General features: G+C 39.7%; 109 protein-coding genes, 1 rRNA gene and 1 riboswitch (1 of these 111 running past the window's edge). Of the genes, 35 read left to right on the top strand and 75 right to left on the bottom strand.

Annotated features, from left to right (window positions below; translation table 11 throughout):
- The 10 genes from RF53_RS11520 to RF53_RS11475 all read right to left on the bottom strand — a co-directional run.
- Positions 1-884: the 5' portion of an FAD:protein FMN transferase gene (locus tag RF53_RS11520; RefSeq protein WP_039037739.1), read on the bottom strand. Its footprint begins 145 nt before the window's first position; 884 of the gene's 1,029 nt are visible here — the first part of the coding sequence; it begins with the start codon at positions 882-884; the stop codon falls past the left edge of the window.
- A 113-nt stretch (positions 885-997) separates the two neighbouring features.
- Entirely contained in the window at positions 998-2,221 is a 1,224-nt protein-coding gene (gene nqrF, locus RF53_RS11515) for an NADH:ubiquinone reductase (Na(+)-transporting) subunit F (RefSeq protein ID WP_010556998.1), read from the bottom strand.
- Positions 2,222-2,238: 17 nt separating this feature from the next.
- On the bottom strand, positions 2,239-2,847 hold the full coding sequence (gene nqrE, locus RF53_RS11510; protein WP_006791490.1) for an NADH:ubiquinone reductase (Na(+)-transporting) subunit E: 609 nt from the start codon (positions 2,845-2,847) through the stop codon (positions 2,239-2,241).
- A gap of 10 nt (positions 2,848-2,857) precedes the next feature.
- Entirely contained in the window at positions 2,858-3,490 is a 633-nt protein-coding gene (locus tag RF53_RS11505; protein WP_006791491.1) for an NADH:ubiquinone reductase (Na(+)-transporting) subunit D, read from the bottom strand.
- Entirely contained in the window at positions 3,490-4,239 is a 750-nt protein-coding gene (locus RF53_RS11500) for a Na(+)-translocating NADH-quinone reductase subunit C (RefSeq protein WP_010556997.1), read from the bottom strand. The genes RF53_RS11505 and RF53_RS11500 overlap by 1 nt, the downstream gene beginning before the upstream one ends.
- Entirely contained in the window at positions 4,232-5,446 is a 1,215-nt protein-coding gene (locus RF53_RS11495; RefSeq protein WP_006791493.1) for an NADH:ubiquinone reductase (Na(+)-transporting) subunit B, read from the bottom strand. The genes RF53_RS11500 and RF53_RS11495 overlap by 8 nt, the downstream gene beginning before the upstream one ends.
- A 1-nt stretch (position 5,447) precedes the next feature.
- Complete coding sequence (locus RF53_RS11490; protein WP_006791494.1) at positions 5,448-6,791, bottom strand: Na(+)-translocating NADH-quinone reductase subunit A; 1,344 nt, start codon at positions 6,789-6,791, stop codon at positions 5,448-5,450.
- Between the two features lie 510 nt (positions 6,792-7,301).
- Positions 7,302-8,495, bottom strand: a complete 1,194-nt coding sequence (fabV, locus tag RF53_RS11485) for an enoyl-ACP reductase FabV (RefSeq protein WP_006791495.1) — start codon at positions 8,493-8,495, stop codon at positions 7,302-7,304.
- A 113-nt stretch (positions 8,496-8,608) separates the two neighbouring features.
- Positions 8,609-8,920: a BolA family protein gene (locus tag RF53_RS11480; RefSeq protein WP_006791496.1), complete on the bottom strand. Its 312-nt coding sequence runs from the start codon at positions 8,918-8,920 to the stop codon at positions 8,609-8,611.
- 78 nt (positions 8,921-8,998) lie between these two features.
- On the bottom strand, positions 8,999-9,592 hold the full coding sequence (locus RF53_RS11475; RefSeq protein WP_039037738.1) for an alpha-ketoglutarate-dependent dioxygenase AlkB family protein: 594 nt from the start codon (positions 9,590-9,592) through the stop codon (positions 8,999-9,001).
- 42 nt (positions 9,593-9,634) lie between these two features.
- Between RF53_RS11475 and RF53_RS11470 the strand changes: the two genes are divergently transcribed.
- From RF53_RS11470 to RF53_RS11455, 4 genes are read left to right on the top strand one after another with little or no spacing between them, the layout of a single operon-like run.
- Complete coding sequence (locus tag RF53_RS11470; RefSeq protein WP_006791498.1) at positions 9,635-10,777, top strand: methyltransferase; 1,143 nt, start codon at positions 9,635-9,637, stop codon at positions 10,775-10,777.
- Positions 10,778-10,779: 2 nt separating this feature from the next.
- Positions 10,780-11,340 (top strand): YajG family lipoprotein, encoded by a 561-nt coding sequence (locus tag RF53_RS11465; RefSeq protein ID WP_039037737.1) that lies wholly within the window; start codon positions 10,780-10,782, stop codon positions 11,338-11,340.
- Between the two features lie 2 nt (positions 11,341-11,342).
- Positions 11,343-11,963 (top strand): peptidylprolyl isomerase, encoded by a 621-nt coding sequence (locus RF53_RS11460; RefSeq protein ID WP_006791500.1) that lies wholly within the window; start codon positions 11,343-11,345, stop codon positions 11,961-11,963.
- A 46-nt stretch (positions 11,964-12,009) separates the two neighbouring features.
- Positions 12,010-13,389: an AmpG family muropeptide MFS transporter gene (locus RF53_RS11455; RefSeq protein ID WP_039037736.1), complete on the top strand. Its 1,380-nt coding sequence runs from the start codon at positions 12,010-12,012 to the stop codon at positions 13,387-13,389.
- A 74-nt stretch (positions 13,390-13,463) separates the two neighbouring features.
- On the opposite strand, the gene RF53_RS11450 is transcribed toward RF53_RS11455, so the two are convergent.
- Positions 13,464-13,703 carry a helix-turn-helix domain-containing protein gene (locus RF53_RS11450; RefSeq protein ID WP_006791502.1) on the bottom strand — a complete coding sequence of 80 codons (240 nt, stop codon included), beginning with the start codon at positions 13,701-13,703 and terminating at the stop codon, positions 13,464-13,466.
- Between the two features lie 448 nt (positions 13,704-14,151).
- Here RF53_RS11450 and RF53_RS11445 point away from each other — a divergent pair, with 448 nt between their 5' ends.
- Positions 14,152-14,340: a hypothetical protein gene (locus tag RF53_RS11445; protein ID WP_006791503.1), complete on the top strand. Its 189-nt coding sequence runs from the start codon at positions 14,152-14,154 to the stop codon at positions 14,338-14,340.
- Between the two features lie 44 nt (positions 14,341-14,384).
- Here the strand turns inward: RF53_RS11445 and erpA are convergent, their stop codons facing one another.
- Positions 14,385-14,723, bottom strand: a complete 339-nt coding sequence (gene erpA / locus RF53_RS11440) for an iron-sulfur cluster insertion protein ErpA (RefSeq protein ID WP_006791504.1) — start codon at positions 14,721-14,723, stop codon at positions 14,385-14,387.
- A 323-nt stretch (positions 14,724-15,046) separates the two neighbouring features.
- On the opposite strand from erpA, the gene RF53_RS11435 reads away from it, so the two are divergent.
- The 5 genes from RF53_RS11435 to RF53_RS11415 all read left to right on the top strand — a co-directional run bounded on the left by RF53_RS11435 (position 15,047) and on the right by RF53_RS11415 (position 21,647).
- Positions 15,047-16,729, top strand: coding sequence for a chloride channel protein (locus tag RF53_RS11435; RefSeq protein WP_006791505.1), 1,683 nt, complete (start codon positions 15,047-15,049; stop codon positions 16,727-16,729).
- Between the two features lie 15 nt (positions 16,730-16,744).
- Entirely contained in the window at positions 16,745-17,179 is a 435-nt protein-coding gene (locus RF53_RS11430; RefSeq protein ID WP_006791506.1) for a CopD family protein, read from the top strand.
- Between the two features lie 116 nt (positions 17,180-17,295).
- Complete coding sequence (locus tag RF53_RS11425) at positions 17,296-18,312, top strand: aspartate carbamoyltransferase (RefSeq protein WP_006791507.1); 1,017 nt, start codon at positions 17,296-17,298, stop codon at positions 18,310-18,312.
- Between the two features lie 33 nt (positions 18,313-18,345).
- Positions 18,346-19,626, top strand: a complete 1,281-nt coding sequence (gene hemL / locus RF53_RS11420) for a glutamate-1-semialdehyde 2,1-aminomutase (protein ID WP_039037735.1) — start codon at positions 18,346-18,348, stop codon at positions 19,624-19,626.
- Positions 19,627-19,805: 179 nt separating this feature from the next.
- Complete coding sequence (locus RF53_RS11415; RefSeq protein WP_039037734.1) at positions 19,806-21,647, top strand: methyl-accepting chemotaxis protein; 1,842 nt, start codon at positions 19,806-19,808, stop codon at positions 21,645-21,647.
- Positions 21,648-21,719: 72 nt separating this feature from the next.
- On the opposite strand, the gene mrcB is transcribed toward RF53_RS11415, so the two are convergent.
- The 4 genes from mrcB to RF53_RS11395 all read right to left on the bottom strand — a co-directional run bounded on the left by mrcB (position 21,720) and on the right by RF53_RS11395 (position 27,221).
- On the bottom strand, positions 21,720-24,062 hold the full coding sequence (gene mrcB / locus RF53_RS11410; protein WP_039037733.1) for a penicillin-binding protein 1B: 2,343 nt from the start codon (positions 24,060-24,062) through the stop codon (positions 21,720-21,722).
- 144 nt (positions 24,063-24,206) lie between these two features.
- Entirely contained in the window at positions 24,207-25,436 is a 1,230-nt protein-coding gene (locus RF53_RS11405; protein ID WP_008130095.1) for an ammonium transporter, read from the bottom strand.
- 9 nt (positions 25,437-25,445) lie between these two features.
- Positions 25,446-25,784: a P-II family nitrogen regulator gene (locus RF53_RS11400; protein WP_004587162.1), complete on the bottom strand. Its 339-nt coding sequence runs from the start codon at positions 25,782-25,784 to the stop codon at positions 25,446-25,448.
- 213 nt (positions 25,785-25,997) lie between these two features.
- A complete protein-coding gene (locus RF53_RS11395; protein WP_006791513.1) occupies positions 25,998-27,221 on the bottom strand; it encodes a response regulator in 1,224 nt (407 codons plus the stop codon).
- Positions 27,222-27,612: 391 nt separating this feature from the next.
- Here RF53_RS11395 and RF53_RS11390 point away from each other — a divergent pair, with 391 nt between their 5' ends.
- Positions 27,613-29,124, top strand: a complete 1,512-nt coding sequence (locus RF53_RS11390) for a S10 family peptidase (protein ID WP_039037732.1) — start codon at positions 27,613-27,615, stop codon at positions 29,122-29,124.
- Positions 29,125-29,198: 74 nt separating this feature from the next.
- Here RF53_RS11390 and RF53_RS11385 read toward each other — a convergent pair whose 3' ends face one another.
- Together RF53_RS11385 and RF53_RS11380 are read right to left on the bottom strand one after the other, a co-directional pair.
- A complete protein-coding gene (locus tag RF53_RS11385) occupies positions 29,199-29,891 on the bottom strand; it encodes an START domain-containing protein (protein ID WP_039037731.1) in 693 nt (230 codons plus the stop codon).
- Positions 29,891-31,414, bottom strand: coding sequence for a CYTH and CHAD domain-containing protein (locus RF53_RS11380; protein ID WP_006791517.1), 1,524 nt, complete (start codon positions 31,412-31,414; stop codon positions 29,891-29,893). The genes RF53_RS11385 and RF53_RS11380 overlap by 1 nt, the downstream gene beginning before the upstream one ends.
- 214 nt (positions 31,415-31,628) lie before the next feature.
- Between RF53_RS11380 and RF53_RS11375 the strand changes: the two genes are divergently transcribed.
- Complete coding sequence (locus RF53_RS11375) at positions 31,629-32,237, top strand: TIGR04211 family SH3 domain-containing protein (RefSeq protein ID WP_039037730.1); 609 nt, start codon at positions 31,629-31,631, stop codon at positions 32,235-32,237.
- A 118-nt stretch (positions 32,238-32,355) separates the two neighbouring features.
- Here the strand turns inward: RF53_RS11375 and RF53_RS11370 are convergent, their stop codons facing one another.
- The 3 genes from RF53_RS11370 to RF53_RS11360 form a co-directional block, all read right to left on the bottom strand.
- Positions 32,356-33,423, bottom strand: a complete 1,068-nt coding sequence (locus RF53_RS11370; RefSeq protein WP_006791520.1) for a DUF21 domain-containing protein — start codon at positions 33,421-33,423, stop codon at positions 32,356-32,358.
- A 21-nt stretch (positions 33,424-33,444) separates the two neighbouring features.
- Positions 33,445-34,797: a magnesium transporter gene (locus tag RF53_RS11365; protein WP_039037729.1), complete on the bottom strand. Its 1,353-nt coding sequence runs from the start codon at positions 34,795-34,797 to the stop codon at positions 33,445-33,447.
- A gap of 258 nt (positions 34,798-35,055) precedes the next feature.
- Positions 35,056-35,538 (bottom strand): winged helix-turn-helix transcriptional regulator, encoded by a 483-nt coding sequence (locus RF53_RS11360; protein ID WP_033035753.1) that lies wholly within the window; start codon positions 35,536-35,538, stop codon positions 35,056-35,058.
- A gap of 168 nt (positions 35,539-35,706) precedes the next feature.
- Between RF53_RS11360 and putA the strand changes: the two genes are divergently transcribed.
- Together putA and RF53_RS11350 are read left to right on the top strand one after the other, a co-directional pair.
- Positions 35,707-39,510, top strand: a complete 3,804-nt coding sequence (gene putA, locus RF53_RS11355; protein ID WP_006791523.1) for a bifunctional proline dehydrogenase/L-glutamate gamma-semialdehyde dehydrogenase PutA — start codon at positions 35,707-35,709, stop codon at positions 39,508-39,510.
- 118 nt (positions 39,511-39,628) lie between these two features.
- On the top strand, positions 39,629-40,822 hold the full coding sequence (locus RF53_RS11350) for an HD-GYP domain-containing protein (protein ID WP_039037728.1): 1,194 nt from the start codon (positions 39,629-39,631) through the stop codon (positions 40,820-40,822).
- A 46-nt stretch (positions 40,823-40,868) separates the two neighbouring features.
- Here the strand turns inward: RF53_RS11350 and RF53_RS11345 are convergent, their stop codons facing one another.
- The 6 genes from RF53_RS11345 to RF53_RS11320 form a co-directional block, all read right to left on the bottom strand.
- Entirely contained in the window at positions 40,869-41,891 is a 1,023-nt protein-coding gene (locus RF53_RS11345) for a general secretion pathway protein GspB (RefSeq protein WP_039037727.1), read from the bottom strand.
- A gap of 11 nt (positions 41,892-41,902) precedes the next feature.
- Complete coding sequence (locus tag RF53_RS11340) at positions 41,903-42,820, bottom strand: ExeA family protein (RefSeq protein WP_039037726.1); 918 nt, start codon at positions 42,818-42,820, stop codon at positions 41,903-41,905.
- A gap of 173 nt (positions 42,821-42,993) precedes the next feature.
- The gene (locus RF53_RS11335) at positions 42,994-43,509 is read right to left on the bottom strand and encodes an Lcl C-terminal domain-containing protein (RefSeq protein WP_006791527.1); all 516 of its coding nucleotides are present in this window, start codon (positions 43,507-43,509) and stop codon (positions 42,994-42,996) included.
- Between the two features lie 9 nt (positions 43,510-43,518).
- Positions 43,519-45,171: an Lcl C-terminal domain-containing protein gene (locus RF53_RS11330; RefSeq protein WP_039037725.1), complete on the bottom strand. Its 1,653-nt coding sequence runs from the start codon at positions 45,169-45,171 to the stop codon at positions 43,519-43,521.
- A gap of 67 nt (positions 45,172-45,238) precedes the next feature.
- Positions 45,239-45,571 carry a hypothetical protein gene (locus RF53_RS11325; protein ID WP_039037724.1) on the bottom strand — a complete coding sequence of 111 codons (333 nt, stop codon included), beginning with the start codon at positions 45,569-45,571 and terminating at the stop codon, positions 45,239-45,241.
- A gap of 22 nt (positions 45,572-45,593) precedes the next feature.
- The gene (locus RF53_RS11320) at positions 45,594-46,301 is read right to left on the bottom strand and encodes a DUF2982 domain-containing protein (protein ID WP_039037723.1); all 708 of its coding nucleotides are present in this window, start codon (positions 46,299-46,301) and stop codon (positions 45,594-45,596) included.
- Between the two features lie 247 nt (positions 46,302-46,548).
- Between RF53_RS11320 and RF53_RS11315 the strand changes: the two genes are divergently transcribed.
- The 3 genes from RF53_RS11315 to msrA all read left to right on the top strand — a co-directional run bounded on the left by RF53_RS11315 (position 46,549) and on the right by msrA (position 51,322).
- Positions 46,549-47,601, top strand: a complete 1,053-nt coding sequence (locus RF53_RS11315) for an efflux RND transporter periplasmic adaptor subunit (RefSeq protein ID WP_008129354.1) — start codon at positions 46,549-46,551, stop codon at positions 47,599-47,601.
- 3 nt (positions 47,602-47,604) lie between these two features.
- A complete protein-coding gene (locus RF53_RS11310; RefSeq protein ID WP_039037722.1) occupies positions 47,605-50,703 on the top strand; it encodes an efflux RND transporter permease subunit in 3,099 nt (1,032 codons plus the stop codon).
- Positions 50,704-50,785: 82 nt separating this feature from the next.
- Positions 50,786-51,322 (top strand): peptide-methionine (S)-S-oxide reductase MsrA, encoded by a 537-nt coding sequence (gene msrA / locus RF53_RS11305; RefSeq protein ID WP_010556971.1) that lies wholly within the window; start codon positions 50,786-50,788, stop codon positions 51,320-51,322.
- A gap of 44 nt (positions 51,323-51,366) precedes the next feature.
- Here msrA and RF53_RS11300 read toward each other — a convergent pair whose 3' ends face one another.
- Both RF53_RS11300 and RF53_RS11290 read right to left on the bottom strand, forming a co-directional pair.
- Positions 51,367-53,193: a TonB-dependent receptor domain-containing protein gene (locus RF53_RS11300; RefSeq protein WP_039037721.1), complete on the bottom strand. Its 1,827-nt coding sequence runs from the start codon at positions 53,191-53,193 to the stop codon at positions 51,367-51,369.
- A 33-nt stretch (positions 53,194-53,226) separates the two neighbouring features.
- Positions 53,227-53,390: riboswitch (cobalamin riboswitch) on the bottom strand.
- Between the two features lie 133 nt (positions 53,391-53,523).
- Positions 53,524-54,006 carry a YajQ family cyclic di-GMP-binding protein gene (locus tag RF53_RS11290; RefSeq protein ID WP_006791536.1) on the bottom strand — a complete coding sequence of 161 codons (483 nt, stop codon included), beginning with the start codon at positions 54,004-54,006 and terminating at the stop codon, positions 53,524-53,526.
- A 152-nt stretch (positions 54,007-54,158) separates the two neighbouring features.
- On the opposite strand from RF53_RS11290, the gene RF53_RS11285 reads away from it, so the two are divergent.
- Together RF53_RS11285 and RF53_RS11280 are read left to right on the top strand one after the other, a co-directional pair.
- Positions 54,159-54,509: a VanZ family protein gene (locus RF53_RS11285; protein WP_006791537.1), complete on the top strand. Its 351-nt coding sequence runs from the start codon at positions 54,159-54,161 to the stop codon at positions 54,507-54,509.
- Positions 54,502-55,404 (top strand): ketopantoate reductase family protein, encoded by a 903-nt coding sequence (locus tag RF53_RS11280; RefSeq protein ID WP_039037720.1) that lies wholly within the window; start codon positions 54,502-54,504, stop codon positions 55,402-55,404. The genes RF53_RS11285 and RF53_RS11280 overlap by 8 nt, the downstream gene beginning before the upstream one ends.
- 38 nt (positions 55,405-55,442) lie before the next feature.
- Here RF53_RS11280 and thiI read toward each other — a convergent pair whose 3' ends face one another.
- Both thiI and RF53_RS11270 read right to left on the bottom strand, forming a co-directional pair.
- On the bottom strand, positions 55,443-56,900 hold the full coding sequence (gene thiI / locus RF53_RS11275; RefSeq protein WP_039037719.1) for a tRNA uracil 4-sulfurtransferase ThiI: 1,458 nt from the start codon (positions 56,898-56,900) through the stop codon (positions 55,443-55,445).
- A gap of 98 nt (positions 56,901-56,998) precedes the next feature.
- Positions 56,999-57,652 (bottom strand): TetR/AcrR family transcriptional regulator, encoded by a 654-nt coding sequence (locus RF53_RS11270; RefSeq protein ID WP_006791540.1) that lies wholly within the window; start codon positions 57,650-57,652, stop codon positions 56,999-57,001.
- A 188-nt stretch (positions 57,653-57,840) separates the two neighbouring features.
- Between RF53_RS11270 and coaD the strand changes: the two genes are divergently transcribed.
- On the top strand, positions 57,841-58,332 hold the full coding sequence (coaD, locus tag RF53_RS11265) for a pantetheine-phosphate adenylyltransferase (RefSeq protein WP_006791542.1): 492 nt from the start codon (positions 57,841-57,843) through the stop codon (positions 58,330-58,332).
- Positions 58,333-58,391: 59 nt separating this feature from the next.
- Here coaD and RF53_RS11260 read toward each other — a convergent pair whose 3' ends face one another.
- The 13 genes from RF53_RS11260 to argC form a co-directional block, all read right to left on the bottom strand.
- On the bottom strand, positions 58,392-58,907 hold the full coding sequence (locus RF53_RS11260) for a hypothetical protein (RefSeq protein ID WP_039037718.1): 516 nt from the start codon (positions 58,905-58,907) through the stop codon (positions 58,392-58,394).
- Complete coding sequence (locus tag RF53_RS11255) at positions 58,907-59,437, bottom strand: hypothetical protein (protein WP_039037717.1); 531 nt, start codon at positions 59,435-59,437, stop codon at positions 58,907-58,909. The genes RF53_RS11260 and RF53_RS11255 overlap by 1 nt, the downstream gene beginning before the upstream one ends.
- A complete protein-coding gene (locus tag RF53_RS11250) occupies positions 59,437-59,943 on the bottom strand; it encodes a hypothetical protein (protein ID WP_033018884.1) in 507 nt (168 codons plus the stop codon). The genes RF53_RS11255 and RF53_RS11250 overlap by 1 nt, the downstream gene beginning before the upstream one ends.
- 13 nt (positions 59,944-59,956) lie before the next feature.
- Positions 59,957-60,499: a hypothetical protein gene (locus RF53_RS11245; RefSeq protein WP_039037716.1), complete on the bottom strand. Its 543-nt coding sequence runs from the start codon at positions 60,497-60,499 to the stop codon at positions 59,957-59,959.
- Positions 60,499-61,029: a hypothetical protein gene (locus RF53_RS11240; protein WP_039037715.1), complete on the bottom strand. Its 531-nt coding sequence runs from the start codon at positions 61,027-61,029 to the stop codon at positions 60,499-60,501. The genes RF53_RS11245 and RF53_RS11240 overlap by 1 nt, the downstream gene beginning before the upstream one ends.
- Complete coding sequence (locus RF53_RS11235) at positions 61,029-61,538, bottom strand: hypothetical protein (protein WP_039037714.1); 510 nt, start codon at positions 61,536-61,538, stop codon at positions 61,029-61,031. The genes RF53_RS11240 and RF53_RS11235 overlap by 1 nt, the downstream gene beginning before the upstream one ends.
- Positions 61,539-61,887: 349 nt before the next feature.
- On the bottom strand, positions 61,888-62,421 hold the full coding sequence (locus tag RF53_RS19615; protein ID WP_039037713.1) for a hypothetical protein: 534 nt from the start codon (positions 62,419-62,421) through the stop codon (positions 61,888-61,890).
- Positions 62,422-62,437: 16 nt separating this feature from the next.
- Entirely contained in the window at positions 62,438-62,638 is a 201-nt protein-coding gene (locus tag RF53_RS11225) for a hypothetical protein (protein ID WP_039037712.1), read from the bottom strand.
- 258 nt (positions 62,639-62,896) lie between these two features.
- Complete coding sequence (argH, locus tag RF53_RS11220; protein ID WP_008130622.1) at positions 62,897-64,762, bottom strand: argininosuccinate lyase; 1,866 nt, start codon at positions 64,760-64,762, stop codon at positions 62,897-62,899.
- 48 nt (positions 64,763-64,810) lie between these two features.
- Positions 64,811-66,013, bottom strand: a complete 1,203-nt coding sequence (locus RF53_RS11215; protein ID WP_008130621.1) for an argininosuccinate synthase — start codon at positions 66,011-66,013, stop codon at positions 64,811-64,813.
- On the bottom strand, positions 66,010-66,942 hold the full coding sequence (locus RF53_RS11210) for an ornithine carbamoyltransferase (RefSeq protein ID WP_039037711.1): 933 nt from the start codon (positions 66,940-66,942) through the stop codon (positions 66,010-66,012). The genes RF53_RS11215 and RF53_RS11210 overlap by 4 nt, the downstream gene beginning before the upstream one ends.
- Before the next feature lie 7 nt (positions 66,943-66,949).
- Positions 66,950-67,717 (bottom strand): acetylglutamate kinase, encoded by a 768-nt coding sequence (gene argB / locus RF53_RS11205; RefSeq protein ID WP_008130611.1) that lies wholly within the window; start codon positions 67,715-67,717, stop codon positions 66,950-66,952.
- Positions 67,717-68,727, bottom strand: coding sequence for an N-acetyl-gamma-glutamyl-phosphate reductase (argC, locus tag RF53_RS11200; protein WP_039037710.1), 1,011 nt, complete (start codon positions 68,725-68,727; stop codon positions 67,717-67,719). Before argC ends, argB begins: the two co-directional genes overlap by 1 nt.
- Positions 68,728-68,948: 221 nt before the next feature.
- On the opposite strand from argC, the gene argE reads away from it, so the two are divergent.
- Positions 68,949-70,094, top strand: coding sequence for an acetylornithine deacetylase (gene argE, locus RF53_RS11195; RefSeq protein WP_039037709.1), 1,146 nt, complete (start codon positions 68,949-68,951; stop codon positions 70,092-70,094).
- Between the two features lie 55 nt (positions 70,095-70,149).
- On the opposite strand, the gene panP is transcribed toward argE, so the two are convergent.
- Positions 70,150-71,778, bottom strand: coding sequence for a pyridoxal-dependent aspartate 1-decarboxylase PanP (gene panP / locus RF53_RS11190; RefSeq protein ID WP_006791558.1), 1,629 nt, complete (start codon positions 71,776-71,778; stop codon positions 70,150-70,152).
- Between the two features lie 276 nt (positions 71,779-72,054).
- Here panP and RF53_RS11185 point away from each other — a divergent pair, with 276 nt between their 5' ends.
- A complete protein-coding gene (locus tag RF53_RS11185) occupies positions 72,055-73,938 on the top strand; it encodes an EAL domain-containing protein (RefSeq protein WP_039037708.1) in 1,884 nt (627 codons plus the stop codon).
- 59 nt (positions 73,939-73,997) lie between these two features.
- On the opposite strand, the gene trmB is transcribed toward RF53_RS11185, so the two are convergent.
- From trmB to mpl, 5 genes are read right to left on the bottom strand one after another with little or no spacing between them, the layout of a single operon-like run.
- Positions 73,998-74,666 (bottom strand): tRNA (guanine(46)-N(7))-methyltransferase TrmB, encoded by a 669-nt coding sequence (trmB, locus tag RF53_RS11180; RefSeq protein WP_039037707.1) that lies wholly within the window; start codon positions 74,664-74,666, stop codon positions 73,998-74,000.
- Positions 74,666-75,433 carry an ABC transporter permease gene (locus RF53_RS11175; protein ID WP_006791561.1) on the bottom strand — a complete coding sequence of 256 codons (768 nt, stop codon included), beginning with the start codon at positions 75,431-75,433 and terminating at the stop codon, positions 74,666-74,668. Before RF53_RS11175 ends, trmB begins: the two co-directional genes overlap by 1 nt.
- The gene (locus RF53_RS11170; protein WP_006791562.1) at positions 75,434-76,363 is read right to left on the bottom strand and encodes an ABC transporter ATP-binding protein; all 930 of its coding nucleotides are present in this window, start codon (positions 76,361-76,363) and stop codon (positions 75,434-75,436) included.
- Positions 76,363-76,983 carry a flavin prenyltransferase UbiX gene (locus tag RF53_RS11165; protein WP_008130602.1) on the bottom strand — a complete coding sequence of 207 codons (621 nt, stop codon included), beginning with the start codon at positions 76,981-76,983 and terminating at the stop codon, positions 76,363-76,365. The genes RF53_RS11170 and RF53_RS11165 overlap by 1 nt, the downstream gene beginning before the upstream one ends.
- Position 76,984: 1 nt before the next feature.
- Positions 76,985-78,340 carry a UDP-N-acetylmuramate:L-alanyl-gamma-D-glutamyl-meso-diaminopimelate ligase gene (gene mpl, locus RF53_RS11160; protein ID WP_039037706.1) on the bottom strand — a complete coding sequence of 452 codons (1,356 nt, stop codon included), beginning with the start codon at positions 78,338-78,340 and terminating at the stop codon, positions 76,985-76,987.
- Between the two features lie 246 nt (positions 78,341-78,586).
- Between mpl and RF53_RS11155 the strand changes: the two genes are divergently transcribed.
- On the top strand, positions 78,587-79,375 hold the full coding sequence (locus RF53_RS11155) for a hypothetical protein (RefSeq protein WP_039037705.1): 789 nt from the start codon (positions 78,587-78,589) through the stop codon (positions 79,373-79,375).
- A 50-nt stretch (positions 79,376-79,425) separates the two neighbouring features.
- On the opposite strand, the gene RF53_RS11150 is transcribed toward RF53_RS11155, so the two are convergent.
- Genes RF53_RS11150 through folB form a run of 3 tightly spaced genes read right to left on the bottom strand, consistent with a single transcriptional unit; the run spans position 79,426 to position 81,071 of the window.
- Complete coding sequence (locus RF53_RS11150) at positions 79,426-80,226, bottom strand: undecaprenyl-diphosphate phosphatase (RefSeq protein WP_006791565.1); 801 nt, start codon at positions 80,224-80,226, stop codon at positions 79,426-79,428.
- Positions 80,223-80,711, bottom strand: coding sequence for a 2-amino-4-hydroxy-6-hydroxymethyldihydropteridine diphosphokinase (gene folK, locus RF53_RS11145; protein WP_006791566.1), 489 nt, complete (start codon positions 80,709-80,711; stop codon positions 80,223-80,225). The genes RF53_RS11150 and folK overlap by 4 nt, the downstream gene beginning before the upstream one ends.
- Complete coding sequence (gene folB, locus RF53_RS11140) at positions 80,712-81,071, bottom strand: dihydroneopterin aldolase (RefSeq protein WP_039037704.1); 360 nt, start codon at positions 81,069-81,071, stop codon at positions 80,712-80,714. It abuts the gene before it with no gap.
- A gap of 244 nt (positions 81,072-81,315) precedes the next feature.
- On the opposite strand from folB, the gene plsY reads away from it, so the two are divergent.
- Complete coding sequence (gene plsY, locus RF53_RS11135; protein ID WP_039037703.1) at positions 81,316-81,927, top strand: glycerol-3-phosphate 1-O-acyltransferase PlsY; 612 nt, start codon at positions 81,316-81,318, stop codon at positions 81,925-81,927.
- Positions 81,928-81,935: 8 nt separating this feature from the next.
- Here the strand turns inward: plsY and tsaD are convergent, their stop codons facing one another.
- The 3 genes from tsaD to RF53_RS11120 are packed head-to-tail and all read right to left on the bottom strand — an operon-like array spanning position 81,936 to position 83,937.
- A complete protein-coding gene (gene tsaD, locus RF53_RS11130; protein WP_039037702.1) occupies positions 81,936-82,949 on the bottom strand; it encodes a tRNA (adenosine(37)-N6)-threonylcarbamoyltransferase complex transferase subunit TsaD in 1,014 nt (337 codons plus the stop codon).
- A gap of 57 nt (positions 82,950-83,006) precedes the next feature.
- Positions 83,007-83,597 carry a YjaG family protein gene (locus tag RF53_RS11125; protein ID WP_039037701.1) on the bottom strand — a complete coding sequence of 197 codons (591 nt, stop codon included), beginning with the start codon at positions 83,595-83,597 and terminating at the stop codon, positions 83,007-83,009.
- The gene (locus RF53_RS11120; protein ID WP_006791571.1) at positions 83,590-83,937 is read right to left on the bottom strand and encodes a putative signal transducing protein; all 348 of its coding nucleotides are present in this window, start codon (positions 83,935-83,937) and stop codon (positions 83,590-83,592) included. The genes RF53_RS11125 and RF53_RS11120 overlap by 8 nt, the downstream gene beginning before the upstream one ends.
- A gap of 80 nt (positions 83,938-84,017) precedes the next feature.
- Here RF53_RS11120 and RF53_RS11115 point away from each other — a divergent pair, with 80 nt between their 5' ends.
- From RF53_RS11115 to RF53_RS11105, 3 genes are all read left to right on the top strand, one after another.
- Positions 84,018-84,449 (top strand): DUF2721 domain-containing protein, encoded by a 432-nt coding sequence (locus RF53_RS11115; protein WP_006791572.1) that lies wholly within the window; start codon positions 84,018-84,020, stop codon positions 84,447-84,449.
- A 350-nt stretch (positions 84,450-84,799) separates the two neighbouring features.
- Entirely contained in the window at positions 84,800-85,684 is an 885-nt protein-coding gene (locus RF53_RS11110; RefSeq protein WP_039037700.1) for a LysR family transcriptional regulator, read from the top strand.
- A gap of 96 nt (positions 85,685-85,780) precedes the next feature.
- A complete protein-coding gene (locus RF53_RS11105) occupies positions 85,781-86,401 on the top strand; it encodes a 2OG-Fe(II) oxygenase (RefSeq protein WP_039037699.1) in 621 nt (206 codons plus the stop codon).
- Positions 86,402-86,406: 5 nt separating this feature from the next.
- On the opposite strand, the gene ubiA is transcribed toward RF53_RS11105, so the two are convergent.
- Both ubiA and RF53_RS11095 read right to left on the bottom strand, forming a co-directional pair.
- Positions 86,407-87,285, bottom strand: coding sequence for a 4-hydroxybenzoate octaprenyltransferase (ubiA, locus tag RF53_RS11100; protein WP_039037698.1), 879 nt, complete (start codon positions 87,283-87,285; stop codon positions 86,407-86,409).
- The gene (locus tag RF53_RS11095) at positions 87,282-87,821 is read right to left on the bottom strand and encodes a chorismate--pyruvate lyase family protein (RefSeq protein ID WP_006791576.1); all 540 of its coding nucleotides are present in this window, start codon (positions 87,819-87,821) and stop codon (positions 87,282-87,284) included. The genes ubiA and RF53_RS11095 overlap by 4 nt, the downstream gene beginning before the upstream one ends.
- Before the next feature lie 167 nt (positions 87,822-87,988).
- Between RF53_RS11095 and RF53_RS11090 the strand changes: the two genes are divergently transcribed.
- Complete coding sequence (locus RF53_RS11090) at positions 87,989-88,387, top strand: flagellar basal body-associated protein FliL (RefSeq protein ID WP_006791577.1); 399 nt, start codon at positions 87,989-87,991, stop codon at positions 88,385-88,387.
- 2 nt (positions 88,388-88,389) lie between these two features.
- On the opposite strand, the gene glpG is transcribed toward RF53_RS11090, so the two are convergent.
- The 6 genes from glpG to RF53_RS11060 form a co-directional block, all read right to left on the bottom strand.
- A complete protein-coding gene (gene glpG / locus RF53_RS11085) occupies positions 88,390-89,217 on the bottom strand; it encodes a rhomboid family intramembrane serine protease GlpG (RefSeq protein WP_039037697.1) in 828 nt (275 codons plus the stop codon).
- Complete coding sequence (gene glpE, locus RF53_RS11080; RefSeq protein ID WP_004588558.1) at positions 89,214-89,531, bottom strand: thiosulfate sulfurtransferase GlpE; 318 nt, start codon at positions 89,529-89,531, stop codon at positions 89,214-89,216. Before glpE ends, glpG begins: the two co-directional genes overlap by 4 nt.
- Before the next feature lie 67 nt (positions 89,532-89,598).
- The gene (tdh, locus tag RF53_RS11075; protein WP_006791580.1) at positions 89,599-90,624 is read right to left on the bottom strand and encodes an L-threonine 3-dehydrogenase; all 1,026 of its coding nucleotides are present in this window, start codon (positions 90,622-90,624) and stop codon (positions 89,599-89,601) included.
- A 43-nt stretch (positions 90,625-90,667) separates the two neighbouring features.
- Entirely contained in the window at positions 90,668-91,864 is a 1,197-nt protein-coding gene (locus RF53_RS11070; protein WP_006791581.1) for a glycine C-acetyltransferase, read from the bottom strand.
- Positions 91,865-92,032: 168 nt separating this feature from the next.
- Positions 92,033-92,593, bottom strand: coding sequence for a D-glycero-beta-D-manno-heptose 1,7-bisphosphate 7-phosphatase (gene gmhB, locus RF53_RS11065; RefSeq protein ID WP_039037696.1), 561 nt, complete (start codon positions 92,591-92,593; stop codon positions 92,033-92,035).
- A complete protein-coding gene (locus tag RF53_RS11060; protein ID WP_039037695.1) occupies positions 92,590-93,642 on the bottom strand; it encodes a glycosyltransferase family 9 protein in 1,053 nt (350 codons plus the stop codon). The genes gmhB and RF53_RS11060 overlap by 4 nt, the downstream gene beginning before the upstream one ends.
- 132 nt (positions 93,643-93,774) lie before the next feature.
- Between RF53_RS11060 and RF53_RS11055 the strand changes: the two genes are divergently transcribed.
- A complete protein-coding gene (locus RF53_RS11055; RefSeq protein WP_039037694.1) occupies positions 93,775-94,497 on the top strand; it encodes a 3-deoxy-D-manno-octulosonic acid kinase in 723 nt (240 codons plus the stop codon).
- On the opposite strand, the gene RF53_RS11050 is transcribed toward RF53_RS11055, so the two are convergent.
- Both RF53_RS11050 and RF53_RS11045 read right to left on the bottom strand, forming a co-directional pair.
- Positions 94,486-95,571, bottom strand: a complete 1,086-nt coding sequence (locus RF53_RS11050) for a glycosyltransferase (RefSeq protein ID WP_039037693.1) — start codon at positions 95,569-95,571, stop codon at positions 94,486-94,488. The genes RF53_RS11055 and RF53_RS11050 overlap by 12 nt on opposite strands.
- The gene (locus RF53_RS11045; RefSeq protein WP_039037692.1) at positions 95,568-96,641 is read right to left on the bottom strand and encodes a hypothetical protein; all 1,074 of its coding nucleotides are present in this window, start codon (positions 96,639-96,641) and stop codon (positions 95,568-95,570) included. Before RF53_RS11045 ends, RF53_RS11050 begins: the two co-directional genes overlap by 4 nt.
- Positions 96,642-96,810: 169 nt before the next feature.
- Here RF53_RS11045 and RF53_RS11040 point away from each other — a divergent pair, with 169 nt between their 5' ends.
- On the top strand, positions 96,811-98,358 hold the full coding sequence (locus RF53_RS11040) for a capsule assembly Wzi family protein (RefSeq protein WP_039037691.1): 1,548 nt from the start codon (positions 96,811-96,813) through the stop codon (positions 98,356-98,358).
- A gap of 85 nt (positions 98,359-98,443) precedes the next feature.
- Here the strand turns inward: RF53_RS11040 and hldE are convergent, their stop codons facing one another.
- Together hldE and RF53_RS11030 are read right to left on the bottom strand one after the other, a co-directional pair.
- Complete coding sequence (gene hldE, locus RF53_RS11035; RefSeq protein ID WP_039037690.1) at positions 98,444-99,883, bottom strand: bifunctional D-glycero-beta-D-manno-heptose-7-phosphate kinase/D-glycero-beta-D-manno-heptose 1-phosphate adenylyltransferase HldE; 1,440 nt, start codon at positions 99,881-99,883, stop codon at positions 98,444-98,446.
- Positions 99,883-100,473, bottom strand: coding sequence for a D-sedoheptulose-7-phosphate isomerase (locus RF53_RS11030; protein ID WP_006791589.1), 591 nt, complete (start codon positions 100,471-100,473; stop codon positions 99,883-99,885). Before RF53_RS11030 ends, hldE begins: the two co-directional genes overlap by 1 nt.
- 182 nt (positions 100,474-100,655) lie before the next feature.
- On the opposite strand from RF53_RS11030, the gene waaA reads away from it, so the two are divergent.
- Positions 100,656-101,939, top strand: coding sequence for a lipid IV(A) 3-deoxy-D-manno-octulosonic acid transferase (gene waaA, locus RF53_RS11025; protein WP_039037689.1), 1,284 nt, complete (start codon positions 100,656-100,658; stop codon positions 101,937-101,939).
- Positions 101,936-102,484 carry a DUF1415 domain-containing protein gene (locus RF53_RS11020; protein WP_039037688.1) on the top strand — a complete coding sequence of 183 codons (549 nt, stop codon included), beginning with the start codon at positions 101,936-101,938 and terminating at the stop codon, positions 102,482-102,484. The genes waaA and RF53_RS11020 overlap by 4 nt, the downstream gene beginning before the upstream one ends.
- 30 nt (positions 102,485-102,514) lie before the next feature.
- Here the strand turns inward: RF53_RS11020 and RF53_RS11015 are convergent, their stop codons facing one another.
- From RF53_RS11015 to purL, 4 genes are all read right to left on the bottom strand, one after another.
- On the bottom strand, positions 102,515-102,844 hold the full coding sequence (locus tag RF53_RS11015) for a YdbL family protein (RefSeq protein ID WP_006791592.1): 330 nt from the start codon (positions 102,842-102,844) through the stop codon (positions 102,515-102,517).
- Between the two features lie 10 nt (positions 102,845-102,854).
- Positions 102,855-103,052 carry a YnbE family lipoprotein gene (locus RF53_RS11010; protein WP_010556932.1) on the bottom strand — a complete coding sequence of 66 codons (198 nt, stop codon included), beginning with the start codon at positions 103,050-103,052 and terminating at the stop codon, positions 102,855-102,857.
- Positions 103,053-103,054: 2 nt separating this feature from the next.
- A complete protein-coding gene (locus RF53_RS11005; protein ID WP_039037687.1) occupies positions 103,055-105,511 on the bottom strand; it encodes a YdbH domain-containing protein in 2,457 nt (818 codons plus the stop codon).
- A gap of 133 nt (positions 105,512-105,644) precedes the next feature.
- Positions 105,645-109,535, bottom strand: coding sequence for a phosphoribosylformylglycinamidine synthase (purL, locus tag RF53_RS11000; RefSeq protein ID WP_039037686.1), 3,891 nt, complete (start codon positions 109,533-109,535; stop codon positions 105,645-105,647).
- 211 nt (positions 109,536-109,746) lie between these two features.
- On the opposite strand from purL, the gene mltF reads away from it, so the two are divergent.
- Both mltF and RF53_RS19520 read left to right on the top strand, forming a co-directional pair.
- Complete coding sequence (gene mltF / locus RF53_RS10995; protein WP_039037685.1) at positions 109,747-111,162, top strand: membrane-bound lytic murein transglycosylase MltF; 1,416 nt, start codon at positions 109,747-109,749, stop codon at positions 111,160-111,162.
- A gap of 179 nt (positions 111,163-111,341) precedes the next feature.
- Positions 111,342-111,509 (top strand): hypothetical protein, encoded by a 168-nt coding sequence (locus tag RF53_RS19520; protein WP_006791597.1) that lies wholly within the window; start codon positions 111,342-111,344, stop codon positions 111,507-111,509.
- Positions 111,510-111,517: 8 nt separating this feature from the next.
- On the opposite strand, the gene tadA is transcribed toward RF53_RS19520, so the two are convergent.
- The gene (gene tadA / locus RF53_RS10990) at positions 111,518-112,015 is read right to left on the bottom strand and encodes a tRNA adenosine(34) deaminase TadA (protein ID WP_039037684.1); all 498 of its coding nucleotides are present in this window, start codon (positions 112,013-112,015) and stop codon (positions 111,518-111,520) included.
- 178 nt (positions 112,016-112,193) lie between these two features.
- Between tadA and RF53_RS10985 the strand changes: the two genes are divergently transcribed.
- Entirely contained in the window at positions 112,194-113,498 is a 1,305-nt protein-coding gene (locus RF53_RS10985; protein ID WP_010556927.1) for an inosine/guanosine kinase, read from the top strand.
- Positions 113,499-113,513: 15 nt separating this feature from the next.
- Here the strand turns inward: RF53_RS10985 and glsB are convergent, their stop codons facing one another.
- A complete protein-coding gene (gene glsB, locus RF53_RS10980) occupies positions 113,514-114,437 on the bottom strand; it encodes a glutaminase B (protein WP_006791600.1) in 924 nt (307 codons plus the stop codon).
- Between the two features lie 674 nt (positions 114,438-115,111).
- Positions 115,112-115,226 (bottom strand): 5S ribosomal RNA (rrf, locus tag RF53_RS10975).
- Positions 115,227-115,343: the final 117 nt, after the last annotated feature.

Below are 115,343 nucleotides of genomic sequence, written 5' to 3'. Positions count from 1 at the left end.
TCTGCGGTCATTGCACTTGGGTGTAATACTGTTACAGAAACTAAGTCGTGCTTAATTGGCATTCCTGTTACAGGGTCAATCAAATGGGTGTATGTTTCGCCATCCATTATATAAAAGATACGGTAATCCCCAGATGTAGCAATTCCCATAGTGCCTGGTAGTAAAATTCGGTGCACTTCACGCTTACCTGGCTCTGCATCTGGTTGTTCTATTGCAATTACCCAGCCTTGTCCATTTGGCTTTTCGCCAGACATACGCAGCTCACCGCCAATCTCAACCATGTAATTAGTAATGCTATGGCTTTCTAGTAATTGCGACACTTTGTCTATGCCGTACCCTTTAGCAGTTGCAGAAAATGATAGTTCTAGTCCATCAACTGTTTTTGCTAAACCTTGTTCATTTAATACAAGCTTATCTACACCAATATTTGCAACCATTGCCTGAAGCTCATCATCAGTGGGTCGTTTGGTCGGCTTTTTATCAGGGCCAAATCCCCATAAATCAATCAATGGTCCCATTGTTACATCAAGTGTATTGGTAGACTCTCCTATACGAATGGATTCGCTTATAACGGCTCTGAAGTCTTCACTTATTGGCATAAATTGATTTGCTGGCAAGCGATTAAATATATTTATCTCCGAGTCTTTAATGTATGTAGACATAGACTGGTTTACATCGACTAATACAGCATCTATTTGTTCTTGTATTTGAAGAGCAGACATTGCCTCTTGCTCGTCATAATATTTAATATGATAGGTAGTCCCCATGGTTTTACCTTCTAAATAGGTTTCCTTTGGGACCGATTCTGCGCATCCAGATAACAGTAAAGTCAGCGTAATGATAAATAAGGCGATTATGCCCTGGGGAGTATTTACTTTGTTCATAACAACCCTACTTAATAGGTTAAAAATTAATAAATAAGAATAAAAAAGCCTCGTAACACAGAGTGCTACGAGGCTGATATTTTAACCAAAACTAATCTGTTTTGATATGCGTGTTAGCCACCGAAATCATCTAATAAGATATTTTCGTCTTCAACACCTAAGTCTTTAAGCATATTGATAACTGCTGCGTTCATCATTGGAGGACCACACATGTAGAACTCACAATCTTCCGGCGCTTCGTGGTCTTTAAGATAGTTCTCAAATAACACGTTATGGATAAAGCCAGTATAGCCTTCCCAGTTATCTTCAGGTTGTGGATCTGAAAGCGCTGTGTGCCAAACGAAGTTATCGTTTTCAGCAGCTAGGCCGTCAAAGTCTTCAACGTAGAACATTTCACGCTTAGAACGCGCACCATACCAAAAACTCATTTTACGCTTAGAATTTAAACGTTTAAGTTGGTCAAAGATATGTGAACGCATCGGTGCCATACCTGCACCACCACCTACAAATACCATTTCAGCGTCAGTTTCTTTAGCGAAGAACTCACCAAATGGACCTGAAATAGTAACCTTGTCACCCTCTTTAAGTGACCAAATGTACGATGACATTTTACCACAAGGTAGGCTTAGGTTTCTTGGCGGCGGCGTAGCGATACGCACGTTAAGCATGATGATGCCTTCTTCTTCTGGGTAGTTAGCCATTGAGTAAGCACGAATTGTTTCTTCGTCTACTTTTGACTCCAGGTCAAAGAAACCAAAATGATTCCAGTCGCCACGATACTCTTCAGGAACATCGAAATCGGCGTATTTAACATGGTGAGCTGGTGCTTCTATTTGGATGTAACCACCCGCACGGAAAGGCACTGATTCGCCATCTGGAATTTGTAGCTTAAGTTCTTTAATGAAAGTTGCTTTGTTATCGTTAGAGATAACTTCACAGTCCCATTTTTTAACACCGAAAATTGACTCTTCAAGTTCAATTTCCATGTCATTTTTAACATTTACCTGACACGCTAAACGACAACCTTCGCGGGCTTCACCTTTAGAGATGTGATCAAGTTCAGTTGGTAGAATATCGCCGCCACCTTCTTTAATGTGAACGCGACACTGACCACAAGAGCCACCGCCACCACATGCAGAAGATACGAAAATACCCGACTCAGATAGTGCACCTAATAGCTTACTACCTGCTGATGTTTTAATGGCTTTGTCTGCATCGCCATTAATACCGATGATGATATCACCGCTTGCAACTAGTTTAGACTTAGCACCAATGATGATTAAAACTAGTATTACAACGATAGCGATAAAAACACCAACGCCTAAGAAAATATCCATGATTGACCTCGCTATTATTACAGTGAAATACCAGAAAATGACATAAAGCCAAGACCCATCAAGCCAACAGTGATAAAGGTAATACCTAAACCACGTAAACCATCTGGTACGTCTGAATACTTCATTTTCTCACGGATACCTGCAAGTAATGTAATTGCAAGCGCCCAGCCCACACCAGCGCCAATACCATATACAACAGACTCGCCGAAGTTATAGTTACGCTCAACCATGAAGGCTACCGCACCAAAAATTGCACAGTTAACTGTGATCAATGGTAAGAAAATACCTAATGCGTTGTATAGTGGTGGAAAGAACTTATCTAATGCCATTTCAAGAATTTGCACTAGTGCTGCAATAACACCAATGAAAGTTAAGAAACGTAAAAAGCTAAGATCAGCTTCTGGGTAACCAAGCCACTCAAGTGAACCTGGAGCTAATACCGCGTGGTAAACCAAGTTGTTAACTGGTACAGAAATACCAAGTACAACAATAACCGCTACGCCTAGGCCAATTGATGTAGTTACTTTTTTAGACACGGCTAAAAATGTACACATACCTAGGAAGAACGCTAAAGCTAAGTTTTCAATAAAAACGGCTTTTACAAATAAACTAATATAATGTTCCACTTATCGCCCCTTACGCTTTAGCTTCTACTTGGTCTTTCTTATAAGTACGAAGTACCCAAATGAATAAACCAATGATGAAGAATGCACTCGGTGGTAAGATCAATAGACCCATAGGTTGGTACCAACCACCATTTTGTACTAATGGAATAATATCAACACCGAATAGTGAACCCTTACCGAATAGCTCACGAATGAAACCAACAGTAAGAAGAACTACAGAGTAACCTAAGCCGTTACCAATACCATCAAGGAAAGACATTAATGGTGGTGACTTCATCGCGTATGCTTCAGCACGACCCATTACGATACAGTTAGTAATAATCAGACCAACGAATACAGAAAGCTCTTTTGCCGTAGCATAAGAGAAAGCCTGCAGTACTTGGTCAACAACGATTACTAATGACGCAATAATCGTCATTTGTACGATAATACGCACTGACGATGGGATGTGATTACGAATAGTCGAGATAAAAAGGCTTGAAAATGCGGTTACCAAGGTCAATGCGATTGACATGATTAATGCGTTTTTTAAGCTAGACGTTACAGCCAACGCAGAACAAATACCGAGTACTTGAAGTGCAATTGGGTTGTTAGCGAAAACTGGCCCAAACAGGACCGCCTTCATTTCTTTAGTATCAGCCATTATTTCAATGCTCCATTACGTACTTTAGCAAGGAAAGGGCCAAAGCCGTTTTCGCCAGTCCAAAAATCAACCGCGTGATCAACACCGTTAGATGTTAATGTAGCACCTGAAAGACCATCGATTTTATGCTCATCACCGCCCGCAGTTCCTTTAACGATCTGGATTGGTAATTCTTTACCTTCCCACGTTGCAGTCCACTGTGGGTTTTGAATTTCACCACCTAGACCAGGTGTTTCGTTGTGCTTATAAAAGATGATGTCTTTAATTGTTTCGCCATCGCTTTCAAGCGAAATAAAACCGTACATCAAACCCCATAAACCATAACCCTGGATAGGAAGAATAATTGCATCTGTAGAGCCATCGTCTTTTTTAGAGATGTAAACAGGTGCACGCTTAGTGATACGTTGTATACCAGCGATGTCCTTAATTCCATTCTCTTTTAAAGATTTGCTCAGCTCTGCATCATATTTGCTTTTTTCAAAGTCAAAGTCTTCTACAGGGTCTGCAAAATCACCGCTTTGCATATCAATAAAGCGTGTTTCGATTTTAGCTTCAAACGTTTCAGCAACGTTATCAACTTTGCTAATACCCGCGGCTGCTAAAATATTGCTTTGAATATCTTTTGCTTTGTTTGCTTTTTGCAAAGGGCGAAGTTGCACTGACGTTAGCGATACAATTACTGCACACACCAAACATAATGAGACAACAACAGCTAGCGTTTTGCCAATTGATTCGTTATTACTAGACATTACGTGCCAACCTCCGCTTGATATTAGCTTGCACTACAAAGTGATCGAATAATGGTGCAAACAAGTTAGCAAACAAGATTGCCAGCATGATGCCTTCAGGGTATGCAGGGTTAACAACACGGATCATGATAACCATAAAGCCAATAAGCGCACCGTATGCTAATTTACCTTTATCAGTAAATGCAGCAGATACAGGGTCAGTAGCCATAAAGAACATACCAAATGCAAAGCCACCTAGCACCATGTGCCAGTACCAAGGCATAGCAAACATTGCATTAGTTTCTGAGCCAATTGTGTTTAGTATTGATGAAGTAATCACCATACCTAGGAATACACCTAGCACAATACGCCACGAAGCAATGCGCACGTAAATTAAGAACAAACCACCAATAAGTACAGCAAGCGTTGACGTTTCACCCATAGAACCTTGGATAAAGCCGTAGAACGCATTCCACCACATTTGCATGTTAGCGTAACCTAAGTCACCACCTAACGTACCTGCAAATGCTTGACCTAGCATAGTTGCACCAGAGAACGAGTCTACGGCAGTCCATACTGTGTCACCTGAAATTTGCGCTGGGTATGCGAAGAATAAGAACGCACGACCTGCAAGAGCAGGGTTTAAGAAGTTACGACCAGTACCACCAAATATTTCTTTTGCGATTACAACACCAAAAGTAATACCTAGTGCAACTTGCCATAAAGGAATTGTGGCAGGCAAAATTAGTGCAAATAGCACTGATGTTACGAAGAAACCTTCATTTACTTCATGCTTACGCACAGAAGCAAACAACACTTCCCAAAAACCACCAACAACAAACGTTGTTGCATAAATAGGTAGGAAGAAACACGCTCCGTAGAACATTTTTGCGCCCCAACCTGCATCGGCAGTCAAATCACCACCTAGTAGCTGGAACAAACCTACTTGCCAAATGTTAGCTAGCTCAAAACCATTACCAAGTGCCATAGCTGCTTGATGACCGATGTTGAACATACCAAAAAACATGGCAGGGAACGTCGCCATCCACACTAAAATCATCATACGTTTTAGGTCGATGTTATCGCGAACGTGAGTTGAACCTTTGTTTACATAACCTGGTGTGTAAAAAATAGTCGCGGCTGCTTCATACAGTGCGTACCATTTTTCGTGTTTTCCACCTGGTTCAAAATGCGGCTCGATATCTTCTAAGAAAGTTTTTAAACCCATTTTAGCCTTCCTTCTCGATCGTAGTTAAGCAATCGCGTAGGGCTGCGCCGTACTCGTATTTGCCAGGACAAACGAAGGTGCATAACGCTAAATCTTCTTCATCTAATTCAAGCGCACCTAATGAAATTGCACTGTCTAAATCACGAGACAATAAGTCACGTAATAATAGCGTTGGCAAAATATCAAGTGGCATAACACGCTCGTAGCTTCCAAGTGGAACCATGGCACGTTTTGAACCACCCGTAGACGTTGTCATTTTGAATAAACGACTCGGAGTAAGGTGAGACAAGAATGTACGCGTTACAGAGAATTTATCACTACCTGGTGCAATCCAGCCAAACAATTCCTTTTCGCGACCTTCAAGTAAAACAGATACTTGAACATGGTAACGACCTAAGAATGCATGAACACCAGACGACGTAGCACCTGCAAGTACAGAACCAGAAATAACACGGTTATCACCGTCTTCTAATTCCCCTGCCACTAAGTCATCTAATGAAGCACCTAATTGTGTTTTCACTAAACGTGGATTTTTAACGCGAGGACCTGCAAGAGAAACAACACGATCTGTGTAAATTTCACCAGTAAGGAATAAGTGACCATACGCAATAACGTCTTGGTAACCGATATGCCAAACTTGCTTGCTAGCAGATACAGGGTCAAGGTTGTGAATATGAGTGCCTACAAGGCCAGCCGGATGCACACCACCAAACTCATGTACTTCTACTTGAGCAATAGATGAGCTAGGGATTTGGCTGCCAGCTTGCTTACAAACAAATACTTTTCCATCGGTCAAACGCGATACAACAGCTAAGCCTGCTTCAAACGCTTGCGCATTTTCAGCAATAATCACTGCAGGATCTGCAGCAAGAGGATTAGTGTCTATGGCGGTAACAAATATAGAGCTAGGATTTGCATCCACAGCCGCTACTTTGCTGAATGGGCGAGCACGTAGTGCTGTCCATTGACCTGACTGAATAAGTACTTCTTTAGCTTTTTCACGATCCAAGCTTGTAAGCTCAGATTCAGAGAAAGAGTCAAAAGTGATTTGCTCACTGCCGTTTACTTCAATAACAACAGATTGCAGCACACGTTTAGCACCACGATTTATTTCTTTTACAACACCAGAAGCTGGTGCGGTAAACAGGACGCCTGGGTTCTTTTTGTCTTCAAAAAGTACCTGGCCTTTTTTAACTTGGTCATCCATACGAATATGCATGGTTGGACGCATACCTATAAACTCTTCACCTAGCACGGCTACTCTTTTGACGGGTGAACCGTCGTGAATAACTTGCTGAGGTGCGCCATCTAATGGTAAATCCAGACCTTTTTTTATGTTGATCATACGCACTTGCACTACATTAACGGAAAGAAACTGAAAAATCGTACCAACCACGTCGCCATTTAAGCTACCCCAAGTTATTTCAATGTATAAAAGAAAAACTCGCTTTGGTCATTAAACAGGCAACGCGGTAAAAACTCTTCACATATTGCCTTAATTTTAACACCATTGTGGGTGACTATGCGAGTGTATTTATGAAAATTATACGACTGAAACGCTTATTTGGTTTTGTTAGCTAGATTTAATAAAATTTAAGTTAGACCAAAGTGGTAGCTTAAGCAAAGAATGAGGTTTTTTAATTGATAAAAGTCGCATGAAGCGACTTTTAAATTAGGGCATGTTGAATTTATAGGATTAAAGCTTACTGAATCTTAAGGCGGTACCTGTTTAGCAATAATACTTATTTATGGGCAATAACCACACAACATCAGTTCTGTATTACCGAAATGCCAAACAGGTTACTTAACATTTTACCAAAAAAGACAAACAAGCCCTGACTATTCACTTAATTGATTAATCAATCATATTTGCAATTGCTTGAACTGGCTCTACATCTTGGTCGTAATCAACTGACTCAATGCCAAAACCAAATAAGCGTAAAAACTCATTGTGATAACCAACGTAATCTGTCAACTCGTCAATCGTGCTGGTATCTACTTTGTCCCATACTGCTTGGATACGTGCTTGAACATCGTCTTCAAGTTCTTTGTAGTTTTGAAATAAGTGTCCGCCATCATCAAAACGCGGCGTTTCACCGTACAGGTTTTCGGTAAATAAGCCATGAATTTGCTCAATGGTGCCTTCGTATGTTCCGTCCGCCTTCATTACCTTGAATAAAGCTGAAATATACAATGGCATAATTGGTATAGCAGAGCTCGCTTGTGTTACAACAGCATTGAGTGATGAAACATACGCTTGACCATTTAACGCTTTAGTTGACTCTTTTATCGCAACCGTTGCACGGTCTAAGTCTTCTTTTGCTTTACCAATAGTCGCGTGCCCGTATATTGGCCACGTTAATTCTTTGCCTATGTATGTGTAAGCTGTGGTTTTAAAGTCATCTGCTAGCACGTCAGCGTCTTGAAGTGCATTAATCCACATTTCCCAATCTTCACCACCCATTACTTTAATGGTGTTGTCGATATCGTCTTGTGTTGCAGCCTCTACAGTAATTTCGTCAATTTCACGCTTTGACGTATTTAGATTTTTTGTTGTAACTGCGTTGCCGATTGGCTTTAACGTTGATGAGTAAACTTCACCCGTATTTGGGTCAGTACGACGAGGCGACGCTAAACTGTAAATGACCAGATCAACCTTGCCTAAATCTGCTTTAATTGTATCAATTGCTTTTTGTTTTATTTCGTTTGAGAAGGCATCACCGTTGATATTTTTAGACCATAAACCGGCTTCGTCTGCCGCATTTTGAAAAGCAGCCGTATTATACCAACCTGCTGACCCTGTTTTACGCTCGGTGCCTTCTTTCTCAAAGAAAATACCCAATGTTTTAGCACCGCCACCAAATGCTGCCGTAATACGCGATGCCAAGCCGTAGCCTGTAGATGCACCAATAACTAACACATTTTTTGGCGCGCTTTTTAATGCACCTTGTTGTTTTACATAGTTAATTTGTTCTTGCACATGTTCACTACAGCCTACTGGGTGAGCGTTTGTACAAATGAATCCACGAATTTTTGGCTTAATGACCATTGATGATCCTATATCTTTTACTATAAAAATTAGCGCTAGTTTAAAGGCTAATACTTAAAACACTGATCTGATCAGTTAAATACCGTTGTAAATAACTGTCAAACCTCAATTAATCAATCTAATTTAGATCCACCTAAACAGTTTGGCGATGCTGGCGCTTCGCTGTCATGTTCAGTGTATTCGTCAGGAGTGTAAGTATGAATAGCCAATGCATGTATATGGTTTGCAAGCTCTTCTTTTAAAATTTCATTAATTTGACGATGGCGCTGCAAAAGGCGTTTACCTAAAAACTCTTCGCTTACCACAATAACCTTAAAGTGCGAATCAGTGCCTTTGCTGTGCATATGACTTTCGTTAATAACATTTAAATGCTTACACGCAATAGCATTGCTGATTTTTTCTTGGATTTGTTGCTGCATTGACATATAAAACCATTATTTATAGCTAATTTATGAACTTATCATAGCAAGCAGCCCTGCCCGTTGGCTAACTAAATTACGCAACTAGCCTTGTTTTATATACCTAAAGGTTAAACTTATTCGCGGGTGCACTAAGCTGGTTTGCTTTAAAATAGCATGCTGAAAGTCTCGCTGGCTATTGCCACTCATGAACAAACAACTACCACTGTGTAATTTTAAATCCGTTATTTTATTACTGGCCTTATCTTTTAGCTTTAATACTCGCTCTGCCCCAAGTGATATGCACACAATAGTGGGTTGCTGACCCAACTCTATTTCATCATCACTGTGCCACCCCATAGTGTCGTTGCCATCGCGATAATAGTTGACTAATAAAGAATTAAAAGGCTGGTTTAAATGTGCCTCTAACCTTTTTCGCATTGCCATTAATGTACTAGGCCAGGGTTCAGTTATTAACTTACTGTTTGAATAGCCGTATTCAATTTTATGGTCGCCAATAAAGCATTGCAGCCGTGGGATTGGTCCAGTTTTAGAGTAAACCGTGACTTCAGGCTGCTGCCACTTAAGGTTTTTTTGCAGATAATAAAATAAATCGAGGCTTTTTTGTGCGCTAAGCACCTTTGTTTGATAAGAAAAGCCATTAGGCAACTGTTGGGGGTTGGCGTTTTGCCGTTGCATGTTAGAATTTACCTACATTAGTTTACTGATACAAAAACCACTATGACGACGCAAGCCCAGCTAGGCGATAAAACTTTTACTCTTGAACGCTTCCCTTTGGATCAAAAAAACCGCAGTTTACAAGCGTGGGATTCGGGCGATGAGTACCTTATCAATTATGTTAACGAACATCATCCTGATTGTCGCTCATTGCTTATTTTAAATGACAGCTTTGGTGCCCTTGCCTGTAGCTTTAATCAATTAACGGTTTGTTCAGTTAATGACTCGTATATTAGCCACCAAGCCGCAGCGTATAATTTACAAGAGAATAAGCTGTCTACTGTGCAATTTACGCAATTGGACAGCCTCTCGGCACTTCCAGAAGACGTAGATTTAGTGTTAATCAAAATACCACGCAATGTTGGCTTTTTGCAGTTTCAATTAAGTGAGTTAAGCGAAGTTCTTGCACCAGGCACACCTGTTATTGCAGCTGGTAAAACTAAAGATATTCACAACTCAACAATTAAGGCGTTTGAACAGTTTATTGGTGAAACTAAAACAAGCTTAGCGGTGAAAAAGTCACGCCTTATTTTAAGTAGCGCAAAAGGCGGCTATAAAGCTGCTGATTACCCTGTTTCATGGCAACTTGAAGGCACCGAGTTTACTATTACAAACCATGCAAATGTGTTTTCGCGTGATTCGTTAGATATTGGTGCGCGCTTCTTTTTTAATTACTTGCCGCAAACACCAAAAGCTAAAAAAATTATTGATTTAGGCTGTGGTAATGGCGTAGTTGGTGTTATGACTTTAGCACGCTGCCCTAAAGCCTCTGTAACGTTTGTTGATGAATCGTACATGGCGGTTGAGTCTGCACGACTTAACGTAGAGCAAAACATGGCAGAACGATTTGATGATTGCGAGTTTATCGAAAACGATTGCCTAACCGGCTTTGAAAAAAACAGTGTAGATATGGTGCTATGTAATCCACCATTTCACCAAGCACAAGCGGTTACTGATCACATTGCCTGGCAAATGTTTAAACAAGCTAAAGACACGTTAAAAGAAGGTGGTGAGCTTCGTATTATTGGTAATCGTCATTTAGATTATCATGACAAGTTAAACCGTATGTTTGGTAACTGTAAGCTACTAGGTTCAAACAAAAAATTTGTGGTTTTAAGTTCAACTAAAAATAGTGGGGTGTTATAACAATGACAATAATAAACCGTATATTTGGCTGTGCTGCATTTTGTATTTTAGCAGGCTGTGCAAACCAACCTAGCCAAGTCATACTCAATCCGGTTTACCAAAATGGCCAAGTGAGCACTATAAATACCAGCCTGAGCACGAGTGTTATTGATGTACGTGGCGATACGTCTACCCTAACTCTAGTTGAGTCAGACAAAACCAAAACATTTGCAAGCCAAGGTATTACAGAGTCGATTAAAAGTGCACTAGACAGTGCACTTAGTCGTAATGGCGCGAGCATTTCAAATTTAGCCACCACTCGATTTGAGCTAGATATAAATGCCTTACAAGCAGTGGTTACTGAAACCTTAGTAAGCCATAAAAGTGAAGCAAAAATTGAACTGAGTGTTCGCGTAATCCGTGCTACAAGTAATTTTACAAAAAAGTATAGCGGTAATGCAGCGCTAGAAGGCCCGCTTGGCCATGACAGAGCTAAAATAGAAGGTCAACTCAATAAGTTGACTGAACAAATGATAACCCGCATTGTGTCAGATCCTGAATTAATACAGTTTTTAGAAGGTTAACCATGAAACGACTTTTTATACTTTGTTTAGCTCTTTGTTTTAGCGCAGCAAGTTTAGCAGCCCAAGAGGGCAGATTTGTACAAAAAGACAATATGTTTCCACGTGTTGAAATAGTGACATCACTAGGCAGTATTATTGTTGAGCTAGACCGTTCTCGGGCCCCTATTACAGTTAATAACTTTTTGACTTATGTATCAGATAAAAGTTATCAGGGTAGTATTTTTCATCGTGTTGAGCGCGACGAAGAAAACGAACGCGATTTTGTTATACAAGGTGGTGGGTATGATAAAGACATGGAAGGCTTACATCAAAACGATCCTATTTTTAATGAAAGCGGGAATGGTCTAAAAAATGATATGTACAGTATTGCCATGGCATACCAAGACAGACAGCCGCATTCAGGTACTCGCCAGTTTTTCTTTAATATGGATAACAATGACCATTTAAATCCTGGAAGAGACTGGGGATTTGCGGTGTTTGGTACTGTAATGGATGGATACGAAACCCTTGATAAAATTATGGCTGTTAAAACAATTTACAACGAAAAAATTGGTTATGACTTTGTGCCAGAAACACCAGTGGTCATTTTAAATATTAAAATGATTGAGCCAACACCATTATAATTAATGAGGTGCGGTATAGCTGCACCCACTCGCCAATGAAGGCCCTATGAGCAACACTCTCTCTTTCAGCGAATACTTTTCGTATTTTAAAGATAAACGTTTAATTAATGTGTTTATTTTTGGTATTAGCAGTGGTTTTCCCTGGGTATTAATTGGCTCTGTAATGTCGGCATGGCTAAAGGATGAAGGCCTGAGCCGAAGCATGATAGGCTTATTTGGTATTGTATTTGGTGCCTACAGCATCAACTTTTTGTGGTCGCCCTTAATCGATCGTACAAAACTGCCTATTTTATATAAGTGGCTAGGCCAACGCCGTAGCTGGATATTGTTTTGCCAAAGCTTTATGTTTTTAGGCACATTACTTCTTGCTGGCCTTGACCTCAAAGCTAACTTGGCGATTGCTGCAGCACTGTGTTTATTAATTGCAATTGCATCTGCCACACAAGACATTGCGATAGACGCATTTAGAATAGATACCCTAAGCGAAAGTGAATCACACAAAGCAACTGCTGCCGCTGCCATGGCCACCTCAGGATGGTGGACAGGCTACGCGTTATTGGGTGCGATTCCATTTTATATGGCAGATATTCCTTCACTCGGTTGGCCACAAGTTTACTACTTTTTAGCTGCTGTAATATTGGTATTAATGGGAGGAGTGCTATTTGCTAAAGAGCCCGCCTCTAATAGAGAAGCCGTTCACGAGGAACTAGAACGTGTTTACATTGAAAAGCTTGCTACTATTAATCAAACACCTCTCAATAAAGTCGTTGCCTGGTTGGTTGTTACAGTAATTGACCCTTTTAGAACATTTTTTGCAAAGAACGGGGTTAAAACTGCACTCGCATTACTTGCTTTTATTTTCTTATTTAAAATTGGCGAAGCGTTTTTAGGACGAATGTCGATTGTTTTTTATAAAGAAATAGGTTTTAGCAATAGCGATATAGCTACTTTTTCAAAAGTTGGCACCGCAGTGCTCACCATTGCCTTTACCTTCGTAGGCAGCTTATTTAATCAAAAATATGGCATTGTGAGAGGGTTGTTTGTTAGTGGTGTAGCCATGGCTGCATCTAATTTAGCTTTTTCTGCTATTGCATTAGTGGGCCCTAACTTAGGTTTATATGCTTTTGCTATAGTAATTGATGGCTTTACACAAGCGTGGTCTCTCGTTGCTATGGTCGCGTTTATATCTATGCTATGTGACAGAGCGTTTAGTGCAACACATTATGCGTTGTTGGCGTCGCTGGGGAATTTAGGAAGAACATTACTTTCGAGTTACAGTGGGGTTGTAATTGATGATTGGCTAATGGGAAATTGGTCGTTATTTTTTGTATTAACCGCTTTAATGGTGCTCCCCTCTTTACTATTTTTGTATGCAATAAGACACAAATTGTATGAGCTTGAGAAAAACTACCATAGTAGCTATTAAGCTTAATGCATCCATGCATTAATATTTTGCTTAGCACATTTAATATGCCCCTGAATGAACTAAGCAACACACTATTAATCTACTTTAAGCAGGCTTAGTGCTTCATGTGGGTCAACTTCTAGCGCTGTACAATAACGAACAAACTCAACTACATCTAAACGGCGTTCTTGATTTTCAATTTTGCCGATAAACGAGTGAGGCGTTCCAAGCACCTGTGCAAGGCTTCTCATTGTATGGCCTTTTTCATGGCGTTTGCTTTTAAGCCATGTTGTTAACTTAGCGTTCTCTTCTGAAGAAACAGTTTTCCCCATCATTTTACATCTCCTACTAGACGATTAGACAACACCACAAAAGCAGCAGTCGTTACCATAGCTGTAGGCAAGTAAGCAGTAACTTATGTTTTAAATAGCAATCTATCGCTTCTCAAAGCACTGGTTGCTACTCACTCCCACCCACATAGCTAAAAACGACGCTTAAAATGTGGTAAAAGGTTTTTGTTATTAGAATGAAATTTTGCCCGTCTCATTCTTGGATACATTATATACTATTAACACTTTGGTTAAATAGTTAATTGCTCGCCTTAGTCAAAATCAACCCCAGTGAACATTTACAAACACTGAATATTTCAGCTAAGTTATCAAAAACATTAAAAATAATATTTTTATTATAAAAATATAAATACGCATTTTTATAACAAATTTATTTCATGTTAATGTTATTCGTTTAATATTGGGCAATAATCAACACAAAAAAGGTTACATAATGTTCAGGCTTCTTTTTTTATTACCGATTATTTTATGTGCAGGGTGGTACTTATTCTTGCGCCATAATGGCGTGCCAATTAAGCAAGGTAAAAAAGGGTTTATGTATATTTTAGTACTATCTGCATTTGTACTGGGCTTTTTTGTATTGATGATGCAGATCACAGAGTATGCCCCTTCTAATTTATAGGCATAAAAAAAGCCGCTAATGCGGCTTTTTTTATTAGTCTGTGTTTACACACTAAAACTTGCACCACAACCACATGTGGTTGTTGCGTTCGGGTTAGATACAAAAAAGCGTGCACCTTCTAAGCCCTCAGTATAGTCAACTACACCGTCAACTAAATATTGAATACTCATAGGGTCAACCACTAGCGTTACGCCATTTTTTACAATTTCTAAATCGCCAGGATTTGCTTTTTCATCAAAAGTAAAACCGTACTGAAAGCCAGAACATCCGCCACCCGTTACGTAAACACGCAGTTTTAGTTCTGGGTTTTCTTCTTCATCGATTAATTGTTTAACACGAACAGCTGCTGCATCGCTAAACTGAATTGGTAATTCTTCTGACATTTTAAAACCCTCAATATCGTAATGGCGTGATTATCTAATACCCGAGTGTTTTAATCAAGTATAGTCAATTAACGCTTTGCTCTAAGTTATACCCATAAATACATTAAAAATGACTGTATATCGCTTATATTGACTGAAAAAAAAACAGCACTTTAATATGCAACTAGTGGCATGTTAAACAAGTAATTATTTTAACTAAAAAAACTCCGTTTTATTATTTGCCATAAATAGCTAATTTAAGTTAATAATTTTATAAAATCACAAGGACTTAGTGGTTGGCTTTTGCTAAAATACAGCTGAAAAATGCACTGAGGAAAAAATGCATGTGGCTGGAGCAGCTCAGGCGTCGACTCGCACAACCTAAAACATCTGTACAATTATGCCTTTTAGGCGTAGTTGCTGGGTTAATTGCTGCATTTTTTATTATTTTATTCCGCTTAACAATTCTCTTTTTTCAAAGTTTATTTTTAGAAACCCCAGACGACTTTACAACCTTGCCAACTCTTGAACGTGTTTTAATGCCTTTAATTGCAGCATTTTTAATTGCGTCATTTGCCGCTTTTACTGGTTTCAAACATTATCGGTTAGGTATCCCATTCGTTATTCATCGTATTAAACGTCATTACGGGCAAATGCCTTTATACAATACACTCAACCAATTTGTTGGGGGGGCTTTGGCATTAATCAGTGGTTTTTCGGTTGGGCGAGAAGGCCCATCGGTACATATGGGAGCAACGGGCGCCAGTATTTTAGCCGATAAACTCCACTTACCACACAATGCCATGCGTACATTAAGCGGCTGTGGTGTTGCTGCGGGTATTGCAGCATCCTTTAACACGCCTCTTGCCGCCGTTATTTTTGTTATGGAAGTCGTGTTAAGAGAATACAAAGTTCATATTTTTGTCCCTATTATGCTTGCTGCAGTAACAGGTGCACTTGCTACTCAGTTCGTATTTGGGGGAGGGTCAGAACTTGCACTCATAACAATTGCTCCCTTGAGTGGTTGGCACTATCCGTATTTAATTTTATGCGGTATGGCACTGGGCGCTATTGCATACAGCTTTAATCAAAACTTAATGTTAATTATTAAAACATTTAAACCTTTAAGTATGTTTCCTCGTTTACTCATTGCAGGTTGTATCGCAAGTTTAATTGCTTATGCCGTTCCCCAAGCAATGGGTTCTGGCATGAGCGCGATAGCTATTGCGGTGGAGTCACCAGATAATGTGCAATTACTCACCACTATTTTAATTGCTAAATTACTAGCAACTTTATTTGCTATAGGTTTGGGTATACCGGGAGGGTTAATTGGTCCTGTTATTGGGTTGGGTGTTTTAGTTGGGACTATGATGGCGTTTTTTGCGCAGTTTATTAGCCCTGGTACTGATATTGCCGGAACTTATGGTGTATTGGGCATGGCGGGGTTAATGGCCGCCACATTACATGCACCACTTGCAGCGTTAACAACAGTAATGGAGCTTACATCGTCGCCAGAAATAATTGTCCCAGCCATGCTTGTGATAACAACAGCTTATGTAACCGCATTACAAGTTTTTGGTAATCGCTCTATATTTTTGCAGCAACTTGATTTTCAGGGACTTCCCTATCATGTTTCCCCTGCCACAGAGGCGCTGCAAAAGGTGGGAATTATGGATGATATGGATGAAAACTTTAAATTGCTTTTTTCAAACGACAAAGAGCAAATAAAAAATACACTCGATGCCATGGACAGCCAAACGCCATTGATTGTGTTTGACGAAGAAAACGGGTATCGACTTGCAGAATACGATTTAAGCTTAATGTCTGATCAAGCAATCAACCTGAACTATGTAAACTTACAAGGTATTAGCAGTCAAGCAACGTTAGCTGATGCCTTTGATATACTAAAAGATAAGCGCAGTGGCGCTTTATATGTATACAACCTGTTAGATAATCAACAAATAATGGGGCTGTTACGTTGGGATCAAATTCATCATATTTTAACCATCCGTAACAGCTTACTATAAATAATAAGGGTTATTATGAGTGCATTACTGATTTATAAAACGCTGCATATATTTTTTATGATTGCATGGTTTGCAGGCATTTTTTACTTACCACGGTTATTTGTTTACCACGCAATGAGCCAAGAGCGTGCATGTAACTCTATGCTAAAAGTAATGGAACGCAGGCTCCTTTATTTTGTAACGCCATTTGCTATTTTAACGGCTGTTTTTGGTGTACTAACGATTGTGGAATATGGCCGTGAATGGTTTAAATACAGTATGTGGCTGCACTATAAACTAGTGCTAGTTATAATTTTATATTTATACCACGCGTACTGCTTTAAATTACTAGCCGACTTTAAACACGACAGAAATACTAAAACAGATCGTTTTTACCGAATTTTTAATGAATTACCTGTTATTGCATTACTTATTATAGTTGCACTGGCAGTAATTAAACCGAGCCTTTGAGCTATTTGGTATAAAAAATACCGCATTAATTACACACGACTTAAAATCTAATATGCGCGATTGCGTGCCCCATATTATGGATTATCGCGCCCTTTTGAAAAACTAGGAATAACCCCATGTTAAGTTTCCAAGGTGAACATATTCTGTCTGTTAATCAGTTAGACAGAGACTGCATTGAACGTATTTTTGCAGTAGCAAAAAAGATGGAGCCTTATGCTAAAAAGCAAAAGCAAACAACGGTGCTTGAGGGCGCCATTTTAGCTAATTTGTTTTTTGAACCCAGCACACGTACGCGCGTTAGTTTTGGTACCGCGTTTAACCTGCTTGGTGGAGGCGTGCGTGAAACAACAGGCATGCAAAGTTCAGCTCTTGCTAAAGGTGAATCTTTATACGATACAGCGCGTGTTATTTCAGCTTATGCAGATGCGGTAGCTATGCGCCACCCAGACGCAGGCTCGGTGAGTGAATTTGCCGAAGGCTGTACCGTACCTGTAATTAATGGCGGTGACGGCCCAAATGAACACCCTACTCAAGCACTGCTAGATTTACTTACTATAGAACGTGAGTTACACCGCTTTGATCAAAACATTGATGGTATGCACATCGCTTTGGTTGGTGATTTAAAATACGGTCGTACTGTTCATTCGTTATCAAAACTATTGTGCCATTACAAAAACGTTAAATTTTCAATGGTGGCACCCGATGGCTTGCAAATGCCAACCAGTATTTTAGATGCAGTAGAAAATGCTGGCCATAAAATAGAGCTAGTGAACAAAATGGAAGGTAACTTAGCGGCCGATATCGTGTATCAAACACGTATTCAAGAAGAACGCTTTCCATCTCAAGAAGAAGCAAATAAATACCGTGGCGGATTTAGAATTAGCCAGTCAATTTATAACGCACACTGTAAGCCTAATTCAGTGCTAATGCATCCGCTTCCTCGTGATAGTCGTACTGAAGCTAACGAGCTTGATAACGACTTAAACAGCAACGACAATTTAGCTATATTTCGCCAAGTACAAAACGGCGTATTAATTCGTATGGCATTGTTTGCTTTAACGCTCGGCGTAGAAAACAAAGTTGAGCAATATGAAGTAGACGTGCCTTGGTTTAGCCGCAAACGCGACAGCTAACCCTTTTTTAAGTGACAATTTATAGGATTTTTCATGACAATTAGCCAAGACTTATTTGAACGCGCTCAAACCTCTATTCCTGGTGGCGTAAACTCACCAGTGCGCGCTTTTAATGGCGTAGGTGGCACACCATTATTTATCACAAAAGCTGAAGGTGCATTCACCTTTGATGCTGATGGTAATCGTTATATCGATTACGTAGGTTCGTGGGGCCCAATGATCATGGGCCACAATCACCCTGCTATAAAACAAGCGGTTCATGAAGCAGTTGAAAACGGCCTTAGCTATGGCGCGCCAACTGAAGCTGAAATTTTAATGGCTGAGAAAGTAAAAGCGCTTGTACCTTCAATTGAAAAAGTTCGCATGGTTAGCTCAGGTACCGAAGCAACTATGAGCGCAATTCGCCTAGCGCGTGGCTTTACCAATCGTGACAAAATTCTTAAATTTGAAGGCTGTTACCACGGCCATGCCGACTCACTTTTAGTTAAAGCGGGCTCAGGTGCTTTAACTATGGGCGTGCCTAATTCACCAGGTATTCCTGAAGACTTTGCTAAACACACATTAACAGTATCGTTTAATAACATTGAAGAAGTGAAAGCTATTTTTGAAAAATACGCTGACGAAATTGCCTGTGTTATCGTTGAGCCGGTAGCGGGTAACATGAACTGTATTCCACCTGTTGAAGGCTTTTTAGAAGGCCTGCGCGCAGTATGTGATGAATACAAATCAGTGCTTATTTTTGACGAAGTAATGACCGGTTTTCGTGTGGCTCTTGGTGGTGCACAAGCGTATTACAACATAAAACCTGACCTAACATGCTTAGGTAAAGTAATAGGCGGCGGCATGCCGGTAGGCGCATTTGGCGGCAAAACTGAAATTATGGATTATATAGCTCCTGTTGGCCCAGTATATCAAGCCGGAACACTGTCTGGTAATCCAATAGCTATGGCTGCAGGTTTAAAATCATTAGAGCTATTAAGTGAGCCTGGATTACACGACAAACTAGAAGCTATTTCAAAAGCAATATGTGAAGGCTTTGAAGCAGGCGCTAAAAAAGCAGGTATCGCACTTACAACAAACTACGCGGGCGGCATGTATGGCTTTTTCTTTACTGATGCTGAAAAGGTAACCACTTACAAACAAGCGACTGAGTGTGACCTAGAGCGTTTTAAACGCTTTTTCCATCTTATGCTTGAAGAAGGCGTATACCTTGCGCCATCAGCATTTGAAGCTGGTTTTGTATGTGCTGCGCACACGGAACAGGAAGTACAAGAAACTATAGCTGCAGCAGAGCGCTGTTTCGCAAAGCTTTAATCGCAAGTATTGCCTAAACGGGGTTTATATACCTACTTTTAAAACAGGCAATCAATACTAAAGATTGAAAAAGCCCTTTAAGGGCTTTTTTTATTTGTAAATTGATATAATTGAATGATAATTAAGCATAACAAGGTCTACTTATCTTCACCCTACTTTATTAAATACAAGAGAGTCTTATGTCTGGATTACGGCAGTTAGCTGCGCCTGCAATGCGCTTAATGGCGAATCTAAAATACAAAACTAAAATAAGCATCACGTTTGGCATTCTCTTGATCCCACTTGCACTAAGTATGTTTTTTTTGGTGTCGTTATTGAGTAAAAGTATTGATGTGTCGAAAATGGAACAACAAGGTTTAAAAGGCTACCGGGCAATACTTACCAATCAAATACAAGGGACAACCGATAAAAATATAAATGTGGCACGCTCGCTGGGCTTTAAAATTAAAGACAGCGAAGTAGACGATGTCCTTGAGCTTGTGTCTATTCAATCTAACTTAGCGCTAGATAGCGAACTTGCCAGCGCCTATTTAAATCGAGCATTGGTAACCCGTGTCCCTGCTTTTATCACTCAAATAAACCTAACTGCCGCGAGCGCAAATACAGTACTGAACAATAACCAATTTACTCCAGATACCTTTATTGCACTTTCAAACCTAAGTAAATCGTTACCCCAATTTGAGCAGCAACTTTTAAAAACACTAGCTATTGCAACGTCAGCGGATAAATCGGTAAATAAAGCGCTCTCTCCCACTTTAAATGAACTACAAAAATCTGTCTCAGCATTTAAGAACGCGATAGATAAAAAACTACTGGAACCCGACGACATAGAGTTAACTCAGCGTGAATTTTCAGCACTCACTGACAATGTTCAAAAAAATATTAGCGCTTTAATCAACATCAGTATTCCAACTCTAGAATCGTTAATTAGTAATAAAATACAAACCCAGCAGTGGACCAGAAACACTGTTCTGATCGCCTCTATAATAAGTTTACTGTTTGCTCTTTATTTAATGGTTGGGTTTTATTTTGCAGTCGTTGACACCATAAGTCGCTTCACTAAAGCAGCCACTAAAGCAGCTAACGGTGACTTAAAGGCAACCCTTAACTCAATCGGGAGTGACGAAATGAGCGTTATTGCTGAGCAATACAACGCCCTACTCAATGCCTTTTCACATCTACTTTCAGATGTTAAAGCCAGCACCAAAGAGTTATGCGATGCCACTCAGTCTCTTTCGCATGCCAGTGGTCAAACCAGTGACGACGTAATAAAACAGCAAACACGGGTAAATGCAATTAGCCATGCATTAAGCGACATGGCGCAAACTGCACATACAATTGAAGAATCAGCCCATCAGGCAACACTTACTGCACAAAATGCCGCTGAGCATGTAAAACAGGGGTCGAGTAATACCATGGAGCTTGCTCAATACATGCAAGATTTAAAAATGGAGTTTACCGAAAGTCAGCAAGCCCTTGACCGACTAGCTCAAGATAGCCAAGAAATTAGTAAAGTAAGTAAAGGGATCAGTGAAATTGCCGACCAAACAAACTTATTAGCACTCAATGCTGCAATAGAAGCAGCTAGAGCGGGTGAACACGGACGTGGTTTTGCGGTAGTTGCAGACGAAGTAAGAACACTTGCATTACGCACACAAACACAAACACAAGAAATTCACCAAATTATTAGCTCACTGCAAAAGGCATCTGACGATACACAAGTTAAAATGCGTTCAAGCGTTGAAAAAATGGAGTTATCTGTCGAAGCCGCAAACCAAACAAATACGGTACTGCAAAGTGCAGAAAGTAGTATGGGTGATATAAAGCATCAAGGCGAGGTCATCGCTGAACGAGTTAAACAGCAAGCCAACGCGACGACTCAGGCACTTAATGACTCGCAAGAAGTTAATAACTTAGCTGATCATACATTAGTGTCAGCTCAATCAACGCTGCAAGACGCCGAGCAGCTTTCACGCTTATCGAATGATTTAACAACGTCAATGCGCTTTTTTAAGTCTTAACTTTTAATATCTATAGCTCTAAATATCTATAAATAACAAAGCCGCTAAATAGCGGCTTTGTTATTTGAGTTATCATTTTATACAGCGAGGCCTTGGCTCAAATTCACTCACTCTTAATGGAAGCTGTATCACTTTCCCACATCCTGGAGGAGCTTGTTTACCTGTGTGCTCGTTTACAAAGGCCCAACGGATTGAAGGGGGGCGAGTATCAGCAATGGCTTGTGGGTTGAGTGGTTTTAAATAACGGATATAGGCTTCTAGCGCCCCGACACTGCCAGTTAAACCGGTGCTTTTATTATCATCGCGGCCAAGCCATGCAACGGTTACCGTGTTTTGATCAAACCCTGCAAACCAGCTGTCACGTAAATCATTGCTAGTCCCTGTTTTACCTGCTAGTTGAATAGACGGAAAGTGTAAGTTTAAACGCTTTGCTGTGCCGTCTTTTGTTACACGCTTCATTGCATATTTGGTCATGTACACAGAGGCTTCATCAAAACGAGGCTCTGCACTTACTTGATGTTTGTATAGCACGTTACCTACAGAGTCAGTAAGTGCTGATATAGACGTCAACTTCTTATACTCACCGTCATTTGCTAAGGTGGTGTAAAGCTGGGCAACATCAAAACTAGATAACTCTAAAGCACCTAAAAGTAAAGACGGGTATTCATCTATTTGACCTTCCACTCCGAGTGATTTAAGCGTGTTTGCAACTTTATCCACCCCTATATCTAAGCCTAAATTAACAGCAGGTATATTAATACTATTACTAAATGCTTGATAAAGCGGGATTGCACCACGGTATTGGCGATCAAAATTTTCAGGCTGCCATACATTACCTTCTTCGTTTGTTACCTGTAACGGCGAATCATCAAGTAATGTGGCTAAATTATAATTTGGTGATTGTAGTGCTGTTAAATAAACTGCAGGCTTAACTAAAGACCCTATATTTCTTTTTGTATCTAGCACTCTATTAAAGCCTGAATATCGAACGTCACGCCCTGCTACAAGGGCCGATACGCCACCTTTATCTGAATTTACAGAGATCATAGCAACCTCAAGCTCATCTGTTTTAGGGCGTTTCTCTAAATAAGGTAAGCTTTTCTCAACCGAGTTTTCCATTGCTGTTTGTTTTTGTAAATCAAAGTAAGTAAACACCCTAACACCAGCATCTAGTATCTGCTGATCGGGTAGTAATTTGTTTAATTCACGGTTCACCAGTTCTAAATACCCTGGGTATGATTTTTGTAAACTTTCTTTCATTGGCGCAATGTCAATTGAGCGCTTAAGGGATGCTCGGTATTCTTTTGTGCTTATTAATTTATTTTCAACCATGAGGCGAAGTACTAAATCGCGACGCTCCATAGTGCGCTCTTTGTAGCGGCGAGGGTTGTAATAAGATGGCCCTTTCACCATCGCTACTAGCAACGCTATTTGATCGTATTCAAGCTCATCTACTGGTTTTGAAAAATAAAACTCAGACGCCAAGCCCATGCCATGCACGCCTTGGTTATAAGATTGACCTAAATAAACCTCGTTTAAGTAGGCTTCTAATATTTGGTCTTTTGAGTAACGATAATCAAGAATAAGCGCAATAAACGCCTCATTGATTTTTCGCAGCAGCGAACGTTCACGGGTTAAATATATATTTTTAGCGAGTTGCTGCGTTAAAGTGCTACCGCCTTGGACTGTTCGCCCTGCTCTAATATTGGTATATAGAGCGCGTAAAATAGAAAAAACAGATACACCGTGGTGCTCATAAAAATTACGGTCTTCCACTACTAGCAAAGTGTCTTTTAACATAGCAGGAAACTTATCAAGGGGAACAAATTCTCTATCTTGCTTTGAATCGTTACCAATGCGGGCTATTTGAACAGGTTCTAATCGAGCGTTGTTCAAGCGCCTACCAAATTTATCTTTTACAGAGGCTACCTTTTGTCCTGCAAAACGCAGTTCAACAATCTTAGACTTCTCCAGCCCATCATAAAATTCAAACTCTCGTCGGTAAATTTTAATACTATCGGCCGTTTTTACGTATTGGCCGGTCCGGCTGAGCCTATTAACAGATGAATAATTTAGACGTTCGAGTTCAAATTCTACTTCTTGACGTGATAAGAATTGCCCAGGGTAAAACTGCATTGCACGCGCATACACTTGAGCGGGGAGTTGCCATTTATTTCCTTCAAATACACGTGTGGTTTTTGAATCTAAATAAATAAAGTACATAGCCATAGCAATAAAAACAGCCAAACTTAGCTTCCAAAAAACTGACCATGTTTTTCTCATAAATGAGCGTTTAACAACAGTAGTTGCCGTTTTTTTTGTAGATTTGGGTTTAGCTTTACGTGGCGAACTGCTTGCTTTCGTTGCACGCTTCGAAGGGGGTTTACTACTAGGTGTTTTTTTATTATCAGCCATGTAAGTGTAATGTGTTCCAACGGTTTATTTACAAAGGGGAGCTTAGCATATTGGCCATAACCCTAACACCTGAAAAATTAACCTTCCCTGAAACGAAAAAAAGCTCTACCTAAAGTAGAGCTTTGATGAACACACTATATAAATTTAGTTATTACGAACAGATACAAACTCAGGGTAAGCTTCTACACCACAGTCGTGTTGATCCATACCGTTAAGCTCTTCTTCTTCTGTAACACGTATACCCATTGTGTATTTTAATATAGCCCACACAATAAGTGACGCTACAAAAACAAATGCCAATATAGTTACTAAGCCGATTAACTGATTAACAACGCTTGCATCACCGTTTGAAAGTGGAACCAGCATAATACCTAGTGCACCACATACACCGTGTACAGAAATAGCACCTACTGGGTCATCAATCTTAATTTTGTCTAGAGCTATAATGCTAAATACAACTAATGAACCGCCTAGTAAGCCTAGTAGACAAGCCATTAATGGAGAAGGTGAAAGAGGGTCTGCAGTAATAACAACTAAGCCCGCTAACGCACCATTAAGTACCATTGTTAAATCAGCTTTGCCCCATAATACTTTACATACAAATAGTGCTGCAATTGCACCCATTGCCGCAGCCGCGTTAGTGTTAAGTAAGATTTGACCTACAGCCGTTGCGTTTTCTTTATCAGATAGTAATAACTGTGAACCACCGTTAAAACCAAACCAACCCATCCACAAAATAAATGTACCTAAAGTAGCAAGCGGTAAGTTAGAACCTGGAATTGGATAAACTTCACCATTTTTTCCGTATTTACCTTTACGAGCACCTAGTAAAATTACACCAGCGAGTGCTGCTGCTGCACCTGCACCATGAACAATGGCAGACCCTGCAAAATCAACAAAGCCCATTTCAGACAAGAAACCACCGCCCCATGTCCAGTAACCTTCCATTGGGTAGATAAAACCAGTTAAAACAACAGTAAATGCTAAGAAAGCCCATAGTTTCATTCGTTCAGCAACCGCACCAGATACAATTGACATGGCTGTTGCAACGAAAACTACTTGGAAGAAAAAGTCAGACTCTAAAGAGTGGTCGGCATCAGCAGCTTGCGTACCAATTAACGCGCCCAGTGATGGCATAATTCCGCCCTCAGCGTTGTCTACATACATAATGTTGTAACCAACTAACAAAAACATGGTACACGCGATTGAATAAAGCGCGATGTTTTTAGTTAAAATTTCAGTGGTGTTTTTAGAACGAACTAAGCCCGCTTCTAACATGGCAAAACCAGCAGCCATCCACATAACTAATATACCCGATATCAAAAAGTAAAATGTATCGAGTGAAAATTTAAGTTCTACAATTGTATTTTCCATAAGCCCCTCTTAAATTGCCTCTTCGTCAAGTTCGCCAGTACGGATACGAACAATTTGATCTAAGTCGTACACAAAAATTTTGCCGTCACCAATTTTGCCTGTTGATGCAATTTTTGTGATTGCTTCAACTACGCGCTGACAATTTTCTGTACGAGTTGCAATTTCAAGTTTGATCTTTGGAATAAAATCGACTTGGTACTCTGCACCACGATATAGCTCTGTATGACCTCGTTGACGTCCAAAACCTTTAACATCAACTACAGTCATCCCCTCAATTCCTAAATCAGCGAGCGCTTCACGCACATCGTCTAATTTAAATGGTTTTATGATTGCACTAATCATTTTCATAGTGGCCCCCTCGGACTCTTTATTGTTATCCTGTTGGGTAACATAATCCAACCTTTGTGCCACTATTTAATTAAATTTAAAAACAACAACTTAACTGTTAAATCTGAACTTACCACAAAAAAAACGCACCATTTAGGTGCGTTTTTCTTAACAACTCAGCTACATTGGTGCACATATAAAAACGACCCCCAAATTGCGCTATAATATAAACAGTTACCCGATACAGTTTCTGCCTTTGCTTTTTGCTTCGTATAACGCTTTATCGGCAACACGCATTGCATCTTTTAAATTGGTATTTTGAAACTCTGCAAGCCCAATACTCGCTGTTATCGTGCAAGACTTGTCACTAATAGAAAAATCGTAACTCGCCATTTTTTTTCTAAACGCTTCTAAATATTCGCGTGCTCTGGCTAAATCGATATCAGGTAGAACAATGGCAAATTCTTCACCACCCACCCTTGCTACAGTAAATTTTGCAAAAGTTGAGCGAATAAGAGACCCAACCTGCTTAAGCGCCTGATCGCCGCCTTCGTGACCAAATGTATCGTTTATATTTTTAAAAAAGTCTACGTCGAGTAGCGCTAGCGTATTATTTTGATTTTGATTTTTTAATAACTTTTCAGCATATTGATAAAAATAACGTCGATTGTATAAACCGGTTAAGTGATCTCTAAAAGCACTTTCTTTGATATCTGCAATCAGTGATAACTGCTCCATTGTTTGCAACACCCTGCAATGAAACTCTTCATTCATAAAGGGTTTAGTCAAAAAGTCGTTTGCGCCATATTTTATAAAGCGTGCTGATAAACCGTGCTTGCCTGCTCCAGATAAACCAATTACAGCTAAATCGTCTCGCCCTCTAAAATTACGGACTGCTTTAACTAGCTCAAAACCATCCATTGTTGGCATAGCGTAATCGGTCATTAGCAGCTTTATATCTGGATCAGCTTTTAATATTTCAAGCGCTTGCTGGCCGTCATTCGCGGTGCTTACATCAAACAATTGCTTTTCGAGCATTTGCTTCATTAACGAACGACTCAACATAGAATCGTCCGCAATTAATGCCTTACAACCTTGGTTTCTTAAAAGTTGAGAAACCAATTTAACGGCATAATGATAAGAATCACGGTTATCTTTTATAACGTAATCTACCACACCATCTTCTAGCATTTGCTGACGTTTGTACTCGTCTATCTTTGATGTAAGCACAACCGTAGGAATTGCTTTAGAAAGTGTATATTTGGCAACTTCGCCATTTGGGGCATCGGGGAGAGTTAAGTCAACAAGTGCTAGGGAATAGTCATACTTTTCTACGTGCTCCTGGCATTCAGCTAATGACCAGGCAAAATCAACGGCAACATCTAAATACTGGGCGGTTAAGTGGCGTAAAACCTGCTGGACTACTTTACTGTCTTCAACCACTAATACTCTTTGCATAGACCTTCTCTTTGTTCTCATTATTTTTGCAACATCGGCTGCAAACACAAAATAATAAAACTTACTGGTACCACACTTTAAGCAGCAAAAATAAGTAAATAAAAAACATCCCAGAGCCATTGTTATTTAACGCTTTAAATATTAAAGCACATTCCATTAACCAGCTTGTAAATCAATAATTGTAATAAAAACAAGCATGATGGCAAATATACCCGATTTTAATTCTTAGCTAAATAATTAAACAAAAATTTACACCATAAATAACTGATTATTTTACTTATCGGCTTATGTTAATTAACTCAACCAATAATATCGGCAGCTAGTCTCATTACTTTTGTTATTTTACTTATTTTTATCTTTAATACATTATCAAATATAATAAGGACACCTCATGAAGCTTAGTCGTATTTTACCAATCACGGTTTTTGCATTAATGCTCAGCCCGCTTGCTGATGCTGATAATCAACGCCGTATTGATGTAGACAGTAAAGTAGTTACCCAACACAAAGCTAAAATTAATGGTCAACGCTTTAATTATACTGTTGCCACAGGCACTCAACCCGTATGGGACGACAAAGGTGATGCCGTTGCTACACTTCAATACACGTATTACACGCGCGATAAAGTTGATGATAGAGCCAAACGCCCGTTGCTCATTTCTTTTAATGGTGGTCCTGGCTCAGCCTCAGTTTGGATGCACTTAGCCTACACAGGCCCTCGCGTATTAAAAATTGATGATGAAGGCTATCCTATTCAGCCCTACGGTGTAAAAGACAACCCGTACTCTGTGCTTGATGTTGCCGACATTGTTTACGTAAATCCAGTAAATACAGGCTATTCCCGAGTTATTGAAAACGAAAAAGGCGAAATGCTTTCTAAGGCTCAACAAAAAGACATGTTTTTTGGCGTTAATGCCGACATTAAATACCTTGGCGAGTGGTTAAATACTTTTGTAAATAGAACAGAGCGTTGGCGCTCTCCAAAGTTTTTAATTGGCGAAAGTTATGGCACAACACGCGTATCAGGCCTTGCACATGAATTACAAAATAGCCAATGGATGTATATCAACGGTGTTGTATTAGTGTCACCAACAGACATTGGTATTAAACGCGAAGGCCCAGTTAAAGCGGCAAATCGCTTGCCGTATTTTGCAGCCACAGCGTGGTATCACAAAGCACTAAACGCCAACTTACAAGCAAAAGACTTAGATGAACTCCTTCCTGAAGTTGAGCAATTTACTTTAAATGAACTAATACCCGCATTAGCAAAGGGCGGTTTTTTAGCGCAAGACGAAAAGCGTCGTATTATTAAAAAAATGGCTGAGTATGCAGGCCTTTCAGAAACCTTTGTCGATCAAAACAACCTCGATATCCCTACACAATACTTTTGGAAGGAATTATTGCGTGACCGAGGACAAACAGTCGGCCGTTTAGACTCTCGCTATTTAGGTATAGACAAACGTGATGCTGGTGACTCACCTGATTACTGGGCAGAGCTGACTTCATGGTTGCACTCTTTTACGCCTGCGATTAATTACTACCTACGCGAGGAGTTAAACTATAAAACCGACATCAAATATAACTTATTTGGTAACGTTCATCCTTGGGATAGAAGTGGCAATAATACCGGTGAAAACCTTCGTCTTGCGATGGCTCAAAACCCTTACTTGAATGTAATGGTACAGGCGGGTTATTACGATGGTGCAACTAATTACTTTGATGCCAAATACACAATGTGGCAATTAGATCCAAGTGGAAAAATGAAAGACCGTCTAAGCTTTAAAGGCTACAGAAGTGGGCACATGATGTATCTTCGCCACGCTGATTTAGAAAGCTCAAATAACGACTTAAGGGAGTTTATACAAAACTCACTACCTAAAGAATCTAAAGCTGCCAAATATTAAAATATTGATCAACCACCTATAAATGTCTTACCTGAGTCATTTATAGGTGAACACCCTTCCAGTTTTACAATAACTTATTTAACGGTTAGTTCGCGTAAATTACAACTTCCAACTTTAATAACCGGTTCGATTGCGGTGTAGCTTTTAGTTTCTAACATTGTGCGTAAATTAACGAGCGTTTTGAAGGTACTTTTAAGCCCCACTTTATTGTATAGCCACGTTGGTATATTTCCCCCTGGTAAAGCGTAAACCTGATATTCAATATTTAAATCTTCGCCCTTTTGTGTAAGTAACCAATGTGCATTTAGCGTTTTTATTCTAACTACCCGCTTAGTTAATGGTAACTCTTCAGGACGCGATTCAATAGAAAGCTTGGTTTGCTGAGGAGAGAGTCTTGAGTAACACGAATAGGTAACGGCATCACGGTTTGCCACAGGCCAAGGGGAGTCGATATAGCTATAAACGAGGTTTTCTGAAGGGCTTAAAGCTTTAATTACACGTACCTTAGACGTGTTTTCAAGCCAGCTTGAAGCAATACGCGTATCACTTAATAAATCTAAAAAGTCATTGGCTGTTACATCTTCAATATTTAGCTGACCTTTAACAATAAACGTATCATCAGAGAATTCCTGATATTCAATGCTTACTCCTTGCTCGTTTTTGTATAATTGCCAACGGGGGTCAGAGTAAACATTAAAGCTTAACAAAATAATTAATAAACTAATGCACTTTTGCATAGAGGTTAACTTGCAAAAGTGCTTTATCATCATTTTTGCCAATAAGGCTCTATGTCATACGAAGCAAGTCTACTTTGCTCCATTGCACTGACTAAATATTCAGACTTTTGCTCCAGCCAAGATTGAATTTTTGCAAGTTGCTCATCGTCTTGACCTGCGCATAATTGCTTTAAGTACTCTAGGGTACTGAGTTCATAAACACCATGCGAAATATCTAACCACGGCAACCTAAACTCAAGACGTTCTTCTTTATCGAACATCGATCCTAAGCAATTACCACTTAGCAAGCTGTTTTCAAGCTGCATTCGTAAATTAAGGTAGTCAACTACACCAAGCGTTTGCTCTTTAGGCAATAATTGATGCAGGTTTTTCCAGTCTTTATTAAACAATCTTTCAGCAATAGAAGACACTGGATTTTCTGCAGCTTGGAGCTCTACCTGCCCCCAATCTTTTCGCCATTGCTTGTCAATCAACCACGTTGTTAACGAGAGCAATAAACGATTGTAACGAGCACTATGAAAAAGCGCATTAATGTCATCAATACTAGGCTGTAGCTCTTTTAAATCGTTAATAACTTGCGCCAAAGCTGGCGCCGCATTTATTTTTTTATAAAATGCATGACGTTTTGACGTATAAGTTTTTAACTGAATTGCATTTTCTACCCATGCTAACTCACTCAAAAGCCACTTAAGCTCGGTGCGTAATTGTTCGGTACTGTCTTTAGAAACTATATCGTCAAACAACCAAAAAGTATGGCGAATTAAACTAATACCATCAGTCACCCTTTTTAAGGTTTTTAAACTCGGTTTATCGAAATAACACTGCTCATGCTTTTGCACAAACCGAATACCAAAGTTCATTGCTTCTTTTAAAGCGCTTTCTTGGGTTGCAGAACGAGGAAGCTTAACAAAGCCAATCGACTTACTAGGCTTAAGCGGATTGTCGTCGGCTAAACGGTAGCCGCGTGCTGCTTTTGAATACAAACCGAGTCGAATACAGTTTTGGCTAACTAAAATATCAGCCAAAGCAAACAGCTCATTGCGGCTACCTTCAATTAATTCTATTTCCAGCTCGCTGATCATCTCAACTTGCCCTGAGGCTGCAATTTCGCCTTTATCAAGCACCACCTCAATTTTTGCACCAGCTTGCGTTTCAATTAACCACGTACGGCGAATAAAGTTAGTGCTAAAAATAGGATACAAATTTTGTGAAATTGCATCTACTTGCATCCCATGTGGCCAAATATCAGCACTAAACGCCATTAAATTGGGGCGGCTAGAATCAATAGGTAAGTTATATTCTGGGCGCTGATGAAGGCCACCTACAACTTCGCCGGCAAGCTTGATAGTTTGTTCGCACTGATTGTCAGAACAACGGGTTCTAAAGCCAATATCAAGTGCTCGAAGTTCACGGCTTGGCGTATCGTAATAGGCATTTTGCAAACTACGTGATGGTTTATTTATAACCGTTTTAGCAAATTGAGTAATTAGTGAGGGGATCAGTGGGACAACGGCATCTGATACCAAAAATTTCAGTTCTATCTCAGTATCCATTCGGTCTGCGGATTACCTTTAAAATAAATAAGTGGTCAAAATAAACAAAGCGCTCTAACAATGCAAATTTTTTAGGCTTATTAAGTGCTTTAATCATGTCAGGGTTACAATATCAGCCTTGCTTTTAAAAGGCTAAATCCCTACTATCTTGCATTATATGTGAATTAAAAAACCATGTTCATAACGGACTCAGTAAGAACAACAAGGTAGATAAATGCTAAAACATTGTTTATTCGGGCTACTTTTAACAGCCACTACGTTTATAAGCTACGCACAAGATGAAGCACAAACAGCGAGCTCATCAGATGCAAATACCGCTTACGTTATTGATAATTTGTATACATTTATGCGTTCAGGCGCGAGCAAAAATTATCGACTACTTGGCTCTGTAGACGCAGGAACAAAAATAACCGTACTATCTAGCGAAGAAAACGGCTTCATTAAAATAAAGGACGACAAAGACCGCGAAGGTTGGATAGAAACTAAATTTATTTCTACTACGCCTGGTTTACATCAACAATACCAAACCTTAAGCAGCGAAATGAGCACAATGCAGGAAAATTTACGCCTTGCTCAAATAGAACTACCGCAGCTACAAAAGCAAAATCAAACCTTAACCGATCAAAACCTGCAATTATCAGCGCAAATTACAAGCCTGCAAACAACACTCGCGCAAGAGCGCACGCAAAAAGAAGCCGCTAGTTCAAAAGAAAAACGACAACTACTTACCTACGGCGGTGCGATTGCATTTTTAGGGTTGTTTTTGGGAATTATTTTAACCATTGTTTTGTCGCGCCGTAAGCGTTACGAAGGCTGGGCATAAATTAATTGAATGAATGTTGTTCAATAAAAAAGCCGCTATTAGCGGCTTTTTTATTCGCATATCAAATATTGAGCTATGCATATATAGCACTGGCTTAACTATAAAAAAATAGATTAACTTACGATTTTGCCAGCGGCTGTACCTCTTTATTTTCGTTCATCTCTAACTTTGGCGCATTCATTCCCTTTAATAAACGACCGAATATATCAGCACCAGTAATAATACGCTTCTCATCACCCCATACCAGCACAACGTCGTGATCAATAGCACCATCAAACGATTTATCGAGCGAATGATTTGCGCGTATTTTTAAAATAACCTCACTTAAGCGCAGTGTTTCATCCGTTACAATAATAGGTCTGTGGCAAAAATGGTAAGGGTCAAAAATATCTGGCTCAAATAATGCTGATCGTAAAAAACCATCTGCATCAACCACTAATAATGGCCACCCATCGTTGTTAGTCAAAATTACCCAGTTATAGCCCGATTTGTGTAATTTACGTAAAAACTCATTATCGGCTGATAATGTCAGTTCAGGAAAAATAGGTAAATCAAGTTTAGTAGGTAAAGAGATTATAGAATCTGGATCAATTATTTCCCCTTCTTTAGTTACACTGATTTCGTCTAAGCTAAAAAAGTTAAGTGCACCAATACCTTCAACATGTTGCACATCAGCTTCTTCTGCCTCAATGTGTTTACGTATTATTCCTCTAAGCTCGCTTTCAGCAAAATAGGTAATACCTTCTTTGCCCAGCCATGCATCAAGTACCAAGGCCGTTGGTTTAGCAACAACATAAAACAAAACTTGATAAAACTTTATTAATGGCGAAAGCATACTCGCCATTTTTAATGCATTACGAGAAAAATAAGCTTGAGGTGTTATCTCACCGATTATCGTAATCGCAATCGTTGAGAATAAAAACGAGCTAGCGCCCATTAATACAGAATCAGAGAGCAACGTGAGTAAAACGTTAATACCCACGTTACCCCATAAAATGGTTGCTAGTAAAAAGTTAGAGTCGTTACGAAGTGCCATAACCTTAATTGCCGCTTCGTTTCTTTTTGAACTTTCCATTTCAAGCTGTAATCGGCTTAACGAAAAGAACGCCAAATTCAAGCCCGAAAATATTGCCGATTGCGAAATACACAGAGCAATAGCACACCAAATCATGACATCAAACGTCATTTTATTTTCCTGTTAAAAAGTTTATAGCAGCAACAAACTGCCTAAACCTAAAAAGGTCACAAACCCAACAATGTCGGTAACCGTTGTTAAAATAACAGAGCCAGATAACGCTGGATCTATTTTCATTTTGTCTAAAATCGATGGTATTACAACGCCCGCGAGCGAGGCCGCTACTAAGTTTAATAAAATAGCGACTGTAATCGTTACACTTAACATCAAATCGTTAAACCATAAGTAGGTGAGTAAACCAATTACAAATGCCCACACTAAACCGTTAACAGCCCCGACTCTTAGTTCTTTTTTAAGTAACGCATTGCGGTTTGAATCAGTCACCTGCCCCAAAGCCAAACCACGCACGATAACGGTTAATGTTTGACTACCCGCAATCCCCCCCATTGAGGCTACAACCGGCATAAGCACAGCTAAAGCAACCACTTGCTCTATAGTGGCACCAAATAAACCAATAAACCACGATGCTAAAAATGCCGTTGCCAAGTTTATACCCAACCAAATACCACGGTTTTTAGCACTTTTTCGTACACTGGCAAATAAATCTTCGTCTTCTCTTAAACCACCGGCCTTTGCAGTGGCTTCATCGGTTATTTCTTGGCGAAGTTCGTAAGCAGAGGCAATTGTTAATCGCCCTAATAATTTATTATCTGAATTTACAACCGGCATAGCCATTTGCTCAGAGTGAATCACCACTTCAGCAGCTTCATATAAATCATCGTCTGCATGCAATGATGAAAAATCATGATTTGCCAGTGTCATTAAATTATCATTATCGTGTGCTTTGATAAGATCGTTAATGGTCACTTCACCAATTAAACTGCCTTTGCGGGTCACTAAATAAATAACTTCGCTGTATTGCGGTACACCTTTGAATAATAGTTTTTTTGCACCACCAGCGGTTAACTTGTCAGACACCTTTAAAATATCAAAACCTAGCCAGTGACCTAATTGTTCTGGTGGGTATTGCTGTGCTAAATCGTACTGCTTGGTTTGCGCTTCATCTAATTGCTTTTTTGCATAGTCGACAAACCGCTCTGGTATAACTTCTTCTAATTCGAGTAGCTCTTCTACATTTACTTCATCAAGTAATTTAAATGCATCACTGTCATCAAGTGTTTGCAGTAACCATAAACAACTGTCAGGGCTTAAATTTACAAAAATTTCATGCTGTGTATCTTCGTCAAGCAATTGCCAAATTTCGAGTCGCTGCTCTTTGGGTATTGCTTCAAACAATAAAGATAGATGCTCTGTAGAAAGTGTGCTTTGTGCGTCGATCAACAGTTTATTCTTACGTTCTGTGGTGTCGCATTGCAGTAAGTCGTTTATGAGTTGTGGAAGCTGATCTACCGGATACTCAATCATTAAAAAAACCTTAAAATTAAAAAGCACATTATTTACAGTTTACCTTCTCAATTAAAAATTGCAGAAAAAACGGTACTTTAATTAAAGATGTGCATGCTATTTTGCGCATTGTATGGGCAAAACAAAGGCAGTACTATTTATTTTTATATAAATTAAAAGTATGAAATTAAGGTATTAGAAAACAAAAGGGAAAGAAGTTGGGCAACTATGAATACTAAAGCATACAAGCATTATTTTGTATGCTTTAAATAGGTGGGATTAAATTTCGATTAATAACCCTTTGTCTTTTTTTACTTTTTCAATAACCATATAAGTATGGTGTGTGCCTACACCGGGGATATCAACTAAGTCACCCAACACTTGCCTGTACTCTTCCATGTTAGATACACGTATTTTTAATAAGTAGTCGTAACCGCCTGCAACCATGTCACATTCTACAACTTGTTCCATTTTTAATATGTGTTCTTTAAATACTTTAAATACAGCAGTATTTGAGGTAACCAACGACACTTGAACATGAGCCACTAAGCTTTGATTTAACTTAGCTTCGCTTAATTTAGCATAATAACCCTCAATATAGCCTTCTTGCTCTAATCGCTTTACGCGATCAAGGCATGGGCTTGGGCTTAAATTAACTTGTTTTGCTAAGTTAACGTTAGAAATTCTGCCGTTTTTTTGCAAAACGTCTAAAATTGCTAAATCAATGCGATCTAGCATGCGTAATCTATTTGGATTTGTCATACAGAATTTTATGCGGATAAGTTAAATTTATGCCCTGTAAATTATCGTAAATCGACAAATTTAACCAGCATATTCTGCTGAATTTTATTTAGAATGCACTCTCAATATCACTGGTATTTTATTGGTAATTAAATTTACTTTAAATCTTAACACTGCTAAGGGTTGCTTATGTTATTCAACGGCGATTTAACAACTGACTGTCCTATAAGACAAAAAATCCGTGACTTTTACCGCATAGACGAAAATGCGGTTATCGATCATATTTTACCGCTTGCAGAAGTAGGCGTTAAAGCACGAAGCCGTGCCTGGGAAAGAGCCCGCCAAATTGTTTTAAACATTCGTAAAGAACAAGATGGTCAAGGCGGTGTAGATGCGCTACTGAATGAATTCTCGCTTTCAAGTGAAGAAGGCGTAGTGTTAATGTGTTTAGCCGAAGCGCTGCTTCGTGTACCAGACAAAGAGACCCAAGAAGCCCTTATTCGCGACAAGTTAGCAAAAGGTGATTGGAGCTCTCATTTAGGCAGTAGCGACTCTTTATTTGTAAATGCATCATCTTGGGGCTTATTAGTAACCGGTAAAATGGTTAACTACACAGATAAAACCAAAGACCAACAGTTTGGTATGCTTAAAAAGACAATTGGTCGTTTAGGTGAGCCTGTTATTCGTAAGTCTGTAAACTTTGCAATGAAAATTATGGGCAAGCAATTCGTTATGGGGCGTACCATAAACGAAGCAATTGAACGTGCTGCCGACACAGAGCAAAAAGGCTATGTATATTCTTACGATATGCTAGGCGAAGGTGCGCGCACAAGTAAAGATGCTAAACGCTACTTTGACAGCTATATGAATGCCATTCACTCAATTGGTAAAGCGGCAAATGGCCGTGGTCCTATTAAAAGCCCAGGTATTTCTGTAAAGCTTTCGGCTATTCATCCGCGTTATGAATTTACGCATAAAGACCGAGTAATGGCTGAAATTGTACCTAAGCTAAAAGAGCTTGCTCTGGCTGCAAAGCAGTACGACATTGGTTTTACCGTTGATGCAGAAGAAGCTGACCGTTTAGATATTTCATTGGATATTATCGAAGCCGTATTTAGCGATAAAGATTTAGATGGCTGGCAAGGGTTTGGCTTAGCTGTTCAAGCGTATCAAAAACGTGCGATTTTTGTTATTGAGTGGCTAACAGAGCTTGCTACGCGTGTAGGTCGTAAACTAATGGTGCGCTTAGTTAAAGGCGCATATTGGGATACTGAAATTAAAACTACACAACAAGATGGTTTAGATCACTACCCTGTATTTACCCGAAAAGCGACAACCGACGTATCTTATAAAGCATGTGCAATTAAAATGCTAGAAGCACGTGATGTGCTATACCCACAATTTGCAACACACAATGCATACACTGCAGCAACTATTCTAGAAGTGGCTAAAGGCGATAACACCGGATTTGAATTCCAACGTTTACACGGCATGGGTGAATCGTTATTTGACCAAATTGTAAATGCAGAGAAAATTCAGTGTCGTGTATACGCTCCCGTTGGCCAACACGAAGACCTACTGGCGTATCTTGTGCGTCGTTTACTTGAAAATGGTGCAAACTCATCGTTTGTAAATGCCATAGTTGACACCTCTAAACCGGTAGAAACACTGCTGCCAGATCCGGTAGAAACGCTGCAAGGACTTCGCAACAAATACAATACGCAAATTAAAATGCCAATTGATTTATACGGCGAAGAACGCGCCAACTCTAAAGGCATGGATTTAACCGATATAAACGTAATTACACCGTTCAAAGACAACCTAGACAACTGGTTTAACGAGCACCTAATAGATCAAAGCCAAGTCCCTGATGGATCACTTGCTGTTAAAAACCCAGCAAACCATAAAGAAATCATCGGCCATGTAAAACTACAAAGCGGCGATGAGATGAAAACACTACTTGCTAATGCAGAAGCAGCGTTTGAGTCATGGTCGCAAACACCGGTTAAAGACCGCGCTAATTTATTACGCCGCATTGCTGATATTTTAGAACGTCATCACGACGAGCTCGTTGCTATTTGTATCAAAGAAGCGGGTAAAGTAGCTCAAGATGGCATAGACGAAGTACGTGAAGCAGTCGACTTTTGTCGTTACTACGCTGCACGAGCCGAAGAACTCTCAGAAGATGAGCGCTTTGAAGCACGGGGTGTAATTCTGTGTATTAGTCCATGGAACTTCCCACTCGCTATATTTTTAGGCCAAGTGGCTGCTGCCATTGTGACGGGTAACACTGTTATTGCCAAACCGGCTGAACAAACAAGCTTAATTGCACTGCGTACAATTGAACTAATGCTATCTGTGGGTTTACCAGAGCACGTTGTGCAACCTGTTATCGCACGCGGTAGTGAAGTGGGTAAAACAATTGTTCCTGATGAGCGCATTCAAGCGGTTATGTTTACAGGTTCAACTGAAACCGGCACATTAATTTCTCAAACGCTTGCAGCACGAAACGACATACAAGTGCCATTAATCGCCGAAACAGGTGGTCAAAACTGTATGATTGTTGACTCTACAGCACTGCCTGAGCAAGTAGTTGATGATGTTATAAGTTCTGGTTTCCAAAGCGCTGGTCAGCGCTGTTCAGCTCTACGTGTATTGTTTATCCAAGAAGACGTTGCTGACGGCATCATTGAAATGATTAAAGGTGCTTTGGCTGAATTACATATTGGCGATCCATCATTGTTATCTACCGATGTAGGACCAGTAATAGACGAAAAAGCACTTAAAAACTTAACAAACCATGTTGAGTATTTAAAAGGCAATGCAACACTTCATTACGAATGTAAAATTCCGGACAACAGTGAAAATGGTGCGTACTTCTTTGCTCCTCGTTTGTACGAAATAAAAGACCTTTCTGTACTTAAGCGCGAAGTATTTGGTCCATGTGTTCATATTATTCGCTTTAAAGCGAATCAACTTGATGACGTAATTGATCAAATAAACAATACAGGTTACGGCTTAACAATGGGTGTGCATTCACGCATTGAAGAGCGTTGCGAGTATCTTGCTAAAATGTCTCGTGCGGGAAATGTATACGTAAACCGTAATATGATAGGCGCAATTGTTGGTGTGCAGCCATTTGGTGGCCGAGGCCTATCGGGCACGGGTCCTAAAGCCGGTGGCCCTAACTATCTACAACGTTTGGTGAAAGAAAAAGCATCGCCAGAAAACGTACAAATGACAAACCTAACGCCAGATGAGCTTGATTTACACCACTACAGTGGCGCAAATGCTCAAGTAGAAAAGCTAATGGCTAATTCAATGCGCGATGAAAAAATTTGGCGAGCAACCCCGCTAAATGATCGTGTATCTGCTGTTCGTCAGCTACTAGCCAAAATTGCTACGGTTGAAATTATTGATGACCTTGCTGACGATTTAGCTTTAACGCTAGCAGATGCGCGCGCACAGCTAAACCGCCTTGAAAAGCACATGCGTAAATTTACAACATTGCCTGGGCCAACGGGTGAGTCTAACACGCTTCACTTAGAAGCTCGCGGCTGTGTTGTTTGTTATGCGGATAAGAGTACCTCTTTTAACTTTTGGGCGTTATCTATTATCACTGCATTAGCTGCGGGTAATACGGTAATTACAGTTGCCTCTGAAATGTTCTATGAAGAAGCTGAAGCATTCAGAGAGAAGTTTATTGCCACAGGTGTTGCCGAAGGGGTATTTCAGGTAGCTAAACCTAATCAGTTACAAGCTATTTTGGGTCACCCTCATTTAGCAGGTGCAGTTGTTGCAGCGCGTTCGTCGCGTTTAGGTTACTTCAGCCAGCAACTTGCACAACGTAAGGGCGCTATATTACCTGTGATCAGTTCTGAGTATTACGACACATTAATCAAACGTCTTATCACTGAAAAAACAATTAGTGTAGATACAACGGCGTCAGGTGGTAATACATCCTTGATGACCTTAGTTGAAGATGATGATTAATTAAGCTAATACTAATTACTTATAATGTTTATTAAAGGCACCTTTTGGTGCCTTTTTTCTATTTAAAGTGCGTAAAGTTTGCTATTTTCAATATAGATTTATTAGTTAAGTAGTTAAATTGAAAAAGCTCCCTGTTTCTAAATTACTCCCTGGTATGTTTGTGCAAAGCGTCACAAAACAAACTGGCAGAGTAAAAATAAAAAGTCAAGGCTGGGTAAAAACCCAAGCGAGTATTGAGAAGCTTATTAAAGCGGGTATTTTAGAAGTCGAAATCGACCCAGATAAAACACTCACCAAAACAGTACCTGAAAAAGAACAAACCAAAACACCTGCCACAAAAATAAAGCGCGATCCTTGGCAAAAAACGCATAGTGCAGCTCAAGAAATGAATAAAGCTAAAAAGCTTTATGACGAAGCTAAAACGCTGCAAATAAAAGCATTTAAAGATATAAAGTCCGGCCTGAACATTGATATTGCTCCATTTAGAGAGCTTGCTAGCGGTTTTATGGATTCAGTTTTTAGAAACCAAGACGCCCTAGCCTGCCTCACGCAAATGCGCCAAAAAGATGCATACTTGCTTGAGCACTCCATTAATGTGTCTATTTTAATGGGTATTTTTGCAAAACACCTTAATATTGAAAAAGACATTATTGTAGAGCTCACCACCGGTGCGCTGCTGCATGATATTGGTAAAATAAAAACACCAGATGAAGTCCTCAATAAGCCTGGGCGCTTAACCGAAGCCGAATTTGAAATAATGAAGCAGCATGCGGTTTACTCTAAACAAATTTTAGAGGAGTCAGGTTTAACTGGTATTGCTGTAGATATTGCAGGCATGCATCATGAACGTATAGACGGAACTGGTTACCCTTTTGCTAAAAAAGGAAGTGAAATAAGCCAGTATGTCCGCATGGCTTCTATTGTAGATGTATACGACGCCCTCACAGCAGAGCGAGTTTATAAATCGGGCATGGAACCCATTAAGGCATTTAAAATATTAAAAGAAGGCTGCCCAAATAGCTTTGACGGCGAATTACTAACTAAGTTTATTCAGTGTATTGGAATTCACCCTGTGGGCACATTAGTGAAGCTTTCAAGCCAAAAAGTCGGGCTTGTGACAGAAAGTAATCCCGCGATGCCATTAAAGCCGATTGTTAAAACCTTTTATAGTGCAAAGCACAGCCGTTATACAGAAGTGCTCGATATTGATTTGTCAAACAAGCGAATTGAAGACTCACTCGAAACAACCGTAAAAGCCGGCGATTTCAACATTGATTTAGAGCGTTTTTACAAAAACTCCGTATTACCTTAAATAGTCAGTATAAGCTCAATGTTACTCATTGAGCTTATACTTTTTGTTACTCTGGCCAATCCTGCAAGGCTTTTAAACTAAACTCGTAACCGTCAAAATCTATTACGCTTTGCTCAGGTGTAATTTCTTTTACCATTAATGCACCAATGCTATCACCTTCGTGAAGCTCTCGCCCATTTAGCTTTATCCAGCGTTTATCTGCACTTGATGAATAAATATGTGCTTGATACTTTATGCTAGGTAGCATTGCTTGTAGGCCATCTGGTAACAATTCTATAGGCTCTACCCGAGATGACGATTTAGAGGCCTGAGTTACCTCATAATCTTGGTTTTTATCGACATCTTGCACTGCCTGCGCAAACGCATTTTTAAGTGTAGTTGGCACAGCATCAAGCTCAGGGTCACTTTTAGGTTCAGCTTGCGCTGCACCACTAATTGGCTTACCCAACACTTTATATTTACTCATATCAATACTTGTTGACGACGTACTTTGAGTTTGTTCAAAACCACCTTGGTTATAAGTTAACTGTGTATTTGAATTAGGTTGACCTTGGTTTGGCTGATTATAATTTTGCGTATTAACAAGCGAAGGTTGACTAAAAGTTTGTTGAATGCCACTGGCTGCACCTGTTGATGGCATTGGAATATACTGCCCAGTTGGCGTTAACAGCATTTGCTGAATACCCGTTGGTGTTTGCACGTGCACTAACTGCCCTTCAATAGTCGCTGTATTGCTTGGCGCTTTTTCAGGTTTAGGCTTTACATTCACCTCAGCTTGTTCAGTGGCAGGTAATGCTGCTGTCTGTAACTCAGTCGTTACTTGTTCATTACTTTGAGTGCTAACTACATTTGAGGGTCCAACAGAACCAGGTGATTGGACCCATTTACCAAAAGTAAATCCGGCCGCCACCGTTACAAAGGCAACCAAGCTGCCCCCCAAAACAAAGGCTATACGGCGGTAGCGAGCGAGTGCTTGTTGCTGTTTTAACTGCTCCGACTGTAAATCGTATTGCTCGGCGCTCATATCAGCTTGTTGAGATTGCTTTAACGCATCTAATAAATAAGACATAAATCACCTAACTATAAAATAAAGGAAAGCCCAATACCTGCGGCAAACAAAGCGCCGAAAGCAAAGCAATAAATTAAAATCGATGGCGACTGCTCAGGCTTATTCGTTGTTGCAACAAAGTCAGTAGGTAGTGATTCTTGCGCAGATTGTTTAACAATTTCAGCATCTACAACAAGTTGCTGCTTCGAAAAAGTACCCACTAAAGCTCGTTCACACACTAGGTTCATCAAGCGAGGTATACCGCCTGTCATTTTATGAACCATCTGCATTGCATCCATCGAAAACAATCCTTTATCGCACCCTGCAATATGCAAACGGTGCTTGATATACGCAACTGTTTGGCCTTGTGTTAAAGGTAATAAGTGATAACGCGCGGTGATCCGTTGAGCAAGCTGCCTTAACTCATTACGTTTTAGTAAATCTTGAAGTTCTGGCTGACCTACAAGCACGATTTGCAATAGCTTTTTGTGGTCGGTTTCTATATTAGTTAATAAACGAAGTTGCTCAAGCACATTGGGGGCTAGAAGCTGTGCCTCGTCAATAATTAAAATAGTATGGCCACCCGCCTTATTATTACTCTCTAAGTGTTTTTTTATTATATCGGTTAAACTTTTAAGCGTCGCATTTTGTGCGTCATAACTAATTTTCAATTCATCGCAAATACTGGCTAACAACTCAAGTTCTGACAGCGCAGGATTATGAATCATCGCTACTTGTGTATTTTCAGGTAATTGCTCTAGCATGCTGCGGGTGATTGTTGTTTTTCCGGTGCCTACTTCGCCCGTTAGTAATACAAAACCACCGTCTTCACCCAATCCATAGGTTAAATGTGCTAAGGCTTCTTTATGGCGCTCGCTTAAAAATAAATAATGAGGGTTAGGCGAAATCGAAAAAGGTTTTTCGTTCAGGCCAAAATAGCTTAAATACACCGCGATGTTCCTTCGTAATTAAATCACCGCCTATAATGGCAAAAAAACGCGCACAGTAACATCGTTGTAAGCGCTTTATTGTTGAAATAAAGTAAATTTATGTAAAAACAAAAAAGCGCAGCTACAGAAGTCACCTCCAATAACTGCGCTTTTTAATCAAACTTATTTGGTCTTTATTTTTCGTAGCGAACTAGGCGTAAATAAACATCACTGGTTTTAGGACGTAAACTATTTAGCCCACTGTCAAACTGATACACCCAGGCCGAACTCATACTACTTACACCCGATGTGCTAGACCAATAGTTTTGAGATTTGGTGCCTAAAAATACAACCTCATTTATACTTGGCTCTGTACAACTGTGCTCTAAAATACTGGCTAGCTCTTTAATATTAGGCACCTGCCAATCATCATAATTTGCAGTTGTATCGTTAGTCGCGCCTCGTAAAGCTTCTTGCCACGTCACTGCAGGCGTAGACCCTTCGCACAGTAGTGTTTCTGTATTATAGGTTTGAGAATAACTACAACGCTGCCACATTAGGCCAGTTTCAGTGTCAGATACTGTACCATCGGCATTAACGGTAAACCTATCGGTTGGGGTTGTTGTGTCAGCACCGCCATAACATGTTTGCGCAGCAACATTAAAACTAAAGCCAAAAACTATAAACGTATTTAATAATTTTAATTTCATAACACTCTCCTATCGGCTTCTGACTAAACGAACATATGCGTTGTTCTCTTTTGGATAGGCAAGGTCATTACCATTGCTCATATCAATAATATAAGCTTGCGATAAACTGGTGCCATCTGCTGCAGTTTGAGATGTCCAATAAGGTAAATTAACATTATCGATAGCACCCGCTTCTGGCATATTTGGAAAGAAAGCTAAGTCAATTAAAACGCTTTGCCCTTGTTTCCCATAATCAATTAACCCCAAAAGCTCTGTATACGTGGGTACTCGCCAATTTGTTCCCCCACAAAAATCGATAGCATTAACTTCATTTATATAGGTTTGTAGGCCACAGCTTGTGTCGTTAGGGCATGTTGTATTTGCTGAACTGTCTGCATCGGTTGTTGTGTCGCCAATGTCCCAATAATAGCTATTTTGTGCATCCCGTAATGTTGTGTTTGGTAAAGAACCAGACGACGGTGATTTAACTTCCCAAACAAGCCCTGTGACGTTGTCACGAATACAGCTAAAGTCTTCACTTGAGTCATCCACCTCGTCGGCAAACTGATTAAGCTTTGTATAATCAAACGCGAGATTACCTATGCCTGCTTTATCTATGCGGTTAGCAAAGCTATCTCGACCGAGCTCTGCGTCTTGCTCAGGAAAATCGTCACTGCCACAATTTATGCGCTGCGTATTGTTGTAACATTCTCCCATACCACTATCGTTTATCAGACCAAGCGCCTTTGGCGTTATATCAATAAACACAGTATCTGTATCGGTTCGTCCTTTCGAATCGGTAACGGTTACTTCAAAGCTAAGCGTGGTATTGGTGTCCACATCGGAGGCAAAAAAGCTAGATACACACTGTTGGCTATTGCTGAGTGTTTCGGCATTTCCGGTTAATTGTTGCCACTCACACTGGTATGTATCAGTAACTGTTTCACTATTGCTTGCATCTAATGTTACCTCGTCAAATTCTTCAACATTTTGATCATCCCCTGCATTTGCCGCAACTAATTCATTGGTTTTATTAAGGCTCATCGTGAACTGAGTACTGGCTTCGCCACCCTCATCGTCTGTAACCGTTAAACGCCAAAGCAATGTCGTGTTTGCTTCTAATAAAGGGTGAGTAAAGCTTAATGTTGAATCATCAAAACTGGAAATATCTAAGTCAGGGCCTGATATAAGTTCCCAAAAATAGCCATTCACCATCCCATTTTCATCCGGATCACTGGAATCAACGCCGCTCAGTATGATGGTATCTTGGTATACAGAAGGGAGTGTATCTGGTGCTGTTTGTGTTATTACAGCAATAGGGAGCTGGTTATTAGAACTAACCGAAATTAAAAGGTCGTCACTTACTGTGCTATTGCCAGTGCTTTGATAACTGACCCTTAGTACAATTTCACTGTCTGCTTTAACATCGGGTGCCGTGAGAGTTTGCTCTGCGCCTTCAAGTGGAAAGCCGTCTATACTTGGCCCGCTTACTTGCTGCCACGTAAATGTACCGTCAGCAGGTGAGCCTTGGGCGGTAATTGTAAAGTCAATTTTTTCGATTACTTGTATGTCCGGACCAGCATTCACAGAGGATTCAATATTTGTGGTACTGTCACCACCGCCGCCACCGCATGCTGTAATAAAAATGCAGGAAAAAAGAGGGATTAACGCTAACGCTTTCATTCGTAGCACCTTGTGTGTCAAATAATTACCATGAGGTAATCACAAGCAAAAAAGGTGCCACTAAAGCTTACATGTAGGCGTCTTGATGGATACGAACGAACAATTTAGTGCCAACTTTGCTGTAATCAACTTTATATTCACGACCATCTAACGACTGAATAAATACTAACTGTTTTTCTTCACCAAATACTTCAGCGCTGCTTATATATACCATTTCTAGGTAACGGTCTTTTGCGTCGCGTCTATTTTTTGGTAGCTCCTCTTTAAACGGCTCTAATCCGTTTTGAGTCACTTTAATTCGTGGCTGATTTTCAGCATTAACAATCACTAAATCAAGTTTTTTGTCTTTATGTATTATGGTATTACGACCACTTTTTAAAAAGGCTCTTTCTTGGCTCATTGTCTTTTCCTACAGTCGCAGTTTAATCTTTAAGCTGCGACGCTATAAACTGATGTGGCTCGCGCTTCCACTTATTTAAATTAGCGCTAAAAACCCAAATATCTGTATCTAGTACACTGGCAGGTAGTAATAAATCATACCCTGTTAGCAGCTTGAGGTGCTTAGTTCTGTTTGCAAACATTGCTATTAAACCATTATAGCTAATTCCGCGCGCAGATCGATGTTGTGTATCTTCTACTAACCATTCTGATGGGCAATTGCCATTTTTGCAATGATTTTGAACAACCTGCATAAAAAAATGTCGTTGTTCTATAAGTAATTTACCCGCAATTCTAGGAGTTATACTCATTAAAAACTCATCAATATCATTTAGCTTTAGCCCAACCGCGTTTAGCTCTAAATGCTCTGAGCCTTTTTCTACTTTTGGAACACCGCAAGAATGAAAGTTTTTATGAGATAAACACCAGCCCCCATATTTATGCCTATATTCAATAGCAGACTCGCTCAAAATTAAGCTGTAATAAGGTTCTTGGGTTTTTAAAAAACCCACAAAAATAGCCCCAATGCAGGCACTGACTAAAAAAATTTCAACAATGCTAATAGTGCCTGATCTTAGTAAATTAAATGCCATAATAAATACTAAGCCAATAGCGCCTACTATCAATATTTCAATGCCATTGCGTGCTCCTTTCGCACGGTAATTAATACGCTTTTTAGTATGTTTATCCATATTGATAAAAAACCATATAAAATATAAACATAATAATAGCCCATAAAATCACTTTCCTGGCTGTCATACAGGCCTTGCAAGATGTTTTAAAATTCATATATTTATCGCTTTAATTAAACAAAAACCGGTACACATATTTAATATTACTTATTTTTACGCTTAACGCACAAAATTATGAGACACATAACAGACTTTATCCGGTCTTATTTCGTACAATACTTATAATTAATTTTCAGGTATGAAAACGATGTACTCTAGACAATCAGGCAAAGCTCTTTTTCCATTCATTATTACACTACTTTTAATATTTAGTGTTTATTTATACTTACCCTCTAGCCATGGCGAACAAGCTAATTTTTCTAACATGTCTACACAGGTTTCTGCACATACAGTAACTTCGCAAGAAAACGCTGTAATGATAGAAGCAATTGGTAGCGCACGCGCAAATCAAGCTATTTATATCAAAAGCGCACAAAACGACTACGTTACCGACATATTTTTCAAAGATGGTGACTTAGTGAGTAAAGGTCAAAAACTTGTGCAACTGCAAAGCAGACAAGAAGAATTGGCCGTTGAAGAACTCAGTATCAATTTACAAGAAGAAAAGCGTCAGCTTAACCGCCTTACAGAACTTTCACGTACACAGTCTACAGCTAAATCGCTTTTAGAAGAGCAGTTATCTGTCGTAGACGCGACCAAGTCACAATTAGAAAGTGCTAAAACAACGCTAAGCGAAATGACCATTCGTGCACCTTTTTCTGGCTTATTAGGAAAACGCGAAATATCCATAGGCGCTTATGTTAATAATGCAACCATACTCACTACCCTTGATGATATTAGTATTATAAAAGTAGACTTTAAAGTTCCTGAAAAATATTTAGCGCAACTAGCCATTGGAATGAAAGTATTAACGCAAAATGACGCTTACCCTGGCCAAACATTTACAGGCAAAGTCACGCATATTAGTTCGCGTATTGACGCCGTTACACGCAGCATTGAAGTAACCGCTAGTTTTGCCAACAAATCTGGCTTATTACGTCCAGGCATGCTGCTAAATACCGCACTTGAGTTAAGTACAAGCCAAGCACTTATGGTGCCAGAAAAGGCCGTTATACCACTGCAAGATAAACACTACGTGTTTAAAATTACAGATGGCGTAGCAAACAAAATAGAAGTACACGTTGCAAGCAGAAATAACGGTTGGGTAGCTATTGATGAAGGCTTAACCGATGGCCAGCAAATTATTACTGAAGGGCTGATTAAAATTCGCTCGGGCAGTAAAGTTAGCGTTAAGGGGTAATACGTGAAAATTACCGACACTAGCGTTAAACGCCCCGTTTTTGCGATTGTAATTAACTTATTGCTACTAACCTTTGGTTTAGTGGCATTTAGCATGTTACCGCTTCGCGAATACCCTGACATTGAAACTCCGATTGTAAATATTAGCACCTCATATACCGGGGCATCAGCGGAGATAGTCGAAACTAAAATAACCCAAGTTATCGAAAACCGTATATCGGGTATTGAGGGTATTAAAAGTATTAATTCGTCGAGCCGTAATGGTCGCTCAAACATTACTATTGAATTCAATATTAGCCGCGATATAGATGCAGCATCTAACGATGTACGTGAACGTGTTGCACGTGCACTCGACAGCCTACCTGAGCAAGTTCGTCCGCCTGAGGTATCTAAATCAAACAGTGATGAAAGCCCTATTGCATGGTTTGTGCTTAATAGTGAAACCATGGACTCATTACAGCTTTCTGATTATGCACAGCGCTTTATTGTTGACCGCTTAGCCGTTGTGGATGGCGTATCTAATGTACGAATTGGCGGCGAGCGTCAATACGCTATGAAAATTTGGTTAAACCGCCAAGCAATGGCTGCGCGCGGCATAACTTCAAGCGACATAGAAAACACTCTGCGCACAGAAAATGTTGAGTTACCTGCTGGTGAAATTGAATCAATTGATCGCGACTTTACGGTACGTACGGCCCGAAGCTACAAAGATCAGCGCGACTTTAAAAATTTAGTTATTAAACGCGGTGAAGATGGCTATTTAGTTCGCCTTGGCGAAGTAGCCGATGTTCAACTAGAGGCCGCCGACGACGAAAGTTTGTTCCGTGGTAACGGCCGCAACATGATTGGCCTGGGTATTGTAAAACAAGCTAAAGCAAACACATTAACCGTGGTAGACAACGCACGAAGTGAGCTTGAAAAAATCAAACGAAACCTACCTGAAGGCACAACAATTCAAGACAGTTACGACTCGTCTGTATTCATTAAAGAATCGATTAGCGAAGTATATAGCACGCTTGCCATTTCAATGGGCTTAGTTGTTTTAGTGATATTTTTGTTTTTAGGCAACATTCGTGCAACGCTTATTCCCGCTGTTACCGTACCGGTAGCTTTGGTAGGTAGCTTTATGTTTTTGCTCGCTATGGGGTATTCAATCAACTTGCTAACACTACTTGCGTTAGTACTTGCCATTGGTTTAGTTGTTGATGACGCTATTGTAATGCTTGAAAATATTCATCGCCGCATAGAGCTTGGCGAACCACCTTTACTTGCAGCATATAGAGGCGCACGAGAAGTAGGCTTTGCAATTGTAGCAACTACACTTGTGCTTATTTCGGTGTTTGTTCCTTTAGTATTTATGGATGGCCGAATAGGCGCGTTATTCACCGAATTTGCAATGGCTGTAAGCGCAGCTGTTTTTTTCTCAAGTGTGACCGCGCTTACGCTTGCACCAGCATTGTGTTCAAAAGTTCTAAAAAGCGCCGACAAGCCTAATAAATTCAGCCAATGGATGGACCGCCAGTTTACTAAATTAGAGCGCAGTTACCGTAATTCACTTTCAACAAATATGACCAAAAAATGGGGCTTGTTAGTCAGCTTAGTTTTAGCGGGTTTTGTGAGTTATTCACTGTTACTGCAAGTGCCATCAGAGCTAACACCTAAAGAAGACCGCGGCACCTTTTTCATTATGATGAGTGGACCTGAGGGTGCTAGCTACGAAAATAATGCCGCCAATATGGCAAAAATTGAAGAACGCCTTATGCCTTACTCTGAGTCTGGCGAGCTAAGCCGTGTGCTTGTTCGTGTTCCTGGCTGGGGCGGTAGCGGCGGTGTTGCTATTGTTGGTATGGCTGATTGGGACAAACGCAAGCGCTCTACATGGGAGGTAATGGATGAAATTAGTGGCAAAATGCGCGAAGTCACCGATGTACGTGCGTTTGCTATTATGCGCCGAGGTATTGGCGGTGGCGGTTCATCTCGCCCTATTGAATTTGTTCTACAAGGTAATGATTATGCTCAGCTTGCCGATTGGCGTGACCGCATTATTAAACGTGCAGAACAAAACCCAGGCCTTGTTAGAATCGATCATGATTACAAAGAAACATTCCCACAGTTTTTAGTCAGCATTGATAAAAATAAAGCGGCCGATTTAGGGGTGTCTGTGTCTGATGTTGGTCGAACACTCGAAACCATGCTGGGTCAGCGTCGTGTGACAACCTTTATAGATAGAGGTGAAGAATACGATGTCATTTTGAAAGGTACAAAAGAAGACTTTAATAACCCGACCGATATTTCAAATATATACCTTAAATCACGCAGTGGTGAGCTTGTTCCACTAGACAGCCTAATTAGCTTAAAAGAAGAAGCAACGGCCTCACGCTTAAACCGTTACAACCGTATGCGCTCAATAACCTTAAGCGCAAACTTAGCCGATGGTTACACACTCGAACAAGCACTTAACTTTTTAAACAATGTTGCCGCAGAAGAAAATGATATTGACGGCGCAATAGACTACAAAGGTGAATCTCAGCTTTATTACGAAGGCGCATCAGCAATGACCTACGTATTTGTATTAGCGCTAACAGTTACCTTTTTGGTATTGGCAGCGCAATTTGAAAGCTTTATGCACCCATTTGTAATCATGCTAACAGTACCGCTTGGTTTAATGGGCGCGATGTTTGGTCTTTGGTCTACCGGACTTACGCTTAATATTTACAGCCAAATTGGTATTGTTATGCTCATAGGGTTAAGCGCTAAAAACGGGATACTCATTGTTGAATTTACCAACCAATTACGCGACAAAGGTGTAGAATTTAGCGAAGCAATATTACAAGCGGCTACACAACGTTTACGCCCAATAATAATGACATCGCTAACAACGGTTATGAGCTCAGTGCCATTGGTATTAGCATCAGGCCCTGGCGCTGAAAGCCGTATGGTAATTGGTGTTGTGGTATTTACCGGGGTTATTGTTTCAACGCTACTTACTTTATTTGTTGTGCCAGCAGCGTATTATACGCTTGCTCGTAACACACAATCGCCTGAATATTTACAACAAAAACTTAATAAACAAGCAGCCGAAAAACCGCTTGAAGAGATCTAAGCAAGCTAACGCGTCGTAACCTTGTTGTTATGGCGCTAAGCTTTATGCTTTGCGTGACCTTTGTCAAATATTAGGAATAATTATGAGTTCAACAACGCAAGTAGCAACCTTTGGTGGTGGCTGTTTTTGGTGTATTGACGCAGCATTTAGGCGTGTAAATGGCGTGTCTGATGTAAGCTCGGGTTATACCGGTGGCAATACTGACAATCCAACATACAAATCAGTATGCAGTGGTACAACGGGCCATGCCGAAGTAGTAAAAGTTGAATTTGATAGCACTATTGTAAGCTTTGAAACCTTGCTCGCTATGTTTTTTACTTTGCACGATGCCACGCAGTTAAATCGCCAAGGTAACGATATTGGCACACAATACCGAAGTGTTGTTTATTATCATAATGACGAACAACTTGCGCTTACTAACACTATGATTGAACAGCTACAAACCCATGTTAGTGAGCCTATTGTTACCGAAGTCAGCCCGGTGACAACTTACTACCCTGCTGAGCACTATCATCAAGATTACTACAACGAAAACCCACAACAGGGTTATTGCAGTATGTTAATCGCACCAAAATTACATAAGTTTGAAACCGTATTTAAAGAGTTTTTAGCTGAGTAAAAACAAAAAAAGCCCGGTAAAACCGGGCTTTTTATTTAGATTATTTAAAACTGGTAATCTATGCCAGCAAAAAAGCGGCGCTCTGGCGTGTTGTAGTAATACACCTGCCCTGTTGTAAAATCAGCGTTAGAATCGACTGCGTTGTATTCCTTATCGAATACGTTTTCTATACGAAGCGACACCGTAATTTCATCATTTACTTGGTAATTGCCTGCTAAATTCCAAAGCGTATACGAACCCAATTGCGAAACCGCCCCTGCTCGCTCACCGCGATATTGCATTGCTATGCTTGTATCAAATGCACCAAACTGTTTTGCAAGCTCCCAATTAAAGGTTCGTTTGGCAACGTTTCTAAGCGCTTCGCCTGTTTCTTTATCTTCGGCACTTAGGTAAGCAAAATTCACATTACTATCAAAACCCAAAATTTGATTGGCTAAACTAAATTCAACACCTTCATATTGGGCCTCATTAATATTGGTGAGTGCAAAATTAGCGTCATAATCAATTTTATCCTCAATTTCATTTCTAAAAATAGCGACATCGACACGCACAGTATCAAAGTCGACGTTTAAGCCAAGCTCACGATTCACTGACGTTTCAGGTTGAAGATTGGCATTGCCGTAAAGAGGAAAGTACAAATCATTAAATGTTGGCGCTTTAAAGCCCGTGCTTTGGCTTATTCTGAAAGTTGCGTCTTCAGATAAGTGATAGCCAGCTGCCGCTGTGTACGTTGTTTCATTACCAAATTGCTCATCGTCATCTTGACGAACAGTTAAATTGGCAAGCAACTCATCCGCATCGTAATATGCGCCAACAAATACAGCTAATACATCGCGCTCTTGCACTTCAAACGTGGTTGAGCTTTGTGATACGTCATCATTGTACCAATTAATACCACCACTAATGTTTAACGTGTCGTTTAAGCGGTATTGGCCGTTGTAGTCAATTTGTGAGCGCTTAGTAACAAACGTACTTGTTGTTGGCCCTTGAGAAAAATCAACATAACGATTGTCTGAGTCATCCGTTGCAAATGCTATATCAAGGCTGTGAGTTTGGTTTTTATAGTCTTTATTCCAACCAGCCGAAAGTTGGTAATTTTTAAAATCCCCTCGCTCAATCGTGCTATCGGCAGGACTAAAGCGGCTGTCGTAATCAGCAAAGCCTTCGCTGTATTGCCCTAGTAACTTAAAGTTACCGGAATGTGTGTCGGTATAGTTTACTTTAAAGCCAAGGTTTTTGTTTTCAAAACCGTCTTCATCGGGTGCTGCACCTTGAAGTACATCAAAGTTGTCCGTCTTTTCAAATCCTGCATTAAAAGCCGTTGTTACATCGCCTGCTTTTACAGAGCCAGCAATCTGGTAGTCTTGGTACGCGTCAGATCCAAACGTAGCACTGACCGAAAGGTTATCTGACTCCCGAGTAATAATATTAATAACACCTGCTAACGCATCAGAGCCATAAATAGCTGCACGTGAACCTTTAATTATTTCTATGCGTTCAATACTATTTAATGGCACATTACTTAATGCTTTTTGACCAAGCGTTGCCGAACCGGTGCGTACACCGTCTATTAAAATGAGCGTATCACCTGACCCTGTACCGCGCAATGAAACACCTGCATTTTGACCAAAACCGCCGTTAGGGTTAACCTGAAACCCAACTTGAGTGGTTAATAGCGTTGGTAAGTCGCGAACATTACTGGTTTCAATGTCATTACGAGTTATAACATTTACACTCGCTAATACATTAGTAATTGATTGTTCAAACTTATTAGCGGTTACCGTAATGGTTTCGATTGATTGCTCTGCAGCAGATACAGATAGTGACAGCACAGCAGTAATTGCAACGCCAAGAGTTGTTTTTTTTAACATGAAGTTCCCCTTCTTTGCCCACCGCAAAGAACTAAGTAAGATTACATCAAGGCCGGTCTCCGGACTCAGTAAGTACATAGCTTTATGCATTACTTTACCGTTGCGGGGGCAGTGTTGGGATTGTAGTCATCATGAAAACGCACCAACTTCCCGATTATCTCATTAAAAAAATCAAACCATTGAAAAGATTAATAAGCACCTTGAAAATAGGCCGCTATTGTGAGGAGTTTAATAAAAAATGTCAACGGACGTCTATACAGCTAAAAAGCGAATCAATTAAAAAAAACTATGTAGCGTTTATAAAAAAAGCCCCCAAAAAGGCTTTTATAATTAATCGCGGAAGTTTTTAAACTGAAAAGGCTGACCTAAATCGGCAGTACGCACCACTTGCATAGCAGCTTGTAAGTCATCACGCTTTTTACCCGTTACGCGTACTTCCTCGCCTTGAATAGCCGCTTGCACTTTTACTTTAGAATCTTTAATGGCTTTTACTACTTTTTTAGCCACATCTTTTTCAATACCTTGCTTTAGCGCAACGTTACGAAAAACATTTTTACCTGCACGGCTAATATCTTGCAACTCTAAGCTCGCTACATCCATACCACGCTTAGAAACTTTACCCGCTAAAATATCAAACAATTGCATAACCTGTGAATCAGCTTCAGCTTTTAGCTTAATTGTTTTGTCGTTTAGCTCAATAGATGCATCAACACCTCTAAAGTCAAAGCGAGTCTCAAGTTCACGGTTTGCATTATCTACCGCATTTTGTGCTTCGTTCATTTCTACTTCAGATACAATATCAAATGAAGGCATTGGTTTTCTCCTAACTATTCAATCTTAATTTTATGGCGCAATTATAACGCTAAAATTATAAATCTTTACATTTTTCTGCATCTTGTTCAGGTGCGATACTAATTTAGTTTGATATACTTAAGCTTCTTTTTTAAGCGACTCTAGGATTTTACGTGACAAGGCGTGTTTACCAAGCTGTTTTTTTACTCAGCATCGTAGCGTTTACTTTTTTATTTGCCAAAGAAATAAAAGGCGCAGCTAACCTATTTCCACACATTGATAAAGTAGCCCATTTTGGGATTTTTTTTGTGCTTGCCATTATTATGGATAAAGCGTTTAAGCTTCCTTTATACGCACAAATTTTGTTATTGGCCGGTTACGGCGCATCAATTGAAATAATGCAAGACGCGCTCCCTTACAGGCAGGCCTCTATTGGCGATTTTATAGCTGATTTTGCTGGTGCTGCTAGTTACTTTTTACTAAGAGTTATTTTTACACCTCGAAAAAAGAATCCCTATGACTAATATTTTAATTGTAGGCGATGGCGCTATTGGCTTGTTACTAAGCCACTTTTTAAGTCACAAAAATAATGTTCATGTTTTAACACGCAAACCAACCTGCAATACGCGTTTTTATAGCCGTAAAAATGCCCCGTCACATAACATTAATGCACGCTTTATTAATTTAAGCGATCTGGCGCAACAACCTAGTTATGATGTTGTTATTTTTACAGTTAAAGCTTTTCAGGTCCAAGATGCGTTTTCACAAATAAAACCTTATCTTGCTGCAAATTCAACATTAGTCGTTTCTCATAATGGAATGGGAAATATTGAAGAGCTTATTCCTCAGCTGAACACTCAGCAAGCACTATACTTTTTAACCACCAGCATGGCCGGATTTAAGTCTACCCAGTACATTGTGCAACATACCGGTGAAGGGCAAAGCGTGATTGGTGGCTGTAATAAACTTGCAGCTAAAAATCCACAATTTATATCACCACTACTTCAAGCAATTCCTAATTTAAAAATGGTCAATAACATTGAGCAACTTCGCTTTGAAAAGCTGTTGGTTAATGTGGCTATTAACCCACTAACTGCACTTCACAATATAAAAAACGGCCAATTGCGTGCCCCTGCATTTAGCGCAACGATAATGAGTTTACTCTATGAGGGCTGCAGGGTTGCTAACGCAAAAGGGTTGAATATTGCTTTAGCTGATGCGTTAAATAACGCTTACACCGTAATGTCGCTTACCGCTGAAAATTATTCTTCAATGCAGCAAGATATTGCTAATAACAGGCCAACAGAAATAATGGCTATTTGTGGGTATATTAGCGAGCAAGGCAAACGTTACAAAATCAAAACCCCAACTAATAATGAGTTACTTGCTAAAATTCAGGCAAAAAAAAGCGTGGTTTAAACCACGCTTTATAAACTATTAACGTATTTACTTACCCTTTAAGGACGATAAACTTTTACAGTTGTAAAGCCTTGCTCGTGTAAAATAAGCGCTTGCAACTGGCTCATTACACCTCTATCACAATATAGGTAGTAGTCTTTATCTTTTGGTAGGTCGCCAAACTTCGTAGCTAAGCGGAAAAACGGTAGGTGAATTACTTCAATACCTTCAATTTCAAGCGGCGCCGCGTCTTCTTCTTCTGGCGAGCGAATATCAACAACAACTGAACCTGGCGGTAAATCGGCAACCGACTCAGCCTCTTTAAGCTCTTGCTTAGCTTCTACGTCGATATCACGAACATCCATAACACGCGCGTTATCTATAACGGTATCAAGTACATCAAAGTCGAACTTTTCTTCTTCGCCTTTAATCACGTCTATTTTTGCTTTTACCGTTGGCTTTTTAGATATAACACCACAGTATTCTGGCATAGTTTCGGCCATTTCAGCGGTACCGATTTGGCGCGCAATGTTTATAATCTCTTGCTTATCATGCTGAATTAGCGGGCGTAAAATAAGGGTTTCGGTTACGCGGTCAATCACACTTAAATTAGCCAACGTTTGGCTAGACACCTGCCCTATACTCTCACCCGTTACAAGCGCTTGAATATTTAGCTTTTCGGCCACTGCGCTACCGGCACGCATCATCATACGCTTGAGTACAACGCCCATTTGGCTGTTCTCAACGTTTTCTAAAATTTCGGCAACAACAGGTTCAAAGTCGACCGTAATAAATTTTACTTTATGAGTAGAGCTGTATTTTTTCCATAAAAAGTAACTCGCTTGTTTAACGCCAATTTCGTGGGCAGCGCCACCTAAATTAAAGAACAAAAAGTGCGTACGCGCGCCTTTTCGTATCATTTGGTAGCTAGCTACGCCTGAGTCAAACCCACCCGACATTAACGACAGCACATCTTCTTGAGTTGGCAAAGGGAAGCCCGCCATACCCAAATGTGTTTGCGTTACAATGTAGGCTTTGTCGTCTTTTACTTCTAGACGAATAGTCACCTCTGGGCGGCTAAGTTTTACGCGGGCACCTTCAACGTGTTGGTTTAAACCACCACCAACGTAACGCTCTAAATCAGTTGAGGTAAAGTCGTGTTGGCCTATACGCTTTGCACGTACACAAAATGTTTTACCCGCAATTGTGTGGCCAATTAACTCAAAGGTTTTTTGATAAATTTCGTCCAACGTACTAAATTCGATTTCGGTCACTTCAATAAATTGCACTATACCTGGAATACGTTGCAAACCATCAATAAAGTCTAACCGAGTTTGCGCGTCAGTTAATTTGGTGACAACTGAAATGTTATCCCAGTTGTTTCTTACTTGTACTTTTTCGTCAATACGACGCAATACAATTTTAATGTTATTTTCTAACACTTTAGTAAAGCGTTTACGAACCGAGCGGCTTTTAATAGCTATTTCGGGGTGTAGTTTGACGATAAATTTAAGCATAGTTCACTCTTAGACTGCGGGAATTCGCGCTCCCAGGCATTTGGCGCGCGATTATAGCAAAAATTTTAACGTCTAGGAAACAGCCAATAAATGAAGCGTTATGCTACTGCCGGTGCTTGCTGTGCAAGTGCCGTGTACTTTTCGCGAAGTTGGTTCATCTGTACGCTGCTTTTTTCTGTACTGTAAGCCCTAAATAAAGCCAATACTTTTAAAATACCATAATAAATATCTTGCTCAGCCAGCGAACCACTGGGTCTTCGTGCTTTTATATAAGGTGTCCAAAAGCTAACAGTTAGTTTAAGTGTGTGTGCTAATTCGGTCACGTCTTGTTCGTCAATGGCGATCATGCCTTTATCACGCAATCCCAAAATAACGTTACGAACTTGCTCTAATAACTCAAGCTGAAAATCAATATACGCTTGTTTTAAGTCGGTATCTCTGGAGAGGATATCGCCAAGGTTGTCGTAAAAAAAGTGAAAACGCCACATAAGTTCAAATAGCGAGTCGAGATAAGCAGTTAAATGACTAAATGCATCGTCGTCTTTATCAATAGGCTTAAAATGTGTACTTAAGTGATCACGGTAAAGCGCAAAAATATGGCGAATAATATCTTCTTTATTTTTAAAGTGATAATAAAGATTCCCCGGACTCATCCCTAAGCTCGATGCAATATGGTTCGTTGTGATTGCACGCTCACCATTTTCATTAAACAACGAAATACTGGTGTGTATTATTTTTTCCTTGGTATTCATATGCTAATACTCAAATAGTCTATTGGCTACATTACACTCAAATTTGGATAGGCAGTATAAACAAAATTAACAATTAAAACACGCCCTAAACAACGCTTAAAATTACCGCTAATGGGTGCACTAGCAACTGGGCTGATTTGTTCTGTAAACACTGTTAAACTGCTACAAAATTATAATTTGTGAACCTTATGAACGTTACTGCAATTTACCCCGGCACTTTTGATCCACTTACTAATGGGCATACAGACCTAATACAACGTGCTGCCAAAATGTTTGACACTGTTTTGGTTGCTGTTGCTAATAACCCAAGTAAACAGCCATGTTTTAATCTTGAAGAGCGTGTGGCGCTAGCAAACACAATATTAAGCCACTTAGATAACGTAAAGGTCATTGGTTTTTCTGGATTACTGGCCGATTTAGCACGCGATCACAATGCACACGTACTTATTCGCGGTATAAGAGCGGTGTCTGACTTTGATTATGAATTTCAATTAGCAAACATGAATCGCCGCCTAAACCCGGATCTTGAAAGTGTATTTTTAACACCTGCTGAAAAAAATTCTTTCATTTCATCTACTTTAGTTAAAGAAGTGGCGCGTCATCATGGCGATGTAAGCGAATTTGTAGACCCTATTATTGTAAAAGCACTCAAAGAAAAAGTAGGCTGCAATACTAACTAAGCCTAGTGAGTGCTTTACCAAAGCAAAAAATATAGGGGTATTAAGCCTCTAATAATACATTAAGCACGTGTGGTTAGTTTTTTAGTTAACCACACCAGTTTTAACAAATCTTTTTTAGTAACAAGTACGACAGCCATTGTTATATCAACAAGCGGCATCACTAACCCGTAAACTCCCCATAACCACCAATAACCGCAATATGGGTTTACTATAAAATCAACATGCATTGCCAGAAAAAGCGTGGCGTTAATAGACAACCCCCCTGCCAAGTAGTAAAAGCTGACAGGGATCACTTTTCCTAGGCTGTAACGCCAAATAATAATAGTCGCAATCGTAACCGCATCAAAAATAAATAACTGTAAATGCCTAAGTGGTGTATACATATCTATGTATAAACACAAAGTATACGAAACCATCATAATGAATGAGAGTTGAGTTCGGCTATTATCGGTTTTATTAATAGCCGCAGACAAGTTATATAAAAAGGTGAAAACAAATAGCCACGTTATAAAAATACCAAAAGGTTCAGCTATTGAAACCATCATCCAAAAGTAATCTTCCAAAAAACTACCCATTACCTAGCCACCAGTGGTTTACGATTCAGCACACTGTTTTTTAATTTAACCAAACCTAAAATATCTTTATTTGTAATAAGTACTACAGCCATCGTTAAATCAACAAGTGGTACCACTAATCCGTATACACCCCATAACCACCAATATCCATCATATAGCTTTACAATTAATTCAATATGTAGTGCCATAAAAAGTGTCGCATTTATAGTGAGCCCTGCTATTAAATAATAAAAACTAATCGGAATTATTTTACCAAAGCACTTCCGCCAAATAAAAATAACGATAATGGTAGCGATATCAAAGGCAAATAATTGCAAATACACCGATGGCGTATATGCATATATATACAAACTCAACGAATACGAAATCATCATAATGAATGACAGTTGAGTGCGGCTATTATCAGGTTTATTTATGGCTGCAGAAAGGTTATATAAAAAAGTAAAAACAAATAACCACGTAATAAAAATACCAAGCGGTTCACCAATTTCAGCAAGACTAAAAAAAACATTTTCCAAAAAACTACCCATTACCTAGCCACCGGTGCTTTTCGATTCAACACAACATTTTTCAATTTAACCAAGCCTAAAATATCTTTATTGATAATGAGTACTAAAGCCATAATGAAGTCAACAATAAGTGTTGAGATACCGTAAACCATCCACAACCACCAATACCCGCAATTTGGATTTATAATACTATCAATATGCATGGCCATAAAAAGCGATGCATTAATACACAGCCCTACTATTAAATAATAAAAGCTAACAGGGATGAATTTCCCTAAGCACAGCCGCCAAATAAAAATAACGGCAATGGTGACGACATCAAAGGCAAATAATTGAAGATAAGGCGCAGGAGTATAAGCGTCTATGTATAAACTCAACGTATAAGAGACCATCATAATTAATGACAGTTGAGTTCGGCTATTATCAGGTTTATTAATCGCTGCAGAAAGGTTATATAAAAAAGTAAAAACAAATAACCACGTAATAATTATACCTATGAGCTCGCTTATTGCAGCGAGACTCCACATAAAATCTACCAAACTACACTTTCCTTATTTCACCGGCTTTATTTTTACGATTTATTACTGTATTTTTTAATTTAACCAACCCTAAAATATCTTTATTGACAATAAGTACTACAGCCATCGTTAAATCAACAAGTGGTACCACTAATCCGTATACCGCCCATAACCACCAATATCCACCATAAAGCTGTATTATTGTATCAATATGCATAGCCATAAAAAGCGCTGCATTAATACATAGCCCTACAATTAAGTAATAAAAGCCAATAGGAATAACTTTACCCAAGCACAGCCGCCAAATAAATATGACGGCAATAGTAACAACGTCAAAGGCAAATAATTGTAAAAACACCGATGGCGTATACGCATATATGTACAAACTCAACGAATAAGAAACCATCATAATGAATGACAGTTGAGTTCGGCTATTATCAGGTTTATTAATAGCCGCGGATAAATTATATAAAAAAGTAAAAACAAATAGCCACGTAATAAAAATACCAAGAGGCGCACCAATCTCAGCAATGCTTAGGAATATACTTTCCAAATTACTCCCCATTAAATAGCTGCCGGTGTTTTACGATTCAACATAATGTTTTTTAATTTAACCAATCCTAAAATATCTTTATTTGTAATAAGTACTAGAGCCATTATGAAATCAACAATAGGTGCTGAGAAGCTATAAAGCATCCACAACCACCAAAATTCATGTGTTGGATTTACTATAGTATCGATATGCATGGCCATAAAAAGCGATGCGTTAATACAGAGCCCTACTATTAAATAATAAAAACCAATAGGGATCACTTTACCTAAGCACAGCCGCCAAATAAAAATAACGGCAATAGTGACCACATCAAAGGCAAATAATTTTAGGAACAGTAATAGAGTAGACATGTCAATGAACAAACTCAACGTATAAGAAACCATCATAATTAATGACAGTTGAGTACGGCTATTGTCTGATTTATTAATGGCCGTAGACAGATTATATAAAAATGCAAAAACAAATAAACATGTGATAGGTATACCTAAGAGATTGCTAATTGCAGCGAGACTCCAAAAGAAGTCCTCCAAAAAACTACCCATTACCTAGCCACCGGTGTTTTACGATTCAACACAACATTTTTCAATTTAACCAAACCCAAGAAATCTTTTTTAATGAAGAAAACAGCAACCATGGCCAAGTCGTTAAAGTTAACTAGCCAAGAGTAAAGTACTGTAAAAAGCCACGGTTCGTAGTTTTTATAAACCACGGTATCTAAATGCATTCCTAAAAATAGGATGGCATTCACTGAGAGCCCCGTTAATAAATAGGCGGATATAAGCCTCTCTTTAATAAATAAATTAAGTATCACAAGGGCAAAAATAGTGGCTATATCAAAATAAAAAAAATCGAGGTACCGTATTGTTTGAATATCTATAAAAAGGCTTGATAAATATGAAACAGTCATTGCTAAAGATAACCAAACACTCTTTTTGTCAGCCTTATTAATGCTAGAAACGAATGAATACAAAAAAGCCATTAAAAAACCCCACTGCACCAATGCCCCAATATAAAAACTTACATCTGGGGTTAACATCAGATCATCTAACATAACAATCGCTAATGTAATAAGAGCAGGTCATTCGGGCCGGTAAGTACATATTTAATTGGATAGGTGTGTATATGCTTGAAACCAATCTGAACAAAAAAGTCATTAAAAGTACCCATTATAAAAATGCGCTAATGTACATAGATAATTTGGGCTAGTTTTAAAGCGTTTCATGATTTAATTGTTTACCAAGTTTTAGGAGTATGCTTCTATTTTACATTCTAAAGCTGAGTGACATGTGGCTTATACTTTATAAAGTATAGATGTCAAAATATAGTCATTAGTTGTAGAGTGACGCCCTTAAATTTATGCTTTGACGTTTGTTAAGCGTAAAAATAAAAATAATTTAAAGTTAGAGCACTTTTGAATTAGCGCTTGGATTTAGTAAAGTGCGGATTGCATTTTTAAGTTTATGAAGCCCTAAAATATCTCTATCAACTATTAAAGCTACTATCATTGTAATATCAATTAGGTTGACAGTGTAAATAAACACCTCCCAAAACCACCAATGCTTGTTGTTTTCCAAAACATTACCGTCTATGTACATTAACAAAAAGAAAATGGTATTTATGCTAAGGCCTAATACTAAATATAAAAAAGATGGCGTGGTTTTTTTTACTATTTTGTATACACAAATAAGTGCGAAAATAGTCGCAATGTCATACAAGGCAAATTGCAGATAGAGTGAATTTTTAATTGAAAGCCATGTAAAAAAATAATCTGATAAAGTGTATGAACACATCATTACAAAAGAGCTAAATAAAAGGGTGGTGCCTTTTTTTAAACCTATTGCGTAAATAAATATATTAAAAAAAAAGGCCATTAAAAACCCCCACATAAAAAACGCAGAGAGAGAAAACAACCCAAATAAATTTTGTAAGAACATCTAACGCCTTAAATTATCACTTTGGCCTAGCTGGCGGGTTTACTATTATTGCCGAACGGCTTAAATCAGCACTAGCCGCACTTAAACCTTCTTGCGAGAAACTTACTGTATCAGATTGTAGGGTTTTAGTACTAGCAGTTTGTTCAGCCGCAGGCTGTAATTGTTGTGTTTTGTTGTATGCTTGCATTTGCACTTGGCTATTAGCTGAAATTTGCATGTAATTGATCCTTATAAAAGTTTAAATTTAATTGGCGTAAAACTAAATCACACCATTGTGTAGGTATATGCACTACTCATGGCGGTAGTTGCTATTTATAACTACATAGCTATTTGCAAGCTATGTACCAACTTTTATTTAAATTTTATTTTTAAGTAAATTACTAGGAATTGACACAATCAAAACACCTCCGACCAGATATGCTAAGGCATAAAAAAACGCACAGGGGTAACCGTACGTTTTTTGTATCCAGGGAGTTTAAGCCACGAATTTACACGGGATCGCCGCTTTATTACTTGGCTTTAAAATGTATTCCATTGCTACTTCGTCGCAGTTTTCTTTACGAAGGCACAATTCACAATCTTTCATTACTTTTTCAGGCAGGCTGTCTTTACTGCAAAAAACAAAATCTTGTTTTTCAAAAAAGTCTGGCACGCGAGTAAGTACAATTACGCGATTAAGTGCCAATTTTTTGGCTTTTATTAGTAAATGGTCAACTAATTGCCGCCCTTGCCCAGTTACTGCACTTTGCGGGTCAATACCCAAAGAGCGTATCTCTGCAAGGCCGGTATCGTATATATACAGCGATGCACAGCCCGACACTTTGCCGTCTATTTCGGTTACAGCAAATTCATTAATCGAATGCACCATGTCGCTTTTAGCACGCGGCAAGTTTTCGCCGACTGTTGCCCAGTGTTGAATAAGTTTTGCAATTGATTCAACGTCGTCTAGGTTGGCATCACGAACCGTTATCTGCTGTTTTTTTTTGGCTGCTTTAATTGCGCTAGTGACTTGCTCAATGGAGGTGCCGCCAACTGCTTGACGCGCTTTAATACAGGCGTCTATTTCAAGTACCGGATAAACATCGTCTTCAAACACATCATTTACTGATTTATATTGTTCAAGTGAGAGCTCCTCAAGGGTTTTATCTTCACTTATTGCAAGCTGTACCAACACACCTACAATATGATGCCCCTCTCTGAAAGGTACCCCCTTAGCAACTAAGTAATCAGCCAGCTCGGTTGCATTTGCATGGCCGCCTTTTGCCGCAGCCAATGTACGCTCACCTTTTACTTTTACGCCTTTAATACACGCTTGTGCCATATGAATACACGCAAGCCATGTGGGCATCGCATCAAAAATGCCTTCTTTGTCTTCTTGCATATCTTTATTGTAAGCAAGTGGTAATGCTTTAAGGGTCATCATCATGGCGCTAAAGGCACCAAATACACGGCCTGTTTTACCACGAATAAGCTCAAGTGCATCTGGGTTCTTTTTTTGCGGCATTAAAGACGAGCCAGATGTAACATTGTCGGCAAGTTCAATAAAGCCCGCTTCACCTGAGTTATAAAAAATTAAATCTTCAGACATACGCGATAAATGAATCATTGAAATTGAAGCACAACTTAATAGCTCAACAACAAAGTCACGGTCTGAAACGCCATCAAGGCTATTTTTTGTCGCCCCTGTAAAGCCTAAGCCTTGTGCAAGTGTTTGGCGGTCAATTGGGTAAGCAGTGCCAGCCAATGCGCCACTGCCTAGCGGGCAATAGTTCATACGGGCTTTAGCGTCTTGCAAACGGCTTTCGTCGCGTTCTAGCATTTCAACATACGCCATGCACCAGTGGCTAAATAGTACGGGTTGTGCACGTTGCAAATGGGTATAACCAGGTAAAATAGTACCTAGTTCGCGTTCGGCCAACGCAACAAATTCAGCTTTTAATTGCGCAATGGCTTTTAAAATATGATCGGCAGTATCACGGCACCATAATCTAAAGTCGGTGGCTACTTGGTCATTTCGACTGCGACCTGTGTGTAACTTTTTAGCTAGGTCACCCACTTTCTCAATTAGAGCCGCTTCAACATGCGAATGAATATCTTCAGCACCGGATGTAGCTACAGCCATTGGGTCTGCTTTTACCTCTTCGAGTAGCTCGTATAATGCCGATACTAACTCTTTGTGCTCATCGTTTGATAACACGTTAACTTGTTCAAGTGCGCCAGCCCATGCAACAGAGCCAATAATATCTTGCTCTGCTAGTTGGTAGTCAAATGGAAGTGAGTCGTTAAATTGTTTAAACGCCTCGTCTGGACCCGTAGAAAAACGTCCGCCCCATAATGCCATGAAATATCTCCAAACCCTGAAATGCCCCTTTTACAAGGGGCGTAAAATTTACTTTTTAGACAACGCCGAAATTCTGCTTGAAAGCGAGAATAAACGAATAAAGCCTTCAGCATGTGATTGGTCATACACATCATCTTCGCCAAAGGTCGCAAAGTCTTCGCTGTATAGGCTGTTAGGTGATTTTTTCTGAACCGCAGTCACTTGGCCTTTATAAAGCTTAAGTACCACTTCACCCGTTGCTAATGTAGATAACGCCTCGGCGCCCGCTAAAATAGAGTCTTTAAGCGGCGTAAACCAACGTCCGTCGTACACTAAGTGCGAAAATTCGCCGCCTAATACTTCTTTCCACTTACGGCTTGATTTATCAAGTACTAGCTCGTCTATTGCTTGAAGCGCAGCCATGATCACCGTACCACCTGGGGTTTCGTAACAACCACGCGATTTCATGCCGACTAAACGGTTTTCTACTATATCAACACGGCCAACACCATGCGGTGATGCAATGTCGTTTAATTTAACTAAACAATCATAAGGTTTAAGCTCTTCGCCATTGACGGCAACCACTTCACCTTCAACTACTTTTAATGTTACTAGCTCGGCTTTATCGGGTGCTTGCTCAGGAGAGTTAGTCCAAGTCCAAACTTGATCGCTAGGCTCACACCATGGATCTTCAAGCTCGCCACCTTCGTGAGAAATATGCCACGCGTTAGCATCACGGCTGTAAATTTTTGTTGCTGAAGCAGAACACGGAATATCACGCTCGGCTAAGTAATCGAGTAGTGATTCACGGCTTGATAAGTCCCACTCTCGCCATGGTGCAATGACTTTTAAATCGGGAGCAAGCGCTGCAAAGCACGATTCAAAACGTACTTGGTCGTTACCTTTACCCGTACAACCATGCGACAGTGCATCGGCACCTACTTTACGTGCAATTTCAACTTGCGCTTTAGCAATAATTGGACGCGCCATTGAGGTACCTAGTAAGTAAGTACCTTCATAAATAGAACCTGTTTTAAGCGTTGGGTAAATGTATTCACTTACCATTTCATCTTTTAAGTCAACCACGTAACACTCTGATGCGCCTGATGCGATGGCTTTTTCTTCAACGCCTTCAAGCTCTTCTGCGCCTTGGCCTACATCGGCAACAAACGCGATTACTTCACAGCCGTAATTTTCTTTTAACCATGGCACGATAGCCGATGTATCTAGACCACCTGAATAGGCTAAAACGACTTTTTTAATTGAACTCATAGGTGTTCCTTAACAAAATTTGGATTTAGTAATGTAACTAGCAGAGCATTTTGCGCATGCATGCGATTTTCTGCTTGTTGAATAATTTTTGATGCTGGGCCATCCATTACCTCAGAGGTAATTTCAAACTCACGGTGTGCCGGTTGGCAATGTAATACCGTAGTAGCCCCTGTTTGATCTAGCAATGCTTGGTTTAACTGATAAGGCATATATTTTTCTTTAACTTGCTCAAGAGGCGTATCATCGCCCATAGACACCCATGTATCGGCGTAAACAACGTTTGCGCCAACCGCCGCTTCTACACGGTCACTTACCATTACTGATGCGCCATTCATAGCTGCTATTTGCTCGGCCTTTTTAAGAATTTGCGAATCAGGCGAGCTGCCTTTTGGCGTTACTGCCACAAAATCAGTACCCAGTGTTGCAGCAAGTAACATAAGTGAATGAGTTACATTATTGCCCTCTCCTAGGTAAGCTACTTTAAGCTCGCTCACATCGCCATGTACTTCTTGAAGCGTTAAAAAGTCTGCCAATGCTTGGCACGGGTGATACAAGTCACACAAGCTATTAACCACAGGAACAGAAGAGTACTCACCTAATGTGGTTAACGTGCTGTGCTGGTTTACACGCGCTACAATACCGTCAGCCCATGTAGAAATATTTAGTGCAAAATCTTTTACAGATTCACGTGCACCCATAGCGCCATTTTGCTGATCTAAATAAACCGCATGACCACCTAAACGATTAATGCCAATATCAAACGATAAACGTGTACGTAAGCTTTGTTTTTCAAATAGCGTAACAACTGACTTGCCCGCTAGTACTTGACTGTATTTTTCTGGCTTTGCCTTTAAATCACGCGCCAGCTTTAATAAATTAAGTGCGCCTTGTTGGTCTAACTCTAGACCCGTTAAAAAATTCTCTAACATGGTAACCCTATGGTGTAATCTTTGTTCCGACATGCTCGCCTTGCAGCAGAGCAGTTAAATTTTCTGGCTTTTGCCAGCTGGAAATATACACACCGCGTCGTAAGTGTAGGGCAGCGTGAAGACTGGTCTTAACTTTGACCTCCATCCCGCCCACAATTACTCCCTCTGCAATTAAAGTCTCAATGTGTTTTGTATCTAATTGATGTAATGGCTGCTTATTAGCGTCAAGAACGGCCTCTACGTCAGTCATAAAAATAAGCTCTGCATTTAAATTATTGGCGATAGCTGCCGCTGCCTCGTCTGCATTAACGTTGTACCAAAGCCCTTGCTCGTCAAAACCTATAGAGCTAACAATTGGTAAGCGCCCGACGTTTAGTAAATCGTTAATAATAGAGTCATTGTTACTTTCGCACTTTCCTACTAGGCACAATGCTTTGAGCTTTTGCGATGCGGTTACGCCTGCTTCGTAAAGGCTTAACCCAACAGGTTTATGGCCAGAAGCAATAGCTTGAGCCATTAACTGCTTGTTTGCACAACCTGCAAGTGCACCAACTATGTGGGGCATTTGTTCTGCAGGGCTAATACGTAAACCTTGATGCTTAGCGCTAACAAAACCGGCTTCTTTTAACCATGTATCGACTAATGCCCCGCCACCATGGACAATTACAAAGTTATGACTTGGCTGATTAGACAACACATCAAATAACGCATGAGCTGCGTTTTCAGTGTTAAGTACAGCGCCGCCAAGCTTAATAACCCACGTTTTTTTAGCCATTAAAACGCTCCTTTTAAGCCTGTGGTGTGGTCTAAATTCATTGATAAATTAATACACTGCAGAGCTTGCCCTGCAGCACCTTTTAGTAAATTATCAATGGCTGCCATAACAATTAGTTGAGAGCCTTGCTGCTGCCAACCAATATCAACATAAGGCTGCTTTGCAACTCCCTTAATTGACGGGACCTTACTACCTAACAAGCGGATTAAAGGCTCGTTTTCAAGCACGCTGTAGGCCTTAGCCACTTGCTCACTTGTAACATTAGGTTTTAGTTGCACGTAAATGGTTTCTAAAATACCGCGAGCAAAGTTCCCTAAATGAGGGGTAAATAAAACCTGATGACCAAGGTGTTGCTCTATTTCTGGTCCGTGGCGATGATTAAATAAACCATATGGCGCTAGCGACACTTCACAAAAATGAGTACCTACACTGGCTTTACGCCCTGCGCCAGTTACACCCGACACTGCATTAATAATAATTTTGTCGTCGCTTAACAAACCGGCTTGCTGTAGTGGCTTTAACGCATTCAGCGCCGCAGTAGGATAACAGCCGGCAACAGCCACTAAATTTGCATTTGCAATGTCGTTGCTATTCCATTCAGCTAAACCATAGGCCGATTCATCTAATAACTCAGGGTGTTTATGTTCAAAGCCGTAATAAGTAACGTAATCATCATTGCTTGCTAGGCGATAACCACCCGATAGGTCAAACACCTTTTTGCCCATCGCTAAAAATTGCGGGGCTAAATCTACACTTACTTTATGGTCGGTACACAGGCATACGTAATCTGCATTCGCATTAATGTCGTCGAACGCTGACTTTGTAAGAGGAAGTAAAGGAGTATCAAGTAAACCTAAGTGCTCTGGATATAAATCACTCAGTAATTTGTGTTTATCTAAGCTTCCTTCAGATACATAGCTACCTGACAGTTTTAAATTTGGGTGTTTAGCCACAAGGCTTGCTAGTTCTGCGCCGCTGTATCCACTTGCGCCAATAATCGCTACATTCATTATTTACTCATTATCTTAAAATCTATTACTACTTATTTGTGTGTTCGCTTACACTAGCTTAGGTGCTAAGTAAGTCTTTTTTGTTAATGAATTTTGATTATCGTCGCATTATCATCATTGTGTTACTTAATATATTTATGCTTAAAAAGTGAATTGATATTCATCATAAATACTTTTATATTGTTATGCAATTAAATTGAATAGTTATTTTGGAATTTTTTATGTCTTTGCCTTCGTTTATTTCTATGTACCAGCAATTAATTGCAGCCCCGTCTATCAGTGCAATTGAAGACAGCGAATGCATGAGTAATAAAAACGTTATCGAGTTACTTGCCCACTGGTGTGAAACGCTCGGTTTTACCTGTGAAATAATAGAACTGGAAGGTAAAAAAGGGCGTTATAACTTATTAGCTAAACGTGGCGTCGGGGATGGTGGTTTAATGCTTGCTGGGCATACCGACACAGTGCCGTTTGATGACAGCCGCTGGAATCATGATCCGTTTAAATTAACAGAACTCGACAACAAACTGTATGGGCTAGGCAGTATTGATATGAAAGGATTTTTTGCTTTCGTATTACAAGCTATAAGCGAACTAGATGAAAAACAACAAACACAGCCAATTTTAATACTTGCCACTGCAGATGAAGAAACCACCATGGCAGGCGCACAGCAAATTTGCAAACATCCTAACTTAAAGCCGGCACGCTGTATTATTGGCGAACCCACTGATATGACACCAGTATTTACACACAAAGGGCATATGAGTACTGCAATAAGAGTTGTCGGTCGTTCTGGCCATAGCTCCGATCCCGAACGTGGTCTTAACGCCATTGAAGTTATGCATAAAGTGACTTCAAAATTACTGATCTTAAAAGAGCAATTAAAGAATAAGTATTCACTAAGCCACTTTGAAATACCTTATCCTACTTTAAATTTGGGTAATATTCATGGTGGTGACAACGCAAATAGAATATGTGGGTGTTGTGAAATGCATATTGATATGCGCCCATTGCCAGGGTTGAGCGTACAAGAGCTACAAGCACTGCTGCTAGATGCAACAAAAGACATAAACGAGCAATACCCAAACTCAGTAAGTGTTATTGACCTACATGACCCAATACCCGCATTTACTGGCAGAACCGACAGCGCGCTAGTTCAACTAGCTGAAAAGGTAGCGGGCCAAAAAGCCATTGCTGTTAATTACTGCACAGAAGCACCTTTTATTCAGCAACTGGGTTGTGAAACCATAGTTATGGGACCAGGTTCTATTAATCAGGCGCATCAGCCTGACGAATTTTTAGCAATGGAAAAAATAAAGCCTTCACAGCACATCATTAGCAATATTATAAAAGCCTGTTGCTTTTAGCTAAGCAATAAAAAAAGACGCTTAACAGCGTCTTTTTTTATAAATGCTAAATTTACTATTTCATGTATTTGCTTAAATACTTTTTAAATACTGGGTCTGTTTTAGCAAGCTCTTTTTGCTCAGCTAATATCTCTTTTAAAATCACCCCCGAGGTAAGCGGATTAGCCAGTACAACCCTAAACACAACCGTAGGTTGATTATCGTATTGAGCTGGAGTCAAGCGAGTACGCGATACAAACGAGCGTCCAGATTCACGCTGGCGTTTTTGCATACTGGCTGTAAAACGATTTAGTGAAGCAAAAATATCAATCCGTGTTTTTTCATCAGCCTCAGCAATCGCTTGTTTTATTTGCTTAGGCACATAGCGATAAGTAAGCAAACATAGCTCAGGCTCTGAAATAAGTTCAAAATCTTCGTCTGCCTTGATTAAATCAGCAAAATACTTTGCCTTTTTTATACTTCGATCGATTAGCATTTCATAGCCTTTACGGCCAATAACACGTAAGCAAGCATGCACTAACATAGCCATACCAGGGCGGCTACCCTCTAGTGTGTGGCTACCTAAATCTTTAGAGCCCTTACGCAATATATACTCAGCATGATGCTCTATTGCATCGGTTGCAGCGGGATCTTTAAACAGCACTAAACCTGCGCCCATCGGGACATACATTTGTTTGTGGGCATCAATTGTTATTGAGTCTGCTCGCTCAATACCATTGAGCAAAGGACGATAAGTATTAGATAATAACGTTGCCCCACCCCAAGCAGCATCAACATGAAAATGACAGTTAATCTCTTGCGCTAAATCAGCCATTTCGTTGAGGGGATCAATATTGCCGGTTTCGGTTGTGCCTGCAACACCAATAATTGCCATTACTTTAATGCCTTTAGACTCAAGCTCGCGGGCTTTGTCTCGCATGGCATTTACATCGACCTTGTTGTCATCAGTTGTTTTAATACCAACTAAGTTGTCGCGCCCTATCCCTAATAAATCAACCGATTTACCTAATGAATAATGACCACGTTCTGAAATTAATACCGCTAAACCTCTGTATCCATAATGAAGCATACCTGCCACAATCCCTTGCGATGCAATACCGGTAAATTCACCATCGGCTTTTAACAAACGATTTCGAGCAATCCAAAGCGCAGTAATGTTTGCAACTGTACCACCAGAGCAAAATGCACCTAATGACGTTTTAGCGCTGTGCATCCATTTAGAGTAAAACGCATCGTTTTGGCCATAAGCTAAATGATGCATCATACCTAACACCTGTCGCTCAAGGGGGGTAAATGCCTTAGACGTCTCAATTTTTACTAGATTTTGATTTAGTCCCACCATCAACTTCGAAAGTGGCAGTAAAAAATGAGGTAAAGCTGATGTCATATGACCAATAAAACTTGGTGCAGCCGTATGCACAGAATGAGCAACAAGTTGCTCCATTATGTCTTGAGCATAAGCAGATACAAACGTTGGGTTTTCTGGGATCACCGCAGCTTGAAAGTCTTTTTCAATTTCATGTAATGGTTTTTCGATTGCCGCTATATTTTCGTTTAAAAAACCTGCTAAATTACTCGATATTTCAAGCTCAATTTTGCTTAAAGTTGAGTCAGGCGCTTCAGGTACAGTAAATATACGCTTGAGGCTTTCTTTAGAGGCGACGGCACAACGCTTTTGATCCATCTTAATACCTAGTGTGTGTGTTGCTAAAACACCTGTTTAACTAGTAAAAACGCCCAAATATGGCGGTAAGTTAAGCAATAGTGTTTCTAAATAATTGCGCTAACTGTACTGCAATATAAGTAAAATGTCTCGTTAAAAGCCTTAAAAGCAACACCACGCATGACAAAAAAGTGTTAATTTAATTAAAATTTTATTTAATCTAATAAATACTAATTATTTATTGGGCAATTTTGTATTTTAAGTATAATCATTAAAACAACAAAAAAGGGACAGGCAATGCTTAAGGGAAGAGTGAAAGTGAGCTGGTTAGTGGCTGGTTTTGCTTTATTTTTAGTCAGCTTAGTGGTCTATATTTACTACACCTACCACACAACCCGCGCTGAAATTATGGAATCTGTTGATGCGCGCCTTCTTAATGCCGCAGCCAGTGTTAAGCATATACTCGGTGATGACTACCTAAATACCATGAATCAAAACGGTCAAATTAATTTTTTTGACTATGAAGTCAAAAGCAGGCAACTTTCTGAGTTTGCACAAGCGCTAGATGTGGCATATGTATATGCAATGATATTAAAAAACAACCGCGTGTACTTTACTGCATCAAGCTATACGCAAGACGATATGAACAATGGCAAAATAACGCAATATTTAGATATATACCCAGAAGCAACCGATCTCAACATAAGCGCTTTTTACTCCACTGAGCCGGTATTTGAAGTGTCGGCCGATCAATGGGGACACTTTAAAACTATATTTATCCCTTTTGTTGACGATAAAACAGGTAAAACTTACCTTACTGGCGCTGACATTACGATTCTTGATCTTAACCAAAAGCTAAGCGAAAGCGTCTCTAAAGCAGCTGCTATGGCAAGCTTTTTCTTTTTTATAGCTATCCTTGTTGCCGCTATTTATGTTTACTTACTTAAGCGCTCATTAGCAACTGACTCCAGTACAGGGTTTGAAAACCACATTGCGTTGGAATACTTACTTAAAAAAAGTAACAGTCATCATATGCAGTTAGCCGTTGTCTGGGTTAATGAAATTGAAGATATAAATAGCTTTTACGGCACCGAAATCGGCGATAAAGTAATGAAAAACTTGCTTACGCATTTTAAGAGCCGCTGTTCTGCCAACTGTCATTTATACCGCTTAGCCACCAATAAATTGGTGCTGCTATCACCTAAAGAAACACCTTATGAAGAGCTGAACGATTTAATCGAAACCTATAATGCCAATACACCTTTATTAACTGATCCATTTATATACATCACATTGTGTGCAGGTATTGCGACGGGTAATAAATCGCTATTACTTGAAAATGCTCATATTGCTGCACTACAAGCAAAGCAAGGTAGACACACAGTTATTAATTATTCTAAAGCACTTCACGATGTTAAAACTCAATATCAATACAATGTAGAAATGGCTAAAGAAGTGCATGATGCATTTGATAACAACCGTATTGTGCCCTACTTTCAACCAATAATAGATACCAAAACAAACCAGATAGTGCAGTACGAATGTTTGGCGCGAATGGTTACCGCAAGCGGAGAGATTTTAAAACCCGATGCGTTTTTGAATGTAGTTACACGCTCCAGAATGGACGGGTTATTAACCCGCACTATATTTTCACAGTGCATTAGCCGCTTTAGAAAAACGAACATTTGTTGGAGCTTAAATATAACAGCGCAAGACATGTTAGACCCAAGCTTAAATGAATTCATCACAAACGAGCTTAAGCGCTATCCGCACCCTAGCAATATCACTTTAGAGTTAATAGAAACCCAAGCGATTGCAAATTATTCTGAAGTTAAAGCATTTATTTCTATGGTTAAAAGTAAAGGCGTTAAGGTAATAATTGATGACTTTGGTAGCGGTTATTCAAATATTTCAAATGTCCTAAAACTTGAAGTTGACGGTATTAAGTTAGATGGCGGATTAATAAAACAGATAATACACGATAACGACATTTACTTATTTATTGAGCATATAGCGGCATTTGCTAACCAATTAGATTTACTGCTTATAGCTGAATCTGTCGAAAATGCAGCCATTGTAAATGCGTTAGAAAAAGCAAATGTGACGCTCATGCAGGGTAACCATTTTGCCCAACCTGCGCCACAATTTGCTACACCAGAAAATGCTGACTTAATCAGTTAATTAACCAAACGTTAGTGATAAAGCTATTTTGCGTCGATAGAAAAACGCTTAAGCATAACTTAAGTTAAATCAATAACAAGCCGGTGACTTTGCTGACCACTGGCCCAATACTTTCGCTCAAATGGGGTGATTGCATCGTCGCTGTGATAAGGCTGTACTTCGCAAATATGGCTGGTTAGTTCAAGCGCCCTTGCAAATTCTTTAACATATATATCCCAGTTACTGCGTACTTCTAATAAGCCACCTAACTTAACAATATAAGGAAATATAGCTGCACCGTGCCATCTGCGTTGAATATGTTTAGATTTAGGCCATGGGTTTGGATACAACAAATAATGGTGGCTAGGCTGCCAATTTGCTGCAACTGCTAAGCGCCAAAAATCATTTAAATCAGCCTGTACCAAAATATACTGACCACTGTCGCTTTGCTTATATTGAACGTCGTGTTTATCAAGCCTATGCGACGACTTATCAATCCCGACCACAAGAGCATCAGGATGAAGCTTAGCTAAGTTAGCTGTACTTTCACCTACACCACAGCAAGAGTCTAAAATAAGAGGGCCATTGAATGCCTTAACTTTTTCATTAACCTCATCAAATGCCGCTTGCGTGTGTGCTGCAATGGGCTTTTTAAACTCGGCGCTTAAATGCTTATTTACTATTTCATCAAGCTTTTCGTGAATACCGGCCTGATTAGATACAATACTTCGAGAATTTGCATCACTCATTAGTGTCTTAGCCCCACACCTTTTTTGATTAATGTAAGCGCAACAGTAAATAGCACGGTAATAAACACTAAAATCACACCTAATGCGACGGTTAAATCAACATCCGATACACCTAAAAACCCGTACCTAAATGCGTTAACCATATAGATGATGGGGTTTATTTGCGATACATTTTGCCAAAACTCAGGTAGCAAAGTAATTGAATAAAATACGCCACCCAAGTACGTTAGCGGAGTAAGTATAAATGTAGGAATAATACTAATGTCATCAAAGCTATTAGCGTAAATAGCGTTAATTAAACCACCTAGCGCAAACACCGCCGAGGTTAAAATTACCGTTGCCATAATTACAAATATATTGTGTATTTGAATATCAACAAACAACAGCGATACACAGGTAACAATAAAGCCCACCATCATGCCTCGCGTCATACCACCGCCCATATAACCAAGTACAATTATGTAATTAGGCACTGGCGCAACAAGCAGCTCTTCTATACTTTTTTGAAATTTAGTTGAGTAAAAACTAGAAGCTACATTAGAATATGAGTTTGTAATAACCGACATCATTATTAAGCCCGGTACAATAAACTCCATATAACTAAATCCACCCATTTCACCAATGCGCGAACCTATGAGGTTACCAAAAATAACAAAATACAAACTCATTGTTATGGCAGGTGGTACTAGAGTTTGCACCCAAATACGTAGAAAACGAATACACTCTTTAATCCATATACTTTTTAGCGCTACGCCATATTTAAACATTTATTCGCCCCGCCCTTGCTCTAGTAATCCTACAAATAGCTCTTCTAATCGATTGGCCTTGTTACGCATACTTAATACAGTATTGCCTTGCTCTGTAAGCGCACTAAACACTGCATTTAAGCCCTGTGATTTAGCCACTTCAACCTCAATAGTGTGATCGTCCGTCATGGTAAATTTATAACCTTGCAACGTGACTGGCTTAGCTGGCATTTTTAAATCAAGTACAAACGTTTCTTTATCAAGCTTTGCAAGCAGTGCTTTTATCGTCGTGTTTTCAACAATGCGACCGGTATCGATAATGGCAATGTTTTTACACAACAGTTCTGCTTCTTCTAAGTAATGGGTAGTTAAAATAATCGTTACGCCTTGTTCATTAATTTTGCGTAAAAACTCCCACATAGAGCGTCGTAACTCTATGTCTACACCCGCTGTTGGTTCATCAAGTATAAGTAGCTTTGGCTCGTGCATCAGTGCGCGTGCAATCATTAAACGACGCTTCATACCGCCTGATAAAGTACGCGCTTGTTTATCTTTTTTCTCAAGCAAACCAAGCTGAGCTAAATATTTATCAGCACGCTTGTGTGCCTCGCTACGCGGTACACCGTAATAACCGGCTTGGTTTACTAATATTTGGGTCAACGTTTCAAATTGGCTGAAGTTGAATTCTTGTGGTACTAAGCCTAAATGCGCCTTGGCAGCTTCAAGATGGGTATCTATATCGTAACCAAATACCTCTACTTTACCTTCAGTTTTATTGACCAAAGACGAAATAACACCAATCGTTGTTGATTTACCTGCGCCATTTGGCCCAAGTAATGCAAAAAAATCGCCCTCGTCTACTTGTAAATCAACACCTTTAACAGCCTCTACGCCGTTTTTGTATACCTTGGTAAGGCCTTCAATATTTAATGCAATACTTTGCTTACTCATTACTTACCCTCACCATAACCCCAACGTTTTGTTAGTGTATGCTCAATGTTTAAATGATCTAAAATGCGAGCCACCATAAAATCGACTAAATCTTCAATGCTTTGCGGCTTATGATAAAAGCCCGGCGCTGCAGGCATAATGGTAACGCCCAAACGCGATAGCTTTAACATATTCTCTAAATGAATCTCGCTAAAAGGCGTTTCACGCGGTACTAAAATAAGCTGGCCACGTTCTTTAATCACTACATCGGCCGCACGCTCTAGTAAATTATCAGATGCGCCTACAGCAATCGCCGATACTGACCCCGCACTGCATGGGCACACAACCATTTTTTTAGGCGCTGCAGAACCAGAGGCTACAGGACTAAACCAGTTATCTTTACCAAATACTTGTAATTGTTGTGGCTGTGCATCAAATAGCGCATTTAACTGCTCAGTGGCTTTATCTTCATTTGCCGAAAGCTTTATGTTTGACTCAGTATCGAGCACAACGCGGGCTGCGCTCGAAATAAGGACATACACTTGGTATTGCTGCTCGAGTAACACTTCAAGCAGCTTTAAACCATATGGTGCGCCAGAGGCACCACTAAACGCCAAGGTGATTTTATCTTTAAATTGCAAATTATTCTCCGCTGAATTTATCAGCCAAACCATCTACTAGTTGCTGATGAAGGCCGTTAAAACCGCCATTACTCATAATTAAAATATGTTGATCAGGCTGCACATTTTTAAGCACCGTATTAATAATAGCTTGTGTACTATTTAAACATTGCATGCCCGCTTTTTGAGCTTGCTCGTTAAGCGACCAGCCTAAGTTATCTGGTTCAAACAAAAGTACGTCATCAGCATCAGCTAATGAAGCAAGAAGCGTATGCTGATGTACACCCATTTTCATGGTGTTTGAGCGAGGCTCTAAAATAGCAATAATTTTTTCATCGCCAACGTTAGCGCGTAAACCCGCCAAGGTTGTTTTAATCGCTGTTGGGTGATGAGCAAAATCGTCATAAACCTTAATACTGTTTATGTCGGCCTTGAGTTCCATTCGCCTTTTCGGACTTATAAACTCGGCAAGTGCCTCAATACTGTGGCTAACCGCAATCCCTACATGGCGCGCTGCAGCAATTGCCATAATCGCATTTTTAACATTATGCTCGCCAATTGCGCCCCAATTAACCGTACCTTGGCGTTCATTATTCAAAAGTACATTAAACTCGCTGCCATCGGGTTTAATTAGTTCGTAACCCCAATCAATGCCTAGCGTTTCGCTTTCACTCCATAACCCTTGCGATATAACGTCTTCAAGTGCTTTGTCTTGTTTTGGCCAAATTACTTTACCGCTGTGAGGTAGTGTACGCATTAAGTGGTGAAATTGTTTTTTAATTGCGTTTAAATCATCAAAAATATCGGCGTGATCAAACTCTAAGTTATTCAAAATTAATGTACGCGGTAAGTAATGGACAAACTTGCTGCGCTTATCAAAAAAAGCGGTATCGTATTCATCTGCCTCAATAACAAAAAAAGGGGTTTCACCTACCTTTGCCGACACACCAAAATTTTGCACTATGCCGCCAATTAAAAACCCCGGTTTTAAACCAGCATATTCTAATATCCAGGCAAGCATACTCGCTGTGGTTGTTTTACCATGCGTACCAGCTACCGCAAGCACCCACGAGTTTTGCAATAAGTTATGCTTTAACCACTCTGGACCTGAGGTATAAGGTAAGCTGTTGTCTAACACATATTCAACACACGGATTACCTCGGCTCATCGCATTACCAATCACTACCATATCGGGTTTTGGCTCTAATTGAGATACGTCGTAACCTTGAGTGAGCTCAATACCAAGATCTTCAAGCTGGGTGCTCATAGGTGGGTAAACGTTTTGGTCTGAACCTGTTACTTTATGGCCAAGCGACTTAGCAATGGCTGCAATACCACCCATAAACGTACCGCAAATGCCCAAAATATGAATATGCATATACTTTCCTTAAACCGTATGCTCACTTTGCAGCTGTGCAAAGTTTAATGGCGCTATAATGCCAAACTTCGCGCTTACTTACCATTATATGTAGGTATTTCGATGGGTTAAAAAGTGCATATCATCGCCTTTAACTTTTAACTGTTATTCGTTCAACTTAGCTAACTGTACTCACTTTTGATCAAGTTGTATCAATGCTATAAACTCATATGCGCATACGTTTTTAATTATTTAAAAGGATTTTCTATGAAGAAGTTATTATTTTTGACCTTTCTATTTTTATCGTCGCAGAGTTTTGCCCTCGATCTTGCAAAATATCCTATAGAGCTTACTTCTCAAGAAGGCTACAGTGTTGTAATAGCTCCTACTAAAGATCAAAAACAAGCACTTGTTAAAGTAACCGGGATCAACCACGACATTGATGGCATCACATTTTTAATGGATCTAAAGCCACGAGGGAGTAATAAAGCTTATAAATTTACATACGATGGAACTGAGCGAAGCTTAATAAGCATTGATAAGGGTTACCGTTGTTGCAGCTATACTTTATACATACCAGACACGAGAGAAGGTATTTATTTAGCAAAAAAAGAAGGGGCTAACCCTGCTATTGTTGAAGATTTGAAGGCTCAGTATCAACAGCATATCAATAAAGGGACTCAAGCCGAACTTGCTCTTTTTAACCGTCAAAAGCATTTAAAATATCAACAATCAAAAATAAATACCGCAAACGATTCAGTCACAAATCAGTGCGGCCTAAGTATTAAAACGACTATAAAATGGGATTCAATTGATGACACTCTTCTGCAGACTTATGCGGTTGGTTCTTTTTGTGCTCAAGTAGCAGATGAAATGGTTAATATGTGTAAAAAAGATATAAAGTTTAAAAAAGATATAGCGCACTTCAACACAATCAACTGTCAATTTAGCGATAAACTAAAGCTTCGCCAAAACGACGGTGTATTAACGTTTAAAACATCACCTAAAGCACCTAATCAAAGTCAATTTATTGAGGCCTATCTACTTAATTTATAAGTCAAAAAAGCACCTAACGGTGCTTTTTTCATAATACTGAGGCTATTAAATTACATACTTAAAAAAACAATTAACCCCAAGCCTAAAACTAACCGGTAAATTACAAAAGGTAACATTCCCATTCGTTCAATCACTTTTAAAAATAAATAAATACACGCATAAGCAGATAGAAAAGACAGTACCACACCTAGTAACAATGTACCCCATTCAACAACATGATCACCCAATGCAAGTTCTATTGTGTAATAAAGCCCCATCATTGAAATTACAGGAATAGCGAGTAAAAACGAAAAGCGCGCTGCACTTTGCTTATTCATGCCTAGCATTAAACCCGCTGTCATTGTAATACCTGAACGAGAGGTACCCGGGATCATAGCAACGGCTTGCGCTAAGCCAATCATTAAAGCCGACTTCCAATTAAGTTGATAAATTGTTTTAACTTGTTTCCCTTTAGCATCAGCGTACCAAAGCAATAGGCCAAAAATAATCGTCGTAGCTGCAATGACCCATGCACTTCGAAGGTATAACTCAACAAAATCCTTAAGTAACAAACCAAATACAGCAGCAGGTATTGTCCCTAAAATAATCCACCAGCCGAGTTTACTGTCGTCTGTTTTACCTTGTGTGCCAAACGATTTAAACCACGCACTGAGAATGTCAGCCACCTCTTTACGAAAATAAATAACAACCGCTATTAATGTCCCTACATGCACTGCAACATCAAAAGCAAGTCCTTGGTCTTCCCACCCTAATATTTGTGAGGGTAAAATTAAATGTGCCGAGCTAGATATGGGTAAAAACTCAGTAAAACCTTGAATTAGCGCTAAAATTATTATTTCTAAAATACTCATGGGTTAGAAAACTCCACCTTCCATAGTTTTTGTTGAGGGTTATTATATGCATTCCATAATTGAGCAATTGTTTGCTTAGCTACAGGGTGATAAAAACCGGGGGCAACCTCACTGAGAGGCTGTAATACAAATGCATTTTTAGTTATTTCGTCACGTGGTAATTGCGCGGGGCTATCGCAAATAACATCGTCGTAAAACAATAAATCTAAATCAAGGGTTCTTGGGCTGAACTTTTTATCGTTTGGTGTGCGACCATTATCACGCTCTATTTTTTTTAGTAATGCACACACTTCAGCTAACGGCTTGTCTGTTTTTGCCCCAACGACCGAATTATAAAAGTTATTACCTACGAAACCAACAGCTTCGCTTTCAAAAACAGACGAGTGCTCTATATTCGTAAAATGCGTTTTAAGTGCTTTTAAGGCACTTTGCATATAGTGCTCTTTGTTAATATTTGACCCAAGGCTAATAAATATTTGCGCCATTTAAACGCTTGCCTTATTACGTGTTATTTCTACTCCAACAGTTTGCGCTTGCGTAACTGCAGCAGGTTTACTCACTCTTATTTTAACTTGTGTTGTATTAAACTCAGTTAAAATAATGTCTGCCAATTGTTCAACAAGTGTTTCAAGTAACTCAACAGGTTTAGCTGTGCTATGCGCAATGACACGCTCGCTTACTTTTGCGTAATCAAGTGCTAGATTAATGTCATCATTTGCGGCGGCTGGTTTAATATCACTTAGCATTTCAATATCAAAATAAAGGCTCTGTTTACTTTCTTTTTCAAAGTCGTACACTCCAATAATAGTGTCGACGTGCAATTGAGATATAAATACCTTATCCATTGATACTCCAAAAGACCAACAACTGTTCTAACCACATAAACTAATTAAAAATTAATATTGTATATGCTTTAATCAGTGTTTAAATATGTAAAAATTCCTTCTACAATAGCAAAATAACGCGTTTAGCTAAATTTGGTAGAAGTATATTAATTTTCACGATAAATTTTGCCGCCAATAATAGCCCAAAAACGATGTTAATTGCATTAAATGTAATGGGTATAACGATAAAAATATAAGGAACTATGTGTTAGCTATTTTGATGTTTGTTTTAGCGTACCTACTTGGGTCGATTTCATCGGCTATCTTAGTGTCGCGTCTATTTAAACTTCAAGATCCCCGTACACATGGCTCAAATAATCCAGGCGCAACTAATGTTTACCGCTTAGGTGGCGCTTTCCCTGCTGTTTTAGTTCTTGTTTTTGATATTTTAAAAGGTACGATACCCGTGTGGGGGGCTTATTTTTTACAACTTGAGCCTTTGGTACTTGGCTTAGTTGCCGTTGGCGCCTGTTTAGGCCACATGTACCCTGTATTTTTTAATTTTAAAGGAGGTAAAGCCGTTGCAACAGCATTTGGGGCTTTACTCCCAATAGGTTTATCCCTAGCTGGGTTATTAATTACTACTTGGCTAATTATAGTCGCAGTGAGTCGCTATTCTTCTCTTGCCGCCCTAGTCACCGTTTTACTCGCACCGCTTTATACGTGGTTAATTAAGCCACTCTACACGCTGCCAGTGGTTTTTATTACGATGCTTATTATTTTTCGCCATCGAACAAACATAGTGAGATTATTTGCTGGTGAAGAACCAAAAGTGGGAGCTAAAAAAGCCCCCACTGATGAAAACAAACCAACATAACAAAGTACTTAAATAGGCTCGAGGCTATCTATTGGCCACCGAGGCTTAGTTTTCATATCAAGGGTTGCAAACTGCCCTGCTTTTAAACGTTGCATACCGGCATAAGCAATCATTGCACCGTTATCAGTACAAAACTCCGTACGCGGATAATACACTTCGCCCTTCATACCCTGCATGACTCTTTCAAGCTGAAGCCTAAGCTGGGTATTTGCACTTACACCGCCCGCAATCACTAAACGCTTGATACCTGTTTGCTTTAGCGCTCGCTTACATTTAATAACCAAGGTATCAATAACAGCGGTTTGAAATGCATGCGCAATGTCAGCTTTAGTTTGCTCGTCATCGTCATTTTCACGTATGGTAATCGACGCCGCGGTTTTTAATCCACTAAAACTAAAATCAAGCCCGGGTTTATCAGTCATTGGGCGAGGAAAGATAAATCGCTTTGGAATACCTTGCTCTGCTAATTTTGCTAAGCGGGGACCACCCGGGTAATCAAGACCTAATAATTTAGCTGTTTTGTCAAAGGCTTCACCTGCAGCGTCATCAACAGACTCGCCCAATACTTCGTATTGGCCAATTCCTTCAACTTTTACCATCATGGTGTGGCCACCAGAAACAAGTAAAGCAATAAACGGAAACTCTGGCACCTTGTCTTCAAGCATGGGAGCAAGTAGGTGCCCCTCCATATGATGAACCGCAACAGCAGGGATATCCCATCCGTAAGCCAATGAGCGACCAATTGAAGTACCCACTAATAGCGCCCCAACTAAACCAGGGCCGGCTGTATAAGCAATACCGTCTATGTCTTCAGGACCACAACCCGCTTGAGCAAAAGCAGCATCAATAAGCGGAAGCGTTTTACGAACATGATCGCGTGACGCCAGTTCGGGAACCACGCCACCGTAGTCAGCATGTACTTTTACTTGGCTATATAACTGATGAGCTAATAAGCCTTTCTCGTCATCATATATTGCTATACCTGTTTCATCACATGACGACTCAATGCCTAAAATTCGCACTGTACTTCTCCTGCTTTTTTATCACTACTTAACCAAAGTTCAAGTTACTTAATTTGTTTATAACGCCAAACCAATATTTGTTTGACCATCAACAACAGCAAATTTTTTCAGCGCCTTTACACTTTCTGAAGTAATACGCCCCATACCTTCAACAAAGTCAATAAGCTCGGCTAGCACTTCAATTTCGTACTGCATTAAAGGGTGCTCCCTAACAGCCGTGTTGTCTGCAATTTCACCTTCAACTGTCATCTGGTATTCAATAAAGCGCGCAACGGTTGCTTGCGAAATTTTACTTACACTTACAAACTCTTTATCGTCTTGTGCCATTAAACCATGCATCAAGCTCAGTAATGACGTTGCCGCATCAATAGCTGGGTATGTACCAAACATATCAAAATCAGCGAGTTCTGGAACATTAGGTTCCACTTTTTCAACTTGCTTTTCTAAGTCAATCTTACTTTTTGGCAGTAAGATTTTTTCCCAACAAACATTAAGCGCATTACGAAGTAACGTTTCATCACCAAACCCCGTAGCCTCACTAAATAAGCCATAATTTGGCAACATACGTTCAATTAGCGCACTTGCTAATACCGCTTTTTGTAAATAGTTTAGCTCTCTAATACGCTGAAAATTATTTGCTTTAGTCATTCTTTAACGTCTCACATGACCAACAAAAATCAAATGTTGATCCATTATGCTCATTACAGTTAGGACAAACCCAATCTGGAGCGGATTGTTTTACTTGCTGATAGTTTACCAATATTTGTCGCGCATGGCGCTCTTTTATCGCATAAACCTGTATACTCACTTGCGCCTGATCGAAAGGAATTTCCCCAAGTGCACCTTGAAGCATTTCTCCTACAACTTTACACTCTATTCCACCCGCTTGAATTAACCCCTTAACAATATTAGCCTCTAACGTGTTGGCTGCCTTATAAATTGTTATCCAATTAAAAGCACTATCTGTTGTGTTTTTATAAGTTTGCAATATCGACCTCGATTATTTTGTGTGTACAATACCTTGAGGTATTGAGAAATTTATTAAACAATATTCAAAAAGGCGCAAGCATGACACTTACAACTCCGGGTCTACTTTTTCCAGCTATATCTTTGTTACTTCTTGCTTATACAAACCGATTTTTAGTACTTGCGCAATTAATAAGAGAGTTAAATGCCAGAGAAGGCGAGTCAATTCGCCCTGTGGTGGTTGCGCAAATTACCAATTTAAGAAAGCGCATAAAGCTCATAAGAACCATGCAAGTTTACGGTGTAGGCTCTTTTTTATTATGTACCTTGTCTATGTTTGCTCTTTTTATTGAGTTTAATACCACAGGAATTATTTTATTTGGCGTAAGCCTAACCTGTTTAAGTTTATCTTTACTAACGTCTTTATTTGAAATTCATATTTCATGTGATGCAATAGAAATTGAACTTCAAAATATTGAAAACAAACCATTAAGTAACAGAGCAAACAAAAACTTTGATAATAAAACAAGCTAAAAGACTAAAATTCGTGCAAATATTTTAATTATTGCTTAATCAATGCCCTACTTTGTGGCATACTTTTTCATTAATTAGCATAATAAATTTACCTAATATTTTTATTTATAGATTTATACCTGCTTTTTAGTATTAACTTTGCCAGATAAGGATGTTAGGTAAATAAAAAATTATTAGTCTTTAGTCTAAAGGTTAATACTTTTTAACATCTTTACACTTTTATTATTGTGCAAACAAATATATTGTGTAGTTTATCTTTTTTAAATTTACATATATTTATTAATAACTTAGACAGACAGAAAATTGATGTATTAGTACATCACAACTTACTTATAAAAAGGGACTATAAAGTGAGATTTGACCAATTAGAACAATTTGTAGCACTGGGTGTGTTACGCCACTTCAGACAAGCCGCAGAAAAAACAAAAATTAGTACTTCTGCACTTACCCGCAGTATTCAGACCCTAGAAGATGAAATGGGCTATGAGTTAGTTACGCGCTCAACCCGCTCAGTAAAACTGACTCCTGAAGGCGAACTATTTTTAGATTACGCCAAAAATACACTTACCGAATTAGAAAACACCAAAAAACGCCTGTTTCAGTCTGTTCATGGCAATGCCGATGAAAAACTCATTATTGGTTACACTAATAAAGCGAGTAACATTGTGCCTATTTCATGCGGTCAATTTTTAGCGCAATACCCACATGTAAAAATCGAAATGCAATTGCAAGAACAGCATGAGTTAACACGCAAGCTTCAGGAAGGTGAAATAGACATTAGCGTTTATTCTCAAGCTGTAAATAGTATTGGTAGTGATATTCATTTGCCTGATCAGCTTATTTTATTTGTATCTAAGCATCACCCGCTTGCCCAAAAAAATGACATAAGCAAACACCAACTAGACTCCTATTCAGCCTTTGGTTGTTTCTCTCAATCAAAACAAGTTCAAAGCATGCTGAACGAGGCCATTGATTCTTTAAATAAATCATCAACTATCAAAATGGGCAGTATTGAACAGGTTATCTCTGGCATTATTAAATCCGATAGTTTTGCAATCGCCAGCATTGAGCATGCAAACACTGTGGCAGAACACACCGATCTTGTTCAGTTAAAAACAAATAAAGATTTAAGCCATGAGCAACTAATTGTTCAAACAAACCAACAAACCACAGTTACGGAGCACTTAGCACATTTGCTTTCACTTATTAAAAAAGCAGCCACAACCCTGAATTAATTCAGCGTTCTTTTTTGAGACAGGTGCGACATAAAACAATAGCTTTTTACTCTTTTTCGGCTAAACTGGCGCACCTTCAAAAAAAGAACCTCCTAAATGATCAACTTTTCAACCGATGGCCCGTTTTATAACGATATTGAAAGCCGCGGTTATACAGTTATTCCTGATGCCTTAAACAAAGAATTAATAGCTGATTTAATGGCTGATTGTTATCGCATAAATCCGCATTTTAGCCATGCCGGTATTGGTCGCTTAAATCATTTACAAATTGACGATAATATTCGAAAAGATAAAACTTATTGGTTTGATGGTTCGTCCCAAGCACAATTAACCTACCTAGCTATTATGGAAAGTATTCGCACAACGCTCAATCGCACTTTTTTTATGGGGCTGTTTGATTACGAATGCCACTACGCAAAATACACTCACGGTGATTTTTATAAAAAACATGTCGATGCATTTAAAGGACGATCTAATAGAGTATTTACTAGCGTTTTATACTTAAACACGCCCAATGAGGGCGGTGAGCTTGTTATTTATAAGCCTAAAAGCAAAGTGGTTGAAGTTACCATTTCGCCAGAAGCGGGGACATTAGTTTTATTTGAAAGCGAACGCTTTGTTCACGAAGTATTAACAGCAGTAGATAATCGGTATTCAATTGCTGGCTGGTTTAGAAAAAACGCATCCATTAGCGGAATAGTTGATCCACCTCGTTAATATAGCTAAATGTTAATGGGGTACGAGAGCAATAGACCAATAAAAATAGCCATACCAACATAATGATTATTTAAAAAAGCTTTAAAGCATGCGTCTCTATCACGTTTTAAAATTAATACTTGTTGGTAAACGAGTAATGCTGTGGCTATAAGTAATCCAGCCCAAAAAGCCATATTTAACTGGTTAATTACCCCAATATAAGCAACAAGTGCGATAAATAGAGCATTTAATATAAAAATGATATGACGGTCAAAGCGACCAAATAAAATAGCGGTAGATTTAACACCAATTTTCACATCATCATCTCTATCGACCATGGCATACATGGTATCGTACGCAACCGTCCAGCATACATTTGCAGCAAACAGCAACCAAGCCTGAAGAGGTAGTGCATCAATAGATGCCATATAAGCCATAGGAATTGCCCAACCAAATGCTGCACCCAGCACGACTTGTGGCAACTGGGTATATCGCTTCATAAACGGATAGCAAAACGCGAGCGCAAGTGCACCAACAGACAATACAATAGTGTTAACGCTCAGCATTAAAACCAAAATAAATGCTAAAGTGATCAGTAATAAAAATAGACTTAGCGCTTCGCCGCTTGCGACAGTACCAGATGCAAGAGGACGTTGGGCTGTGCGTTTTACAGAACCATCTATTTTTCTATCTGCAAAATCATTTATTACGCAGCCCGCACTGCGCATTACTACAACCCCCAAAGTAAACACTATAAAATTAATTAAGCTCGGCATCCCACTATTTGCAAGCCATAAAGCCCAATAGGTTGGCCATAAAAGCAATAAAGTACCTATGGGCTTATCAACACGCATAAGCTGTAAATAATAAGAAAAATGTTTTGCTTTTAAACCTGCTAATTTCATGAGTAAAGGTACGCCCCAGGTAAAAATACTTCCGCCACCAAAAATTGGTAATCATTTAACGAAAACACGCTACGCCTGCCTAATAGTGTTTGAGTTGGTAAATTTAGCTGGGTAACCAAATTCTGTAATGAATGTTTGCTATCAAAACGCGCAATTTCAATATTTTGACGAACAAGCTCAGGTTGTTGAAAAATAACATCGCCTAAAGGGCGCTCCCCCATATTATGAAGCGAGTTGTGCGTTTGGTTATTTGGCAGCCAACTTTGAGCGTAAACCATGGGGTTATTATCGCACAACAAAAGCACCTCTCGGTTTAACGCCGATGACGTTTTACAGCCTAGTAATTGCTGTTGTTCATGACTTAAATTAAACGCCTGTTCGCTGAGTACTTTTACACTAAAAGAGGTTGCTTTACTTTTTAGCTTAGCGGTTAAAGAATGCGGCTCAAAAAGCCATTCTTGCTCTGTAGGTGTTAAGTCATCGGTTTGTATATCCGATAGCCAGTTAGCTGATAAAGATAAAGGAAAAGTTGTCACAATAACTCAATAAAATATAATCCAAGCAAATGATAACATTGCCTAAGCATTTGAAAAAGTGCCTATTCACCAACCTAAGTAACTAATATAAATAATTGCTTGGCGCTGTTTATTACCTATTATTAAGTATAAACTATTTACAACAGGTTTTCGGAAACGCTTTAAATATGAAAAAAATAGTATACGTAGGTCTTCTTACATTAATTATGAGTTTAGTGAGCCTAAGTGCCCGTGCAGAGTCAACGGTTGGTTATTTTGGTTTTGAACCTGACATAATTACTAATTATATTGGCGCATCAAGTAAAAAAATGGGTTACGTGCGCGTTACCGTTGACCTAATGCTTAGTAACAATTCAGACATAGCCATTGTTGAACATCATACCCCTTTATTAAGAGATGCTATTGTAGAGATTTTTTCGAAAGAGCCAGAAGAAAAAATAAAGTCATTGACTGGTCGAGAAGAAATTCGCGCAAAATGTATAGAAAAGTTAAAAAGCCTGTTAAAAGAAGAAACAGGCCAAGAAATTATACGTGAAGTACTATTTACTAAGTATTTATATCACTAAATTCAACTATTTGTATGCTTTGTAGTGAACAGTTGAGCGGTGTAGGCAAACGCCATTCCGCTCACTAGCCCCCCTAAATGTGCCCAATTTGCCATCCCAACAAACAACACATCAGCAAAACCAAGCACTAACCAAACAAGCATAAAACCTATAATTGAGGTACTCACCAATGCGGGTTTTTGTGGATTTAAAAAGCTATGGATCCAGCAATACCCCAGTAAGCCGTATACCACGCCACTTAGCCCACCAAAATTAGGCCCAACAATTAAATATTGCGCCCAACTACTAATTAAAGCAGTAATAAAAAACAGGCCAATTAAGCTCAATTTTCCGCATTGTTTTTCAATATTGTCACCAAGCGATATCCACCAAATTAAGTTAAACACAATATGTATAGCACTAAAGTGAACCAAGGCTGGCGTAAACCACGTCAATGGGTATGAGGGGTTAAACTGTAATGCAGAATAAATGCTCTCGAAACCACCCAGTAAAAATGCAACATAAATAACAATACTGAGTACACTTACCGATTGATTAAGCCAACTCAGCGCTTTGAACCGCGCTTTAAGGTTAAGCGATTGCCCTTGGTATTTTAAAGGTGATTGCGTACTACCTACTCTCCAAGAAGCTTGCTGGTAACGAGAATGGCCTGGGTTTTGAGTAAACTCAGCCCAAAGCGGCTGTACCTGATGAAAATGCTCTTCAGATACGCTAATAATAACGTGGCTACCATCAGTTGAATGTAAGTGCCCGTCTAAACCTTGGCTTTTTAAATAATCTATAAAGCCTTGTGCGGCACGCGGGTTATTTAAACTGCCAAGCTCTATCATCGTTCAACTTTCTCGCTGTAGGCCGCTTCCCAGGCTGTAAAGCCACCATCCATGCTATATACATCCTCAAAACCTTGCTCAACTAAGTAACTAGCAGCACCTTGCGAACTCATGCCGTGGTAACAAACAATAATAATGGGCTGATCAAACTCTTTTTCCATCATAAACTGGGCAATGTTTGCGTTCGATAGTGCCTCTGACCCCGGAATATGGCCTGCTTGATATGAGTTTGGATCGCGTATATCTGCAATTACTACGTCTTCTTTGTCTAATAACTCATGCGTTTGCGCAATAGATATATGTTTAAATGCCATTGAACTCTCTTTAATAAATAAAATAAAAAAGGCGGCCATAGCCGCCCTTCTTGCAATTTTTTTGGAATTAATCCCAGTTTAAAATTACTTTTCCTGACTGACCTGAAATCATCATATCAAAGCCAGCTTGGAAGTCATCTACAGAATATTGATGTGTAATGATTGGGCTTAAATTAAGACCTGACTGTATTAAACTTGCCATTTTGTACCAGGTTTCAAACATTTCGCGACCATAAATACCTTTAATCACTAAACCTTTAAAAATAACTTGGTTCCAATCTACTGCCATGTCTGATGGTGGAATACCGAGCATGGCAATTTTGCCACCATGGTTCATATTATTAAGCATTGAATTAAATGCACTTGGCACACCCGACATTTCAAGACCAATATCAAAGCCTTCTGTCATGCCTAGGTCGGTCATAACATCTTCAAGCTTTTCATTTGCAACATTCACCGCGCGAGTTGCGCCCATTTTGCGGGCAAGCTCTAATCGGTACTCGTTAACATCAGTAATTACTACATGACGCGCGCCTACATGTTTTGCAACAGCTGCAGCCATAATACCTATAGGACCGGCACCAGTAATTAGTACATCTTCTCCTACTAGATCAAACGAAAGGGCTGTGTGTACAGCATTGCCAAATGGGTCAAAAATAGAGGCTAATTCGTCAGATATGTTGTCTGGAATTTTAAATGCATTAAATGCAGGGATCACCAAGTACTCAGCAAACGCGCCTTCGCGATTAACACCAACTCCTGTGGTGTTACGGCATAAATGCACACGCCCAGCACGACAATTTCGACAATGCCCACAGGTAATATGACCTTCGCCAGATACCCGGTCACCCACTGAAAAGCCGCGAACTTCTTGACCCATATCAACCACTTCACCAACGTATTCATGGCCAACAACCATTGGTGTAGGAATTGTTTTACTCGCCCACTCGTCCCATTTATAAATATGAACGTCGGTGCCACAAATCGCTGTTTTACGTATTTTAATTAACAGATCGTTATGGCCCACTTCAGGCTTAGGTGCATCTGTCATCCAGATACCCGGTTCTGCTTTTAATTTAGATAATGCTTTCATAATTTACGCTCACAAAAACCAAGTCATTTCTTAGTTTTAAAAATTAAATAACGCCCATTTCTTTACCAATGCGGGTAAAGGCTGCAATCGCTGTATCTAGCTGCTCTATACTGTGCGCTGCTGATATTTGCGTACGAATACGTGCTTGGCCTTTTGGTACAACAGGGAATGAAAAACCAGTCACATAAATACCTTCTGCAAGTAATTTATCAGCCATAAGTGAGGCTACTTTAGCGTCACCTAGCATTACAGGAATGATGGCATGATCTTTACCTGCACAGGTAAAGCCTGCTGCTTCCATTTGCTCACGGAAGTACTTCGCATTTGACCAAAGCTTAGCGCGAAGTTCGCCGCCATTTTCAAGCATCTCTAGTACTTTAATTGATGCAGTTACAATTGAAGGCGCTAATGAATTTGAGAATAAGTATGGGCGAGAACGCTGACGTAACCACTCAACAATTTCTTTTTTACCTGAGGTGTAACCACCTGATGCGCCGCCCAGCGCTTTACCCAATGTACCAGTAATTATATCTACACGGTCAAGTACGTTACAGTATTCAGGTGTACCCTTACCGTTTTCGCCAACAAAACCTACAGCGTGAGAGTCATCAACCATAACAAGCGCATCGTACTTATCTGCTAAATCGCACACGGCTTCTAAATTACAAATTACCCCGTCCATAGAAAACACGCCGTCAGTGGCAATTAACTTTGTTTTAGCGCCAGCTTCGTCTGCGGCAATTAATTGCTTTTCTAGGTCAGCCATGTCGTTATTTGCATAGCGAAAACGCTTAGCTTTACATAAACGAACGCCATCGATAATCGAAGCATGGTTAAGTGAATCAGAAATAATTGCATCTTCAGCACCTAAAATAGTTTCAAACAAGCCTGTATTAGCATCAAAACAAGAAGAGTATAAAATGGTGTCTTCGGTTTCTAAAAATGCACTAATTTTTTGCTCAAGTGTTTTGTGAATGTCTTGCGTACCACAGATGAAACGCACAGAGGCCACACCAAAACCGTGGTCGTCTAAACCGCCTTGCGCTGCTTTAATTAACTCAGGGCTATTTGCTAGGCCAAGGTAGTTGTTAGCACAAAAGTTAATAACTTTATCGCCAGATGCTACTTCAATTTGAGCTTGTTGCTGCGAGGTAATTATACGCTCGCTTTTATAAAGGCCTTGGGCTTTAACGTCTTCAATTTGCTCTTGTAATTGGCTAAAAAAAGCAGATGCTCTCATCTGTAGTCTCCATTTAATTGAACGGGTAAACAACAACGTTTATGCCACTGTTTATGATGGTGTGTATTGTAAAAGTTTAACGAGAAAAATGCACGGTTTGCAGTTCGTCGCAAACGCGCTCAATGTAAGGAATATGTGCCAGTTTACACGCTTAAATAAAGCGTGTTTTTATAACGGTAAACGTTTAGTTAAATCATCTATTGAATCAATCACTAAATCGGCATTTTGCTTTGCGCTTCCGTCAAAGCTTTGCCCTGAACGCACTAATACTCGGGTTGCAATACCAGCTTTTTGAGCAGCTTGCATGTCACTGAGCTTATCACCAACCATAATACTCTGCTCAGGATCGATATTATGCTCCTTTATGCTTTGCAGCAACATGCCTGGGGCTGGCTTTCTGCAATCACATTGCTTTAAATATTCGGGCAACGCCTTTTTAGGGTGATGCGGACAAAAATAGACATCGGCAATTTTAATGTCGTGGTTACTAAATTGCGTTTTCATCCACTGAGTAAGCGCTTTAAATTCAGCCTCAGTATAATAACCTCGCCCAATGCCTGATTGGTTTGTGACTACTATAATTTTATAGCCCGCGTCGAAAAATGTTTTACAGGTACTAAAAATGCCCTTAATAAATTCAAACTTTTCACTTTGATATACATAGCCGTGATCTACATTAACCACGCCGTCACGGTCTAAAAAAAGCGCTTTATGTAGTTTAATACTCATTCAAGCCCCTCTTTTTTCACAACATAGTCAAACATTGTTTTTACGCTATCTGTCGTTATTTGGCTCATTAAATCATCCCCTTTAACTCGGGTACCCCAGGGGACTTGCTGCGCAGTTTTACCCGTTTGCTCAAGTAAATTTTGATGATAAACCTCTACCACATAATCTTGATATAAATAAGGGCCAGTGCGTGCAGGGTTTGAATGCGCATATAAACCAACAACTGGTGTGCCAACCGTTACTGCCATGTGAGCAGGGCCAGTATCGGGGGCAAGTACTAAATCAGCTCTTTTTAAAACACATAGCAGCTCTTTAAGCTTTGTTTTACCAACTAAATTTAAAATTGGGCTATTGCTATGTTTTATAATGTTATTCGCTAAATTTACTTCAAGCTCAGTAGGCCCACCGGTTAAAGCGACATTAAAACCTTGCTCATGCGCGTAGTCAGCAAGTACAGCATAACGTTCAGGCAACCAGTTTCGCTGAGCTTTACTAGCCGCTGGCGAAATTACAAATAGCTTGTTGGCTAAATACTCTTGCCCTAGTAACTCATCTGCTTTGTTTTGATCTTGTGCGCTATAAGGCATTTGCCATGTAGGCGTGTAGTCATCTACGCCAATTGCACCCGCAAACCCTTTGAACCCCTCGAGCACGTGCGCTTCTTTTTGTGGGGCTATACGTTTATTTATAAACAAACTGTGTAGTTCTTTTGAGCGTGCCCAATCAAACCCTATTTTTACTTTTGCAGGTATACAGCGTGCTACAAAACCTGCTCTTAATGCCACCTGCATATTAAGAAGCACGTCAAACTGCTTACCACTAAAGGTATTTTTTAATTTTTTAAGCGCAGCTCTACCTTCTTTTTTATCAAATATTACCAGCTCTACGCCTGGTAAATCAGCAAGTAACATAGCCTCTATTTTACCCATTACCCAGGTTATTTTTGCATTAGGATGCGCTTTTTGAATTGCTTGAACAGCACTAACAGCATGACATACATCACCAATAGCAGAGAGTCTTAAAATACAAATAGAGAAGTAGTTAGGCACTTGAGTTACGCATTCCGTTAGGCTTTAAATAGTATGCTGGGATCTTAAATTATACTCGCGTTAATGCAAGCACTTATCCTTCGCCATAAAACACGTTAATATATACCTATTATTGAATTATTTTAACGAGCTATGTTTAAAACACTAACGCACGGCAAGCACACTATTTTAAGCCATCCAGATTATTTTAACCTTGTTGATATAAACTGGTTTGATGCAACTTATTGGCAAAAGCAAAACAAAATAGTGGGCGCTAAAAAAGGCCGCGCTACAGCATGGTTTTTTAAACACGATGATTTAACTGCTGTACTTAGGCATTATTGGCGTGGCGGTTTTGTTGGTAAGGTATTAAGCGATCAATACCTCTACCTTGGCCTTAACAACACCCGCGTATGTAAAGAGTTCAGCTTAATGATAAAGCTTATTGAACTCGGTCTAAATGTACCCAAGCCAATTGCAGCCAGAGTAAGCAATATTGGTTTGATTTACCGCGGCGATATAATTACACAAGCGGTTAGCGGCGCTAAAAGCCTGCTCGACGTTCTAATTGAGCGCCCTTTAAATAGTAGTGAGCTTGAAAGCATAGCCAACACTATTGCGCTATTTCATAACAAAGGGGTGTATCACGCCGATTTAAATATCAATAATATTTTATTTAATGAAGACGGCGACGTATATATTATCGACTTTGATCGCGGGGAGTTAAAAGTTCCTAACCCGCAATGGCAACAAAGTAATATAGCGCGCTTAAAGCGTTCATTTTCAAAAGAACAAGGCCGTAATAGCGTCTTTAATTGGCAAAGCAATGATTGGGAAACGTTCAATGCCCTTTATAGCCAAAAACTATCTGCGTAGAGCCAAATACTGCTGAGCTACTAGCTTAGCATCCACTTTTTGCAAAATATCGGCGCTTTCCACACTCGGCTTATTTGCTAAAACGTGTTTTATTTTAGCCGCTAGCTCTTCGCTATTTTCTATAGGTACTAAGTAATTAGCCAGCTCGCCTGTTAATATTTCGCTAGGCCCAAACGTACAATTAGTACTTACTACCGGCGTGCCAACAGCTAATGCTTCAATTAATACTGTTGGCAACCCTTCAAAGTCAGAGCTCAACACCAATGCTTCAGCCTGCTTAATCCAATTATAAGGATTTTGTTCAAAACCAGGGACAATCAGCTGCTCTGCAATGCCATACTCTTTTGCAAGCTTAAATGCTTTGCTAGGCTTATTACATAAAAGAACCAATTTGTATTTTTTATCAAGCTTGGCAAATGCCGCAAATAAAATATCGTGACGTTTTTGCTTAGCTAAGCGCCCTACATGAATCAAATAAGGCGACTGCGGAATAGCTATATTAACGTCAACAGATTGGCGTTTTATTTCGGCTAAATTAAAGGGGTTATAAATAGTGGTTATTGCACTTGGGGTAATTAAATCGCCTTGAGTGATTTCTTGCTCTACACCTTTAGATACACAAACAAGTGACTTACCATTTAAGTTTTGCTTTGAGTTTTTAAGATAACGATAAGCGAACGGACCCAGCTTTTTCTGTCTAGCAAGCTCTGAATTTACTGAGTTATGCACAACAAAATGTACATTTTCAACCGTGCTTTTAGCGAGTAAATTATTGCTTCTATCAAGGTTTGAAAGTACTAAATCTATAGTACCTATATCTCTTTGTTTATTGTTAAACCAGGCTTCTAACTTCGCAACGCTTTTATTTATGTTCCAAAAGCGATCGACTTTTGAAGCCCTATCAGGAAATAAACTATCGACATTAATGCATTCAGGGATGTCATATTCAATGGAGCTTGCAAGTGACAATAAAGTAACGTGATGCTCAAGTTCAACAAGTTGCTCAGCTAAAGTAAGCATAACTTTTTCTGCGCCACCGCCAACAAGGGAGTCAATAACAATCACAATGTTCATGCACGGCTTCCTACAAGCATATTTTTTACCGCACTTGTAATTACACTATAACTTTGAGGACTCTCTAATTTACGATATTTAGCCAAGAGAGGTTTATAGTGCCTGTCATCTATTGCGTATTCAATTTTAGACACTATATCATCAGGATTAAGGCTTGCTTTGATGGCTACGCCTGCATTAACGCAATTTTCTAAGCGGGTATGTTGGTCTTTTGAAATAGCACAAGCTATAACAGGAGTTTGCAATGCAATAGCCTGCAACAAAGTATCACCAGCACTCAATAAAGCTAACTTTGCTTGACTCAATAAAGCTAAAAAATCAGTTCCCTCTAAACTTGTTAAACAAATAATCTCGCTTGTTTTTGGTAATATTTTTGTATAATTAGAACCAAACACAACCACTGTTTTTAAACCCGTTTTTTTACCCGCTTTGAGCGCGGTATCGAAATAGGTATCTGCACAATTTAAATTATTAAATGTATGCCCACCAGAACCTGCATTTACTAGTAAGTAATTATTCTCTTCAAGCCCGTACTTGTTCAACACTTGCTTTTTTTGCTCCTCTGAAGCGTGTGCAACAAAAGGCCCAACATTGCGTGGATGAGCAAGGGGAAACATGTCTAGCTTTGTAGTTTCCACCCAACTTAAAGGCGCAATACAATAGTCTGGCTGTACAACCCAATGTACATCAATTAAATTTGCACGATTGAGCTTTAACCCTTTTGCGCGCTTTTTTTCATGTTGAGAAATAAAAACAACTTTAGCACCCACCTCTTTTGCCGCTTTCATATGTGCTGCGCGCCCAGCACAATCAAAAACAACAACGTCGGGTTTGTATGCAGTGATAAAGTCACACACTAATGCAACTTCTTTGGTTGCTGAGCTCTCAAGTAAAGTGGTATCAAAGGGGCAAACATCGGCGTAAGTTGTGTGCTTGTTTAAAATAAAATGAATATCAAGCATCCCAGCAAACTCAGCGAGCAACCCATTAGCCAACAACAACGAGCGCATATATTCACCAATTCCTTCTGGTGACGATACTGGAATAAATAAAAGTCGTTTGTTGCTCATTGCATTCTCAATTTCCTATTTGATCTTTAGTATATCAATCAGGCCTTTGTTGCGATAGATAGGTTACATTTTTATACATTTAATTGACCCTATAAATTTGAATATTTACTGCAATAACATACTTAGATTGGTAAACTTGCCAGCAATCTTAATCACAAGGACCTGAACTTTGCGACACAGAATTTTTATTCTTTCAACATTATTTAGTGCTATCAGTTTATCTGTTAATGCTGAACCATGGGTTAAACCAGATGACTACGGACTAAAAGCTGACATACAACAGCTAGCCGACGCCGGTATTATTTTAGCGCCGGTAACAACATACCCATTAATGTGGAAGAGCTTTATTAATGATGTTAACAGTATGCCCATCGAGCAATTATCTCCAAGCTTGCAAGACGCATTACTGCGTGTAAAGCATCGTTATAAATCTGAAAACGCAAGTTCACATAGTGTGCAATTATCAGCTTATGCAGCCACAGATCCAATACATACAACGAGCTTTGGCGCGACCAACACTCAAAAATCAGCGTTTTCGGCAGCGTATGCCTACCTAGGTGATAATTTTGCCGCCAAAGTTGCACTAAGCTCTAGAAAAGACGGTAAAAAATGCTTCATTAGCGGAAAAACTAGCGATGACATTATAAAAGATGAGCAGGCATTAACTGATTGTGACGATACCTCATTTGATGGTAGTTACGTAGCCTATAGACTAGGTAATTGGATATTTAGGGGCGGTGCTGTTGAGCAATTCTGGGGACCTGGTATCGACAATAGCTTGATAATGTCTGGCAATGCAAAGCCGCTTCCCGCTTTAAGTATTACGCGAGAACAAAGCACTGCCTTTGAAACACCTTGGTTAAACTGGATAGGCCAATGGAGTTTTACAGCACAAATGGCAAAGCTCGAATCAACCAGAGTGATTCCTGATGCATTACTGTGGAGTAGTCGCTTAAATATACGCCCACTACAACAATTAGAAATTGCAGTAAGTTGGTCGGCGCAGTGGGCAGGTGAAGGTCAGCCAAGTTCTGCTGGTGATTTTATTGATGTCATTACAGGGCAAACAACTTGCATTAATGGTAATGAAAATTGCGACAGTCAGCTAGAGTCTAAAATTGGAAATCAACTTGCAGGCCTCGATATTCGCTGGTCTGACACATTGTTTAGCCACCCATACGCCATTTATGCCAGCACCATAGGTGAGGATGCCAGCTCACAATTTAAACCTGCTGACCGAGCTTATTTATTTGGTGTCCAAACGACCCAACGTATTTACGATCAAAATGTATTAGTGAATGTAGAATACATAGATACGGGTGTTTCGTGCGCAGCAGAATCAACCAATGAAAACTGTTATTACGAACACTCAGATTATAAATCAGGTTACCGTTACCATGGCCGCACCATAGGCTCAACGTTTGATAATGATGCGCAATCAGTGGTTTTAACAATACTTGGACAACTTTCAAACGGCGATGATTGGCAAGTAAAGCTACGCAGCGTGGATTACAACAGCGATAATCGCGACCGTTACCCGAACAATCCTGACATTGGTAACTCAATAACCAAGACGGGCTACAGTTCTAAACAGCTTGAGCTTCGCTATAGAAAAATCACTATGGGTGGGCGTTTAACATTAGGTGCTTTTGCATCTCAAAATGACGATGCAGAAAATGACACATCTGCCTTTGCTAAATACGAATATAACTTTTAGCCAGTATTCTAAATACACTATATTTAGGCTTTAAAAAAAGGGATGAAAGCAACACTTTCATCCCTTTTTTATTCGCAAAATATACTTATTGCTTTATTTTGCTAATCACTTTTGACGTTGAACAGCCATCTAAAAATGTCAGCACTTCTACTTTGCCGCCATGGCGCAGTACATGATCGGCACCGGCTATTTGCTCTACGGTATAATCGCCACCTTTCACTAAAATATCAGGGCTTATTTGCTCGATTAATTTAGCGGGTGTATCGTTTTCCTCAGCGCTGCCAAACGGAATAACCCAATCTACAGAGGCAAGTGCACTTAATACCATTGCGCGCTCATCAAGCGGGTTTATCGGGCGCTCGGGGCCTTTTAAGCGAGTGATTGAATCATCATTATTTAGTCCAACAACGAGCCTATCTCCACGCGCTTTAGCTTGTGCTAAGTAGCGCACGTGACCTGCGTGTAAAATATCAAAACAACCATTGGTAAATACAATGGTTTCGCCGTTTTGCTTTGCAAACTCAATATGCTGCAGTACATCATCAAACGGAGTTTGGTAGTGCTCGCCATTAGTGTGTAAGTATTGGCCTAGCTTTTGGCTTAGCTCTTCTGGTGACACTGTGGCTGCCCCAAGTTTACTTACTACAATACCGGCGGCTAAATTAGCAATTTCTACTGCATCTTTAGGCTCCATACCTGCACCAAGCATTACAGCTAAAGTTGCAATTACGGTATCGCCTGCGCCAGTTACATCGCTCACTTCTAATTGCTGAGCTGCAAAGTCGTGTTTTTCATCGGCATTAATTAACGACATACCTTGCTCTGAGCGTGTAAGTAGCATGGCTTTAATACCATTTTTACTAATAAGCTCACGGGCACTTTGCGCTAAAATGTCCTCAGAGCCGGTTTTACCACCTGCTAAATTAAACTCATGCAAGTTAGGCGTAATGTAGTCTGCGCCCTCGTATAAGTGTAAGTCTGGCGATTTAGGATCTATAAGTACAGTTTTACCCGCCGCTTTAGCAACGCTAACCATTTCTTTAATTAAGCTGAGCGAGCCTTTACTGTAATCAGAAAACACCACAAAGTCGTATTCATCAAGCACCAGCTCTAAGCGATTTAATAACAGTTGGCTATGCTGCTCGCTAAAGGTTTCTTCTAAATCAAGGCGTACAAGTTGTTGATGGCGGCTAATAACACGCATTTTAGAAATAGTCGGTAAATCACATACACTCACAAGTTGTGAACTTATTTTTTCACCTTTTAAAATTGTTTCTAAAATTTGCCCGCTTTCATCTTCCCCAATTAAGCCAAGTAGCCCTACTTTGGCATCAAGCCTAGCAATGTTTTTAGCAACATTGGCGGCGCCACCGGCTTTGTCTTCAAACTTGCTTACCTTAACAACAGGTACTGGCGCTTCAGGCGAAATGCGCCCAGTGTCACCGTACCAGTAGCGATCAAGCATTACATCGCCCACCACTAAAATACGCGCTTTAGATAAGTTTTTTAATAGCGATAAATCCATTACTGCTGCTCCGCAACAACCATATCTATGGCTTCACATAACCAGTGGCCAATAAACATATGCGCTTCTTGAATACGTGCTGTTTCATCGTTTTTGATAATAATTGGCAGCTTGGCAATGTCTTTTACTTTTCCGCCATCACGCCCTGTTAATGCAACTGTAAATGCGCCAATTTTATTAGCCGCTTCAAGTGCTAAATTAATATTTGCACTGGTACCTGAGGTTGTTAAACCAATCACTAAATCTTCTGGTTTACATAAAGCCTGAACTTGGCGTTCAAACACAGTATCAAAGTGGTAGTCGTTACTGTGCGCAGTAAGAATTGACGTATCGGTTGTGAGTGCCATAGACGCAAGCGGTCCTCGCTCTAATTTATAACGTACTACAAATTCGGCCGCCAAATGCTGAGCATCCGCTGCACTTCCGCCGTTACCAAACCAAATAACCTTACCACCAGCTTGTAATGCACTATGGCATACTTCTAATAACTGCATAGACTCTTGATGATAAGCCTCCATCGTTTCAAATAAGGCTTGATGACGGTTTAAACTTTCAACGTAGCTTGTTGCCACAGAATCGATAATTGACATGAAAAATTCCTCTAGGAACTGAAATGGCAGGAAAAAATTAAATCCATTATTCCACAGTTTTATTTAGTTGTGTGTATTTTATAGGAATATAGCTGAACTGGAACATAATTTAGTGCTTCACATGTTCAGAAATTATCACTTTCGCGTTAAACTAAGGGCACTTACCTCAATAAAAGTTCAGTATGGCACGCATTTTTTACTCATTCGCTTTAATTTTAATTAGCCCGCTGATTGTATTTTACTTATATGTATTAAGAGGTAAAAAAAACAAAGGCTATCGCGCACACTTTAAAGAGCGTTTTGGCTTTGTGAGCAAAAGCTTATTTACAATCAAAGGCAAACCGTTAGTTGTGCACTGCGCCTCTGTAGGTGAAGTACTTGCAGCTGCACCTCTTATTAAAGCGCTGCAAAAACAACACCCACAGCTTAATATACTTATTACCTGCAATACCCCTACAGGTCGCGAGCAAATAATTAATCAGTTTAAAAATACCGTGGCGTGTAGTTATTTACCTATGGACTTTGCGTTTTCGACCGCCCGATTTTTAAAACGTATAAACCCACAAGCGCTATGCATATTAGAAACCGAGCTTTGGCCCAACTTAATGGCAATAAGCCATAAAAAGAATATTCCGGTACTGGTACTTAATGCTCGCTTGAGCGAAAAATCGCAACAAGGGTACCAAAAGGTGCCCAAGTTAACGCAAATAATTATGCGTTCAATCACGGTACTTGCAAGCCATAATAAAAAAGATGCCGAGCGGTTTATTGAGCTCGGTTTAACCTCCTCAAAAAGCCATGTTACAGGCTCAATTAAGTTTGATATAAGCCCAAGCAATGAGCAACTAGCCTCAGTTGCAAACCTTAAAGCACAATATAAAACCCAAGAGCGTTTTGTATGGGTAGCAGGCTCTACTCATCCGCTTGAGCACGAAATGATATTAAATGCCCACCAGCAACTATTAAAAAAACACCCTAATTCGCTTTTAGTTATTGCCCCTAGACACCCTGAGCAGTTTGATAAAGTAGCCGACACGTTAGCTCAAAGCCCGCTTAGCTTTAGCCGTCGCAGCAACAATAACTATCAAAAAGAGCAAGTACTATTAGCTGATACACTTGGCGAGCTGCAATGTTTATATGGGGCTGGTAATGTCAGTTATGTAGGCGGCAGTTTAATTCGCCGCGGCGGGCATAACCCACTTGAAGCTGCAGCTTTTTCAGTTGGCGTAATAACTGGCCCACATACGTATAATTTCGATCATATCTACCCTGAGCTTATAAAATTAAAAGGCGCTGTGGCTGTTGAAAACACCGATGAACTTGCTACACAATTAATTAACTTAAGCCAAAACACTAAAGCTTGCCAAACTTTAGGGAATAAAGCGCAGCAGTGCGTATTAAAAAACCAAGGCGCCATTAAAAAAACATTAACCATAATTAATCAGTATTTAGAGCCACAAGCATGACCAATTTAGCTATTACTCAAACCCGTGAGTGGGTATCGTCTGTTATTGTAAAATATAACTTTTGCCCATTTGCCCGCAAAGAAGTTGAGAACAACTGCATTCATTATGTACTTAGCCCAGCAGTAAAAATTGATGATGCGGTAATGGATATGCTTGAGCAATGCACACAGCTTAATCAAAATCCAGAGCGCGAAACCACATTAATACTGTTTGATAACGGCTTTAGCGATTTTGAAGACTTTTTAGATTTAGTTGATTTAGCCAATGCGCTACTGGTTGCACAAGGCTTTGAAGGTAAATATCAAATTGCTAATTTTCATCCCGATTACGTGTTTGCCGACAGCGACGAAGATGATGCAGCAAATTACACAAACCGAGCTCCCTACCCTACATTGCATTTAATTCGCGAATTAAGTATGAGCGAAGCGCTTGATAACTATAACGAGCCTGAATCTATACCAGAGCACAATATAAAACTTGCAAGGCGCAAAGGATTCGACTTTTGGCAGCAACTTTTAGAAGGCATAAAAAAACCGAGCGCATAACGGCTCGGCTTTTAAGTATCAAATTCAATGTTACTTTTTAACCCAGCTGCCATTTACTTCAACATAATGACCACTTTGGGTTTTTTCGATTGTTTTAGCCGCTGCGAGTGCTTCTACTTGGGCGAGCGATAGATTGTTCTTTTTAGCTAGTTTTAAATACTGAGCTTTACGCTTTGCGTTAATTTCTTCAACAACGGCTTTAGCTTCGCTATTTTGTACTACTAAGCCTAAATAACCCGAACTGTTCTCACCCACTAATCCTTGGCTTTTAGCATCATCTAAACTAATCGCCCACGCCGAAAACGACATACACACTGCACCAATTAAAGTGGCAATACTTAATTTATTTTTTATAGTCATCATTTAGCTCCTAAAATAATTCGCTGTCGTCACTGAACAGGGTATCGAGTTCTTTATCTACCTTTACACGAATTTCGTGATCAACCTTTACATTGAGGTTGATAGTTATTGGCTCTTTAGCTGCTACTTCTACTCTGTGTGTACATGCGCTCAATGCGCTGATAGCAGCAAGGGCTATGATTGCCTTAATGCTTAACGAATTTTTCATCATTAGTTTCCTTTTTGAGAATATTGCTGCTCAACTTTTTGTGTTATTTCGTCACTTAATCTTAGCGCTCTTAGTAGCGTAAACACGTTTTCTTCGTGATTATAATTAAAATTAACTTGCTGCTGTTGTGGCTCATTAAAGCCTTGTAAATTAACACCTAAATTTAACCAACCATCACTGTTAAGTGCTACTGTACTATTAAGTTTTTGTATATCAAGGTTTTTAAGTAAGCTCAGTACAGGCTGTAATTCTTGCTGCTGTTGCATAACAGAGTCAAACGCTGTGTTATTGCTAATAATAAGCTTACCTTCACCTTGGTTTAATAAGTTGCCATTTGTAACCTCTACCCCACTGTCACTAAAATGAAGTGGCAGCCACCCTTTTAATCGGCCCGTTAAGGTAATTCCCGACTTATCATCAAGGGTAATGAGTTTACTCGCATCAATATCTTTAAAAGTAACATTGGCTGTTTGCTGCGATTTTAAAAGCGTGTATTTATCTAATTCAAAAACTCCATCAAACACATTACCGCTTATATCAAATGCTTGCGCGCTGTTATTAACCACTTTTATTCTACCGTTGATATTATTAACTACTGCGCCAGCTCTTAATTCATTGAGGTTAAAGGTAGTTGGCTCAACATTAAGCTGCCCTGAATCATATTGCCCACTAAGTTGCGCCCTAAACTGATTAGCTAAGTAATCGTTATAAAGCGCGCTGGTATCATCAATAGTTAAATTAAAATTGGCTTTTTGTAAGTTAACATCGCCACTAATACGCCCATTAAACTCGCCTTGAGTGAGTTGAGCTAACGGTTCAAATTGGCTAACGAGTGAATTTAACGAAAGCACACTTTGCTGCGGTATAATCACTTCAAACGGATGCGCTACCTTTGAAACATGGTGATTGGCCACCAGCTCAACACCATTTACAAACACGTGATGAGACGCTTTAAGCGCGCGACTTTGCAGCCCGGTTGACGTTACGTTTATTGTATTTAAATCGACATTTGGGCTTGTCAGTTTATTTATTTGGGTGTTTGCATTTAAGTGAGCAAATAACTCTCCCACACCTAAGTTTGCCCTTGCACTGAGGGTGTTATTAATACCGGTGAGTTTATACTCTTCGTATTGAGCGCCTTTAAACTCACTTTTTAAAACCACGCTTGCATCGAGCTTTTCACTCATACTTGCCACTAGTTTACCTGTGTAAGTGTTAATAGTAGTGCCATAAGCAACGGCTTTATCAAAGCTAAATGTAGTACTTACTTTACCTACGGGTTTAGAGTCAACAAGTTGAGTAAGTGTAAAGTCGCCATGGGCTTTAATATTATTAGCCTCAGCCGGTAAAAATTCAGGCAAAGCGGTAAGCGTAATATCGTAATTACCGCTTAATTGAGCGTTTTTAAGCTGCGCACTTAGCGTTATAGCGTCTATTTCATCCGTATGTAGCTGTGCCTTTAGCTGTATGCGTGCGCTTTGTAACGGTGCAGCAGTATTTATAAACGTATCTGTAACCGTTATATCTATATTTTGCTTGGCTTGCACTGCACTTTTGAGCGTTATTAACGGTAAGGTTAGGTTGTTATGTGCAAAATTAATTTGTTTAGCTAAAGCCCATTGCCAATTAAGTGGAAGCTGCTTTATGGCAAATGACTTGTAGCCACTTTCAGGAATAAGAGATTGGCAGTTATTACTAATCGTTACATTGTTTTTAAGCTGGCTTGGGTCTATATCAAGCTTTTGGCTATTTAAGTTATATGTAGCGCTTAGTACACCTTTTGAGCTATTTGTTATACCACAGCTTTGTATTTTATAGTCATACAGGGTTTGTAAATTACCAGCAAGGCTCGCCTCTATCCCGTTAAAGCTAAATGTTTGCGTTGTATTAAAGCTAAGTCCACTTAATAGCTCGTTATCTGTTTTAAGTAACTGTTTAAGCAATTCATCACTAACTTTAAGCTGCCCTTGTACCTTATTATTGTAAAGCGTAGCACTGGCACTTAAATCACCATTTACGACAAACTGGTTAAGCTTAGGCTCGTTAATGCTTATAATTAAAGGCTGATTTAAAAACTCACTGTTTATACTTAGTTGCTCAACTGTAATTGTTGGTCTTTTTTCGGGCAGGGCTAAATCTAAAATTGTTGCAGGGCTGCTTACTTTATTACTTTGAGGAAGTGGATTTAGATTAAGCGCTGCATGTTTAATTTCAACATGGCGAGTATTTGCGGTAACGCCTTCAACAACAAGCTCTTGATTTTTGTAACTTAAACAGGCTTTTTGTATATACACATTTAACTTGCTCGTAAGCGAAAAATCTAAGCAACTTAAAGTAACACCTGCTTTTTCAAGCTGGGGGGCTACAGCCCGTTGTAATAGTGGCAAACGAAATACATAGCCAAGCAAAACTATACCTAGCAATACAGCACCCATAATTAAACCAACGCGCTTTAACATACTATCCTTATAAGCTTTTATTCATACCTTACAAACTATCGTAATTTTAAATCTACGCAATCAAAAAAGGCTGCACAGTGCAGCCTTTTTTATTTTACAGCTAGATTATGAATCTAACTTGTATATGTTGTTTTTAACCTACATTTTTACGTGCATTACGGAACATGCGCATCCATGGGCTATCTTCTTGCCACTCATCAGGGTGCCACGAGTTAGCAACAGCGCGGAATACACGCTCTGGGTGCGGCATCATTACTGTTGCACGGCCATCAGTAGAAGTAATACCGGTAATACCTTCTGGTGAACCATTCGGGTTAGCCGGGTATTGTGTTGTCGGGTTACCGTAGTTATCTACAAATTTAACCGCAACAGTGCCGCTTTCAAGCGCAGCTTTAGTGGCGGCATCGTTTGCAAATTCTGCATGGCCTTCACCATGAGATACAGCAATTGGCATACGCGAACCAGCCATTCCATTAAAGAACACAGACGGGTTTTCTTGTATTTCAACTAAGCTAAAGCGTGCTTCAAAACGCTCTGACTTATTTGTTACAAAACGTGGCCAATGCTCAGTACCCGGAATTAACTCTTTCAATGTTGATAACATTTGACAACCATTACACACACCTAAGCTAAAGGTGTCTTCACGGTGGAAGAAGTTTTGGAACTGATCGCGTGCCATATCGTTAAACAATATAGACTTAGCCCAGCCTTCACCGGCGCCTAATACGTCACCATAAGAGAAACCACCACACGCCACTAAGCCTTTAAACTGCTCAAGAGTTAAACGCCCTTCGAGGATATCGCTCATGTGTACATCAACAGCGGCAAAACCAGCACGGTTAAACGCAGCAGCCATTTCTAGGTGCGAGTTAACGCCTTGCTCACGTAAAATAGCCATTTGCGGCTTAGCGCCCGTTGCAATGTAAGGTGCGGCTATATCTTCGTTTAAGTCAAAGTTAAGTTTTACGTTTAAGCCTGGGTCTTTTGCATCAAACTTGGCATCAAACTCTTGCTTAGCACAATCAGGGTTATCACGACGTGCTTGCATTTGGTACGTTGTTTCGGCCCAAATAGTACGTAATTCAGTACGAGTATGATTAAGTACTGTTTGCTCACCACGGTTAAATACAATGCTATCGTCGCTATTAAGCGAGCCAATCACGTGGCTAATTGCAGCAACACCGTGTTGCTCAAATACAGCATTTACGGCATCTAAATCGCTGTTAGCCACTTGAATTACCGCGCCAAGCTCTTCGTTATAAAGTGCTTCTAGGTCTGTCCCGGTTAAACCAGCTAAATCAACAGTCACACCGGTGTGCCCAGCAAACGCCATTTCAGTTACAGTAGTAAATAAACCACCGTCTGAGCGGTCATGATAAGCAAGTAACTTGCTATCAGCGACAAGTGCTTGCATGGCATTGTAAAAGCCTTTAAGTAGCTCAGGGCTGTCTACATCTGGTGTAACATCACCAAGCTGTTTATAAACCTGTGCAAGGCTTGATGCACCCATGCGGTTTTTACCCGCACCTAAGTCAACTAAAACAAGCGAAGTGTCGCCTTTATCAGTGCGTAACTGTGGAGTTACTGTTTTACGTACATCGTCAACACGGCCAAAGGCTGTAATAATAAGCGATAACGGCGACGTTACTGATTGCTCAGCACTATCGTCTTCGTTTTTCCATGTCGTTTTCATCGACATAGAATCTTTACCTACCGGTATAGTTAAACCAAGCGCAGGACAAAGCTCTTCACCTACCGCTTTTACGGCTTCGTAAAGGCCGGCGTCTTCGCCTGGGTGACCCGCTGCAGCCATCCAGTTAGCAGATAGCTTAATGTTCTCTAGGCTACCAATATTGGCACAGGCAATATTAGTTAACGACTCTGCCACCGCTAAACGCGCCGAAGCACCATAATTTAATAGTGCTGCCGGCGTGCGCTCACCTAGGGACATAGCTTCACCGTGGTAAGTGTCGTACGTTGCCGCAGTAACCGCACAGTTAGCTACAGGTACTTGCCAAGGGCCAACCATTTGATCACGTGCTACTAAACCGGTAACCGAGCGGTCACCAATAGTAATTAAGAATGTTTTTTCTGCAATAGTAGGTAAGCGTAACAAACGCTGCGCGGCATCAGCTACGTTAATAGCGTTTGCATCAATGGCAGTGCCCGTTACTTGCTGAGATGTTACATCGCGGTGCATTTTAGGCGCTTTACCTAACAATACATCTAGCGGTAAATCGACAGGGTTATTATCAAAATGATTATCTGCTACAGTTAAATGAGGTTCAGCAGTTGCTTCACCAATTACTGCATACTGTGCACGTTCACGCTTACAAATTGCTTCAAAGCGATCAAAATCTTCAATACCTACAGCAAGTACATAGCGCTCTTGCGATTCGTTACACCAAATTTCATGTGGTGCCATGCCAGGCTCATCGTTAGGGATATCACGTAGTTGGAATTTACCACCACGGCCACCATCGTTTACCAGTTCAGGAAACGCATTTGATAAACCACCAGCGCCTACATCATGTATAAATGCAATTGGGTTTTCGTCGCCTAACTGCCAGCATTTGTCGATGACTTCTTGGCAACGACGTTCCATTTCAGGGTTTTCACGCTGTACAGAAGCAAAGTCTAAGTCTTCGTTTGATTGACCCGATGCCATACTTGATGCAGCACCACCGCCTAAACCAATATTCATAGCAGGGCCGCCTAGTGCAATAAGTTTTGCACCTACTGGAATCTCGCCTTTTTGAACATGATCAGCACGAATATTTCCTAAACCACCGGCAAGCATAATTGGTTTGTGGTAACCACGTACCTCTTCACCATTGTGGCTTGTTACTTTTTCTTCATACGTGCGGAAGTAACCCAATAAGTTAGGACGACCAAACTCATTATTAAATGCAGCACCGCCCAGTGGGCCATCCATCATAATATCAAGCGCGTTGACTATACGACCAGGTTTACCAAAGTCGCTTTCCCACGGTTGCTCGTAACCTGGAATACGTAAGTTAGAAACCGTAAAGCCAACTAAACCGGCTTTTGGCTTCGAGCCACGACCTGTTGCACCTTCGTCACGAATTTCACCACCTGAGCCGGTAGCCGCCCCCGAAAACGGTGCAATAGCCGTTGGGTGGTTATGCGTTTCTACCTTCATTAAAATTTCTATGTCTTCTTGATGATACGCATATTCACCTTGCGCATTCGGGAAGAAGCGACCCGCTTTTGAGCCCTTCATTACTGCCGCGTTATCTTTATACGCCGACAATACATTTTCAGGATTGTGCTCAAATGTATTTTTGATCATTTTAAACAGCGATTTTGGCTGTTCAATGCCATCAATTGTCCAATCAGCATTAAATATTTTATGACGACAATGCTCTGAGTTTGCTTGGGCAAACATAAATAATTCGATGTCGTTAGGATTACGACCTAGCTTTTTAAAGTTTTCTACTAGGTAGTCAATTTCGTCATCGGCAAGGGCAAAACCTTGCTCAATATTTGCGGCAGCTAATGCTTCGCGTCCGCCACCTAAAATATCAACTGATGACATTTCACGAGGAGAATCATTACGGAACAACTGTGCTGCAGCTTCAAGCTCAGTGTGTGTAGCTTCGGTCATACGGTCGTGTAATAACGCCGTTGCTTGTGCAAGTTGCTCTGCACTTAGTTCACCTTCTATATAATAAGCAATACCACGCTCTACACGGTGAACCTGTTTAAGGCCACAGTTATGCGCTATATCGGTTGCTTTAGATGCCCAAGGAGAAATGGTACCAGGGCGAGGTGTAACTAAAATAAGTGTGCCAGCTGGGGTATGCTCGGCAATAGTAGGACCGTAAGTTAATAGCTTTTCAAGCTTGGTCTGCTCATCAATACTCAAAGGCGATGTTAAATCGGCAAAATGAGCATACTCGGCATATACGCTGGTGACTGGAAGTTGCGATTGTTTGCAACGCGCTAAAATTTTATTAACTCTGAACTCTGACAGTGCTGGTGCACCACGAAGGATCAACATAGATAATTTCATCCGGGGTTAGGGATTGAACGATATTTTAGGCACGCATTATAGTCCAATTAGTCATCATATTTAACTCCAAATTTAGCTTTTCATAAAATTAACTTTTTAGCTTTATTTATAATCCGTTTTAGCTAATAAAATAAAAGGGAAAGTGACGAAATGGCTAAGTTTTGTTATAACGGGTGTTAGCGTGTTAAAGGGGCACTCAATGTTCAAAGAAAAGCTAATAATAATCATCACTTTAGTTATGCTGTTATGTGCATGTAATATGCAAGAACAGCCAACTCAACTTGCCCACATCAAAGAGCAAAACAAAATACGTGTTGGCACGTTAGCAAGTGCGAGCAATTATTATCAAGCAGTTCAGGGCGAGCAAGGCTTTGAATATGAGCTTTCTCAGTCTTTTGCTGATTACTTAGGTGTTGAACTTGAAATAGTCCCCTTTTTTAATTTATCTGATATGTTTGATCGCCTTGAAAGTGGTGACTTAGACTTAATTGCCTCAGGACTTACTTACAACAAAACGCGTGCGGAGCAATATAGGTATGGCCCAACTTACAGAACAATCAGTCAAAAATTAGTATATAAACAAGGCCGCGTTCGTCCTCGTAAGTTTGACGATCTAGATGGAAACTTTACGGTTATAGCAAAAAGTAGCCACTCACTTACCCTGCAAAAAGCTCAAAAGAACAACCCATCACTCAGCTGGATAGAAAGTGAAGAATTTGACGAAGAAGAACTTTTGCAAGCGGTTATAGATGGTGAAATAGACTACACTCTTGCTGATTCCCACACTCTTTCGTTATTTCGCCGGTATCACCCTAATTTAAGTATTGGCTTCTCAGTAAGTCATAATGACCCAATTGCGTGGATACTTCGCAAGTCAAAAGATGATTCTTTATATGCGCTGCTCGTGCCATTTTTTGGTGAAGTAAAACAAAACAACCAACTTTATGTACTCGAAGAAAAATATTTTGGTCATGTACGCCAGTTTAACTACGTAAATACATTAGCTTACATAGAGGCAATAAAAGAAACGTTACCTACATATCAGCCATGGTTTGAACAATACGCAGGAGATCTTGATTGGCGTTTATTAGCTGCATTAAGTTACCAAGAGTCGATGTGGAACCCTCGCGCTAAATCACCAACGGGAGTTCGCGGTATTATGATGCTTACACGCATTACAGCTAAACAAGTTGGTGTAACAAATCGTCTCGAGCCTGAACAAAATATTCGTGGCGGTGCTCAGTATCTAAGCAAATTAATAACCCGTATTCCTGATAGAATTCCTCAACCAGACAGGACGTGGCTTGCTTTGGCTGCTTATAATGTTGGTTGGGGTCATGTGAACGACGCGCGGATTATCACCCAACAACAAGGGGCAAGCCCTGATAAATGGGCCGATGTAAAAAAACGCTTACCGCTATTAATCAAAAAGCGATATTACCGTAATACACGTTATGGCTATGCCCGTGGCGATGTGGCTGTAAAATATGTTGATAATATTCGCAGATACTACGACGCGCTTGTATGGCTTGATGAAAACAATGCGATGACCGAAGAAAATATCACTACAGAGCGTGATGACACCAGCAATATAAAACAAGATGAATCGCCATAGCGGATTATGGATTAATGCGATATTTATTAATTATGAAAGTTTACGGCTTCAAAGTAGTGGGTAACTAAAATATCTGTTTACTTGTCATTAAATGATCACTAATGTGTGGTAATTGTATATTTCAATTTTTTCAAAGATATATCTTGTGCCTTTCTCACTCTCACGCATTAGGAGAACACATGCTAAAACGTAGACGCACACAAAAATTAAAAAGAAACGTTATTTATTCAACGGCAACACGTCGTCGTATCATGTTACGTGGTTTACACAAAAAAATAATTTGGCGTCGCCGTATGTTTGCTATGCAACAAATGGAAGCACAAGACACTATACCAGCGGGCAATTAATAATATTTCTAAGCCCCACGAGCAGCCTTCTTGGCTGCTTTAATTTGCGCCCTTCTTCGCTTAAAAAATTCAGATATAGTGTTACCACATTTATCGGCTAATACCCCTCCAATAACTTCAACTTGATGGTTAAGCCTTGGTTCTTGCAGTAAATTCATAATAGAGCCAGCTGAACCAGTTTTTGCATCTGGAGCTCCAAATACTAAACGCTTTATTCTGCTATGCACTAATAATCCTGCACACATAGAGCATGGCTCAAGTGTTACATATAACGTGCAGTCAATTAAGCGATAATTATTGAGTGCTTTGCCAGCTTCTCGTACTGCAATCATTTCGGCATGAGCTGAAGGGTCATTATCAGTTATAGAACGATTGTATCCAGATGCTATAAGTTGATTATCTTTTACTAAAACAGCACCTACTGGGATCTCATTAAGCTGCTCGGCTTGTTTTGCATACAAAAGCGCTTGTTCCATCCAATAAGCGTCGTCAAATGGCTTGTTCATTATTTCTTCTTAAATTACGTTTTATGCTTTAATTATACCTAGTTAACCTCCTAAAGCGCGGCAATGATTACTTTATTGCAAAAATAAAACACTATTTAGCTGTTAATAATGGCTCACTGACGCTGATTTACGTTATAATCTCTCGCTTTTTTTATTTAGCTCACAACACGGGTAGCGAATGAAATTTCCTGGACGCCGCAGGCATAAACATTATTTTCCAGTGGAAGCCAAAGATCCACTAACTAATCAACTTAACGCAACAGATAGATTACAACGTAGCTATATTACGGGTATCGATCAAATAGTTGTTGATATAGAAGCAAAAGTTGATCAAGCTTTCCTTGATGAGTTTCAACTACGCAGAGGCATGTCACAAGTTATAGACAGTGACATAACAAATGCTCTTTACGACCGCTTAAAATTAAACGACATGGTTGATTATGAATTTGCAGGTGGAACCATTGGTAACACAATGCACAACTATTCTGTACTTGCAGATGATCGCTCTGTTTTATTAGGCGTAATGAGTGAAAACATTAAAATTGGCAGTTACGCATACCGCTTTTTATGTAATACCTCAAGCCGTGTAGACTTAGACTATTTACAACCTGTTGATGGGCCAATAGGCCGTTGTTTCACTCTTATTGACGAAACGGGCGAACGCACCTTTGCAATCAGTGCGGGTTTAATGAATTACCTTCGTCCAGAATCAATAGATAAATCGTTGATAGAAAACTCATCGGCTTTAGTCATTAGTGCATACCTTATGCGAACACAAGATGACGAAACTATGACTGATGCGACTATGCAAGCAGTTAAATATGCTAACGATGCTGGCGTGCCTGTTGTTCTTACACTAGGCACTAAATTCTTAATTGAGCAAGACCCTGCTTGGTGGGCAAACTTTGTTGAAAAGCATGTAGATATTCTTGCTATGAACGAAGAAGAAGGCTTTGCTATTACAGGGTTTGAAGACCCGCTTTTAGCAGCAGACAAAGCACTAGACTGGGTAGATCTTGTTATATGCACTGCAGGTGAAAAAGGGCTATTCATGGCAGGCCATGTTGACGACAGCTTTAAACGTGAAACCGAATACCCACTACTGCCTGGCGCTATTGCAGACTTTAATCGCTATGAATTTTCACGCGCTATGCGTAAAGCAGATTGCGAAAACCCTATAAGAGCATACAGCCATACGGCTCCTTTTATGGGCGGACCTGACTCAATCAAAAATACCAATGGCGCTGGCGACTGTGCACTCGCTGCTGTACTACATGACTTATCAGCAAATGTTTATCATAAGCTTAATGTCGCTAACTCAGCAAAGCACGATCAACAAGCTATTACATACTCATCTCTTGCACAAATAAGTAAATATGCAAACAGAGCAAGTTATGAAGTACTTGTTCAGCACTCTCCCCGCTTATCGCGAGGTTTACCTGAGCGTGAAGATTGTTTAGAACAGGTTTATTGGGAGCAATAAGCTCCCTTCATCTCTCTAAAAGATAGAAATATCAAGCTTTTTAGATAGCAGCTCTAATGCTGCTATTCCTGCTACTGAGTTACCAAACGAATTAAGCCCTGGGGAATAAACGGCTACTGTAAACTTATTAGGTAATACCGCAAGAATAGTTCCTGACACCCCTGATTTACCTGGCATACCGACCCTATACCCAAAATCACCCGCAGCATCATATAAACCACTGGTAAATAATAATGAATTAAGCTGTTTATTTTGACGACTACTTAAAACCTGCTCACCAGATAGCTGATCAACTCCTTTATTTGCCAAAAAGCTATATGCCTTAGCGAGTTCAACACAATTAAGCTCAATAGAGCAAAAGTTGAAATACGACCAAAGCACATCATCAACGTCATTCTCAAAATTACCAAACGATTTCATTAAATGCGCCATAGCAGCATTGCGGTGTCTAAATTCATACTCAGAATTAGCCACTTTTTTATCAATCACAATGCCGCGATTACCTGATAGTAATCTGAATGTTTCGAGCATCGAGTGCATAGGTGCAGACAAGCGGCTATAAAGCGCATCACAAGTAACAATAGCACCCGCATTTATGAATGGGTTACGCGGCACACCTTTTTCAAATTCAAGTTGCGTAAGCGAGTTAAACGCTGTACCAGAGGGCTCCTTACCTACCCTGTTCCAAAGTTCGTCACCATAACGCTGTAACGCCATGGTTAATGTCATCACTTTAGATACTGACTGAATGGTAAATCGCTGAGAACAATCACCTGCGCAAATGATTTCACCCTCAGTAGTGTATATGGCAATAGAAAACTGCTCAGGGTCAACCTCAGCAAGTGCAGGGATATAATCGGCTACTTTCCCTTTAGACAGTAAAGGGGCGACTTCTTGAGTAATTTCATTTAATACACGTTGGTAATCTGTAGTAGGCAATTAACACCTCAAATAGATTTAGCTAAATGAAAATATTACCATGCCTCAGATTAAACGAGCTAGTTTAGTTAGATGAAATTAATTGTATTGTGAATTATATTCGCAATAAACATTCTAAAGCGAGGTCAAACGACAAGAAAAAACAATTAATGATAAGTACCACTAATTGGCAAATTCAATAACCTATTTATATCACCTAAACATAAGGCTATTATTCACCAAACCTTAAACTCTTTAACAGTAATATTTAATCAACCCCTGATAGAAAAGCTGACGCTCATAGGGTTAAAGGTATCAGTTATTAGACAGTGATAAATAATATAACCTTATTGTTTATATTATTACCTTACTTAAGACTAGATCCTTTAATTATACGAATTAGTAAAGCTCACCTTGAAATTGTAACTTAATTGATTTACTTCATTTCAAAATACAAAAAGCGTCACTTTACTCAACAGGCTTCGCTTAATTAAAGTCGTTGCACCACTCACTTGAATATCCGAGGGATAAAAAGTCACATCGCTGATAGCATACTTTCATTGTGTTGGTCGGTATTATGTAAGCTCACTTTAGGATTGGTATTATTACTGAGCTCGGTATGCTTAACGCCAATTTACTAAACCCCAGACAACAAAAAACCCGTTACATTGCTGTAACGGGTTTCTTTAATTAGATCCTGGTAATGTCCTACTTTCACATAGCAAATGCTACACTATCATCGGCGCTGTTTCGTTTCACTACTGAGTTCGGCATGGGATCAGGTGGGTCCAAAACGCTATTGTCACCAAGAAAATTCTTTTCAATTTTCTTATTTTTATTAAGGTTAAAGTCCTTCGACTGAATTTGAAGCCTGGCAATGTCCTACTTTCACATAGCAAATGCTACACTATCATCGGCGCTGTTTCG

Origin of the sequence: Pseudoalteromonas sp. ECSMB14103 (assembly GCF_000813065.1) — a bacterium.
Taxonomy (GTDB): Bacteria; Pseudomonadota; Gammaproteobacteria; order Enterobacterales; family Alteromonadaceae; genus Pseudoalteromonas; species Pseudoalteromonas marina.
Note: the sequence above shows the minus strand (reverse complement) of the source record. Positions and strands in the feature narration are given on the sequence as shown.

What these genes read in the sequence shown, in the direction of transcription:
- RF53_RS11045 (WP_039037692.1), bottom strand. Translation starts at nt 96,641, where the DNA reads ATGAGCAACAAACGACTTTTATTTATTCCAGTATCGTCACCAGAAGGA.
- RF53_RS11290 (WP_006791536.1), bottom strand. Translation starts at nt 54,006, where the DNA reads ATGCCTTCATTTGATATTGTATCTGAAGTAGAAATGAACGAAGCACAA.
- RF53_RS11055 (WP_039037694.1), top strand. Translation starts at nt 93,775, where the DNA reads ATGTTTAAAACACTAACGCACGGCAAGCACACTATTTTAAGCCATCCA.
- RF53_RS11185 (WP_039037708.1), top strand. Translation starts at nt 72,055, where the DNA reads ATGCTTAAGGGAAGAGTGAAAGTGAGCTGGTTAGTGGCTGGTTTTGCT.
- ubiA (WP_039037698.1), bottom strand. Translation starts at nt 87,285, where the DNA reads ATGAAATTAGCAGGTTTAAAAGCAAAACATTTTTCTTATTATTTACAG.
- coaD (WP_006791542.1), top strand. Translation starts at nt 57,841, where the DNA reads ATGAACGTTACTGCAATTTACCCCGGCACTTTTGATCCACTTACTAAT.
- RF53_RS11395 (WP_006791513.1), bottom strand. Translation starts at nt 27,221, where the DNA reads ATGCAAAGAGTATTAGTGGTTGAAGACAGTAAAGTAGTCCAGCAGGTT.
- RF53_RS11445 (WP_006791503.1), top strand. Translation starts at nt 14,152, where the DNA reads ATGTTCAGGCTTCTTTTTTTATTACCGATTATTTTATGTGCAGGGTGG.
- RF53_RS11090 (WP_006791577.1), top strand. Translation starts at nt 87,989, where the DNA reads ATGAAAAAAATAGTATACGTAGGTCTTCTTACATTAATTATGAGTTTA.
- RF53_RS19615 (WP_039037713.1), bottom strand. Translation starts at nt 62,421, where the DNA reads ATGTTCTTACAAAATTTATTTGGGTTGTTTTCTCTCTCTGCGTTTTTT.
- RF53_RS11465 (WP_039037737.1), top strand. Translation starts at nt 10,780, where the DNA reads ATGACAATAATAAACCGTATATTTGGCTGTGCTGCATTTTGTATTTTA.
- RF53_RS11460 (WP_006791500.1), top strand. Translation starts at nt 11,343, where the DNA reads ATGAAACGACTTTTTATACTTTGTTTAGCTCTTTGTTTTAGCGCAGCA.
- RF53_RS11210 (WP_039037711.1), bottom strand. Translation starts at nt 66,942, where the DNA reads ATGTTAGAGAATTTTTTAACGGGTCTAGAGTTAGACCAACAAGGCGCA.
- RF53_RS11470 (WP_006791498.1), top strand. Translation starts at nt 9,635, where the DNA reads ATGACGACGCAAGCCCAGCTAGGCGATAAAACTTTTACTCTTGAACGC.
- argE (WP_039037709.1), top strand. Translation starts at nt 68,949, where the DNA reads ATGTCTTTGCCTTCGTTTATTTCTATGTACCAGCAATTAATTGCAGCC.
- RF53_RS11500 (WP_010556997.1), bottom strand. Translation starts at nt 4,239, where the DNA reads ATGTCTAGTAATAACGAATCAATTGGCAAAACGCTAGCTGTTGTTGTC.
- RF53_RS11415 (WP_039037734.1), top strand. Translation starts at nt 19,806, where the DNA reads ATGTCTGGATTACGGCAGTTAGCTGCGCCTGCAATGCGCTTAATGGCG.
- RF53_RS11070 (WP_006791581.1), bottom strand. Translation starts at nt 91,864, where the DNA reads ATGAGAGCATCTGCTTTTTTTAGCCAATTACAAGAGCAAATTGAAGAC.
- RF53_RS11325 (WP_039037724.1), bottom strand. Translation starts at nt 45,571, where the DNA reads ATGAGCCAAGAAAGAGCCTTTTTAAAAAGTGGTCGTAATACCATAATA.
- mltF (WP_039037685.1), top strand. Translation starts at nt 109,747, where the DNA reads ATGTTCAAAGAAAAGCTAATAATAATCATCACTTTAGTTATGCTGTTA.
- RF53_RS11375 (WP_039037730.1), top strand. Translation starts at nt 31,629, where the DNA reads ATGCTAAAACATTGTTTATTCGGGCTACTTTTAACAGCCACTACGTTT.
- RF53_RS11385 (WP_039037731.1), bottom strand. Translation starts at nt 29,891, where the DNA reads ATGATAAAGCACTTTTGCAAGTTAACCTCTATGCAAAAGTGCATTAGT.
- RF53_RS11245 (WP_039037716.1), bottom strand. Translation starts at nt 60,499, where the DNA reads ATGGGGAGTAATTTGGAAAGTATATTCCTAAGCATTGCTGAGATTGGT.
- erpA (WP_006791504.1), bottom strand. Translation starts at nt 14,723, where the DNA reads ATGTCAGAAGAATTACCAATTCAGTTTAGCGATGCAGCAGCTGTTCGT.
- panP (WP_006791558.1), bottom strand. Translation starts at nt 71,778, where the DNA reads ATGGATCAAAAGCGTTGTGCCGTCGCCTCTAAAGAAAGCCTCAAGCGT.
- RF53_RS11050 (WP_039037693.1), bottom strand. Translation starts at nt 95,571, where the DNA reads ATGAACATTGTGATTGTTATTGACTCCCTTGTTGGCGGTGGCGCAGAA.
- RF53_RS11235 (WP_039037714.1), bottom strand. Translation starts at nt 61,538, where the DNA reads ATGTTAGATGATCTGATGTTAACCCCAGATGTAAGTTTTTATATTGGG.
- glpE (WP_004588558.1), bottom strand. Translation starts at nt 89,531, where the DNA reads ATGGCATTTAAACATATATCTATTGCGCAAACGCATGAGTTATTAGAC.
- RF53_RS11495 (WP_006791493.1), bottom strand. Translation starts at nt 5,446, where the DNA reads ATGGGTTTAAAAACTTTCTTAGAAGATATCGAGCCGCATTTTGAACCA.
- RF53_RS11505 (WP_006791491.1), bottom strand. Translation starts at nt 3,490, where the DNA reads ATGGCTGATACTAAAGAAATGAAGGCGGTCCTGTTTGGGCCAGTTTTC.
- RF53_RS11215 (WP_008130621.1), bottom strand. Translation starts at nt 66,013, where the DNA reads ATGAGTTCAATTAAAAAAGTCGTTTTAGCCTATTCAGGTGGTCTAGAT.
- RF53_RS11400 (WP_004587162.1), bottom strand. Translation starts at nt 25,784, where the DNA reads ATGAAAATGATTAGTGCAATCATAAAACCATTTAAATTAGACGATGTG.
- mrcB (WP_039037733.1), bottom strand. Translation starts at nt 24,062, where the DNA reads ATGGCTGATAATAAAAAAACACCTAGTAGTAAACCCCCTTCGAAGCGT.
- RF53_RS11330 (WP_039037725.1), bottom strand. Translation starts at nt 45,171, where the DNA reads ATGAAAGCGTTAGCGTTAATCCCTCTTTTTTCCTGCATTTTTATTACA.
- RF53_RS11430 (WP_006791506.1), top strand. Translation starts at nt 16,745, where the DNA reads ATGAGTGCATTACTGATTTATAAAACGCTGCATATATTTTTTATGATT.
- tadA (WP_039037684.1), bottom strand. Translation starts at nt 112,015, where the DNA reads ATGAACAAGCCATTTGACGACGCTTATTGGATGGAACAAGCGCTTTTG.
- argC (WP_039037710.1), bottom strand. Translation starts at nt 68,727, where the DNA reads ATGAATGTAGCGATTATTGGCGCAAGTGGATACAGCGGCGCAGAACTA.
- fabV (WP_006791495.1), bottom strand. Translation starts at nt 8,495, where the DNA reads ATGGTCATTAAGCCAAAAATTCGTGGATTCATTTGTACAAACGCTCAC.
- RF53_RS11450 (WP_006791502.1), bottom strand. Translation starts at nt 13,703, where the DNA reads ATGATGGGGAAAACTGTTTCTTCAGAAGAGAACGCTAAGTTAACAACA.
- RF53_RS11425 (WP_006791507.1), top strand. Translation starts at nt 17,296, where the DNA reads ATGTTAAGTTTCCAAGGTGAACATATTCTGTCTGTTAATCAGTTAGAC.
- RF53_RS11315 (WP_008129354.1), top strand. Translation starts at nt 46,549, where the DNA reads ATGTACTCTAGACAATCAGGCAAAGCTCTTTTTCCATTCATTATTACA.
- gmhB (WP_039037696.1), bottom strand. Translation starts at nt 92,593, where the DNA reads ATGAGTATTAAACTACATAAAGCGCTTTTTTTAGACCGTGACGGCGTG.
- RF53_RS11175 (WP_006791561.1), bottom strand. Translation starts at nt 75,433, where the DNA reads ATGTTTAAATATGGCGTAGCGCTAAAAAGTATATGGATTAAAGAGTGT.
- nqrF (WP_010556998.1), bottom strand. Translation starts at nt 2,221, where the DNA reads ATGGATATTTTCTTAGGCGTTGGTGTTTTTATCGCTATCGTTGTAATA.
- RF53_RS11240 (WP_039037715.1), bottom strand. Translation starts at nt 61,029, where the DNA reads ATGGGTAGTTTTTTGGAGGACTTCTTTTGGAGTCTCGCTGCAATTAGC.
- RF53_RS11490 (WP_006791494.1), bottom strand. Translation starts at nt 6,791, where the DNA reads ATGATCAACATAAAAAAAGGTCTGGATTTACCATTAGATGGCGCACCT.
- RF53_RS11250 (WP_033018884.1), bottom strand. Translation starts at nt 59,943, where the DNA reads ATGTGGAGTCTCGCTGCAATAAGCGAGCTCATAGGTATAATTATTACG.
- RF53_RS11260 (WP_039037718.1), bottom strand. Translation starts at nt 58,907, where the DNA reads ATGGGTAGTTTTTTGGAAGATTACTTTTGGATGATGGTTTCAATAGCT.
- RF53_RS11005 (WP_039037687.1), bottom strand. Translation starts at nt 105,511, where the DNA reads ATGTTAAAGCGCGTTGGTTTAATTATGGGTGCTGTATTGCTAGGTATA.
- hldE (WP_039037690.1), bottom strand. Translation starts at nt 99,883, where the DNA reads ATGGATTTATCGCTATTAAAAAACTTATCTAAAGCGCGTATTTTAGTG.
- RF53_RS11020 (WP_039037688.1), top strand. Translation starts at nt 101,936, where the DNA reads ATGACCAATTTAGCTATTACTCAAACCCGTGAGTGGGTATCGTCTGTT.
- RF53_RS11225 (WP_039037712.1), bottom strand. Translation starts at nt 62,638, where the DNA reads ATGCAAATTTCAGCTAATAGCCAAGTGCAAATGCAAGCATACAACAAA.
- RF53_RS11365 (WP_039037729.1), bottom strand. Translation starts at nt 34,797, where the DNA reads ATGATTGAGTATCCGGTAGATCAGCTTCCACAACTCATAAACGACTTA.
- RF53_RS11010 (WP_010556932.1), bottom strand. Translation starts at nt 103,052, where the DNA reads ATGAAAAATTCGTTAAGCATTAAGGCAATCATAGCCCTTGCTGCTATC.
- RF53_RS11115 (WP_006791572.1), top strand. Translation starts at nt 84,018, where the DNA reads ATGACACTTACAACTCCGGGTCTACTTTTTCCAGCTATATCTTTGTTA.
- RF53_RS11255 (WP_039037717.1), bottom strand. Translation starts at nt 59,437, where the DNA reads ATGGGTAGTTTTTTGGAAAATGTTTTTTTTAGTCTTGCTGAAATTGGT.
- hemL (WP_039037735.1), top strand. Translation starts at nt 18,346, where the DNA reads ATGACAATTAGCCAAGACTTATTTGAACGCGCTCAAACCTCTATTCCT.
- mpl (WP_039037706.1), bottom strand. Translation starts at nt 78,340, where the DNA reads ATGCATATTCATATTTTGGGCATTTGCGGTACGTTTATGGGTGGTATT.
- RF53_RS11335 (WP_006791527.1), bottom strand. Translation starts at nt 43,509, where the DNA reads ATGAAATTAAAATTATTAAATACGTTTATAGTTTTTGGCTTTAGTTTT.
- RF53_RS11475 (WP_039037738.1), bottom strand. Translation starts at nt 9,592, where the DNA reads ATGCAACGGCAAAACGCCAACCCCCAACAGTTGCCTAATGGCTTTTCT.
- RF53_RS11390 (WP_039037732.1), top strand. Translation starts at nt 27,613, where the DNA reads ATGAAGCTTAGTCGTATTTTACCAATCACGGTTTTTGCATTAATGCTC.
- folB (WP_039037704.1), bottom strand. Translation starts at nt 81,071, where the DNA reads ATGGATAAGGTATTTATATCTCAATTGCACGTCGACACTATTATTGGA.
- RF53_RS11170 (WP_006791562.1), bottom strand. Translation starts at nt 76,363, where the DNA reads ATGAGTAAGCAAAGTATTGCATTAAATATTGAAGGCCTTACCAAGGTA.
- RF53_RS11480 (WP_006791496.1), bottom strand. Translation starts at nt 8,920, where the DNA reads ATGTCAATGCAGCAACAAATCCAAGAAAAAATCAGCAATGCTATTGCG.
- folK (WP_006791566.1), bottom strand. Translation starts at nt 80,711, where the DNA reads ATGGCGCAAATATTTATTAGCCTTGGGTCAAATATTAACAAAGAGCAC.
- RF53_RS11405 (WP_008130095.1), bottom strand. Translation starts at nt 25,436, where the DNA reads ATGGAAAATACAATTGTAGAACTTAAATTTTCACTCGATACATTTTAC.
- putA (WP_006791523.1), top strand. Translation starts at nt 35,707, where the DNA reads ATGTTATTCAACGGCGATTTAACAACTGACTGTCCTATAAGACAAAAA.
- RF53_RS19520 (WP_006791597.1), top strand. Translation starts at nt 111,342, where the DNA reads ATGCTAAAACGTAGACGCACACAAAAATTAAAAAGAAACGTTATTTAT.
- RF53_RS11015 (WP_006791592.1), bottom strand. Translation starts at nt 102,844, where the DNA reads ATGACTATAAAAAATAAATTAAGTATTGCCACTTTAATTGGTGCAGTG.
- RF53_RS11435 (WP_006791505.1), top strand. Translation starts at nt 15,047, where the DNA reads ATGTGGCTGGAGCAGCTCAGGCGTCGACTCGCACAACCTAAAACATCT.
- purL (WP_039037686.1), bottom strand. Translation starts at nt 109,535, where the DNA reads ATGTTGATCCTTCGTGGTGCACCAGCACTGTCAGAGTTCAGAGTTAAT.
- RF53_RS11320 (WP_039037723.1), bottom strand. Translation starts at nt 46,301, where the DNA reads ATGGATAAACATACTAAAAAGCGTATTAATTACCGTGCGAAAGGAGCA.
- RF53_RS11105 (WP_039037699.1), top strand. Translation starts at nt 85,781, where the DNA reads ATGATCAACTTTTCAACCGATGGCCCGTTTTATAACGATATTGAAAGC.
- thiI (WP_039037719.1), bottom strand. Translation starts at nt 56,900, where the DNA reads ATGCTTAAATTTATCGTCAAACTACACCCCGAAATAGCTATTAAAAGC.
- RF53_RS11345 (WP_039037727.1), bottom strand. Translation starts at nt 41,891, where the DNA reads ATGTCTTATTTATTAGATGCGTTAAAGCAATCTCAACAAGCTGATATG.
- msrA (WP_010556971.1), top strand. Translation starts at nt 50,786, where the DNA reads ATGAGTTCAACAACGCAAGTAGCAACCTTTGGTGGTGGCTGTTTTTGG.
- glpG (WP_039037697.1), bottom strand. Translation starts at nt 89,217, where the DNA reads ATGATAGAGCTTGGCAGTTTAAATAACCCGCGTGCCGCACAAGGCTTT.
- RF53_RS11270 (WP_006791540.1), bottom strand. Translation starts at nt 57,652, where the DNA reads ATGAATACCAAGGAAAAAATAATACACACCAGTATTTCGTTGTTTAAT.
- RF53_RS11370 (WP_006791520.1), bottom strand. Translation starts at nt 33,423, where the DNA reads ATGACGTTTGATGTCATGATTTGGTGTGCTATTGCTCTGTGTATTTCG.
- RF53_RS10985 (WP_010556927.1), top strand. Translation starts at nt 112,194, where the DNA reads ATGAAATTTCCTGGACGCCGCAGGCATAAACATTATTTTCCAGTGGAA.
- RF53_RS11125 (WP_039037701.1), bottom strand. Translation starts at nt 83,597, where the DNA reads ATGACTAAAGCAAATAATTTTCAGCGTATTAGAGAGCTAAACTATTTA.
- RF53_RS11360 (WP_033035753.1), bottom strand. Translation starts at nt 35,538, where the DNA reads ATGACAAATCCAAATAGATTACGCATGCTAGATCGCATTGATTTAGCA.
- RF53_RS11280 (WP_039037720.1), top strand. Translation starts at nt 54,502, where the DNA reads ATGACTAATATTTTAATTGTAGGCGATGGCGCTATTGGCTTGTTACTA.
- argH (WP_008130622.1), bottom strand. Translation starts at nt 64,762, where the DNA reads ATGGCATTATGGGGCGGACGTTTTTCTACGGGTCCAGACGAGGCGTTT.
- RF53_RS11155 (WP_039037705.1), top strand. Translation starts at nt 78,587, where the DNA reads ATGAAGAAGTTATTATTTTTGACCTTTCTATTTTTATCGTCGCAGAGT.
- RF53_RS11030 (WP_006791589.1), bottom strand. Translation starts at nt 100,473, where the DNA reads ATGTCAATTATCGATTCTGTGGCAACAAGCTACGTTGAAAGTTTAAAC.
- RF53_RS11380 (WP_006791517.1), bottom strand. Translation starts at nt 31,414, where the DNA reads ATGGATACTGAGATAGAACTGAAATTTTTGGTATCAGATGCCGTTGTC.
- RF53_RS11455 (WP_039037736.1), top strand. Translation starts at nt 12,010, where the DNA reads ATGAGCAACACTCTCTCTTTCAGCGAATACTTTTCGTATTTTAAAGAT.
- argB (WP_008130611.1), bottom strand. Translation starts at nt 67,717, where the DNA reads ATGGCTAAAAAAACGTGGGTTATTAAGCTTGGCGGCGCTGTACTTAAC.
- trmB (WP_039037707.1), bottom strand. Translation starts at nt 74,666, where the DNA reads ATGAGTGATGCAAATTCTCGAAGTATTGTATCTAATCAGGCCGGTATT.
- tdh (WP_006791580.1), bottom strand. Translation starts at nt 90,624, where the DNA reads ATGAAAGCATTATCTAAATTAAAAGCAGAACCGGGTATCTGGATGACA.
- RF53_RS11150 (WP_006791565.1), bottom strand. Translation starts at nt 80,226, where the DNA reads ATGAGTATTTTAGAAATAATAATTTTAGCGCTAATTCAAGGTTTTACT.
- RF53_RS11300 (WP_039037721.1), bottom strand. Translation starts at nt 53,193, where the DNA reads ATGTTAAAAAAAACAACTCTTGGCGTTGCAATTACTGCTGTGCTGTCA.
- waaA (WP_039037689.1), top strand. Translation starts at nt 100,656, where the DNA reads ATGGCACGCATTTTTTACTCATTCGCTTTAATTTTAATTAGCCCGCTG.